The organism is Barnesiella sp. An22 (assembly GCF_963931395.1).
Lineage (GTDB): Bacteria > Bacteroidota > Bacteroidia > Bacteroidales > Barnesiellaceae > Barnesiella > Barnesiella merdigallinarum.
Genome location: NZ_OZ007014.1, coordinates 1,671,966 through 1,787,308, shown reverse-complemented (window position 1 = coordinate 1,787,308; position 115,343 = coordinate 1,671,966). Strand labels below are relative to the sequence as shown.

Annotated in this window: 115 protein-coding genes and 6 pseudogenes (2 of these 121 cut by a window edge); 44 read left to right on the top strand and 77 right to left on the bottom strand. The window is 49.2% G+C overall.

Annotated features, from left to right (window positions below; genetic code table 11):
* Both ABGT88_RS07265 and ABGT88_RS07260 read left to right on the top strand, forming a co-directional pair.
* Positions 1-51 carry the end of a BlaI/MecI/CopY family transcriptional regulator gene (locus tag ABGT88_RS07265; protein WP_087407571.1) on the top strand. It extends 315 nt beyond the left edge of the window, so the window shows 51 of its 366 coding nt (coding positions 316-366); its start codon lies off the left edge, out of view; its stop codon occupies positions 49-51.
* Positions 52-63: 12 nt separating this feature from the next.
* Positions 64-2,004: a M56 family metallopeptidase gene (locus ABGT88_RS07260; protein ID WP_346701245.1), complete on the top strand. Its 1,941-nt coding sequence runs from the start codon at positions 64-66 to the stop codon at positions 2,002-2,004.
* Between the two features lie 100 nt (positions 2,005-2,104).
* On the opposite strand, the gene ABGT88_RS07255 is transcribed toward ABGT88_RS07260, so the two are convergent.
* Entirely contained in the window at positions 2,105-3,619 is a 1,515-nt protein-coding gene (locus tag ABGT88_RS07255) for an arylsulfatase (protein WP_346701243.1), read from the bottom strand.
* Positions 3,620-4,116: 497 nt separating this feature from the next.
* On the opposite strand from ABGT88_RS07255, the pseudogene ABGT88_RS07250 reads away from it, so the two are divergent.
* The 11 genes and pseudogenes from ABGT88_RS07250 to ABGT88_RS07200 all read left to right on the top strand — a co-directional run.
* Positions 4,117-5,169 (top strand): annotated as a pseudogene (locus ABGT88_RS07250) (site-specific integrase); the annotation flags it as partial.
* 1,049 nt (positions 5,170-6,218) lie between these two features.
* Entirely contained in the window at positions 6,219-6,437 is a 219-nt protein-coding gene (locus ABGT88_RS07245; protein WP_021963139.1) for a hypothetical protein, read from the top strand.
* Positions 6,438-6,692: 255 nt separating this feature from the next.
* The gene (locus tag ABGT88_RS07240; RefSeq protein WP_071148940.1) at positions 6,693-6,941 is read left to right on the top strand and encodes a DUF6926 domain-containing protein; all 249 of its coding nucleotides are present in this window, start codon (positions 6,693-6,695) and stop codon (positions 6,939-6,941) included.
* A gap of 11 nt (positions 6,942-6,952) precedes the next feature.
* Positions 6,953-7,369: a PcfK-like family protein gene (locus ABGT88_RS07235; protein ID WP_071148939.1), complete on the top strand. Its 417-nt coding sequence runs from the start codon at positions 6,953-6,955 to the stop codon at positions 7,367-7,369.
* A gap of 4 nt (positions 7,370-7,373) precedes the next feature.
* A complete protein-coding gene (locus ABGT88_RS07230) occupies positions 7,374-8,687 on the top strand; it encodes a PcfJ domain-containing protein (protein WP_071148938.1) in 1,314 nt (437 codons plus the stop codon).
* A 27-nt stretch (positions 8,688-8,714) separates the two neighbouring features.
* A complete protein-coding gene (locus ABGT88_RS07225; RefSeq protein WP_071148937.1) occupies positions 8,715-8,972 on the top strand; it encodes a hypothetical protein in 258 nt (85 codons plus the stop codon).
* An 11-nt stretch (positions 8,973-8,983) separates the two neighbouring features.
* The gene (locus ABGT88_RS07220; protein ID WP_021963145.1) at positions 8,984-9,205 is read left to right on the top strand and encodes a DUF3873 domain-containing protein; all 222 of its coding nucleotides are present in this window, start codon (positions 8,984-8,986) and stop codon (positions 9,203-9,205) included.
* The gene (locus tag ABGT88_RS07215) at positions 9,202-9,447 is read left to right on the top strand and encodes a DUF6956 domain-containing protein (protein WP_032570576.1); all 246 of its coding nucleotides are present in this window, start codon (positions 9,202-9,204) and stop codon (positions 9,445-9,447) included. The genes ABGT88_RS07220 and ABGT88_RS07215 overlap by 4 nt, the downstream gene beginning before the upstream one ends.
* Before the next feature lie 58 nt (positions 9,448-9,505).
* Positions 9,506-9,712: a hypothetical protein gene (locus ABGT88_RS07210; RefSeq protein WP_204433043.1), complete on the top strand. Its 207-nt coding sequence runs from the start codon at positions 9,506-9,508 to the stop codon at positions 9,710-9,712.
* Between the two features lie 53 nt (positions 9,713-9,765).
* Complete coding sequence (locus ABGT88_RS07205; protein WP_071148934.1) at positions 9,766-10,071, top strand: hypothetical protein; 306 nt, start codon at positions 9,766-9,768, stop codon at positions 10,069-10,071.
* A 128-nt stretch (positions 10,072-10,199) separates the two neighbouring features.
* A complete protein-coding gene (locus tag ABGT88_RS07200) occupies positions 10,200-10,427 on the top strand; it encodes a hypothetical protein (RefSeq protein ID WP_204433042.1) in 228 nt (75 codons plus the stop codon).
* 62 nt (positions 10,428-10,489) lie between these two features.
* Here the strand turns inward: ABGT88_RS07200 and ABGT88_RS07195 are convergent, their stop codons facing one another.
* The 18 genes from ABGT88_RS07195 to ABGT88_RS07110 all read right to left on the bottom strand — a co-directional run bounded on the left by ABGT88_RS07195 (position 10,490) and on the right by ABGT88_RS07110 (position 24,161).
* Positions 10,490-11,011 carry a glycoside hydrolase family protein gene (locus ABGT88_RS07195; RefSeq protein WP_087427209.1) on the bottom strand — a complete coding sequence of 174 codons (522 nt, stop codon included), beginning with the start codon at positions 11,009-11,011 and terminating at the stop codon, positions 10,490-10,492.
* Entirely contained in the window at positions 11,008-11,499 is a 492-nt protein-coding gene (locus ABGT88_RS07190) for a DUF3872 domain-containing protein (RefSeq protein WP_235326095.1), read from the bottom strand. Before ABGT88_RS07190 ends, ABGT88_RS07195 begins: the two co-directional genes overlap by 4 nt.
* A 6-nt stretch (positions 11,500-11,505) precedes the next feature.
* On the bottom strand, positions 11,506-12,417 hold the full coding sequence (locus tag ABGT88_RS07185) for a toprim domain-containing protein (RefSeq protein WP_204245632.1): 912 nt from the start codon (positions 12,415-12,417) through the stop codon (positions 11,506-11,508).
* A 3-nt stretch (positions 12,418-12,420) separates the two neighbouring features.
* The gene (locus ABGT88_RS07180) at positions 12,421-12,978 is read right to left on the bottom strand and encodes a conjugal transfer protein TraO (RefSeq protein ID WP_087427211.1); all 558 of its coding nucleotides are present in this window, start codon (positions 12,976-12,978) and stop codon (positions 12,421-12,423) included.
* Entirely contained in the window at positions 12,975-13,967 is a 993-nt protein-coding gene (traN, locus tag ABGT88_RS07175) for a conjugative transposon protein TraN (protein ID WP_346702837.1), read from the bottom strand. Before traN (ABGT88_RS07175) ends, ABGT88_RS07180 begins: the two co-directional genes overlap by 4 nt.
* Before the next feature lie 85 nt (positions 13,968-14,052).
* A complete protein-coding gene (gene traM / locus ABGT88_RS07170) occupies positions 14,053-15,381 on the bottom strand; it encodes a conjugative transposon protein TraM (protein ID WP_346701237.1) in 1,329 nt (442 codons plus the stop codon).
* Positions 15,350-15,625 carry a TraL conjugative transposon family protein gene (locus ABGT88_RS07165; protein ID WP_346702835.1) on the bottom strand — a complete coding sequence of 92 codons (276 nt, stop codon included), beginning with the start codon at positions 15,623-15,625 and terminating at the stop codon, positions 15,350-15,352. Before ABGT88_RS07165 ends, traM (ABGT88_RS07170) begins: the two co-directional genes overlap by 32 nt.
* 16 nt (positions 15,626-15,641) lie before the next feature.
* Entirely contained in the window at positions 15,642-16,265 is a 624-nt protein-coding gene (gene traK, locus ABGT88_RS07160) for a conjugative transposon protein TraK (RefSeq protein WP_004322024.1), read from the bottom strand.
* Positions 16,266-16,392: 127 nt separating this feature from the next.
* Positions 16,393-17,418, bottom strand: coding sequence for a conjugative transposon protein TraJ (gene traJ, locus ABGT88_RS07155; protein ID WP_072542206.1), 1,026 nt, complete (start codon positions 17,416-17,418; stop codon positions 16,393-16,395).
* A gap of 3 nt (positions 17,419-17,421) precedes the next feature.
* Complete coding sequence (locus ABGT88_RS07150; RefSeq protein WP_235339543.1) at positions 17,422-18,060, bottom strand: DUF4141 domain-containing protein; 639 nt, start codon at positions 18,058-18,060, stop codon at positions 17,422-17,424.
* Positions 18,061-18,096: 36 nt separating this feature from the next.
* Positions 18,097-18,510, bottom strand: a complete 414-nt coding sequence (locus ABGT88_RS07145; protein ID WP_087247974.1) for a DUF3876 domain-containing protein — start codon at positions 18,508-18,510, stop codon at positions 18,097-18,099.
* A 37-nt stretch (positions 18,511-18,547) separates the two neighbouring features.
* Positions 18,548-21,058 (bottom strand): TraG family conjugative transposon ATPase, encoded by a 2,511-nt coding sequence (locus ABGT88_RS07140; protein WP_346701233.1) that lies wholly within the window; start codon positions 21,056-21,058, stop codon positions 18,548-18,550.
* Complete coding sequence (locus ABGT88_RS07135; RefSeq protein ID WP_055220742.1) at positions 21,055-21,387, bottom strand: DUF4133 domain-containing protein; 333 nt, start codon at positions 21,385-21,387, stop codon at positions 21,055-21,057. The genes ABGT88_RS07140 and ABGT88_RS07135 overlap by 4 nt, the downstream gene beginning before the upstream one ends.
* Positions 21,388-21,430: 43 nt before the next feature.
* Positions 21,431-21,742, bottom strand: a complete 312-nt coding sequence (locus tag ABGT88_RS07130; RefSeq protein ID WP_055220740.1) for a DUF4134 domain-containing protein — start codon at positions 21,740-21,742, stop codon at positions 21,431-21,433.
* Positions 21,743-21,914: 172 nt separating this feature from the next.
* Positions 21,915-22,601, bottom strand: coding sequence for a conjugal transfer protein TraD (locus tag ABGT88_RS07125; RefSeq protein ID WP_346701230.1), 687 nt, complete (start codon positions 22,599-22,601; stop codon positions 21,915-21,917).
* Positions 22,602-22,603: 2 nt separating this feature from the next.
* Positions 22,604-22,957 carry a DUF3408 domain-containing protein gene (locus ABGT88_RS07120; protein ID WP_071148922.1) on the bottom strand — a complete coding sequence of 118 codons (354 nt, stop codon included), beginning with the start codon at positions 22,955-22,957 and terminating at the stop codon, positions 22,604-22,606.
* Between the two features lie 27 nt (positions 22,958-22,984).
* Entirely contained in the window at positions 22,985-23,395 is a 411-nt protein-coding gene (locus ABGT88_RS07115) for a DUF3408 domain-containing protein (RefSeq protein WP_071148921.1), read from the bottom strand.
* 4 nt (positions 23,396-23,399) lie between these two features.
* A complete protein-coding gene (locus ABGT88_RS07110; protein WP_205109258.1) occupies positions 23,400-24,161 on the bottom strand; it encodes a ParA family protein in 762 nt (253 codons plus the stop codon).
* Positions 24,162-25,089: 928 nt separating this feature from the next.
* Between ABGT88_RS07110 and mobA (ABGT88_RS07105) the strand changes: the two genes are divergently transcribed.
* The 3 genes from mobA (ABGT88_RS07105) to mobC are packed head-to-tail and all read left to right on the top strand — an operon-like array spanning position 25,090 to position 28,802.
* Complete coding sequence (gene mobA / locus ABGT88_RS07105) at positions 25,090-25,530, top strand: conjugal transfer protein MobA (RefSeq protein ID WP_346701227.1); 441 nt, start codon at positions 25,090-25,092, stop codon at positions 25,528-25,530.
* Complete coding sequence (gene mobB / locus ABGT88_RS07100; protein ID WP_346701225.1) at positions 25,509-26,756, top strand: conjugal transfer protein MobB; 1,248 nt, start codon at positions 25,509-25,511, stop codon at positions 26,754-26,756. The genes mobA (ABGT88_RS07105) and mobB (ABGT88_RS07100) overlap by 22 nt, the downstream gene beginning before the upstream one ends.
* A 36-nt stretch (positions 26,757-26,792) precedes the next feature.
* Positions 26,793-28,802, top strand: a complete 2,010-nt coding sequence (gene mobC / locus ABGT88_RS07095; RefSeq protein WP_346701223.1) for a conjugal transfer protein MobC — start codon at positions 26,793-26,795, stop codon at positions 28,800-28,802.
* 53 nt (positions 28,803-28,855) lie between these two features.
* Here the strand turns inward: mobC and ABGT88_RS07090 are convergent, their stop codons facing one another.
* From ABGT88_RS07090 to ABGT88_RS07015, 16 genes and pseudogenes are all read right to left on the bottom strand, one after another.
* A complete protein-coding gene (locus ABGT88_RS07090; RefSeq protein ID WP_204433019.1) occupies positions 28,856-29,266 on the bottom strand; it encodes a hypothetical protein in 411 nt (136 codons plus the stop codon).
* A 1-nt stretch (position 29,267) separates the two neighbouring features.
* The gene (locus ABGT88_RS07085; RefSeq protein WP_298112508.1) at positions 29,268-30,737 is read right to left on the bottom strand and encodes an ATP-binding protein; all 1,470 of its coding nucleotides are present in this window, start codon (positions 30,735-30,737) and stop codon (positions 29,268-29,270) included.
* A gap of 152 nt (positions 30,738-30,889) precedes the next feature.
* Positions 30,890-31,516 (bottom strand): RteC domain-containing protein, encoded by a 627-nt coding sequence (locus ABGT88_RS07080; protein WP_346701221.1) that lies wholly within the window; start codon positions 31,514-31,516, stop codon positions 30,890-30,892.
* A 197-nt stretch (positions 31,517-31,713) separates the two neighbouring features.
* Positions 31,714-32,178 carry a hypothetical protein gene (locus ABGT88_RS07075; RefSeq protein ID WP_178488312.1) on the bottom strand — a complete coding sequence of 155 codons (465 nt, stop codon included), beginning with the start codon at positions 32,176-32,178 and terminating at the stop codon, positions 31,714-31,716.
* A 317-nt stretch (positions 32,179-32,495) separates the two neighbouring features.
* Positions 32,496-33,782: a sigma-54 dependent transcriptional regulator gene (locus ABGT88_RS07070; RefSeq protein WP_346701218.1), complete on the bottom strand. Its 1,287-nt coding sequence runs from the start codon at positions 33,780-33,782 to the stop codon at positions 32,496-32,498.
* Positions 33,770-36,079, bottom strand: coding sequence for a hybrid sensor histidine kinase/response regulator (locus tag ABGT88_RS07065; protein WP_346701216.1), 2,310 nt, complete (start codon positions 36,077-36,079; stop codon positions 33,770-33,772). The genes ABGT88_RS07070 and ABGT88_RS07065 overlap by 13 nt, the downstream gene beginning before the upstream one ends.
* The gene (gene tet(Q) / locus ABGT88_RS07060) at positions 36,079-38,004 is read right to left on the bottom strand and encodes a tetracycline resistance ribosomal protection protein Tet(Q) (protein ID WP_346701214.1); all 1,926 of its coding nucleotides are present in this window, start codon (positions 38,002-38,004) and stop codon (positions 36,079-36,081) included. The genes ABGT88_RS07065 and tet(Q) overlap by 1 nt, the downstream gene beginning before the upstream one ends.
* A 658-nt stretch (positions 38,005-38,662) precedes the next feature.
* Positions 38,663-44,497 carry an N-6 DNA methylase gene (locus ABGT88_RS07055; protein ID WP_346701212.1) on the bottom strand — a complete coding sequence of 1,945 codons (5,835 nt, stop codon included), beginning with the start codon at positions 44,495-44,497 and terminating at the stop codon, positions 38,663-38,665.
* On the bottom strand, positions 44,484-44,939 hold the full coding sequence (locus ABGT88_RS07050) for a DUF1896 family protein (RefSeq protein WP_055220716.1): 456 nt from the start codon (positions 44,937-44,939) through the stop codon (positions 44,484-44,486). Before ABGT88_RS07050 ends, ABGT88_RS07055 begins: the two co-directional genes overlap by 14 nt.
* A gap of 239 nt (positions 44,940-45,178) precedes the next feature.
* Positions 45,179-46,945 (bottom strand): annotated as a pseudogene (locus ABGT88_RS07045) (DNA topoisomerase); the annotation flags it as partial.
* A gap of 129 nt (positions 46,946-47,074) precedes the next feature.
* A complete protein-coding gene (locus tag ABGT88_RS07040) occupies positions 47,075-48,100 on the bottom strand; it encodes a tyrosine-type recombinase/integrase (protein WP_057256749.1) in 1,026 nt (341 codons plus the stop codon).
* Positions 48,090-49,094, bottom strand: a complete 1,005-nt coding sequence (locus tag ABGT88_RS07035) for a tyrosine-type recombinase/integrase (RefSeq protein WP_206422497.1) — start codon at positions 49,092-49,094, stop codon at positions 48,090-48,092. Before ABGT88_RS07035 ends, ABGT88_RS07040 begins: the two co-directional genes overlap by 11 nt.
* The gene (locus ABGT88_RS07030; RefSeq protein ID WP_057256750.1) at positions 49,081-50,325 is read right to left on the bottom strand and encodes a site-specific integrase; all 1,245 of its coding nucleotides are present in this window, start codon (positions 50,323-50,325) and stop codon (positions 49,081-49,083) included. Before ABGT88_RS07030 ends, ABGT88_RS07035 begins: the two co-directional genes overlap by 14 nt.
* Before the next feature lie 148 nt (positions 50,326-50,473).
* A pseudogene (locus ABGT88_RS07025) lies at positions 50,474-50,815 on the bottom strand (toprim domain-containing protein); the annotation flags it as partial.
* Between the two features lie 93 nt (positions 50,816-50,908).
* Entirely contained in the window at positions 50,909-51,172 is a 264-nt protein-coding gene (locus ABGT88_RS07020) for a DUF4099 domain-containing protein (RefSeq protein WP_346701209.1), read from the bottom strand.
* A gap of 46 nt (positions 51,173-51,218) precedes the next feature.
* Entirely contained in the window at positions 51,219-52,979 is a 1,761-nt protein-coding gene (locus ABGT88_RS07015) for a DUF3945 domain-containing protein (RefSeq protein ID WP_346701207.1), read from the bottom strand.
* Positions 52,980-53,765: 786 nt separating this feature from the next.
* On the opposite strand from ABGT88_RS07015, the gene ABGT88_RS07010 reads away from it, so the two are divergent.
* The 8 genes from ABGT88_RS07010 (at position 53,766) to ABGT88_RS06975 (ending at position 60,924) form a co-directional block, all read left to right on the top strand.
* Positions 53,766-54,788, top strand: coding sequence for a type IV toxin-antitoxin system AbiEi family antitoxin (locus tag ABGT88_RS07010; RefSeq protein ID WP_192921160.1), 1,023 nt, complete (start codon positions 53,766-53,768; stop codon positions 54,786-54,788).
* The gene (locus ABGT88_RS07005; RefSeq protein WP_072544873.1) at positions 54,766-55,614 is read left to right on the top strand and encodes a nucleotidyl transferase AbiEii/AbiGii toxin family protein; all 849 of its coding nucleotides are present in this window, start codon (positions 54,766-54,768) and stop codon (positions 55,612-55,614) included. The genes ABGT88_RS07010 and ABGT88_RS07005 overlap by 23 nt, the downstream gene beginning before the upstream one ends.
* On the top strand, positions 55,601-56,236 hold the full coding sequence (locus tag ABGT88_RS07000) for a PP2C family serine/threonine-protein phosphatase (RefSeq protein ID WP_072544872.1): 636 nt from the start codon (positions 55,601-55,603) through the stop codon (positions 56,234-56,236). The genes ABGT88_RS07005 and ABGT88_RS07000 overlap by 14 nt, the downstream gene beginning before the upstream one ends.
* Positions 56,237-56,660: 424 nt before the next feature.
* The gene (locus tag ABGT88_RS06995) at positions 56,661-57,248 is read left to right on the top strand and encodes an SMI1/KNR4 family protein (RefSeq protein WP_072544871.1); all 588 of its coding nucleotides are present in this window, start codon (positions 56,661-56,663) and stop codon (positions 57,246-57,248) included.
* Between the two features lie 25 nt (positions 57,249-57,273).
* Complete coding sequence (locus ABGT88_RS06990) at positions 57,274-57,927, top strand: hypothetical protein (RefSeq protein WP_289543086.1); 654 nt, start codon at positions 57,274-57,276, stop codon at positions 57,925-57,927.
* Positions 57,924-58,778: an ankyrin repeat domain-containing protein gene (locus ABGT88_RS06985; RefSeq protein WP_289543087.1), complete on the top strand. Its 855-nt coding sequence runs from the start codon at positions 57,924-57,926 to the stop codon at positions 58,776-58,778. Before ABGT88_RS06990 ends, ABGT88_RS06985 begins: the two co-directional genes overlap by 4 nt.
* A 259-nt stretch (positions 58,779-59,037) precedes the next feature.
* Positions 59,038-60,423, top strand: a complete 1,386-nt coding sequence (locus tag ABGT88_RS06980) for a transposase (protein ID WP_346700154.1) — start codon at positions 59,038-59,040, stop codon at positions 60,421-60,423.
* A 297-nt stretch (positions 60,424-60,720) separates the two neighbouring features.
* Complete coding sequence (locus ABGT88_RS06975; protein ID WP_346701203.1) at positions 60,721-60,924, top strand: hypothetical protein; 204 nt, start codon at positions 60,721-60,723, stop codon at positions 60,922-60,924.
* A gap of 684 nt (positions 60,925-61,608) precedes the next feature.
* On the opposite strand, the gene ABGT88_RS06970 is transcribed toward ABGT88_RS06975, so the two are convergent.
* The 8 genes and pseudogenes from ABGT88_RS06970 to mobA (ABGT88_RS06935) form a co-directional block, all read right to left on the bottom strand.
* On the bottom strand, positions 61,609-62,169 hold the full coding sequence (locus ABGT88_RS06970; RefSeq protein WP_346701201.1) for a hypothetical protein: 561 nt from the start codon (positions 62,167-62,169) through the stop codon (positions 61,609-61,611).
* Positions 62,170-62,181: 12 nt separating this feature from the next.
* The gene (locus ABGT88_RS06965; protein ID WP_289543203.1) at positions 62,182-62,433 is read right to left on the bottom strand and encodes a DUF6926 domain-containing protein; all 252 of its coding nucleotides are present in this window, start codon (positions 62,431-62,433) and stop codon (positions 62,182-62,184) included.
* Between the two features lie 10 nt (positions 62,434-62,443).
* Positions 62,444-62,701 carry a hypothetical protein gene (locus ABGT88_RS06960; protein ID WP_346701199.1) on the bottom strand — a complete coding sequence of 86 codons (258 nt, stop codon included), beginning with the start codon at positions 62,699-62,701 and terminating at the stop codon, positions 62,444-62,446.
* A 235-nt stretch (positions 62,702-62,936) separates the two neighbouring features.
* Positions 62,937-64,163 carry a TraM recognition domain-containing protein gene (locus ABGT88_RS06955; RefSeq protein ID WP_346701197.1) on the bottom strand — a complete coding sequence of 409 codons (1,227 nt, stop codon included), beginning with the start codon at positions 64,161-64,163 and terminating at the stop codon, positions 62,937-62,939.
* Positions 64,164-64,167: 4 nt separating this feature from the next.
* On the bottom strand, positions 64,168-65,820 hold the full coding sequence (gene ltrA, locus ABGT88_RS06950) for a group II intron reverse transcriptase/maturase (RefSeq protein ID WP_346701195.1): 1,653 nt from the start codon (positions 65,818-65,820) through the stop codon (positions 64,168-64,170).
* A gap of 639 nt (positions 65,821-66,459) precedes the next feature.
* Positions 66,460-67,380, bottom strand: a pseudogene (locus tag ABGT88_RS06945) (YWFCY domain-containing protein); the annotation flags it as partial.
* A gap of 34 nt (positions 67,381-67,414) precedes the next feature.
* The gene (gene mobB / locus ABGT88_RS06940) at positions 67,415-68,668 is read right to left on the bottom strand and encodes a conjugal transfer protein MobB (RefSeq protein ID WP_346701193.1); all 1,254 of its coding nucleotides are present in this window, start codon (positions 68,666-68,668) and stop codon (positions 67,415-67,417) included.
* A 1-nt stretch (position 68,669) separates the two neighbouring features.
* Entirely contained in the window at positions 68,670-69,128 is a 459-nt protein-coding gene (gene mobA / locus ABGT88_RS06935) for a conjugal transfer protein MobA (RefSeq protein WP_072544866.1), read from the bottom strand.
* 673 nt (positions 69,129-69,801) lie between these two features.
* Here mobA (ABGT88_RS06935) and ABGT88_RS06930 point away from each other — a divergent pair.
* From ABGT88_RS06930 to ABGT88_RS06915, 4 genes are read left to right on the top strand one after another with little or no spacing between them, the layout of a single operon-like run.
* Entirely contained in the window at positions 69,802-70,569 is a 768-nt protein-coding gene (locus ABGT88_RS06930) for a ParA family protein (RefSeq protein ID WP_072545507.1), read from the top strand.
* Positions 70,566-71,003, top strand: a complete 438-nt coding sequence (locus ABGT88_RS06925) for a DUF3408 domain-containing protein (protein WP_072545506.1) — start codon at positions 70,566-70,568, stop codon at positions 71,001-71,003. The genes ABGT88_RS06930 and ABGT88_RS06925 overlap by 4 nt, the downstream gene beginning before the upstream one ends.
* 2 nt (positions 71,004-71,005) lie before the next feature.
* A complete protein-coding gene (locus tag ABGT88_RS06920) occupies positions 71,006-71,461 on the top strand; it encodes a DUF3408 domain-containing protein (RefSeq protein WP_072545505.1) in 456 nt (151 codons plus the stop codon).
* A 2-nt stretch (positions 71,462-71,463) separates the two neighbouring features.
* Positions 71,464-72,219: a DUF4122 family protein gene (locus ABGT88_RS06915; protein WP_083535697.1), complete on the top strand. Its 756-nt coding sequence runs from the start codon at positions 71,464-71,466 to the stop codon at positions 72,217-72,219.
* A 163-nt stretch (positions 72,220-72,382) separates the two neighbouring features.
* Here ABGT88_RS06915 and ABGT88_RS06910 read toward each other — a convergent pair whose 3' ends face one another.
* Positions 72,383-72,688, bottom strand: coding sequence for a hypothetical protein (locus ABGT88_RS06910; protein WP_072544865.1), 306 nt, complete (start codon positions 72,686-72,688; stop codon positions 72,383-72,385).
* A gap of 13 nt (positions 72,689-72,701) precedes the next feature.
* Entirely contained in the window at positions 72,702-73,283 is a 582-nt protein-coding gene (locus tag ABGT88_RS06905) for an SLOG family protein (protein ID WP_204970460.1), read from the bottom strand.
* Positions 73,284-73,648: 365 nt separating this feature from the next.
* On the opposite strand from ABGT88_RS06905, the gene ABGT88_RS06900 reads away from it, so the two are divergent.
* The 14 genes and pseudogenes from ABGT88_RS06900 to ABGT88_RS06835 all read left to right on the top strand — a co-directional run bounded on the left by ABGT88_RS06900 (position 73,649) and on the right by ABGT88_RS06835 (position 84,868).
* Entirely contained in the window at positions 73,649-73,945 is a 297-nt protein-coding gene (locus ABGT88_RS06900) for a DUF4134 domain-containing protein (RefSeq protein WP_072544864.1), read from the top strand.
* Between the two features lie 2 nt (positions 73,946-73,947).
* Complete coding sequence (locus ABGT88_RS06895; RefSeq protein WP_072545503.1) at positions 73,948-74,280, top strand: DUF4133 domain-containing protein; 333 nt, start codon at positions 73,948-73,950, stop codon at positions 74,278-74,280.
* Positions 74,277-76,775 (top strand): annotated as a pseudogene (locus tag ABGT88_RS06890) (TraG family conjugative transposon ATPase). Before ABGT88_RS06895 ends, ABGT88_RS06890 begins: the two are co-directional and overlap by 4 nt.
* Positions 76,776-76,808: 33 nt before the next feature.
* Positions 76,809-77,423, top strand: a complete 615-nt coding sequence (locus ABGT88_RS06885) for a hypothetical protein (protein WP_346701189.1) — start codon at positions 76,809-76,811, stop codon at positions 77,421-77,423.
* A gap of 40 nt (positions 77,424-77,463) precedes the next feature.
* Positions 77,464-78,096, top strand: a complete 633-nt coding sequence (locus tag ABGT88_RS06880; protein ID WP_055172651.1) for a DUF4141 domain-containing protein — start codon at positions 77,464-77,466, stop codon at positions 78,094-78,096.
* An 18-nt stretch (positions 78,097-78,114) separates the two neighbouring features.
* Complete coding sequence (gene traJ, locus ABGT88_RS06875; protein WP_346701187.1) at positions 78,115-79,119, top strand: conjugative transposon protein TraJ; 1,005 nt, start codon at positions 78,115-78,117, stop codon at positions 79,117-79,119.
* A 20-nt stretch (positions 79,120-79,139) separates the two neighbouring features.
* Positions 79,140-79,763 (top strand): conjugative transposon protein TraK, encoded by a 624-nt coding sequence (gene traK, locus ABGT88_RS06870; protein WP_029426967.1) that lies wholly within the window; start codon positions 79,140-79,142, stop codon positions 79,761-79,763.
* Positions 79,764-79,775: 12 nt separating this feature from the next.
* A complete protein-coding gene (locus ABGT88_RS06865; protein WP_057254215.1) occupies positions 79,776-80,069 on the top strand; it encodes a TraL conjugative transposon family protein in 294 nt (97 codons plus the stop codon).
* 4 nt (positions 80,070-80,073) lie between these two features.
* Positions 80,074-81,366 carry a conjugative transposon protein TraM gene (gene traM, locus ABGT88_RS06860; protein WP_346701185.1) on the top strand — a complete coding sequence of 431 codons (1,293 nt, stop codon included), beginning with the start codon at positions 80,074-80,076 and terminating at the stop codon, positions 81,364-81,366.
* 20 nt (positions 81,367-81,386) lie between these two features.
* A complete protein-coding gene (gene traN / locus ABGT88_RS06855; protein WP_346701183.1) occupies positions 81,387-82,358 on the top strand; it encodes a conjugative transposon protein TraN in 972 nt (323 codons plus the stop codon).
* A gap of 2 nt (positions 82,359-82,360) precedes the next feature.
* Positions 82,361-82,933 carry a conjugal transfer protein TraO gene (locus ABGT88_RS06850; RefSeq protein WP_346701181.1) on the top strand — a complete coding sequence of 191 codons (573 nt, stop codon included), beginning with the start codon at positions 82,361-82,363 and terminating at the stop codon, positions 82,931-82,933.
* A 6-nt stretch (positions 82,934-82,939) separates the two neighbouring features.
* Positions 82,940-83,818 (top strand): toprim domain-containing protein, encoded by an 879-nt coding sequence (locus ABGT88_RS06845; protein ID WP_346701179.1) that lies wholly within the window; start codon positions 82,940-82,942, stop codon positions 83,816-83,818.
* Positions 83,819-83,852: 34 nt separating this feature from the next.
* Positions 83,853-84,365 (top strand): DUF3872 domain-containing protein, encoded by a 513-nt coding sequence (locus ABGT88_RS06840; RefSeq protein WP_346701177.1) that lies wholly within the window; start codon positions 83,853-83,855, stop codon positions 84,363-84,365.
* A complete protein-coding gene (locus tag ABGT88_RS06835) occupies positions 84,356-84,868 on the top strand; it encodes a glycoside hydrolase family protein (RefSeq protein WP_346701175.1) in 513 nt (170 codons plus the stop codon). Before ABGT88_RS06840 ends, ABGT88_RS06835 begins: the two co-directional genes overlap by 10 nt.
* A gap of 223 nt (positions 84,869-85,091) precedes the next feature.
* Here the strand turns inward: ABGT88_RS06835 and ABGT88_RS06830 are convergent, their stop codons facing one another.
* From ABGT88_RS06830 to ABGT88_RS06805, 6 genes are all read right to left on the bottom strand, one after another.
* On the bottom strand, positions 85,092-85,307 hold the full coding sequence (locus ABGT88_RS06830) for a hypothetical protein (protein WP_346701173.1): 216 nt from the start codon (positions 85,305-85,307) through the stop codon (positions 85,092-85,094).
* A 148-nt stretch (positions 85,308-85,455) separates the two neighbouring features.
* Positions 85,456-87,504 carry a DUF262 domain-containing protein gene (locus ABGT88_RS06825; RefSeq protein WP_346701171.1) on the bottom strand — a complete coding sequence of 683 codons (2,049 nt, stop codon included), beginning with the start codon at positions 87,502-87,504 and terminating at the stop codon, positions 85,456-85,458.
* A gap of 4 nt (positions 87,505-87,508) precedes the next feature.
* The gene (locus tag ABGT88_RS06820) at positions 87,509-89,032 is read right to left on the bottom strand and encodes a DUF262 domain-containing protein (protein WP_346701169.1); all 1,524 of its coding nucleotides are present in this window, start codon (positions 89,030-89,032) and stop codon (positions 87,509-87,511) included.
* A 160-nt stretch (positions 89,033-89,192) separates the two neighbouring features.
* A complete protein-coding gene (locus tag ABGT88_RS06815) occupies positions 89,193-89,657 on the bottom strand; it encodes a DUF6088 family protein (RefSeq protein WP_346701167.1) in 465 nt (154 codons plus the stop codon).
* Positions 89,658-90,041: 384 nt separating this feature from the next.
* Complete coding sequence (locus ABGT88_RS06810; RefSeq protein WP_346701165.1) at positions 90,042-90,965, bottom strand: DUF932 domain-containing protein; 924 nt, start codon at positions 90,963-90,965, stop codon at positions 90,042-90,044.
* A 41-nt stretch (positions 90,966-91,006) separates the two neighbouring features.
* Positions 91,007-91,297 carry a DUF4120 domain-containing protein gene (locus ABGT88_RS06805; protein ID WP_258328191.1) on the bottom strand — a complete coding sequence of 97 codons (291 nt, stop codon included), beginning with the start codon at positions 91,295-91,297 and terminating at the stop codon, positions 91,007-91,009.
* A gap of 333 nt (positions 91,298-91,630) precedes the next feature.
* Between ABGT88_RS06805 and ABGT88_RS06800 the strand changes: the two genes are divergently transcribed.
* Positions 91,631-91,975 carry a hypothetical protein gene (locus ABGT88_RS06800; RefSeq protein ID WP_055172633.1) on the top strand — a complete coding sequence of 115 codons (345 nt, stop codon included), beginning with the start codon at positions 91,631-91,633 and terminating at the stop codon, positions 91,973-91,975.
* Between the two features lie 63 nt (positions 91,976-92,038).
* Here ABGT88_RS06800 and ABGT88_RS06795 read toward each other — a convergent pair whose 3' ends face one another.
* The 16 genes and pseudogenes from ABGT88_RS06795 to ABGT88_RS06720 all read right to left on the bottom strand — a co-directional run bounded on the left by ABGT88_RS06795 (position 92,039) and on the right by ABGT88_RS06720 (position 103,604).
* Complete coding sequence (locus tag ABGT88_RS06795) at positions 92,039-92,752, bottom strand: hypothetical protein (protein ID WP_346701162.1); 714 nt, start codon at positions 92,750-92,752, stop codon at positions 92,039-92,041.
* Positions 92,753-92,756: 4 nt separating this feature from the next.
* Positions 92,757-93,089 (bottom strand): hypothetical protein, encoded by a 333-nt coding sequence (locus ABGT88_RS06790; RefSeq protein WP_057281950.1) that lies wholly within the window; start codon positions 93,087-93,089, stop codon positions 92,757-92,759.
* Entirely contained in the window at positions 93,086-94,156 is a 1,071-nt protein-coding gene (locus tag ABGT88_RS06785) for an LPD29 domain-containing protein (RefSeq protein ID WP_032944375.1), read from the bottom strand. The genes ABGT88_RS06790 and ABGT88_RS06785 overlap by 4 nt, the downstream gene beginning before the upstream one ends.
* 10 nt (positions 94,157-94,166) lie before the next feature.
* Positions 94,167-94,376, bottom strand: a complete 210-nt coding sequence (locus tag ABGT88_RS06780; RefSeq protein ID WP_005801761.1) for a hypothetical protein — start codon at positions 94,374-94,376, stop codon at positions 94,167-94,169.
* Between the two features lie 11 nt (positions 94,377-94,387).
* A complete protein-coding gene (locus ABGT88_RS06775; RefSeq protein WP_072545499.1) occupies positions 94,388-94,984 on the bottom strand; it encodes a hypothetical protein in 597 nt (198 codons plus the stop codon).
* 10 nt (positions 94,985-94,994) lie between these two features.
* Positions 94,995-95,225: a hypothetical protein gene (locus ABGT88_RS06770; protein WP_005801758.1), complete on the bottom strand. Its 231-nt coding sequence runs from the start codon at positions 95,223-95,225 to the stop codon at positions 94,995-94,997.
* 13 nt (positions 95,226-95,238) lie between these two features.
* Positions 95,239-95,820, bottom strand: coding sequence for a hypothetical protein (locus tag ABGT88_RS06765; protein WP_346701159.1), 582 nt, complete (start codon positions 95,818-95,820; stop codon positions 95,239-95,241).
* Between the two features lie 39 nt (positions 95,821-95,859).
* Positions 95,860-96,348, bottom strand: a complete 489-nt coding sequence (locus tag ABGT88_RS06760) for a DUF4313 domain-containing protein (protein WP_055172621.1) — start codon at positions 96,346-96,348, stop codon at positions 95,860-95,862.
* A 31-nt stretch (positions 96,349-96,379) separates the two neighbouring features.
* Positions 96,380-97,312, bottom strand: a complete 933-nt coding sequence (locus ABGT88_RS06755; RefSeq protein WP_346701157.1) for a hypothetical protein — start codon at positions 97,310-97,312, stop codon at positions 96,380-96,382.
* A gap of 84 nt (positions 97,313-97,396) precedes the next feature.
* Complete coding sequence (locus tag ABGT88_RS06750) at positions 97,397-97,684, bottom strand: hypothetical protein (RefSeq protein ID WP_055300433.1); 288 nt, start codon at positions 97,682-97,684, stop codon at positions 97,397-97,399.
* A gap of 12 nt (positions 97,685-97,696) precedes the next feature.
* On the bottom strand, positions 97,697-98,011 hold the full coding sequence (locus tag ABGT88_RS06745) for a hypothetical protein (RefSeq protein WP_346701154.1): 315 nt from the start codon (positions 98,009-98,011) through the stop codon (positions 97,697-97,699).
* A gap of 12 nt (positions 98,012-98,023) precedes the next feature.
* The gene (locus ABGT88_RS06740; protein WP_346701152.1) at positions 98,024-98,515 is read right to left on the bottom strand and encodes a hypothetical protein; all 492 of its coding nucleotides are present in this window, start codon (positions 98,513-98,515) and stop codon (positions 98,024-98,026) included.
* Position 98,516: 1 nt separating this feature from the next.
* Positions 98,517-98,726, bottom strand: coding sequence for a hypothetical protein (locus ABGT88_RS06735; protein ID WP_225226238.1), 210 nt, complete (start codon positions 98,724-98,726; stop codon positions 98,517-98,519).
* 11 nt (positions 98,727-98,737) lie between these two features.
* On the bottom strand, positions 98,738-101,740 hold the full coding sequence (locus tag ABGT88_RS06730) for an N-6 DNA methylase (protein WP_346701150.1): 3,003 nt from the start codon (positions 101,738-101,740) through the stop codon (positions 98,738-98,740).
* Between the two features lie 80 nt (positions 101,741-101,820).
* The gene (locus ABGT88_RS06725) at positions 101,821-102,762 is read right to left on the bottom strand and encodes a hypothetical protein (RefSeq protein ID WP_346701148.1); all 942 of its coding nucleotides are present in this window, start codon (positions 102,760-102,762) and stop codon (positions 101,821-101,823) included.
* 12 nt (positions 102,763-102,774) lie between these two features.
* Positions 102,775-103,604: pseudogene (locus ABGT88_RS06720) on the bottom strand (DUF4121 family protein).
* A gap of 672 nt (positions 103,605-104,276) precedes the next feature.
* Between ABGT88_RS06720 and ABGT88_RS06715 the strand changes: the two are divergent.
* Complete coding sequence (locus ABGT88_RS06715; RefSeq protein WP_258327274.1) at positions 104,277-104,711, top strand: YkvA family protein; 435 nt, start codon at positions 104,277-104,279, stop codon at positions 104,709-104,711.
* A gap of 70 nt (positions 104,712-104,781) precedes the next feature.
* Here the strand turns inward: ABGT88_RS06715 and ABGT88_RS06710 are convergent, their stop codons facing one another.
* The 10 genes from ABGT88_RS06710 to ABGT88_RS06665 form a co-directional block, all read right to left on the bottom strand.
* A complete protein-coding gene (locus ABGT88_RS06710; protein ID WP_346701146.1) occupies positions 104,782-106,104 on the bottom strand; it encodes a class I adenylate-forming enzyme family protein in 1,323 nt (440 codons plus the stop codon).
* An 8-nt stretch (positions 106,105-106,112) separates the two neighbouring features.
* Positions 106,113-106,337 (bottom strand): phosphopantetheine-binding protein, encoded by a 225-nt coding sequence (locus ABGT88_RS06705; protein WP_298663255.1) that lies wholly within the window; start codon positions 106,335-106,337, stop codon positions 106,113-106,115.
* A gap of 80 nt (positions 106,338-106,417) precedes the next feature.
* Positions 106,418-107,557 (bottom strand): 1-acyl-sn-glycerol-3-phosphate acyltransferase, encoded by a 1,140-nt coding sequence (locus tag ABGT88_RS06700; RefSeq protein WP_346701144.1) that lies wholly within the window; start codon positions 107,555-107,557, stop codon positions 106,418-106,420.
* Positions 107,535-109,061, bottom strand: coding sequence for an NAD(P)/FAD-dependent oxidoreductase (locus tag ABGT88_RS06695; protein WP_346701142.1), 1,527 nt, complete (start codon positions 109,059-109,061; stop codon positions 107,535-107,537). Before ABGT88_RS06695 ends, ABGT88_RS06700 begins: the two co-directional genes overlap by 23 nt.
* A gap of 8 nt (positions 109,062-109,069) precedes the next feature.
* A complete protein-coding gene (locus ABGT88_RS06690; RefSeq protein WP_298663252.1) occupies positions 109,070-110,569 on the bottom strand; it encodes an NAD(P)/FAD-dependent oxidoreductase in 1,500 nt (499 codons plus the stop codon).
* Positions 110,566-113,811 (bottom strand): 1-acyl-sn-glycerol-3-phosphate acyltransferase, encoded by a 3,246-nt coding sequence (locus tag ABGT88_RS06685; protein WP_346701140.1) that lies wholly within the window; start codon positions 113,809-113,811, stop codon positions 110,566-110,568. Before ABGT88_RS06685 ends, ABGT88_RS06690 begins: the two co-directional genes overlap by 4 nt.
* A complete protein-coding gene (locus tag ABGT88_RS06680) occupies positions 113,804-114,520 on the bottom strand; it encodes a glycosyltransferase family 2 protein (protein ID WP_298663250.1) in 717 nt (238 codons plus the stop codon). Before ABGT88_RS06680 ends, ABGT88_RS06685 begins: the two co-directional genes overlap by 8 nt.
* The gene (locus tag ABGT88_RS06675; protein WP_298663249.1) at positions 114,492-114,845 is read right to left on the bottom strand and encodes a hypothetical protein; all 354 of its coding nucleotides are present in this window, start codon (positions 114,843-114,845) and stop codon (positions 114,492-114,494) included. Before ABGT88_RS06675 ends, ABGT88_RS06680 begins: the two co-directional genes overlap by 29 nt.
* Before the next feature lie 19 nt (positions 114,846-114,864).
* Positions 114,865-115,311 (bottom strand): hypothetical protein, encoded by a 447-nt coding sequence (locus ABGT88_RS06670; protein ID WP_298663248.1) that lies wholly within the window; start codon positions 115,309-115,311, stop codon positions 114,865-114,867.
* A 4-nt stretch (positions 115,312-115,315) separates the two neighbouring features.
* Positions 115,316-115,343, bottom strand: partial view of an outer membrane lipoprotein carrier protein LolA gene (locus ABGT88_RS06665; protein WP_298663247.1) — the final stretch only. 620 nt of this gene lie beyond the right edge of the window; the window shows 28 of its 648 coding nt (coding positions 621-648); the start codon falls outside the window, past its right edge; the stop codon is at positions 115,316-115,318.

Here is a 115,343-nt window from a genome sequence, read left to right as displayed (position 1 = left end):
AAGGAGCTGAAGGAACTTATCGAGAAAGTGGAACGAGGAAGTGAAAAATAAAACCGCCCAGCCATGAGTGCATTTTTTGTCTACATACTCCAGTCGGCCGTCTGCCTGGCGATACTGTTTCTCTTCTACAGCATTCTGCTGAGCCGGGAGACCTTCTACCGCTACAACCGGGTAGCACTGCTCTGCCTCATCCCCCTCTCGTTTGTGCTGCCGCTGTGCCATCTGCCGCTGTTTACCGAGAACGAAAGTGTGGCCCCCGTCCCCGTCGTGATACTCGACAACCTGTCGGCCTTCAGCTATGTGACCGACGATGTCGAAGCCACAGCCGCCCCGGTGCCCGTGGCCCTCGTGGCGGCGATAGTCCTCTACTGGGCCGGTGTAGTGTTTTTCGTTGCCCGCTACATCGTTACCATCGTGCACCTGCTGCGACTCATGAGCAGCGGCCGCCGGGTGACCGACGACGAAGGTCGGCAGATTATCGTCCTGCCCCGGTCTATTGCACCCTTCAGCTGGTTCGGCCGGATTGTCCTCTCCGAGGAGGACTATGCCGCCCACAGCCGCGAGATACTGCTGCACGAGTCGGCCCACATACGCAAGCGCCACTCCCTTGACCTGCTGGTGGCCGACCTCTGTACCTGGCTGCAATGGTTCAATCCTGCCGCCTGGCTGCTGAAACGCGAGTTGCAAACCGTGCACGAATACGAGGCCGATGCCGAGGTAATCGACCAAGGCATCGATGCCCGGCAATACCAACTGCTGCTCATCAAGCGATCGGTGGGCTCGAAATTCTACTGCGTGACCAATCACTTCAATCACAACAAACTTAATAAACGTATTACTATGATGCTCAAAAAGAAATCCAACCGCAAAGCGACCTGGAAGTATCTCTATGTGATACCCGTCGCACTCTGTACCGTCACGGTATTCGCCCGCCCCGAAGTATCGGAACGCCTCGACGAAATCGCATCGACCGACCTGCTGGCCATGCTCGACAAGGTCGATTCGCAATCGGCCACCGACCAGAGCCAAATGGTCATCACCGCTGCCAGCAACTCGAACCAGACAAACACCCTGAACGTCAACATCGACGAATCGGGCGACTCGAGCCAGGGGAACAAACTGAAAATCAATATCACCGAGAACGGGAAACCGGCCTCGATGGATAGTGCACTCTGCATCGTAGACGGGAAGAAAGTCTCGCGCGAAGAAATCGACAAACTCTCACCCGACCAGATAAAGAGTGTCACGGTGCTCAAAGGGAAAATGGCTGTCGAGAAGTATGGCGACGAAGCCAAAGGTGGAGCCCTGCTCATCAGTACGAAAGAGTCGGACGATACCCAACCGATGAAGATAACCCTCTCGAACGACGGGAAACAGGGCTCTCAAACGAGCTACTATGTCATCAACGGGAAGAAAGTCCCGGCCGAAGTGATAGACAATCTCTCGTCAGGCAAGTTCTCCTATATCATCAACGGCAAGGAAGTATCGGCCGAAGATATGGAAAAACTCAACCTGTCGGGCCAGGTCGGAAACATCTCGATACTCAACGACAACGGAGAGAATACAATCATTATCCATTCGAAAAAGTCGTCGCTGAATAATTGGCAGCAACAGGTAAAAGCCCTGTCCGACTCCATTCGTGCAGAGGTGGCCGTCACCAAAGAGGGGAAAGAACTCTCGCCTGAAGCCATGGCTCGCATCGAGGCCCTCTCGGCCCGGATAAGCGCCAATGCCGACTCCATCACCCGAGCCATCGACGAGAAAGGCATCAATGCCCTCTCTACCCTCAACCACCACACCGATTCGGTGTCGGCTTACGTCAAACAGATACCCAATATCATCTATGTTGTCGACGGCAAAAAGGTTTCGGAAAAGAAGTTCAACAAGTTAAACCCCAACGACATTGCCAGTATTACAGTGCTGAAAGGCGGAGAGGCTAATAAGAAGTACGGAGCTAAAGAGAATGATAATGTTCTCATCATCACGACTCGAAAGAAGAAATAAATAAACGATACCCCCGACTGAAAAAAGACCAGGGCTGTGCTCGTGAGAACACAGCCCTGATTGTTTTTGTTCCTGTCCCTCCAGACGGCAATGCCCCGCCCTATTGCGGCAACGTCACCTTAAAGTAGGGGTTATCAATGTGCTGCTCGAATATGATTCGTTTCATGGCCTCGACCCGCTCGGGATACTGTGCGGCCAGGTCGTGGTCTTCGTGAATATCGTCGGCCAGGTTGTAGAGGTGGCACTCGCCCTTCTCGACAAAGAGTTTCCAGTCGCCCTGGCGCACGGCTATCTGGTCGGTCTCGCAAAACTCCCAGTAGAGGAAGTCGTGCTGTTTCTGTTTCTTATCCTTCCCCAACAAGGTAGGTACAAAGGTGAGGCCGTCGAAGTAGTTGGGGCGCCCCTGGGCATATCGCTTCTCATAATTCTTCACCCCCGAGAGGTCGCAGAAGGTGGGCAAAATATCGTAAAACGCCAGTTGATGGTCGTTGACCGACACCGGCACATGGCCCGGCCAGCGCACAATGAACGGAATGCGGATGCCCCCCTCGTGGCACGAACGCTTCAGCCCCTTCAGCTTGCCGTCGCGGCCGAAGAAGGTAGGGTCGGCCCCACCCTCCTCGTGCGGGCCGTTGTCCGACGAGAAGATGACCATCGTATTTTCGTCCAATCCCTTGGCTTTGAGCTTAGCCAAAATCTCACCCACATACCGGTCGAGCCGCTCGATCATGGCCGCAAACTGCGCATGCGTGTGAGTCACAGGATTGTAGCGGCTCCAGTAGCTGCCGTTGTATATTCCCTTGTCGCCCAACCGCTCGCGGTATTTGTTGAGCAAAGAGTCTTCGGGCTGTACCAGCTCGGCATGCGGCAAGGTGTAGGTGAAGAAGCCGAAGAAGGGTTGGTCGGCCGACTGCCGGTCGAGCCAATCGAGTGCCGCCCGATGAATGAGGTCGGCCGAATATTGCTTGCGCTGGCCATAACCGGCGCCCCACATGGGATACCGTATATTCTCGTCGAGCGTAACGCGCACCGTAGCCGTATCGCCCAGAGCCGGGTTGTAGCGATTCAAGAAATTGGGATAGTACAGATGCGCCTGAAACTGGCAGATGTAACCGAAGAACTCGTCGACACCCCGCTTGTCGGGCGTAGAGACCGAGCCCTCGTAACCACCGGCCCATTTGCCGAACATGCCAGTCGTGTAGCCGTTGTCCTTCATCACCTCGGTGAGGATTACGTGGTCGGGGTCATACGGGTGCTGCCCCACCACGGCATAGTCGGTATTGATGCCATAGCGCACCTCGCCGCTCTCGGGCCAATACTCCTTGTTGCCACGCACCTCGCCGTGGCCCGAATGTTGGCCCGTCATAATGCTGGCTCGTGACGGAGCACTCACGGGACTGCCCGAATAGGCCTGCGTGAAACGCATACCCTCCGAAGCCATACGGTCGAGGTTGGGCGTATCGATATATCGCTGCCCGTAACACCCCAAATCGCCATATCCCATGTCGTCGCACAGGATAAAAATAATGTTAGGCTTGTCGCTCTTCTGCGCCAATGCCGGGGAAACGGCGGTCAACAATCCACCGCCCAGGAATAAAAGTCTGCCGTATTTCATCTGTTTCCGATATGTGTGTGTTAGGATGGGATAAAGATAGTGAAAGGCGAGAGGAGAAGCAAACCGAAATGAAATTTCGAGTTTGATCATCCCGAGCCGACTCCTATCTTCGTGTAACAAAGATAGCAAAACTCGCCCGATTTCGGATGGATTTAGGAAGAATAATGTAAACTATTGGGCTTTCAGGGAGATACGCAGCATTATTCCGCATTTGTAAATGTGTGCTTTGAAGCCGTTTTTTGAATAGTTAAGCGAAAAAATTGCTACCTATCCGTTGCCCATTCCAGTTGTATGGAGTTATTTGAAAATCCTTTCTGCTCCGACCGTAAAGAACGCAGTTTCATCATTTTGGCTTAGCGAAGGTACTTATTTTTTTTGAGATATGAAAAATATAGGTTCCGGAAGTCAATGGTGATAGCTTTGTCGATGTCTGACGATATTTTACATGCCGATGATTAACTCTGTCTCTGTTAATTTTGCAAACAATGGAACAGATTATGAATCAGACAGATGTAAAGGTTTCGTTCTACCTTAAAAAGAGCGAGGCGGATGCCAGGGGAAACTGTCCCGTGATGGCACGGCTTATTGTCGGCAAGCACTCTGAAACAGCATTCAGTGTCAAGTTTCGTGTGCCACAGTCATTGTGGTCATCCGGACGGGCGTGTGGAAAAAGTGTTGCGGCAAGAGACATAAACAACAGACTGGATGAAATACGAGCTGCCGCGCTCGGCATCTTTGCGGAACAATCTGCAATCCGTGAGGATGTAACAGCAGAGGATGTAAAGCATCAACTTTTGGGTATGGCTTCGGAACAGGAAACCCTATTAAGCTATTTCAGACTTTTCATTAGAAATTTCGAAAAACGTGTTGGGATCAATCGTACGGAAAAGACATTGAGGGCTTATCGTAATTCCTACAATCATCTGGTACGTTTTTTACAGATGCAATATAAGCTGTCAGATATTCCTTTTGCCGCATTGGACCGTTCCTTCATTGAAAAATATGACTTGTACCTACGTACGGAATGTTGTCTGGCTTCAGGCACAATAGTCAATCTTACCGTCCAACTGAAAACAATTGTCGGAGAAGCTATTGCTGACGGTATAATAACAGTATTCCCGTTTGTCGGATATGAACCGGTACATCCGAAACCGGAACAGAAATATCTCACCTCCGAAGAATTGAATAGGATTATGACAACACCTCTCCATGATCAGATTCTTTATCATGTGAGAGATATGTTCCTGTTTTCCTGTTATACGGGTATTCCCTATAGCGACATGTGTCTGCTGACAAATGAAAATCTTTCTCTCGCGGAAGATGGTACCTGGTGGATCAGGAGTTCTCGCAAGAAAACCGGTGTGGATTTTGAAATACCGCTTATGGAACTGCCGTTCCATATTATTGAAAAATACCGCGATATGGCTCCTGAAGGAAAGCTTCTCCCCATGTATTCCAACAGTTCATTGAATCGTTATTTGAAACGCATCGCCGAAATTTGCGGTATAGGACGTAAGCTGGTCTTCCATGCAGCAAGACATAATAAAAATTATATCTATCTAAATATGAAGTGATTAAGACTGAAGCGAAATAAACTTGTTAACGGTTTAGAAACCAGCGAACTTCTATATTCTTCCTCATTTTGCATTAAACGAAAGAACTTTCTTACTTTTGCAAAGGTACAAAACTTTACCCGTTTTCACGAATTTCCTAAAACTTTTTTTCATTCACGATTTCATTCCCTTGTTATTTTCACCCCTTCTGAAAGCCACTTCCGACTTGTTGCGTAGAAGCCGCTTTCAGAAACGGCACAAGCAAAGAAAAGCCCACGACGACCACAATGTCACAAGTGACACAGCCCTCGTCGTGGGCACTTCTTTTATATGCTTGTGCAGAACGGACAAGTCCGTTTTATCCATTTTCTTTTTCTCGTCTTCTTTTAGCAGCCGAAATGCCGCCGGATGCAGGGCACGGCAAGCGTGAATCTGCACCTGCGACTATTTCCGGCTGTCATGTCTTCCCTGTCCTCAAACCGTCTTGCCATGCTTTTGCCAAACCGGGCATGGCAGACAAAACCGTTTGAAGACATGTGCCGTCGGCAGAAAACTTGCAACCGCAAGCCATGCACGCATGACAATGACGGTTGCAGGACTTCTGTCACGGCGGCAGGAAAGCGGGGCTTTCCCCTTGTCCGTTGCGCCGCCCTTTGAACTTCCCCGTGGCGCGTTGCGCCATCCTCTATGCTTCCCCCTTTTCCTTCCCGCCTCTCCAGCAAGTATGCCGATATTCCCATGCCGCCATTCCAGACGGCATCAGTGGGTCATTTTCGTTGCAGGGGCAAAGGTAAAGACGGGATTAGGAACACAAATTTTTTAGCCACAATCTCCACACTTCGCAAGCTCAGGTAGTATTCTGTCGAAAAAATTTGCTGAACCTACTCCCTAACCTTTGCATGGCCCCCGAAACGAAAACGACCGATGCGCGGTCGGAAGACGTCACAAGGAAACATCGGACATACGGAGAGGCGAAAAGAAAAAGGACTCGACCCGACCTCCCCATCCGAGCAAGACAAGTAAAAACAACTTAAAAATTGGACGATATGAGAATGACATTGAACGACATCGGAAAGGCTTTGCGGAAAGTATTGTCCGCAGTAGCGAGAGCGGCATGGGGCATTACCCTTTGCGCAGGAGGTTTGGCGGTAGGCATCGCAGGGGAAATCCTATTGGGCGTGTTGAACTTCATGTTCGGCATCCTCACCGCACTACTTTCAATAGTGACAATTATTTGGACATTCATTTGGTTATTAACCCTTTAATTCATAAGGATATGGCGAAAAGAAACAGCAAGACGGCAGCGCAGCAATGCAGGTTTTACGAGGTGGACAACATCTTTGAGTATATGGTGGAAACGTACATTAACGGCAATTTCGGCACATTCCGAGAAATATACAAGGAGTTGTGCAAGGATGCAAGAAAGGACTTCATTGACTTTCTTTTAAGCGAGGTAGAGCCAATCTATTGGAGAGAGATTTTGAAAGAAACCATTTGACAACCAATCAAAAGAGAACCTTATGAACAAGACAACGGAAAAGATACCCACATGGAGTTTAGGGTACATCATCAACGGTGACATGACGGGACTGACGGACGAGGAAATCCGCATGATTGACGAATGGTTGAGCAAGTGGAAAGTGCAGATTGTCTCACCCCTTACGGACGAAGAAGGCAACACACAGCCCTATTTCTCACGTTATCCCCTTTTCGGACTTCCAGCCGAAGTGGAGGACTGCGACATACTTTACACGAATGACAACATCTAAAATCTGACGATATGAACAAGACAACAGACCATTTCAAGCGTACAATCCAAGCCTATCTGGACAACCGTGCAGCGGAGGACAAACTGTTTGCAGCAAATTACAACAAGCCGAACAAGAACATAGAGGATTGCGTGACCTATATCCTCAATTGGGTACAGAAAAGCGGCTGCAACGGCTTTACGGACGGTGAAATCTATTCCCAAGCCGTCCACTACTATGACGAGGACGACATTGAAGTGGGCAAGCCACTGCAATGCCAAGTAGTCGTGAACCATACGGTAGAACTGACTGACGAGGAAAAGGCGGAAGCACGGCAGCAAGCCATCCGCCAATACCAAGCCGAGGAATTGCGCAAGTTGCAGAACCGAAACAAGGCTAAGGCAAGCCAAAAAACAAACGCACAACAAGTTGAACTCTCATTATTCTGAACCTATGAAACCGAGAAACAAATTCGAGAAAGCGGTACTTGCACAGAGCAAGAAACTCCGCCCCATAACCAAAGCACAGATGAATTGGGCTTTCCGTGAGTGCATTGACCATTACGCCCACCGTTTGCCCAAAGGACGCACCACCTGCATGGACTGCGGTCATAGCTGGATTATGGACAAACAGACAAAATACTACACTTGCCCCGAATGTGGGGCAAGGCTGGAAGTGGTAACAAGTTATGTCCGCAAAGTGCAGCAGAAACAATACTTCACCGTTCTTACCACGTGTGGGGAATACCAAGTGCTGCGTATGTACCTCCTTTTCGTGGAGATGGAGAAAGGTTGCAAGGCTGACCCCTATGTACTTGAAATCGGTCAGTACTGGTGGAACAAGGAAGGACGCACGGCGGTTGTCGGCAAACAGCGGATTTGGGGCAGGTATCTTGACCTTTTCTCTTTTGCCTCTCCTATGGCTATCCGGCAGGACAACATCGCCTACGACCACATCGCCCATTCTCCGATATACCCTAAATTCAAGGTGACGGACACGTTACGCAGAAACGGTTTCAAGGGTGACTTTCATGGCATTGTGCCGACCAAGCTCATCCCTGCATTGCTTTCGGACAGCCGTGCGGAAACCCTGATGAAGTCGGGCAATATCGAGCATTTGCGCTATTTCCTCTCCAAACCGCAAGCACTTGACAGATGTTGGCACTCGTACAAGATAGCCATGCGGAACAAATATGCCATAACCGACCTATCATTGTGGTGCGACCTTGTATATCTGTTGGAGAAATTGGGGAAAGACCTGCGCAACCCCCATTTCATCTGCCCGACCGACCTCAAGGCAGCCCACGACCTATATATGGAGAAAAGACAAGCCCAATTGGAGCGTGAACGGGAGCAACAGCGCATTGCAATGGAAGCCGAGCGGTTGGAGCGTGAGCGGAAACGTTTGGAGGATATGGTGAAAGAGAAAGACGAGTATATCCGAAAGAAAGCCGCTTTCCTCAACCTTGTACTGACGGACGGACTAATCATTGTAAAGGTATTGCAAAGCGTGGATGAGTTTTACGAGGAAGGGAAAGCCATGCACCATTGCGTCTATACCAACGCTTACTACAATGATGAAAATTCGCTGATACTGTCCGCACGAATTGACGGAGAACGCATCGAAACGGTGGAAGTGGACTTGCAGACGTTGAAAGTGGTGCAGAGCCGTGGCGTATGCAACTCCAACACCGAATACCACGACCGTATCATCAAATTGGTGGAGGACAATGCCGAGCAGATACGGCAGCGGATGAAAGCGGCATGATTGTATAACAACCTAATAAATACAGATATGGAAGTGAAAATAGAAAATATGGTTTTTGGATGGCACGAAGAACTGCCCGAAATGTTTATCGAATTGTTGAACACGCTTGTACTGACAAAGAATGAGCAGGATGTAAGGGGTGTAATGGAGGTGTTCGCCCGAAAGGAACTTTTCAATGCTCTTTTCGCCTTTGGATATGGCGCACACCATTTATGGGTGACGCAGAAAAAGGCATCCGACCCCGACCAATGTTTGGAGAACAGATTACTGATTGTTGAATTTTAATTGATAAGGCTATGACAACGAGAATGACCATTAACGGAGTAAGCACCTGCCAAACGGCAGGAACGGAGAAATACGAGAGTTTCCAAATGAGTATCGGTAGGAAAAGGCGCACTTTCGTGCAATACGACTATCGCCATACAGACGGAGAGTTGTTCTCCTGCGTGAAACCCACTTTGGACGAGTGCAGGCGGCTGCGTGACGAATGGATTAAAGCGAAGGAGGACAGGCTATGACAGCAGGCTATGATACGCTGATAGTTACGTTCAGCGACCCAATCAAGGTATTGGACAATATGTTTTCCGATGCGGACGCATGGGGAACTGACACCCTCAAAGGATGGGTAGAGGACTATGAAAGTACGAGGTTTACGCAAATAAACGAGCATACGGCAGTCATCACTTCCGAATACAACATGCCCTGCGTAAAGGAATGGCTCACACACTGTACGACTATCGCTGATATGAGAGAATTTTGAGTGCGTGGCGGTGGACACCACCGCCCACACTTCCAACACCATTAAAAGAAAAAGCATCATGAAATACTATTTTATACTGACAGACGGCAAGGACGCATGGATGCAGTTCGTTTACCTCCCTTCGGGAGATTATGTGTCCGGCTATATCCGTGACCTGCGGAGCGTGGGAGTATCCGTGCATGACTATGACCTATGGACAAAAGATACACGCCCCATTGCCGAGCGTACCCTTGAAAATATCCGCCAGCGGATGAACTTCAAATAAAAAATCGGGGTGGCAAAAGCCACCCTTAACAAAGGACAACTTAAATATAAACGATGATAGCAAAGACGATTTTAGAACAGATGGGCGGACGCAGGTTTGCCGCCATGACGGGCAGCAAGGATTTCATAGGCTTGCGGAACGGGCTGCAAATGAGCCTTGCGAGGAACAAGACTTCCGCCAACCGCTTGAAAGTGATATTGGACGAGGATACAGATACATACACCATGTATTTCTACCGCCAGTCCATGACTAAGCACTTCGACATCAAGGTCAAGGAGATTGCCAAGTACGAGGGAGTGTATTTTGATATGTTACAAGACATATTCACGCAGGTAACGGGACTATACACCCGTTTCTGACCCTTCGGCGGGCGGCGGAGTTTGCCGCCCGCTACTTTTGACGGTGAGCAGGAGGCGGCTCAAAAGTAGCAAAAAGCCCTTTTGTTCCCATCTTCGATAAATAGGTATCATAAAAATAATTACATGATATGGACGAAATCAGACAGAACGGCAAGACCGTGTTATACAGCGAGGACGGGAGAAGCATCCCTATGTTCTTCAATAATCTGACAGGCAAGAATTTCAGCGGCAAGGAATACGAGGACTATATCCGATGTGTCGCTTTGGCAGACATGGGATTTAGTCCGGGTGTCATTGAACTTTGCAGGAACGGTAAGACCATCAAACAAGGTGTCATACCGAATGTGATACCATAAATGCCATACAAGGAAAAAGAACCGATGAAGCAATTTCATCGGTTCTTTTTTATCCCATAGCCTCACGGCTCATATAGCAGCAGGAACTCCATTTTGCGCCGCCGCTCTATCGAGCGGACGGTTTTGCCCTTGTACCGGCAGTAGGCTGTGTATTCACGGTAAATGTCCCTGTTCCCGGCTTCCAGCTTGCGGACAAGCCCGCTTTTCGGATGCCCGCCATGACCGAGCAGTACCCCTTGCCCTACGTTGTAGCTTAGGACGGTCAGGAGCAAGGCGTCTTTCCCATACTTGCGGAACAGCCTGTAACGCACCGCCAAATCCTTGCGGAGCAGGGCTTCCGCTTCCGCCTCCGTCATACCGTAGGACAGCTTCTCGTTCGGCAGCCTGCGGTGTCCGTAGCCGTAATACGGGTAGTCGGAACGGTCATGCAGCCCCTCGTATTTTTTCACCAGTTCGACGGCAATGTCGGCTTTCGGGTGGCTGTTGAACAGCGCCAGCAGCCGTGCCGTTTCATCCGTATGCTGTGCCGGCAGGCTGCCGCAGAGGGCAGCCGCCAGCAGCAGGAGCAACGCCTTGCGCATCATCGGCTGACGTTCAAGGTGTCCGACACCGCCACATCCGCATCCGAGTCGTTGTTGAACTCGACTTCCCACTCGAAGGCATTGCCGAAATTGTCCTCCACCGTGATGGTCAGGCTCTGCGACTCGTCGCACTCCGAGGTGTAATACAGGCGGAACTTCTCGTTCTCCAGCAGGTAGCGGTCGTTGGGCAGAAATACCAAGCCGTTATCCAGCTTCAGCGTGCCTTCGCCGTCAAACTGGAAGTAGCGGATGGTATAGACCGCCCCGTCAAACTCGCCCTCACGCACCAGCTCGCAGCGTATTTCCGCCGTTTCACCCTGCGCCAGTTCCTTCGGCACGGGCATGGTCTCCACCGTGAACGGGTAGGCTTGCGTCACATCCAAGTCATCATCGCAGGAAGTGAAGCCTATGGAGAGCATACCCACACAGAGAGCAGCAAAGGTTCTTACTATGTTTCTTTTCGCTTTTTGGTTCAATTTATTCATGTTCATAATCTGTTATAGTCTGATGGATTTGTTTTTCTTTTCGTTCTCGCTTTGAGCCTGCCTTTCGGCAAGCACCCTTTGCAGGTGCTCGTTCAAGTCCTTGCACCCGTCATAGATGCCGGAGCAGTTCGATACCCTATCGCCGTAACGTGCAAGCAAAGCCCCCAGCGTCCGCCGTCCGGCTTCGTCATTGTCAAGGTAGCACTTTATCCGCCCGTAGCCGTCCAGATGGCGGTACGCCCTCGCCACGTTGGACACCGAGTTGAGCACGAGGTGGTCTTCCTTGCCGCCGATGCCCAGCGCACGGGCGGAGAGGTAGTCCATGAAGCCCTCGTACACGTTGCAGGTCGCCGAGCCGACCGACAGCAGGGTCACGTCCTTCGGCGGCACGCAGCCCTTGAAGAACGGGTTGCGTATCTCGTAGCCGCCGCCTTCGTTGCCGAAAGCCACGGCGAAATACCGCTTGCCGTGCGTGGTGTAGCGCATCTCCTTGCAGTTCGCAATGGCGACGGCGGACGGTATACCCCTCTCTTGCAGGTAATGGAGCAACGCCCGGTTCTGTAAAGGCAGCACCTCCACATCCTCGAAGCTGTGTCCGTCGGAACGGTGCGTATCAACGGCTTTTTGCGGTCCATAGTCCTGTGCCGGCATACCCGCCACTTCCGCCACATACCTCGCTTGCGTGAGGAAGTCGCCCGTCTTGATGAACTCGCCTGCCAATGCGAAGATGTTGCCGCCCTTGCCCTCACCGAAATCGAACCAGAGGTTCTTCTCCGGGTTCACCTTGAAGGAAGGCGTATGCTCCTCCCTGTAAGGCGACCTGTACCAGACGGCATTGGCACGCCTTTGCACGGGATGATGTCCCAGCCGGGCGAGGAAGTCCTCTATCGGAAACCGTTTCATCGCTTCTATGTCCATAGGCATCCGTCAGTTGATGATGAACTTGACACCTATCCCGTACTCCGTATGGCATACCCCTATGCTTCCACCCCAGAGGAAACGCTCCCTGAGCGAAGCCGTCAGCGCGATGAAGTCCGCGAGGTACACCTCCATGTCCAGCGTGGCGGCACAGCCATAGACGAAGGCGTCCCCGTTGTTCAGCCGCGCCCCGTCGTACAGCGTCTTTTCGCCCCAGTTCACCGTCTCGTACCCGGCAAGGGCTGACGCGCCCGCATAGAGGAACACCACCTTTTTCGCGTCCGACAGGAAGTTGTAGTAGAAGCCGCCCTCCGCCGTGAACTGCGCCGCAGGGATGGTCGTACTCCTATAATCATGGTTGGTTTGCAGATATTCCACCCCGTACACCCACTTGTTGCCGCCTTTGGCATAGCTTGACAGCGTGGCTCCCAGCACATAGCCGTCCGCCCCGTTCAGCCCGGCTTTCAGTTCGATGCCCCGCATCTTCGGCAGGCACCGCTGGGCTTCCGCCCGTCCTGCCAGGAGGACGGACAGAAGCGTTACAATAAACAGTACCTTTCCTTTCATCGCACACGCAACTCGTTGATGGTTTCAGCCTGTACCAGGTCCTCGTTCTCCACGGTAAACGTCTGGTGGCGTCCGCCGTCCTTCTCGTTCATCTCCACCACGAGCTGCTTGCCGTCGGGGATGGTGAACTTCGGGAGGCAGAACACCGTGCGTTCGGACTGCTTCCCGGCTACACGGACGGCGTAGTTGTAGGCGCGGAGCGGGAACAGCACCTGCTCCTGCATGGCGGTACGCTTCGCCACCTTCTTGTCCACAATCTTGAACGTGATGTAGTCCACGTCAAACGGCACGTTGCTCTGGTTCTTGATTTCCGTGTGGAAATACAGCAGGTCATTGTGGACATAAATCCCTTTCAGCAGGTACTGGATGCCGAAACGCTTGCAGCCGATGTGCTTCACCTTGCGCTTGTCCTCCTTGTGCAGCGACTTCATGATGAGGTGTACCAGCATCGGGCTTTCGCTGCCCAGCTCCTTCAAATAAATCTCCTGCGCGTTGTTCGGTCGGTTCACCGTGCTGCCGTCGTGGATAAAGTCCTTCATCTCCACGTTCAGGATAAGCGGCTCGTCGGCGTACTTCACGTTGAAGGTATAAAAGCTGCCATCCTCCGTGATGACGCTCATGTTCGTCTCGCTGCGGAAGTCCCTGACCGTCGCCTTCACGCGGATGACGTTCTCCGCGCCGTCCGCCTTGCCCGCTATCAGGTTGGGCGAACCCAAGTCCACGTAGCGCACCGCCGCCGGAAACAGGATGTGGACGGTCTTGTCATACGTGACCTCCAGACCGTGCGGCGGTATCATGCGGTCGAACATCAGCTTCTTCGTCAGACCGTGGTACAGGTCGCCGTCCTCCTCCGTCTGTGGATAGACGTCCTTCACCAGTTCCAGCCCGTCCTCCTTGGCGGTGGCGGTGCTGTCGTTCGTCACTCCCTGCGCGTAGCTCGCACAGGCGATGCCCATCAGCAGGGCAAACATTGTCATTACTTTCTTGATACTCATTTTACGTTGGATTTAGTGGTAAATAAAAATTGGTTTGTTGATTATTTTTTCTTTTTTCGCCTTTATGTTTTTGGGCTGTTCATTCCTTTTCTTGGTACAGCAGCACCCTGTACCCCGATTTCAGATGCACCTTGATGGTGCGCATCCTTTTCGAGATGTACTGCGAGATGCCCTGTATCGCCCCGCGACCCAGATCGGAGGCGAGCTGCGCCCCCGCGTCGGTCGATATGTTGATGCTGCTTCCGAGCGAGCTGCCCATGTTCGCCCCGATTTCCTTTGCCGCGTCAATCTCCATCGAGCCGGGTATGAAGATGCCCGCCTGCCCGTCGCTGTCGTACACCTCCAGTTCCACCGGGATGATGTTTCCCCCGTGTTCCAGCGAGGTGATGCCGATGCCGAGCCTTTCGCCCTGCAACCGTGCCGCGCCCACAAGGAGCGTGTTCCGGGGGATGACGCGCCCCGACACGCGCATCGGCTCCAGCAGCCGGAGCTTCACCGTCTGCCCGTCCGTGAGGGTCTGGTCGCCCTGCACGCAGGCGGCGATGGTGTTCTTTTCCGAGGCTTCCGCCGTGCCGATGGCGGTGTGGAAACCGTAGTTCCGTTCACCTGCGTAGTCCGCAATGAAAGCCGAGTCCGTCATGGGCTGCGGCAAGGCGGACACCACCGCCGGACGCACCCCGCTTACCGGTTCAGCCTTCATGCTCTTTCCGTCCGCCTTGGCGGATGTTTCCGTCCCTTCGGGCTGTGCGCTCTGCCCGGCATTGCCCTTCCCGTTCTGGTATCTTGCCGCCAGTTCGTAGGACTTTTCCAAGAGCGCGACCTGTTCCTCCATCGAGGACGGCTTGCCCTCCTGCGCCATCAGCATGGCTTCCAGTTTGTCGATGCGTTCCCGAAGCTCCTCCTTTTCCCGGTCCTCCTTCGGCGGCTCGTAGAACGTGCCCAGCGAAGTGCTCAGCCGCTCATAGGCGGCAGCGGAGGTGCGTATGCCCGCCTGTTGCTTATCGGCACGCTCATTTTCGGACGGTTCCGTCTGTGTCAGGCGGTAGTCGTCCGATGCAGCCGCCGTGTCCGGCTTTTCCGCGCCGTCGTGCCAGAACGAGGACAGGTCGCCCACCATGTCCCGGCGTTCTTTCTGCCGGTTCTCCAACTGCAACTGCTCGTAGGCTTTCGCCTTGTCACCGATGATTTTCGAGTCTTCTGGCAGGGGCATGTCCGTGTTGAATCCCTGCCCCTGCCGTGCCTTCTCCCTGTCCTCGGAGGACGGTGCGAAGATGAGCCATAGGCAGCCCAGGAACAACAGTCCCATCAGCGGATAGACCAGCATCTTCTTGCGTTGCTGCCGCTGCTGTTCGGTCAGCGGCTTTTTCTCTTTCTGTTCATTCTTCTTCTGTTCCTTTTCCATATACATTATTATATAGGTTCATACTTTCCTGCATCGGCAGGTCCAATTTCTCGATGTGCCGTATCTCCATTGCCCCGTTCCCCTTGCCGAAACCGGCGATGGCGGTGACGGTCATGTACAGGCAGAGCGAGGCGAAAGCGGCAAATGCCGTGAGGACTATCCCCAGACGTGCCTTCGGCGGCAGGGCTTCCAGTTTTCCACGCAATTTCTTCTTGAAATTGGTGGTGTACTTTTCAATGAGAGTTTTCATCTTTCCCATACGCGCATCATCTTTCTATGGTTCGGATGTCCTTGTTTTCCAGCACCGTGAAGCCCTCGATGGTAAATCCGTTCGGATTGTCGTCCGAGCGGCTCGCGTTGAGCAGGCGGCAGGCGGTCACAAGCGTGCGTTCCGTCACGTTGCTCTCGCGGATAATCATCTGACGGGCGTATGTCCTCGCCTCGTAGGGGTAGCGGTCAAAGTTGCACACCACGCTGTCCACCTGAAGCACCTGGTTGATGTTGCCGGCGATGATGCGGTTGTAGAAGCCTTTTTCGGCGAAGTCGGCGTAGTAGTTGTACGCGCTCTTGTCCGCCAGGAGCAGGGCACGCTTCACGTTGTGTTCTATCGCGCTTTTCTCCGGTGAGAGCGTGAAGAACAGCTCATGGAAACGGCGCACGTGTTCCCTCGCTTCCGCCGGACGGTTCTGCGACAGGTCCTGCGAGAGCGCGAGCATCAGGCTCTTGCCCCCGTCGAGGACGTATATCTTCTGCCGCTGTGCCTCGGCGAAGCGGAAGGCGCACACCACCGAGCAGACCACCACGAGGGCGCAGGCTGCCGTATAGACGATGCCGAACAGACGTATCTGCCGGAAACTCGTCTCGATGTTCTTTAGTGATTTGAATTCCATTTTCTTTTCGTCTTTCTTTTTCTGTTTGTAAAATCATCATTCAGTATCCGTTTCCCGAAGTGGCACTTCGGGGAGGTCAAAGTGGCACATAGGCAACCCCAAAGTGCCACTTCGACCGTTCCGGCTGTTACCTCTTGAACACCTTTCCAGCCGTTCCCTTGATGAGCTTCCCGGCACGCCCCGCCACGTTTCCTGCGGCTGCACCTGCCACGCTGCCGCCCAAAGCCCCGGCGGTCCCGATGTTCTTGTTGTAGCTGCCGATGCCGCCTCCGGCTTGGATAATCCAGCCCGCCACCGTCGGTATGGTGAAATAACCCACGATGCCGATGATAAGGAATACGATGTACACCCCGTCGCTTGCATCCAGCGAAAAGTTCGGGTCGGTCTGCATACGCTCGATGTCCTGCTGGAGCATCAGAATCTGGATTTTCGCCAGTATGGTACTGAACAGGTCGGACACCGGAAGCCAGAGGTAAATCTGTATGTAGCGGCTGAACCACGCCGAGAGCGTCGAGTGGAAGCCGTCCCACACGGAGAAGGCGAAGGCTATCGGTCCCAAGATGCTGAGCACTACGAGGAAGAACGTCCGTAGCGTGTCGATGATGAGTGCGGCTGCGGCGAACATCAGTTCAAGCAGTTCGCGGAACCAGTCACGCACGCTTTTCTTGATGTTGTACGCCGCCCGGTCCATGTACATCCCCGTCATCGTCACGAGATCCGAGGGCGACCAGCCCAGCTCGTCCAGCTGCCGGTCAAACTCCTCGTCTGAGGCGAGGTAGGCGGTTTCCGGGTTGCGCATCAGCGCCTCGTACTCCAGTTTGTCCTTCTGCTCCCGGTACTCGTTCATGTCGAAGGTCTGTTCTTCGAGAATCCCGTGTACACCCTGCACGATGGGACTCAGCACGCTGTTCATCGTGCCCAATACGATGGTCGGGAAGAACAGGATGCACAGACCTAATGCAAAAGGTCTCAGCAGCGGGTACACGTCTATCGCTTCGGCTCGTGCCAACGACTGCCATACGCGCATCGCCACGTAGAACAGTGCGCCCAGCCCGGCAAGCCCCTTCGCCACGCCCGTCATGTCCGCGCAGAGCGGCATCATCTCGTCGTAGAGCGAAAGGAGTATCTGGTGAAGGTTGTCGAACTCTCCCATAGGCTACCAGTACCTTTCGTTAGCCGTTCCGTACAGCGACATCACCCGGTCCATGTCGTTCTTCTTCCTTGCCCGCAGGTAGCTCACCGAGATGGTCTTGCCCGTGTAGTAGCGCACAAGGTTGCGGTAGTTCATCAGGCTGCGGTAGGCGTTGTCGATGATCGCCAGCCGTTCCGCGTCCGAGAGCGACATCCCCGTGACGTTCACCACGTTCTTCAAATCTTGCAGCACGTCCGAGCTTTCGTCTATCAGCATGGCGTAGCCCGACGAGATGGCGGCAAGCTCCTCCGGCGTGTAGTTCTCGTCCGAGAGCATCTTCTGGTAGTTTTCCACGTAGATTTCGGAGATTTCCATCACCAGCCCGATGCTCTTCGTCACCTTCACGCCGCCTTTCACCACGTCATGCACGGCTTGGAGCGCGTCGTAATACTTCTTGCCCTGCTCGAACACTTTCTTGGTTTCCAGAAAGCCGTTCAGGGTGTTCGCCTTCGTGCCCGCCGTCTCCACCATCTCCTTGGCGGAGTTGATGATGCTCTGGGCGAGGTTGCCGGGGTCGGACACCACCCACTGGGCGTTTGCCGTGCCCGCACCCGTGAGGCACAGGCAGACCGCTATCAGCGGCATTTTCAGTTTCTGTCTCATTCTCATTCACGTTGGATTTAGTGGTACATTAGTTTTTTATTGTCCTTCCTTCTTTTCGCCGTCCGAAGCGTCCTCCATATTTACCCGGATGTAGTCGCCGTTCGGCGAGAAGGTCAGCACGTCCGTTTCCTCGTTGTACGCCACGTCGATGCGAAAGCCCGTGTTCATGTAGAGGTTGCCGTTCTCCTCCCGCTGGAGCAGGTAGGTTTCCGGCTTCAGCCTGCGGCGCACGCCCGACCGTCGGAACAGCGTCACCTTGTAGTGTTCACCCTCCTTGTACACCAGTATGTCGGGTCCCGCCTCCGCACTCTGCCAGTTGCCGCAAATCTTCTCGCGGACGTCTTCGTTTTCCTTCATTACCGTTTCGCAGGCTTGCAGCATCAGCGATGCCAAGCCAATCAGACCGCCGCAAAGCAGCAGCCGTTGTGTCTTTGTCAGTTCAATGTTCATTTTCTGTTTCAATTTTTAATGTCGTTGAATAATCTGTTTACTGTTTTTCTTCTTTTCGCCTTTCCGCTATCTGCCGTATGGCGGCTTCCATGTCGCCGCCCAGCTTCTCCGCCAGTTCGCGGACTTCCATCTTTTCCGTTTCCTCCGTCGTGTAGGCAAGATACTCGTGCATGGATACTTCCGTGGCGTACACCGCCGACTGTGTGCCGCCCAGCCCTATCCAGACTTCCTTGTACCGCCTTGACGGGTCATTAGACTGGTTGATGGAGAGTATCTGCGACTTCTCCTTTTCCGTCAACCCCAAGAGGGACTGTATCTGGTCAAAGCGGTTCATAAACTTCCGTTGGTCGAGCAGTATCTTGCAGTCCGAGTTGTTGATGATGCTCTCCTTCACGATGGGCGACGAGATGATGTCGTCCACCTCCTGCGTCACCACAATCGCCTCGCCGAAGTATTTTCTGACCGTCTTGTACATATAGCGCAGATAATCAGCCATGTTCGCCGAAGAAAGAGCCTTCCAAGCCTCCTCCACGATGAGCTGTTTCCTTACGCCTTTCAGCCGCCGCATCTTGTTGATAAATGCTTCCATGATGATAATCGTGACCACCGGAAAAAGCTCGGCATTATCCTTCACACTGTCAATTTCGAAGACCACGAACCGCTTGTGCAGCAGGTCGATGTTCTCCGTGGAGTTGAGCAGGAAGTCGTACCGTCCGCCCCGGTAATACTGCCGGAGAGTGGTCAGGAAGTTGTCGATGTTGAAGTCCGTCTTTGCCACCTTGATGTAGCGTTCCTCCATCTCCTTGCGGTACACGTCCCGCATGTACTCGTAGAACGAGTTGAACGACGGCACGATGCCCTTGTCCTGTTGGATTTTCAGGATGTAGGCGTTTACCGCGCTGCCCAGTTCCGCTGACTCCGTTTTTGTGGCGGGTTCGTTCTCGCTTTTCCACAGGGTGAGCAGCAGCGTCTTGATGCTGTCCTTCTTCTCCACGTCGAACACCCCGTCGTCCGTGTAGAACGGGTTGAACGAGATGGGCTTTTCCTCCGTGTAGGTGAAGTAGATGCCGTCCCTGCCCTTCGTCTTGCGGTGTATCATCTCGCACAGCCCTTGGTAGGAGTTGCCCGTATCGACCAGCACCACGTGGGATCCTTGTTCGTAATACTGCCTGACAAGGTGGTTCATGAAGAATGACTTGCCGCTTCCCGAAGGACCCAATACGAACTTGTTTCTGTTCGTCGTCACGCCCCGCTTCATCGGCAGGTCGGAGATGTCGATGTGCAGCGGCTTGCCGCTTATCCTGTCCGCCATGCGGATGCCGAAGGCGGAGGGCGAGTCCTTGTAGTTGGTCTCGCCGGCGAAGAGGCACACCGCCTGCCCGATGAACGTGTGGAACGACTCTTCTGCCGGAAAGTCCGCCGCATTGCCGGGGATGCCTGCCCAGAACAGTGTCGGGCAGTCCGTCGTGTTGTGGCGCGGCACGCAGCCCATGCTCGCCAACTGGCTGCCTACATCGTTCTTGATGCGTTTCAGTTCCTCCGCGTCGTCGCTCCACGCCATCACGTTGAAGTGGGCGCGGACGGACTTCAGCCCCTGCGAGTGCGCTTCGTTCAGGTACTCCTCGATCCACTCGCGGTTGATGGCGTTCTGACGGCTGTACCGCGAGAGCGACTGCATGTTCCTCGCCGTTTTCTCGAAGCGGCGCAGTTCCTCGTCGCTGTTGCCGATGAGCACGTACTGGTTGTATATGTGGTTGCAGGGAAGCAGCAGGCCCACGGGAGCGGCGAACGACAGGCGGCAGTCCGAGCGGTCGGTCGAGAGCCGTTCGTAACGGCTGTCAGTGGCCACCGCAGCGGGCAGGTCTTCCGTGTCCGACAGGGTATGCAGGCACAGCCGGTTGTCGCCGATACGCATCTCCCTTGCCGTCATTTCGATGTCCTCCAGACAGTCCACATTGCCCGGCGAGAGCGCGAAGTACCTGCCTATGATGCCCGTTTCCTTTTCCGTGCCGATGATTTCGTCATCGGAGAGCCGGCGCAGCCTGACATGCCCCGAATCGTTCAGGATACGCGCGAACTGCTCCACCGCCTCGATGAACTTCACCGTCGTTTCCTTGTCCTGCATCTCCTTCGGCACGATGTGCCCCCGGCACAGGGTGTTCCAGTTGCTCTGCTGTCTCATGCGCTCCTTCGTCGTCTTCGTCAGGAACAGGTAGCACTTGTGGTGCAGGAACGGGCGCTCGTTGAAGTGCATCTCGTAGCTGCGGGCAAGGAAGCCCATGCCCTCCCTGCCTGTGTCGGGGCGGTACCGCTCCTTCACGTACCAGTCCTGCTTGTGCAGCACCGTGTAGTCGGGCAGCACCTTTATCGCCTTGCACCACGTGGCATGGATGGCCTCGTACTCCTCCGCCGTGACGGTATAGACCTCCGGCAGTTCCACCTCGAAGGCGGCAGTAATGTCCGCGTCCTTCGAGACGATGCAGCCGTGCTCCACCGAGAGCAACGGGAAGCGGCTTTCCAGCGTGGTGGCTTTCATTACATTTCTCATACGTTTCTTCCTTTCTTTTTTCGTCTTAACAGATTGGACACCCGTCTGCGGTGGAGCACATGGCGGGGGCGCATCCGTGCCGCGCCCAGCTTCATCAGCCCGTGTTCGCCGTACTTCGCGTTCAGGCGGAACGTGAGCCACACGGTGGCGGAAGCCGACACCGCACCGAAGCCGATGCAGAGCCATTGGCCCGCGCCTGCCATGTACAGGATGACAAAGAGGATGAAGGCGGCAAGCAGCCCGCCTGCGAAGATGAACAGGTATTGCGCCTTCAGTCCCTTGAACTCCACCGGACGGCCTATGCCCTTGTTGATAGGGTATTCAGCCATTGTCCTTTTACCTTATTATAATATGTATAGGTATGCCCGTTTATTAAAGGAAGAACGAACGGAGAATCGTCGCGCTCACAATCAGGAAGATGCACGCCCCGAACCAGCTTGCGGCGGTCTTCGAGGTGTCGGGGTCGCCCGACGAGAACTTGCCATATACCTTGATGCCCCCGATAAGCCCGACGACCGCTCCGATGGCGTAGATGAGTTTCGTGCCGGGGTCGAAATAGCTGGTCACGAGGTTGGTAGCCTCATTGATGCCCGCCATGCCGTTGCCTTGTGCGGACGCTGAGATGTTTGCAGCCAGCAGAAGGGCTGCGAGAATGATTTGCTTTTTCTTCAATGTCTTTGTCATAATCGTTTCTTTTTTTGTGCCTCCGGGTTGGATAGTCCCTTTGGCGGTTGATACTTGTTTTACTTCTTGCGGCTTTGGATGAAGCCGGCTTGTGGATTTAGTGGTTCGGTGGCAAGCCGTGGTTTAGCCGTAGTCGATTTTCTTTTTTCGCATCATTGTTACGTTTTACTTGTTATACAAAATCACGGATGTTGAAATCCTCAATATTATCCGGAACTGCGGGCGCTTTCTTGGGCATTACCGCCGGTGCCGGTTTTGCCTGAGCCGCCGACACGGAGTCCAGATAGTAGTCCATCAGCTCGTCCAGCTTCTTGCGGGTCGCCTCCGAACTCTTTTCTATCATCGCGAACAGTTCGTTTCCTTTCATGTCGCAGAACACCATTCCGGCGTGTCGGCGTTCCTCTTTCGTGGCTTTCGGTTTCTTCGCTGTCCGCATGGCAAGGTCGATGTCCTCGAAGGTCAATCCTCCCGCCTCATGGGGTTCACCGTCATATTCCTCGTCCTCGTCATATTCTGCCATGTCCGACACGCGGCTGTCTGCAAACACCTCGTCCAGTTCCCCGTCGGGCACTTGGCGAGGATGGCGTTCCGGTGTTTCGTCGGCAAAGGTAACGTCCTTTTCGTCCACATCTTCACTTTGGGCATCCGTGGCAGCATTTGGCTTCATTGTGGCAGCTTGTGGCTTCCTTTCCGCCATTCGGAACCGGCTTTTCCCCACAATATCGTCGGGCATTCCTTTCATTTCGCAGTCCTTCCCCTTGCCGTCTTCCGCCTTGTTGTCTTCCCGGCGTTCCCAAGTCAGGTAGATGACCATCCACAGGTTGAAGGCCATCATCAGCACAATCAACAGCTCGGCCATGATTAAAGCGGTTGAGAGGATTCACGGCGTATCAGGGCATTGATGTCGTCCCCGTAGGTCCGGAGGTGTTCCTCCAGCACGTTCTCGATATACCCGCCGATGGTACTGCCGTTCACGCCCAATGTCCGCACGATACGGGAGAGTTTCCCGTGCATCTCGCGGCTGAGGTAAATGCACTGGCGGTGTGTCCCCTGCCGGGGCTTCAGGTAGCGGAGGAAGCCCGCAGCCTTTTCCGTCCGGGCGTCGTCCACGATGTGGATGACCACATCCGCTGCTTCCGGGTTCTTCACTTGGGGAGTGTCCGCCTCCGGGCAGCCATTCCCCTTTTTCTTTGTTCTCGCATTAAAAAATCCCATCTTGTTTTCGTTTTTAAGGGTGAATAATCAATAAATGTCCTCGTAATTTTTCCGGTATAACCGGCGGATCACCTCCTCGTACTCGCGGAAGTGTTGCTCCAGCACGCGGTCCACATAGACCGACAGCGTAAGCCCGTTTTTCCCGATGACTTGCACGATGCGCTGTATCCGTTCATGGTAACTTTTGCGGATGTAAGCGGTCTTGCCCGAACACACGGGAACTCTCGGAGCGTATAGGAAGCGTTCCAGATAGGCCTCTTCTTTCTTCGCCTCTTCCTTTCTCGTCTTTGCCTGCGGCTTCTCCGCCGCGCTTGCCGCTTTCTCCGGGGCATTTCCTTCCGTCACGGCCTCTTCCGGGGCGGCGGGCGCGGGCATCTCCGGACGGAACGAGTCCAGGAACTTGCCGGGGTCAATATCGACATCGAGTTTCTTCGCCATCGGTTCAACGCTTTACGATGCCGAGTATTTCTTCCGCAAGGGCGTCGATGCCGCTTCCTTTCGCCAGCGCCTTGTCCGGCGGCAGCAATGTGGAGCGGAAAAACGGGCGGTCGCCTTCCTCCGAGCCTTCCTTGCGGAAACGCTTGCTGTCGGGCAGGCTGGTGTTCAGCACTTCAAGCCCCATCCCGGCTATCACCTTGTCGTAGATGTCGTACAGGTCGGTCTTCTCGCGCTTGTCCACCATGTTCCACAAGAGGCGGATGCCCTTGATGTTCGACTTGCCGGTGGTGATCAACGTGTCGTTGATGATGCTTGCATATTTCAGCGAGCTTTCCATGATGAAACGGTCGGCGGCTATCGGGCAGAAGATGTAATCCATTGTCGCTACTGTCTTGATTAGTCCGAGGTTGTTCACCGTGCCCGTCAGGTCGAAGAAGATGAAATCGGGCGGTGTCGCCGACTCAATGAAGGGCTTGACCGTTTCTATCGCATTGTCGGGTCGGCTGCCCACGATCGGGTAGGCACGTTTGCCAATGCGCTTGAACTGGTCGTATGCCAGCTTGCGCAGGTACGGGTTGCGTTCGATGTTCTTCAGGTCACGCTCGCGCATGTCCTTGATGCTGAACTGGGGATAGTCGCAGTCCACGACCGCCACGTCATACCCCTTCACGTAATACAGGTAACTCGCCATCAGCACGGTGAGTGTCGTTTTGCCGGCCCCTCCCTTCTGGGTGGAGAAGGCGATGAACAAAGGTTCTTTTTTCATGCTTTCTTTTTTATTTATCGTTAAACATCAGCTCATGGTCTGGCAGGCAGCCGCCCGTGCAAACAGGCTGGCAGTCCGGCCTCCTGTCCTGCCCTTGTGCCTTTCTGCCGGCAGGCAGGCACGGGGGCAGGCAGGAAGGCAGGCGGGAGGGCAAGGATGCCAGCCCGACGGCAGGAAGGCGTGCCGGCCATTCCGACTGCAAAGGAAAGGGACTTTCGCCAAGGTTGTATCACTCCGCCGGTGCGTGGCAGCATTTGGCTCCGATGTGGCAGCTTGTGGCGTTGTTCGCCCGCCTTTGCCGCCGCTTTCCCTGTCGCTTCCTCCGTTTGCACATCTTTTAATCCCGACCGTCCCGTTGCGTTCTTGCCTGTATGCCCCCGTGCCGGCAGGCAGGCACAAGGGCAGGCAGGGATGCAGGCGGAAGGGCAAGGATGCCAGCCCGACGGCAGGAAGGCGTGCCGGCCATTCCGACCGCAAAGGAAAGGGACTTTCGCCGAACTTATGTCCCTTTGCCCTTGCGTGGCAGCATTTGGCGCCAATGTGGTAGCCTGTGGCGTTCCTCAGCCCCTTTCCGACCCGGATTTACCCCCTACCTTTGCACCCAAGCGGCAGGGCAATGCTCCCGGCGCGTACCGCAGGCCCCGGCTCCGTCCTTCTTTTGGGCAGCCGGAGGGTATCGGGCGACCGATACCCAGTCAAGTCGGGAATGACAGGTTTACCCCAATCCGTCTGCTACGGATTTTTGTGTCCTCTAAGACACAGCAAGGTGTCCTTTGAGTTACTCAAAGGGTTTCGGGTTACTCCCGAAACGACCTTGCCCCTTGCGGGGAGGGGCTTCCTCTCCGAAGTCGGGAAGCCTGTTTTCCTACCTGCGGTGCGGTTGCCGGAAGCTGCGCTTAGGCCGTGACACCACTAAATCCATTGTAATATGAACGAGAACAAGAACGGGGCTGCAAGCCCCAAGTGGGGGCGGCACCCGAAAGAAAGCCGCAAGTCGCACTGCGTGATAGTGCGTTTTGACGACGGGGAATGGCTCAGGTTCCTCGCCATGTACGAGAAGTCCGGCGTGTACGCGAAGGCGGTGTTCCTGAAGGCGCACTTCTTCGGGCAGCCCTTCCGGGTATTGGTCACGGACAAGGCTCTGCTCGACTACTGCACGAAGCTCTCCGCCTTTCATACGCAGTACCGTGCCATCGGCAACAACTACAACCAAACGGTCAAGGAACTGCGTTGCCATTTCTCCGAGAAAAAGGCGATGGCATTGCTCTACCGGCTGGAGCAATGCACGAAGGAACTGGCGGCATTGATGCGCCAAGTCATGGAACTGTCCAAAGAGTTTGAGGGAAGATGGTCGCAAAAATCAATGTAGGCACGTCGCTGTACGGCGCACTCGCCTACAACGGACTGAAGGTGAACGAGGGCGAGGGCAAGCTCCTCGCCGTGAACAAGGTCTTCGACGACGGCAGCGGACGGGTGGACATCGCCCGTGCCGTGGAGGACTTCCGGCGCTATATGCCGGAGAACGTGCGTACACGGAACAAGGTCATCCACATCTCCCTCAATCCGCATCCCGACGACCGCCTGACGGACATGGAGATGGAACAGCTTGCGCGGGAGTATCTGGAAAAGCTGGGCTACGGCGACCAGCCCTTTCTTATCTTCAAGCACGAGGACATCAACCGCCACCACCTGCACATCGTTTCCGTCAATGTGGACGAGCGGGGCAGGCGGCTGAACAAGGACTTCATCCACCGCCGCAGCAAGCGCATCACCACCGAGCTGGAACGCAAGTACGGCCTGCACCCCGCAGACCGCAGGCAGCACCGCCATGACAACCCCTTGCGGAAAGTGGATGCTTCGCAAGGCGACGTGAAGCGTCAGGTGGCGAACACCGCCAAGGCGGTCATGGCGACCTACAAGTTCCAGACGATGGGCGAATACCGCGCCCTGCTCTCCCTCTACAACGTCACGGTGGAGGAAGCCCGTGGCAACGTGGACGGGCGCGAGTATCACGGACTGGTCTATGCCGCCACCGACGATGCCGGGAACAGAGTGGGCAATCCTTTCAAGGCATCCCGTATCGGGAAGTCCGTCGGCTATGAAGCCGTGCTGCGCAGGTTTGAACTTTCCAAAGGGCAGATCCGCGACAAGCGTCTGGCGGATAGGACACGCAAGACCGTCGCCGCCGCGCTCGCCCGGACATACCGCAAGGAGGAGTTCATCGGCCTGCTTCATGCAAAGGGCGTGGATGTGGTGTTCCGCCATACGGACGAGGGGCGCATCTACGGGGCGACCTTCATCGACCACCGCACGGGCTGCGTGCTGAACGGCTCGCGCTTGGGCAGGGAGTTTTCCGCCAACGCCTTGCAGGAGCATTTCACCCTGCCGTATGCCGGCACTCCGCCGATACCGTTCACCATTACGGAGGACACGCCACAGGCAGACATCCGTTCCTATGAGGAACACGGCGAGGGGCACTCCACCGGCTTGGGGCTGCTCGGTGGCGATGCGTCGGGCGCACAGGCTCAGGAAGCCGCCTTCGAGCGTGACCTCAAACGCAGGCGGAAGAAACGCCGCAAGGGTTTGGGGCTGTAATCCATTTTTTCATCAACTTAAAAAAGAAACAGATTTATGTCACAACAGGAAGACGATTTGAGGGCATTGGCGAAAATCATGGATTTTCTGCGTGCCGTAAGCATTTTAATGGTGGTCATCCACCTCTATTGGTATTGTTACGAAGCCGTAAGGCTGTGGGGCATCGACATCGGCGTGGTGGACAGGGTACTGATGAACTTCGACCGCACCGCAGGATTGTTCCGCTCCATCCTTTATACGAAACTCTTTGCGTTGGTGCTGCTGGCACTCTCGTGTCTGGGCACGAAGGGGGTCAAGGAGGAAAAAATCACGTGGGCAAGGATTTGGACGGTGCTTGCCGCAGGGCTGGTGCTGTTCTTTCTGAACTGGTGGATATTGTCCCTGCCGTTGCCCGTAGAAGCAAACGCGGCATTGTACACCGCCACCGTTGCGGCGGGCTATGTCTGCCTGCTGATGTCCGGCACATGGATGAGCCGCCTTCTGCGCACCAACCTCATGGAAGACGTGTTCAACGTGGAGAACGAGAGTTTCCAGCAGGAAACGCGGCTCATCGAGAACGAGTATTCGGTGAACCTGCCCACACGCTTCTATTACAGGAAGAAGTGGAACGACGGGTACATCAACGTGGTAAACCCGTTCCGTGCGTCCATCGTGTTGGGCACGCCGGGCAGCGGCAAGTCGTATGCCGTGGTAAACAGTTTTATCAAGCAACAGATTGAGAAAGGTTATTCAATGTATATCTATGATTTCAAATTCAGCGACTTATCGACCATTGCCTACAACCACCTGATGAACCACCCGGAAGGATATAAGGTCAAGCCGAAGTTCTACGTGATAAACTTCGACGACCCGCGCCGCTCGCACCGCTGTAATCCCATTCACCCCGATTTCATGGAAGACATTACCGATGCCTACGAGAGCGCCTACACCATTTTATTAAATTTGAACAAGACTTGGGTGCAAAAGCAGGGCGACTTCTTCGTGGAGAGTCCGATTATACTGTTTGCCAGTATTATCTGGTTTTTACGGATTTATCAGGATGGAAAATATTGCACCTTCCCACACGCCATTGAGTTGTTGAACAGACGGTATGAGGACATTTTCCCTATCCTCACCAGTTATCCCGAACTGGAAAACTATCTTTCACCCTTTATGGACGCTTGGCAGGGCGGCGCGATGGAACAGCTTGCCGGACAGATAGCGTCGGCGAAGATACCGCTATCCCGTATGATTTCCCCGCAGCTCTATTGGGTCATGTCCGACAGCGAGTTTACCCTCGACATCAACAATCCCGACGAGCCGAAGATACTCTGTGTCGGCAACAACCCCGACCGTCAGAACATCTACGGTGCGGCATTGGGCTTGTACAATTCACGCATCGTGAAGCTCATCAACAAGAAGGGCAAGCTGAAGTCGGCGGTAATCATAGACGAGCTGCCTACCATTTACTTCAAGGGGCTGGACAACCTTATCGCCACTGCCCGAAGCAACAAGGTGGCGGTCTGCCTCGGCTTTCAGGACTTCTCACAGTTGAAGCGCGACTACGGCGACAAGGAAGCCGCCGTAGTGATGAACACGGTGGGCAACATCTTCTCCGGTCAGGTGGTCGGCGAGACCGCCAAGACCCTTTCGGAGCGTTTCGGCAAAATCTTGCAGAAGCGGCAGAGCATCACCATCAACCGCGAGGACAAGTCCACCTCCATCAACACGCAGATGGAGATCCTTATCCCGGCAAGCAAGATTTCCACGCTCACGCAGGGCATGTTCGTCGGTGCGGTGGCGGACAACTTCAACGAGCGCATCGAGCAGAAGATTTTTCATTGTGAGATAGTGGTGGATGCCGAGAAGGTGAGACGCGAGGAGCAGGCTTACAAGCCCATCCCCGTCATCACGGACTTCACCGATGCCGACGGCAACGACCGCATGAAGGAGATGATTCAGGAGAACTACAACCGCATCCGTGCGGAGGTGCGGCAGATTGTCGCCGACGAGTTACAGCGCATCCAGTCCGACCCCGAACTGCAACACCTGTTGCAGAATAAGTAATACGCCACAGGCGAAAAGAGAAAATCCGTAGCTCGGTTCAATTCACGACCGGGTTACGGATTTTCCTTTTCTTGTATCTTCTTTTCTGCTTTGAGCAGCTTGTTGAGGGTGGAAATGACAAGGGTCATCAGATAGTTTTTCAACTCGCTGTCTTCCTTCATCAAGATGCCGTATTCTTCGGCGAAGGCTTCCAACATCCATTTCCGGATGTCTGCCATATCCTCCCCGAAAGGTATCAGCCGGTTCTCATTCCAATAGGAGGTAACGGCAGACACAAACATTGACTTGAAAGCCGCCTTTTGTTCCGCGTTCAGTTTCTTGTAGCGTGTCCTTTCCGTAATGGGCGGTTCGCTGTATGGCATGACGGATACCGGGTCATAGACGGACACCAAGTCGCCGCCGTAATCAATGATTATCGGCAAGTCTGGCTTTATACCATGTTTCCGCTTTTTCTTTTTCGCCATATTACTTGTTCCCTTTCAACACTGCCTTTCCCTGTTCGGTAAGCCGGTATTTCTGCTTGGGACTATGCTTGGTCAAATCAGGATATACAGCTTCCACCAGTTCAAGCCCGATGGCGGCGTTCAAATAATTTTCCAAGAAATTGCTTCTGTCCTTCAAACCGATTGCTTCCATCATCTCCTTGGGTGAATAGATGCCATCCGACAGGGCTGCGATTAGTTTGCCGACCTGTGGGGTGACTGTGGGATTACTATGGGGTAACTGTGGGGTAACTATGGGATTTTCCCCCATGGCTTTTGGCATGTAGCGGAATACAAGCACGACAAAACCGCCTCCAAGCCTGTATTCTGGAGAGGGCAATCCGGCTTTGCGACACTCCTCCTCCATCAAGCTGATGCCGCGCCCCCAATTCTCCAACAGTTTCCTTTTATAAAGGACATTGGCGATTATTGGATTTTGAGGTTCCGAACAATGCTCGGACGCCATCCTCTCCACATCCCAGCCATGCGGGAAAGAACCGGGATTTTCTATTTCCACACGGTCATCGTATATGGCGATGCCGACAGAGCCTCCGGCTTCCCTGTAACTGCGGTGAGCCAACGAGTTTAGCACACCTTCCCTTACGGCCTTATAAGGCACAGACAAATGTTCTTCACGTTCCAGCCCCTCAATCCTGCCCGACAATGAAAGGTGTTTGAACAGGAAAGCCATTGCAGCGTCAAGCAGTTGGAATATATTGCCGTAAATGCGTTGGCTGTCTATGAATTCCATCTTGTCAGTTCCTCTGAAACGCGCCAGGCGCAGCAGGCATTGGGGATAGTTTGCCGGCATTTCCCGGTTGGCAAACAGGATGGCGGCTGCATGGTTCAGTACGCCGTTCCTCATCAGGCTGAATTTTTCAAGAATGACAGGAATGTCGTTTCCCGTATTTTCCGGCAGGCGTCCGCAGTCTATTCCCAGACGGACAGTTTTAAGCACCTCGTTCTCATCAATGTCATTTAATGTTAAATCAGGGTCGTCAAACAGTTCCCAGCGGTGACGCACACCGTCGCGGTCGAGCAACAACTCATTGTATTTTTGTTGTGGCATGGCGACAGTGGTGCTTTCCACACGCATATAAGGGCGACTCTTATAAGTGAACGGGCGTTCCATCCTTGCGTCTTCAACATGGAGGGTGATGATTCTCTTTTCACCGTCTGGCAAGGGCACGTATGAAACCTGTACCGTGGCAGTCGGCTCCAATCTGCCGATGGCTTCCGCAATCTCCCGCTTCGTCTTGTCGCTCACTTCCTGCCCGATGATTTTCCCGTTGTCTGACACGCCGAACAGTACCGTGCCGCCTTCACCGTTGAGGAAGGCGCACAGCGTTTCCATGCCGCGCTCCAACTGCCCGGTGGTCTGCTTGAACTCAACCTTGCCGCCTTCCTTTTCTGCTATCAGGTCTTGTATGCTATTGAGATTGTCTGTTTCCATCGTCTTGCTCTTTGGTTTACAAAAATAATAAATTGCCCTGCCGAAAAAGAAAGTTTTACGCTATTTCTATATGTTATGACTTAAAAAAACAGGCAAGGAGACACTCACACGCCCCCTTGCCCTCTTTGTTTTGTATGATTAACAAAAATGTTTTATCTTCTCATCCGCTCCCGTTCCTCGTCCAGCAGCATCCGTCTGTTCACCTTTTCCGCCGCACGGTCGAGGAAGTAGGTGCGGCTCTCGTTTTTGCGCATCTTGATGTCATTGTAGATATTGTAGCAGCCTTTCGCCTGTACGCCGAAAACCTTGTAGAAGTAGGCGGCTATCTCCTTCAGCGAGGCTTCGCCGCCGTTGATGCAGCCCATCTCGCTGACGCCGTAGATAAGCTCCACGAGGTCGGACGCCTTGCCCGTCCACCGCATCGGCGGGGCATCGGCAGGCGTGTCGTCTTTCTTTTCGTCTTTGTAGGGGATGGAGGATAGTGGCGGCACTTGGCTGTGTGGGATGGTAATGATTTTAAGCATCCTGCGCACGAAAGCGAGTGCTTTTCGCACATATATGCTGTGTTCAGTGTTTGGGTTCCGTATGGCTTTGTGGTATTGCAGTTCCGTTTCCACATAGCTCAGAGCAGGCAATGGGTGGCAGGGGCTTGCCGCTCCCGTACAGAGCGACACGACCGCCGTGGTGAACTCGTTGTATGCCGCACCCAGTTCTGTGCGGCTGTCGGGGTTGTCTATCAGACGGAAGAATTCCGTCTCGGTCAGTATGAGATGTTCCATTTGCTTATCAGTTTTATGTTGTTACACATGGGTTGAATATGTGCGCACATAAAACTATGCGGCAAATGGCAGTCCAGCGGGAAGAATTTTTTGCCGCCAGATTTGTAAATTATTGACAGCCAGCGATATTTTTGTTGAAAATAAATTGGAAAGCCTAAAAACGGATTTCCAAAAGTGTTCAGAAAGTGAACACGTGTTCAGAATCTGAACACTTTTTTGAGCAGGGAAGTGTTCATTTTCTGAACACTTGCGCCGTCCCTCCTGCGGTACACGGCTTTCAGCGAGCCGTCCTTGTACGCCTTCATTTCATCCCGTGTCCATTCGCTTCCGGGCAGATGGCCTTGGAACAGACGGCAGCCGTTCCCTGCAATGACGGGTATCGTGCAGAGGATGATTTCATCCGGCAGGTACATGCGTATCATGCCGTTGATGATACCGGTGGTAGCGGTGTTGGCTTCTATCAGGCAGGTGCTGTCGGACTTGTCAAGCGACAGCATGGTGAGGGAGGTGTATTCGGAGAGCGGACGGGCGGTTTCCTTCATTCCGGCCATCCCGAACCTGTCGGGCACGTCTGTTTTGGAAAGCCATTCCTGCGCTTCCCGTGAGCTGTCCGCAAGGCATCCGTCCATCGTGAGAACGGCGAATAATACGACTTTTCCCATTCGGTCTGTTTTTTAATGGTTATGACCGAAGCCGACAAATGAAAATAGCGTGCAATTCACACTACTTTCTGATGACGGCTCTGGACTGCCTCTACGGAATGTACGTGACTGCACGCTATGCCGAGGCATAGCATAAGCATCACGCAATCGCCTTCCGTAGTTCAAATTGTCCAGATTCTCACCAGATGCGTCTTGCGGTCTTATTCTATACTATATCTTTATCGGGCGGAATTTTAATTTTCCGCACACGACTTTTCTCAAATGTTGCTACAAAGGTAGCCTTTTTCCTGTAATTCCTTTCATAATTTCAACAATTTCTATTTTATTCCGTATGCTTTCATCTTGTTGTACAGCGTGGTACGTCCGATGCCGAGCAATGCCGCAGCCAATTTGCGGTTGCCTTTCGCCTGTTCCAGCGCACGGATAATCTGTTTCTTTTCCATGTCGTCCATTTCCAGTGAAGCGTCAGACGCCAACGGCATTTCATCGAATTCCAACGTGTCCGCCGTGACCGTATCGCCCTCGGTATGCAGCACCGCCAAATGCACGACCCGTTTCAGCTCTCTCACGTTGCCGCCCCATGTATAGGCAAGCAGCCGTTTTCTTGCCTCCGCGTCAAAGCCTTTCACCTGCTTCTCGAATTCCTCGTTGGCAAGGTTTAGGAAAAACTCCGCAAGCGGTATGATGTCCTCCTTGCACTCGCGCAGCGGCGGTATGTGCAGGGTGTATTCTTTCAACCGTTGGTAAAGGTCAGCCCGGAAACGTTTTTCGGCGATGGCAGCCGGCAAGTCCTCGTTGGTGGCGGCGATGATGCGCACATCTGCTTTCCTGTCCTTGCCGCCGCCCGTGGGTCTGTACATTTTGGATTCCAACGCACGGAGCAGCATCTGCTGCACTTCTATGGGCAGGTTGCCTATTTCGTCAAGGAACAACGTGCCTCCGGCGGCTTCCTCCCAGAAACCTTGTTTCTTACTTTCGGCTCCCGTGAACGCCCCTTTCTCATGTCCGAACAGGGCGGAGGCGGCAAGCTCCTTTGAAAGCAGGCCGCAGTCCACCGCCACAAAGGGCTTGCCTGCCCGTTTGCTCCTTGCGTGTATCTTCCCGGCAATGTGTTCCTTTCCTGTTCCGCTTTCGCCTAATATCAATACGTTCATGTTGGTCGGGGCGACCAGCCTTATCCTGCGCTCTATCTCACGGAAAGCCGCGCTCTGCCGCTCGTAAATCGGTGCGTCATGTCGCTCCGTCCTTTTCTGCAAGGTTTTCAGGAGCGGGAAAAGGTTGGCTTCAATCAGCGGCTTCGGGATGTAATCTTCCGCGCCTGACTTCATCGACCGGACGGCCGTGGGCACTTCGTCGTAGTCGGTCATGACGATGTAGGGATTGTTCATGCCCTGTCTCCGCAGTTCTTCCAGCAGGGCGATGCCGTCACCGTCGGGCAGGCGCAGGTCGGCAAGCACGATGTCGTCCTCCCGCATCTTGGAAAACAGTTTCCTTGCCCCGTTGCAGGTGGAGGCGCTGACGCTTTGGAATCCCTTGCTCTCCAGCAGTCCGCACACATAACCGGCGAATACGGGATTGTCCTCTATCACGATTACTCTGCCCATCGTTCCGCCTCCTTCCTCGCCAAATCTACAATCAGTTTGCTTTGTGCCAGTACGGCATCAACGGCAGCCTTTACTTCGTTATCTGATATTTTTCCCTTGTGGATTGTGTCATACAATACCGCCAACGGCTGTTCCGCCTTTATCAGCATCCACGAGCTTCTGAGGTGGTGTATCCAGCTGTCCAACGCCTCCATGTCCCCGGCTTCCGCCGCCTTGCGCACTTCATCCATGTCGGATTGTGTCGTGGCCGCCAGCTTTTCCAACGTGCGCCGCTTGTCGCCGAAAGCGAGCAGGGGCGACAGGTCTATATTGCTTGTGCCCTTTGGCTTGATGCAGCGTTCCGTGACTGCAAGCAGTTCGTCTATGGAATAAGGCTTGTACAGCACGGCGGCAAATCCTTTTTCCGTCAGTTCCTTTTCTTCCACATAGCCTGCGGCGGTGGCTGCCACTACGGGGATGGTCTGCGAGTTGCCGATCTCCGACGTGCGCAGCAGTTCCAGCACCCCGTAGCCGTTCACCTCCGGCATCTTCAGGTCGGTTACCAGCAGGTCGTAGTCCTTTGTGCGCATACGGTCCGTCAGTTCGTCCACGCTTTGGCAGGTGTCGCACTTCACGCCGCTTTGCCTGTACATTTCCTTCATCATGTCCAGCAGCATCCCGTTGTTGTCTATCGCCAGCACGGAGCAGCCGGAAAGCGTGGAATGCTTAACAGTTGTCTTTTCGGCAGCCATTGTTTCCTCCGCTTTGGGCAGTGGCAGGCTTACGGTGAAGCGGCTTCCTTTGCCCGGTTTGCTTTTCACTGTGATGCTTCCATTCAACAGTTTCACCGTGTCGCTGACGATGGCAAGCCCTAATCCGAAGCCGTCCTCCGTCACGGAGTTGCCCAGCCGCTCGAACGGGACGAATATCCGCAGTTGCTGTTCCTTTGTCATGCCCGTGCCTGTGTCTGACACTGACAAGGTAAATATGCCGCTGGTATATTCGGTTGTCAATGTGACACTTCCGTTTTTGGTAAATTTGATGGCGTTGGAGAGCAGGTTGCTCCCGATACTCAGGATGCGGTTTTTGTCACCACCCACTATATCGTCCGTTTCACCGTCTATATTGAAACCGAGTCCTTTGTTCTTCGCCAATGGTGCAAATTCCGTTTCCAATATCTCGGCTATGGAGCGCAGTTTGAACGGCTTTATGACGGGTGTTTCCTTGCCGCTGTCCAGACGGAAATACACCAGCAGGTTGTTTATCATCCCTGCCATGCGCCCGGCGGCATCATTGATAGCCTGTGCGTGACGGATGCGGTTGTCCGCTTCCGTGTCGTTCAGCAGCAGTTCGGCGTTGCCGCCGATGGCGGTCAGCGGGGTGCGCAGTTCATGGGTGATAGTATGTACCGCCTTCTTCCTTGACGTTATCAGTGCCTCGTTCCGTTGTACGGATTGTTCCAGTTGCCTTATCAAATCAGTTGTCTTGTGCTTGTATTGTTTAATGCTTTTTGCATCACGATGTATGATGATGTAGGAAATTAACAACAATAGAAGAACGAATCCCATTAAACCGCCTACTTGCATAAATGACTTTTCACGCATGGCAACTATTTCGTTTTCCCGGCTTTGCAGTTCGGTTTGTACCTTTTCTTCTATTTGGCAAATCAATTCTTGCAGTTGTCTGTTAAGTTCTGCATTACGAGCTGCAAGGCTGTCGGCTTGTTCCGACAATTGGCGATCCTGCACTTTCTGTTCGCTGATTACGTTTCTATTGACCGAATGAAGGATAGTGGTTGATACTGCTGGAGTTACTTCCTTTTTTTTGCCGAATATGCCTAAGAAACCTTTTCGTTTTGGCTTTTTGGACTGTTCCTGCACACTTTTCTGTACAATAACCGGAATTTGATTGGCTATCTTCTTGTTAATAGATTGTTGTTCATCCATTAACCGGACTATCTGGAACATCTGTCGTTCCTTATCCTCTAAAAGACTGCGCACACTATCGATGCGCTCTGCTGGATAGGTGGCCTTGAAACGGCAGAGCATACTGTCCATTGCCATACGCCGTGCATGGTAATGCTCGATATCTTTATCGTTCCATTCCAGTATTGTTTCACCCAATAGAGAAAATTTTATCATTTGAATATTGATATTGTTTATTTCTTTTCGGAGCTCGTCTATTTTTTTATTGCCAAGTTCTAATGCTTCTATCTCCTGCCATTCATAGAGGCTATTATATGCCATACATCCGATAAGAATGGAGATAAGTATATATCCCAACCGTATTGCCTTATAGAAATTTCCTGACCGCTCCATTATTTTAATGACATTGATTTTTGGAACATGAATAAAAGTTTATCTTTTTCGTTCATGCGGATATTATCAGAATAATCGCCTTTTGTTATTTGATACCCGCATGGCTTAACCATAAAAACGCCTAAGCCCTTAGTGTATGAACTTACTTCTGAGGCATAGTCTTTACTTGTATTTAATGGAACTTTCCCTTTAATATGACACCAATCATTATTGCAACTGATGTCTTCAATCTCAGACATCATTTTTTGCAAATCTGTAATAGCTTTGGAACTCGCCACCTGGGGGATCTGCAACTCAAAATATAGCATCGGTTCGAGAATGTCTACACCTGACTGTTGCAAAGCCAGCCTGAAGACATAAGGGGTCAGCTGTCTGAAATCAGCAGGTGTACTTACCGGGCTATAATACTCGGCTTGAGTAAAAGTTACTTTCAGATCTGTCACTTCCCATCCATGTAATCCCGATTGGCAAGACATACGAATCCCTTCAAAAACGGCATTTTGAAAAGAATGGTTCAGATAACCATAGGAGATGTCACTTTCGATCTGCAACCCTGTTCCTAACGGCAAGGGTTCAAGAGTCAGCCCTATTGTGGCCCAATAAGGGTTGGGTGGCACTTCGATCTGAATAATCTTATTGACCTTTTTTATAGGTCGTTCTTTGTAGATAGTCTTGATCTCATCAAAATGGACCTTTACGGAAAATCGTTCTTCCAGCAATGTCTGTATGATTTCCTTCTGGGTTAAACCATATAACGAGATTTCCAATTCATCACTATATGAGTTTATGGAAAAGGACAAAGACGGGTCTTCAATCCACAATGTATTCAGAGCGGATATCACCTTGCTTCTCTCTTCGGGCTTGTCTGGCCGGACGGAGGATTTGAGAGCGGGATGCTGATGGGATAATCCTTGAATCAAACAAGGTTTAGCACCTAAATAATCTCCTATTCGAAAATCTGCTATATCTTCTACAATTGCGATATCATTGGCACCCACTTCATCAACATTTATCTCTCTGCCCTGATAAATAGTCTTTAGATTTTTAATCTTGATGAATTTTTCCGAATCGTTGATTCTTACAACGTCTCGAAGTCTCAGACTTCCGTCAATTATTTTAAGAAAACTTCTTTTATGCCCTTTGGGGTCATGCTCTATCTTATAGAGATAAGCTGAAAGTCTGTTTGAGACTGATGCCGGAGGAAGTATAAAAGAAGAAATGGCGTCCAACAACTCATTGATACCGATATTGAACATTGCTGATCCATGTAGCACCGGATAGACTTTGGCTTTTGCCACAAGAGCGATTATCGTATTCCAATAATCAGCCGGTGAAATTTCGCTATCCGCCAAATATCGTTCTAATATATCGTCGTCATGGTTGCATACAAATTCTTTGTATTCTTCCTTTATATATGTTTGGGAGCAAACCGGATAAACCGATCCATCGACAACAGTTTGCATAAACAGGACATCTTGCGACAGATTTGTTTTTATATCCATATACAAACGCTCCAAATTCACACCGGCACGGTCAATCTTATTGATAAATATAATTGTCGGGATTTGCAGCTTTTGTAAAGTACTGAACAGCAACTTTGTCTGCGCTTGTATGCCTTCCTTTGCGGATAAGATGAGGACTGCTCCATCAAGCATTTTGAATGTCCGCTCCACTTCCGCAATAAAATCCATGTGTCCCGGAGTGTCAATGATATTGCATTTCACTCCATTCCAGATAATAGATGTCGTAGAAGCCCGGACAGTAATTCCTCTACGTTTCTCTATATCCATAGAGTCCGTTATGGTGTCACCATTATCCACACGGCCGCACTTTTCCGTTGCTCCACTGGCAAACAGCAGATTCTCGGTTACGGAAGTTTTTCCTGCATCAATGTGAGCAAGAATTCCTAAATTTATAATATTCATTTGGATTAAGCAATAATATACTACAATAGATGCATTGTCGAAACGCACCTTTTAATACCTCCTCGTAGCATGTGAGAACTACAGGATTACTAACTCGTATTAATATGTATATTATTACTGCCGCATAACGATTACAAAATTACACAAAAAAATATATCTAACAAAAGTGGGAGGATTTTTTAACTTTTTTTAACATAGACATTTTATTAGGGAAGCGTAGGTTCAACTGGTAAGTACAAATAAGTAGAAATGTTTGAACAACACCGTTTTAGGAAGTTGAAAAATCAAGTTTCTCTCTCGGTATAGCGTTTATTTTGGCCAATATCTTCTTTAGTTTAGCATTTGTGTATTTCCCATTCGTGTTCTATTTAGCTCCTTATTATGAGTATGTAGCAAGTTGCTTATCAAATTCAGCCTCTTTGAGGGTCAAATATGGTTTTGCAAATGGTGACTGACAAGACATAAACAAGGTCAGCAGGAATTTTTTACATAAATGGACATGAATGTATATAACCTAAAATAAGAATAAATTTTAATAAGGGCTGCCCAAAAAGAAAAAATGCAGTTACCATCCTACAGATACTTGCAGAGAGGATAAAATTTACTTTTAGACCTTTTGGGATAGCCCTTATTAATACTTCAGATAAAATTCCTAAGGTTATATTTTCAATCCTTTGGACCGGGTTTCCTCCTTGGCATACAGTCCCGGACGCCCGATTATGACATGGTTGGCAACGATACTATCCGCCGGACTGCGTATCTGCGGCGGTGCATTTTCGGGATATTGCGCCTGCCTGTTCCTCACATCTTCCGCTTCCGGCTTGAGCTGTTGCCCTTCATTCTCCTTTTCTGCGACTTCGGGCGTGGGTGGCGCAAGCTCCAGCTGAATTTTTCGGTCAAGGGCGGCAAGTTCGGATTTCAGTTGCTTCAGCTCGTCCTCTTTCTTCCATGTCTTGCCCGCTATCTCCTGCAACTGCGGTATCTCGCGTTCCAGCACTTGGTTCTTTTCCTCGTACTGCCTGATAATCGCCGGGATGCGCTCCAACGCATTGAGGAAGTTCACTGCGGCGGCGTGGGTGTCCGCCATCGCCAGATGCCCGTTGTTGTACTTGTACTTATAGTGCCCCTCAACGATAAAGCGGTTGTCAATGGTCTCGCGTCCGTCGCAAATCATCCGCTCGCTCACCACCTTGATGGGGAAGCCATAGAGTTCGCCGATTTGCCGGTACAGCCCGCCCGTCGTGGCATTCTTGGCTATCTCCTGCAACTTCTTGCCGATGGCCTTCTCATCAGCGGAAGCCACCCCGTCAATCCGTATAGGGTTAAGCCGGTTGCCGTCCTTTCCGGTCTTGGCGGCAGCGGTGAATCTCTCCCAGTCTTCCGTCATGGCGGCGATGACGGCTTTATTGTCATTCAACTCCTTTGTCTTGCTCTCCAATTTCCACTCCGAATCGCGCTTGCCCTTGTTGAACGACTTGCGTTCGCCCTCTAATGAGGCTATCTTCTTTTCGAGTTTCGCCTTGTCCAGCAAGTCGGTGTTGCCCGACAGTATCGCCATGTATTCCGAGAAGTTCATGCCCGACTTCTCGTCCATCGCCCCCTCGTCGATGGTTCGTGCGCCCAATGCGCCGCTTTTCAGCTGACTGATGAACGTCTGCTTGCAATGCAGCAGGTTGAACTTGTACGAGTCCAGCGACTTCTCGACGGCGTAGATAATGACATCCACCTTATTATCCGCATACAGCTTGGCTATCTCGTTGCCCTTGCGCACCGCCCGTCCGTCCCTTTGGGCGAGGTCGGACGGACGCCACGGCGTGTCAAGGTGGTGGACGGCGACAGCCCTGCGCTGGGCGTTCACGCCCGTGCCGAGCATACTCGTCGAGCCGAACAGCACACGGACATAACCGCTGTTCATCGCCTCAATGACCGCCTTCCGCGCCTTCTCGTTCTTGCATTCCTGAATGAAGCGGATTTCGTGGGCGGGTATGCCGTAATCCTCCACCAGCTTGCGCTTGATTTCGGTATAGACACTCCAACCACCACCGGGCTGGTACGTGCCCAAATCCGAAAAGACGAACTGCGTGCCCTTTTGCGCGTCATACTTACGGTAGTATTCCGCTATCATCTTGGCGCAATGGCTCGCCTTGTTGTCGGGATGGTCTTCGTAATTCGGGTCAATCATGCGCATGTCCAATGCCATTTTCCGTGCATAGTCCGTGGCGATGAGCATCTTCGCCTTCTCCTCCGTTTCCGAGAGCGGCGGTCTGCCCAATATCGTCGCATCGCCCGACTTGGCGAACTGCATCAGCTTCCCGATAAACACCTCTTGGTCCGGGGTGGGCGGTATGTGGTGCAGTATCTCGTTCTTCTTCGGACGGTCCACGCCAATGTCCTCCGCCGTGCGGTAGTCGGTTATCTCGTTGTAGAACGCCGCCAGCTCCGGCACCTTGATGAAGTAGCGGAAGCGTTCCTTCTGCACGATGTTGTTCGTCACGTTGAACTCGAAATCGGTCGTCTTCTTGGCGAAGATGGCCGCCCATGCGTCGAAGCAGCGGATGTCCTGTTTCTCCAGCGCCTTCGGGCGCAGGTACTTGAACAGCAGATATAACTCCGTGAGGCTGTTGGAAATAGTAGTTCCAGACAAAAACGTCGCCCCCAAGTCCCTGCCCGTCCGCTCCTGTATGGTGCGGATGGCGAACAGCAGGTTCAGCGCCTTCTGGCTTCCTTCGGAGTTGCCCAGCCCCGCCACACGGTCGTGACGGGTGTTGAACGTCAAGTTCTTGAACTGGTGGCTCTCGTCGATGAACAGGTGGTCGATGCCCATCTGCTTGAAGTCCGCCACGTCGTCCGTCCTTGTCTTTATGGCGTATTCCACCTTTTCGAGTTTCGCCTGAAGGTTGACTTTCCTTTTCTCCAATCCACGCAGCATGGCTCGTGACACGTCCTTGCCTTGGGTGCGCAGCACTTCGAGGTTTTCCTCCACCGTGTCCAGCTCCTCCTGCAGGATGCGCTGCTGCAACTCCGGCGACTGCGGGATTTTCCCGAACTGGTCGTGCGACATGATGATGCAATCCCAGTCGTTGTTGCGGATGTCGTTGAAGAAACGCACGCGGTTGGCGGCGGCAAAGTCCTTCTCCGAGGCGTAGAGGATGCGGGCGTTGGGATAAGCCTTGCGGTAGGTCTCGGCTATCTCGCGCACGTTGGCTTTCAGCCCGATAATCATCGGCTTGTGTACCACTCCCAGACGCTTCATCTCGTGCGCTGACACGCACATTATCAGTGTCTTGCCGGTTCCGACCTCATGGTCGGCTATCCCGCCGCCGTTCTGTTTCAGCATCCAGATGCAGTCCTTCTGCGAGGGGTACAAGTCCATTATGCCCAAGCCTTTCAGGTCCAAGTCCGGGAACTTCTGGTGCGATCCGTCATACTTCGGGCGCACGAAACAGTTGAACTTGTCGTTGTACATGTCCGTCAGCCGCTTCTTGAACTCCGGCGACTGTTCCTCCAGCCACTCGGTAAAGCCGTTTCGTATCTCGTCAATCTTCGCGTTGGCAAGCTGTATGCCCTCGCTGTCACGCACCTTGATGTCGTTGCCGTTCTCGTCCTTTCCGATGCTTTTCATCATGTCGGGGCAGGTGTTGTGCAGGGCGTGCTTCAGCAGGTTCATGCCGTCGTAGTTGCGGTAGTAGCCCTTCACAAGGAATTCGTCCGTGATTTTCATCGTCCGATAGGCGCATTTCACCGAATACTCGTCGAGGCTCTCCGAGTAGGTTATCCGCACCTCCGTGTCGAACAGGCGGCTCATATAGGCGGCATACACGCCCGTGGGTATCCAACGCTCCCCGAAGTTGAAGTCCAGGTCCTCGAAAGGGATTTGTTCGGGTACGCTCTCGCGCAGTGCCGCCAAAGCCTCCTGCGCCTGCGGCATCATCCCGTGGCCCTCATGTCCCTTTATCCATTCCTCCACATCAGCTACTTTCTGCACCACGTTTCCGGCGATGAAACTGTCAGCTATCTCGTAGCCGTCCGCCAACGGGTTGTAGAACACCCGTCCTTTCAGGACTTCGAGCATCTCCGCCTGCGGCAGGTCGCAGAGAGATTCCATGTAGGGCAGGTTCACGCCGCCGTACAGGTTGAGCGAGGCGGACAGGGCTTCTTCGGGCGACTCCACCTCGACAAGCGTTTCCTGCGAAAAGGAAACGGGACGGTCGAAGATGTCCGCCTTGACGAACTGCCCGTTCTCGCCGCGTTCCAGCGAGAGCATGTTGCGCCCTGAAGCGTCCATCAGGATGAGCTTCGCGTTGTGCTTGGCATTCAGGTTGCCGTAGCGCATGACGAACTCGTCGTAGTAGGTGTTCAGGTTGCGGCGCAGCAGGGCGTTCTCCTCGTGGTTCTCCGCTTCGTAAGCGTAAAGCCGCTCGTAGGTGTTGCGCAAGTCGATGTAGAGTTGCGCCTTCCGCGCCTGCATTCCGTCCATGTCGAGCGGCTGGAAGGTAGCCCCGTAGCGGGTGACATCCTTCAGCACCCCGATTTGGAAGCGGACGCCGCCCGTGTGTTCCCATACCAGTGAGCCGTCTTTCAGGTGCGGCTCCATTATGCCTTTGAACGGGCGCGGTTTCATTGCTTCCTCTTTCCTGCGCTGCCGTTCTTCCGGGGGCAGGGCGGCTTCCTCCCCGCGCATCTCCCTTTCCACACGCTCTATCTGTTTTTTCGCCCGCACTTCGTATGCGTTCTCTATCGGATAGACAGTTTGCACCTTTTCCGCTTGCTTGGCGGCATTGGCATCCATCTTCTCCTTTCCCAAACGGCGCAGTTCGGCACGCCGTTCGGGAGTGAGCGACATCATCATTTCGTAGAAGCCGTTGATGGGCGGGTTGGTTTCCCAGTCCAGACTACGGTAAACGGCATCCTCCGGGTCATCGTCTATGGCAGGCTTCTCTACAGGCGGTTCGGGCATGGGCTGTTCAGCTTCTTTCGGCTTCACCTCTATCTGTTCCAGTTCCGACGGGGAAAACAGCGGCTGTTCCTGCTGCTTTTTGCGTTTGGACTTGCCGCCTTTCTTCCTCTCCGGTTTCAGCCCGCGTTCCGCCATCCGCCGTTCCTCCTGCGTGTAGCCAAACAAATCGTATAAGTCCATTACCGCGGCTTCAGGCCGTTTTGTTCCCATCTCCTGCGCTACGGCTTGCGCCGGTTCCGCCTTTGGCGGCACCGGATTTTCTTCTCTTTTCATCTCCGGCTGTTGCCCGGTAACCGCCTTGATGTCATTCTCTTTTTTCGTCTCTGCCAGTGTAGGCTGTACAGCTATGGTCTGCCGGGGTTCCAGCCTTTCACCCTTGATGCCGTTGTAGCGTTCCAGGTCCAGCCTTGCCGACAGGTCGTCCGACAGCATCCGGTACAGGTCCGTGGCGATGCCCTCCACGCCGCCGCTGTGCGTATAGACGATGGCAGGCTTGCCGTAAGGGTCGGTGTCACGTTTCGCGTCAGTGTGGATGATATGTTCCGGGTGGTCGAACAGATACCCGTTGGTGACAATGTTCGTATGGTTGTTCTTCACGACATCGCCAAACTTCCTGTCCTCTTCGGAAAGCTCCTCCTTGCCTTCGTTCTTTTGCAGGACAATCAGGTCACAGCCTACTTCCGTGTTGGCATTTTCCGTGAACAGGTTGTTCGGCAGGCGGATGGCGGACAACAGATCCGCTTTGCGTGTCATCATGTAGCGTGTGCCGCCGTTGCCCTCCGTGTCCAGCACGCCCCGCGAGGTAATGAACGCCACGATGCCGCCGTCACGCACCGCGTCCAGCCCTTTCAGGAAGAAATAGGTATGCACCTTCCTTGCCGCTATTCTCCGGAAGGTCGAGCCGTTCTCAAACTCAGGGTCGAACACGGCTATGTCCCCGAAAGGGATGTTGGATATGGCAAGGTCAAACCGGTTCAGGAACGGCTTTTCTATCTTCTCGAAGCCTTCCGTGCGTATCTTCTGCTCCGGGTACAGGTGTCCCAGCATCTTGCCTGTCAGCAGGTCTTTCTCGAAGGCCATCACCTCTGCCTGTGGGTTGTCCGACAACACCGAGCCGATGAACGCGCCCATGCCTGCCGAAGGCTCCAGCACGAGCTTCGGGCGTACCTTCCTGTCGTGCAGCACGTCCGCGATGGTATCCGTGATGGCCTGCGGCGTGTAGAACGCCGTCAGCACCGAGGCTTTCAGCGAATCCACATACCGCTTGTACTCCGTTTCATCCCTGCTGTTCTCCCGGATGATGCGGTGCAGCTCCACCGTAGGCGCGAACAGTTCGAGGTCGGACTTCGCCCAATGCACGGCATCCGCCAGTTCCTTTGCCGGGTTCAGGATGCACTTCAGCCCTCCGAAGCCGCAGTACCGCTCCAGCAGCGCACGTTCCCTTTCCGTCGGGGTGCGCCGTTCCCGGTCAAGCGTGAACGCCGTGCGTACCGCCTCGATGTTGTCCCTCAGTTTCTGTTTCCTATTGAACGCCATGGCCTTCCTCCAGATAAAGCACGACGGTTCCCACCAGTTCCGTATAGAGCAGGTCATGGGCAGGCGACAGGGCAAAGGTGTCGTCCGACGTATCGTAACCGGCGAACAGGTTTTTCAGATAGGGGTACAGGTCGCGGCAGAACGCCTCGCGTCCGGATTCCGGCACCTCGTCGGCAAACTCCCTCTCCACGACCTCTGTCAGCAGGGCGTAGGGCGAGAAGTGCAGCCCGCGCAGCAGGACGCGCATGGCTTCCTCGTGAGCGTGTTCCACCGTGCCGCCCGCCAGCCTTTCCTTTTCAAAGGTTACGGTGGCGGCTTCCTCCCTTTCTGTGATAAGGTCCGTGTCGGATACTTTGTCGGGATGGTATTTTCTCAGGTAGTCCAGCAGGTACAGCCCGTAGTAGGACAGCTCCGCCGGAAGGGTTTTCTTGTTCTGTTTCATTTTCTGATGGATTTAGTGGTGAAAAACGGATTTTGGATTTTGATAAAGGAGAAGAAAAAGGCACCCGGTATCCCTCCGAGTGCCGCCACTAAATCCACCGTAAAACAATGCTTCAACGTATTGAAACAGATTATGAACAGTGAATCAGTGGCAAAAGTAATGCAAATCGAGGGGAGAACAAAATAAGCGAGCTTATTTTTTATTCCGAGATGCAGCTTACTTTATCAAAATTTATACATTTATTTTCTTCCTCCTCTCTTGTTTATGGATTTTCTTGTCGATTTATTTTCAGGAAAGATGAATTTCGTGTTGAAATCCGCGTCGAAAGCGACTGCTGCGCTGAACGGCTTGCCCTGTTTGCTCTTGAAGCTGCTGAGGACGCCCGTTTTTCCCTTGGCCAGCAGGTCGGTCATTTCCGTGTCGGTGAGCGTCCTGCCCGCTATCTGGCGGAACACCGGCAGGGCGCAGTCCGGGTTGTCGCAGCGCACCACCTTGCCGTAGAACTGCATCGTGCCCGTGCCGCACTTGGGACAGGCACAGCCCGATGCCTTGTGCCCGAAGATTTTGTCGCAGGCGAGCAGTTCGGTGGTTATCTTGCGGGTGTAGCCCTCGATGTCGCGCAGGAAAGCCTCGTGCGGCGTCCTGCCTTTTTCTATCTCCGCCAGTTCCGACTCCCAGCGCCCGGTCATTTCCACATCAGCGATGTCCATGCCCTTCACGATGGAATACAGGGCAAGCCCTTTCTCCGTCGGCACAAGCGACTTCTTCACGCGCACCATGTACTCCCTTTTAAGCAGGGTCTCGATGATGGCGGCGCGGGTGGCGGGCGTGCCGATGCCGCAGTCCTTCAACGCCTGGCGCACTTCCTCGTCCTCCATACCCTCGCGTCCGGCGGTCTCCATCGCCGCCAGAAGGGTACTTTCCGTGTGGAGCGGTTTCGGACGGGTCATGCCCGAGCTCATCGAGCAGCCGTTCATTGCCAGCGTGTCGCCCTCGTTCCAGTCTGGCAGTACGGTGTCTTCCTTGTCCTCATCATAGACCGAACGCCAGCCCGCCTTGCGTACGATGCAGCCTTTCGTTTCAAACTCCACGCCTTCGCATTCCGCCCGGACGGTGGTCGTGTCCTTGACGCATTCCGGGGAGAACGCCTCAATCATGCGCCCCACAATCATGTCGTAGATAAGCTGCTCGTTCTTGTAGAGCGCCAGCGGACGGTTGGGTGTCACCAGCAACGCATGGTGGTCGGTCACTTTCGAGGCGTCCACGCTGCGACGGTTCAGTGCGTCCATGCTTTTGATTTTATCGGCAAACAATGAATGGGCAGATAATCTTTCAAATAACAAGGGTACTTCGGCAAACACGTCCTCCGGAATGTAGCGGCTCGATGTTCTCGGATAGGTGATGAGCTTTGCCTCGTAGAGCGTCTGCACAAGGTCGAGCGTCTGTTCCGCCGTGAAGCCGTGCTTCGTATTCGCTTCCTTTTGGAGCGTAGTCAGGTCGTACAGCAGCGGAGGGTTCTCCACCTTCTCCTTCTTTTCGACTCTCACGATGGTGGCGCACATCTGTTCCTTTACCTTATTATGTAATGTAGCTGCCTTTTCCTTGTCTTTCCATTTCTCTACCGAGGAGAATTTTACAACCTCGTTCACGCTCGCCGACGGCGTGGTGAAATGAAGCTGGTGTACCGGTTCGGGTGTGAAACGCCTGTTTTCCCAGAATCGCTTGCAGACCATCGCCAGCGTGGGTGTCTGCACCCGTCCGACGGAATACGTGCCCCGCCCGGCGGCTACCGACAATGCCTGCGTGCCGTTGATGCCCACCAGCCAGTCGGCTTCACTTCTTGCTTTGGCGGCAAGGTATAGGCTGTCATACTCGTGCCCGTCCTTCAGCTCTTTCAGTCCCTTGCGGATGGCGGCGTCGGTCAGCGAGCTTATCCACAGCCTTTGGAACGGCAGGGTGCAGCCGGTGTAGGAATACAGGTACCTGAATATCAACTCGCCTTCACGCTTATCACAACTTTAGATAATCGCGATTATCCAAAGTAAAAGATTATCCAAAGTAGAATTCTATTCGTATTTGATTATGAGATAGTTATATTTAATACTTACAAAAACTACTTTGGATAATAATTAGTCCTACTTTCCAAGTCCTTTTAACCAGTGCTTCAATTTTGAATCTTTCTCCCAAGAGCCTTCTACTTTATCCATGACAGGAATGATGTCTGCATAAGCAGCTTCAAGAGCCTCTCTTTTCTGTTTGGAATCAGCCCGAGCGTATATTTCTGTAGTTTGTATAGATACATGCCCGAGTATATCCCGAATATAAATCAAGTTTACTCCGGCTTGCAACAAGTGCATCGCCTTGCTGTGCCGTAGGCTATGAGGGCTGATTTTGGCTGGTATAAGATTCGGATCTGCAACATGTGCATTCCTCACGTATCTCATCAAAATAAAAGTTACCCCCGCATTTGTGAGTTTTCCCCCTCTGTTGTTTACAAACAAAGGACGTTGGTTCAACGATTGCTTCAACAGACCTTCGGTTTCCATATACTTTTTAAGTAATTCCACTTGCTGTTCTTGTAGCGGAACAAGCCTTCTTTTCCGTCCCTTGCCAAATAATGACACATAATATGGCTTAACCAAATGCAAGTCTGTCGGTGTCAAATCTATGAGTTCCTGAACTCTGGCTCCACTGTCATACAGTAACGCTATCAAGGCAAGATCACGAAGTCCGTTTCTCGTATTTACTGGTATTAACGACAACAATAGTCTTATTCCGTCAATAGACAAATAACTTACCGACTGCTTTTCGCAATGTTTCGATTTTATAGATAATATGGATTGCCATTGGTCCAAATGGAAGATGTCAGTATACAGCATATACTTACAAAAAGTATGGAATGCGGAGAGCTTTTGATTGCGTGTTGCTGTACCGCATCCTTTGTTTTCTTCCGTCCAATGTAAAAAATCCGAAACGTTGTTTCGTGTCAGATGTTCCAGCGATATCCTGTCTGCCTTAATGCATCTTGTTTTTTCCATAAAATCTATGAATGACAAGAATGTATTTCCATATGCCCTTATGGTGTTATGGCTCAGACCTCGTTCTCCGGACAGATAACTTGTAAAAAAGCGAGTCAGATACTTTGCAAAATCATCTTTCATAGGCTACAGGATTATTAGGTAAAGCGGGGTATAAAAAACTTGTAATGGAACTTTCCAGTTTCAGTACATCCGGATACATCTCTTGTGTCAGCCGCACATAGGTTTCCGTATCGGACAGCTTCTTATGTCCAAGAAAAACGGAAAGAATAGGAAGCGTACAATATATATCCGCCCCGTTTCTTACTTGGCGCATCAACGAATGTACGGCAAATGTATGCCTTAGATCATGTACTCTGGGTCCTTTTTTAGCACAATGCGGAATACTGCATTTTCTTAATATAATTCTGAACCACGCATAAACCCTGCTCTGGTTCAGAGGCAATCCGGATGGAGAAATAAAAAATGGAGACTCCATGGCATTTACATGGGGTAAAGGCAGCCTGTTCCTCGCTTCCACATATTGGCTTAACATCTGGTGCAATGACGGACAGACAGGTATCAGGCGTTGGCGCTGGTTCTTGGTTTTCCTTATTGTGATTACTCTTTTCTCGAGATTTATATCTTGGTTCAACAATGACGTGGCTTCACTCACACGCATCCCTGTACCATACAGCAGGCGAAAAATGGCAGGTATAGAAAAAAGACGGCTGTCCATATTTCCGTGATCGCTGGCCACAAGAGAATCACACACTGTAAAAATGGAAAGCACTTGTTCGTGCGTGAAGATGTATGGTGCATACGTATTGGCTTTGCTCTTTGGAATTCGAGGTACATAACAAGGAAAACCTATGTTATTCATATACTTTGCAAACTGTGCCAATATAGAATATTTGCTACAAATCGTTTTATAGCTGTTATTAATCAAAGTATGTCCCCATTTGTCTATCAGTACACTTGGGATAAAAGGAGTCCGTACCTTTTCTTCGATGAAGAACCGATCGAGTAACCCTAAAACACTTTCAAAATATTTCCTTGAAAAACCCAGAGCTTCTTTTGCATCCACAAACTTTTGCATATATGGAGCGAATACGCTCATAAATTTACATTTTTCCATAAAAGATACCTCCTTTCTGTTCGTAAAAAGCGGGATTGACAAGCGGTACGTCAAGGGCACATTTCATCAGGCTTGACAAATCTACCCTTAAATATTCCATTGTACTCAAGGAACTCTCGTGTCCCAATGATTCAGATATGACTGGCAGCGAAACACCGTTGGCAAGCAGTCTGCTGGCGAGAGAATGACGCATAGCATGAGGACCGAACTTACGTTTGGATATATCAACGCCTGATTCTCTCATAATTCTTGATATTACACCGTTTATTCCCCAACGGAACATTGGACGATAAGGTGGACGTGCCGATAAGAATATTTCCGAATGCCCGGAAATCGGTCTGCCATAACGCAGATAATTGACTATGGCTTCACCGACATCAGTAAGCAACGGAAGCTCTATCGATTTTTTTGTTTTGTATTGGATGAATGCAATGACATTGTGATCCCAATCCAAATGGTCAAACTCCAATCTGCAAATATCCGAAGCGCGTAAACCGAGCCGTGTGGCAAGAAGCAATATTGCATAATCACGTTTCCCTACCGGACCTGATTGTTCAACCGACAACTCTATTTGTTTGACTTCTTCGGCACTATATATGGAAGGCAGTTTTTCCCGTTTGGGATAACGGTTACGAGAAAGAACATATTCAAAATCTGTCTGAATATATTCTTTACCTGCCAGGAATCGGAGAAACAGCCGTATAGAAGAATATCTGTCCCTGGCGTTTCTACTCGTACTCAAAAAAGTCACGATTTCATCTTCTCCAATATCGCAAAGTTTTGATTTTGACTTGGTTTCCAAAAATTCAATAAAATAACTCAAATTACGGCGATGTTTTAAAACCGTAATATCATTACGCCGACTATTTACCAGCTCTTCCAGAAAAAGATGTGCAGCTTCTCCAATCTCTCCGGGCAAAGGATGTTCTTCTATTGGTACTATCCTTTTTGGAATAATACCTGTATCCAAATAAGCGGAAAGGATATGCACACTACGAGTAAGTACCCGCTTGGAGAATGGGGTTAAATTCGAAAGAACTGATTTCAGGTAACATTCTCCGGCTTCAGTCGAGTAGAACACGATGTCTTTTTCCTGTAGATAAGGCAACAGGTATTCCGACCATTTCTTCTGGTGTAAAGTAATGCAGGCTTCCGAATACCCAAGAAACCGCAAGTGTTCTGTACATTCTTGTATCAGAACATGAATGTTTTTCTTTTTGTTGTTGGACATATTTATTGATTTTAACGGGTGGTTTGTTCCAACCCTATGCGAAATTACCATTATATTATCCAAACAACATTATCAAAAGTAATATTGAAAATCAATTTATTGGAAACTTATAGTTGTTATTGCTTTGGATAATCTTTTACTTTGGATAATCACGACCGGCATCGGTAGCCACGATGATGCTGTCACAGCGGTTGAATACGCTTTCTATGACTTTCAGCTGTTTCGAGGCGGCGATGTCCGTAACCATTCCCCTGTCCGTGCGCATCTGTCGGGAGACCAGGCGGAACGGGTCCGGCAGCATCGGCAGGTCCTCCGCTGCCGTTTTCGTATAACCGTAAGTGTCGGGCATGGCCAGCGACACGAGGTGTCCCAGTGCCCAGGTCACCATATATCCGTTACCGGAACAGTAGCCGTCATTTCTTGTATCAGCCCCGACTACACGGGCTATGTCCATGCCTACACTCGGCTTTTCTGCGATGATTGCTATCATATTGTAAGATAAAAATTAAGCCGTTTCCCGTTTTCCATGCGGAAGACAGGAAACGGCGGTAAGACATCGGTTTACTTGATAATTGCTCTCAGATTATTTGCCCAACGGTGTCACTCCCTGGATTTCCAGCAGCGGGGCCTCGCCCTTGCGGACCAGCTGGAGCGTGGCGTCCATCACCACGTCCACGCCGAGGAGCACGAGGCTCAGGGACATCACTTTCGTCTTCTCTCCCCTGAGGAGGGTGTCCAGCTCGCCGGAGAGTTCCAGCTCGTCCTTCATGATGCCGATGTCGTGCAGTTCGTCCCAGTTCACATCTTCTGCCTTGAAAGGCATGTCGTTTCCGTTTTCCTTTTTCATATTTCTCTCTTTTTTGATTCAACATTCATTTTTCAGTTGCCTGCCATCAGGAAATACTGGCTCCCTTTGACTTGCGATTGCCCTGTTCCTGACGCTGATTGTTGGCCACCACGTTGCGCTGCGAGGCGTCACGCTTGCGGTCGGGATTCTCGTTGTAGAAGTCCAGACGCCCCTGGTTGAAATTGGCCTTGACGTACTGCGAGATGGTCTTCCCGTCATAACCCTTGATGCCTTCCACCAGCACGGCCTTTCCGCTCTGCAGGTCGGCACGCTGCTTTCTGGTCAGGGGTACGTCCCAGACCTTGTCGGGAATCTTGAAATCGGCCCGCAGCTCGAATCCGTCGGGCGTGCGGGAGTAGCTCAGGCGTCCCGTCTCCAAGTCCACCTTGATGAAGGAGGAGAACTCCTCTCCCCTACGGTTCACCATGTCGTTAAGGAAAATCACCTTGCCGTCACGGAGCTGCTGCTGTTCCTCCGCCGTAATCTTCACTCCGTTGATTTCGTCGGGAATATAGATTTCGCGTGCGCCTTCCGGGGAATCCGGGTTGTAGCGGGTGTACGACGGACGGCCCGTCGCCTCGTCCAGCTTCACGTAGGAGGAGAAGACCTCGCCGTCCTTGCGCTGCATGCCCTCCACGAAGATGGCCTTTCCGGCGTTCAGATCCTCGACCTGCTTCTGTGTCAGTTCCACGCCCCCGAGTGTCTGGCGGTTGAAGAGCTTGTCGTTTTCGAAGATGAACTCGACCCCCCTGCGCTCGGCGTTCACCTGAATGAAGGCGTTGAACTCGTTGCCAGACTTGGCGATCATGCCTTCGACATAGACCTTCTTACCTTCACGCAAGTCCTTCTGTTCCTGCTCGGAGAGTTGTACACCCTTGATTTCCTTTGGAATAAAGGCGTTCTCCGCTTTCATGGCAACCACCTCGTTGGTCAACTTGTCGATGCTGATGAAGGAAGGGATAAACTCCCCGTTGCGTCCTTTCAGCTCCACGACACGCCCCATGTTGCCCGTCTCGAGCAGGTTATGCTTATCCTCCTCGGAAAAGATATGCCCGAAATACGGGCGGTCGAGGTCGGGTTTCTGCCGGATACCGTGGATACCGAGCACCACGTCGCCCGACACGGACTGCTGGAAGGACAGACGTGCGTCCGTTCTCAGCACGGCCGAGCCGAAGTTCATGCTAATGGGCACGACCTGGTTGGTCTTGTAGCCACGAAGCATCTGTTCGAGCAGTCCGCGTTCCTGAAGGTATTCGCGGGAGATTCCGAAATTTTTAAGTTGTTCCCAGTTAATCATGGATTCGTTGTAACGGTACTGGGGCTGCGACTGGCTGTCGGCTGCGGCAGCCTGCTGGGGTTCATTTTTCTTTGCCATTTCTTTTTGATTTTTTGGGTTGATACTTTGGTTTTCCTTGTTGCGCGGGACAATCTCGTACTGTTTGAGAAATTCTTCCACGGCTTTTGTCTTTTTTCCTGCGGCAATATCCTCGATGGCCTGCTGCACGGCAGGGTCGTCCAGTTTCTCCTCCTTGACAGAGAGGATTCCGAAGCGTGTCGGGTCTTTCAACTGGCTCCAGAAGTTCTTGATGAAGTTCTCGAAGGCATCGGCATAGCGGTCAATCTTCAGGAAGGAATTGCGGTGCTGCTTGTCGGCGGCAACCGTGCTGTACTTCCCGTCCTTTCCGATTTGCGATACCGCTTCCAGAATCAGTTCCATCTTGTCGAGGATGAACACGATGTCACTCATCTGCTCATTTTCGGTGACCTGTGGTTTCGGGGGTTCTTCCCGTGCATTTTTCTTTGCCATAATTTTTGATTTTTAGTGTTGATAACTCATGTTGTCACCGCAAATATATAGGAGAAAATTTGATAAATAATTGATTTGCAATATGTTAGGATATATATTACATCTTGTGTCATCACATTACACCGCAGGCTGGAGAAAACACAGCGGAAATGCGTGGGAAAACGGCGGGAAAAGGAGGAAAAAGCAAGGAACGAAAAAGGAAAGGGAAAAAGGCCGGACAGACACGGACATGACGGTACACTCTGCCGCACGGAAGAAAAGAAAAAACTGTAATTATGCAGAGTTGGGAGCGAGCTGCTTTTGTCCCCCTTGATGTGTCCTTTTGTGACAGGACGCGGAATTCTGTTTACGGGAATAACAGGATGGCGTAATCCATTGGGACGGCATACGGGAGCATGGTTCTCCCGTCGGATTTTTTTTTTGACCTGTATCTATGCGTCGTAGGTCGCTTCGCTTGCTAAGTCCCGGTACTTTCCCCAACTCGGACGGCAATACCGGAGCGTTTTTTCGGGCGGAAAATTACCGCAGGGAATTTTGTGTCCCGAAAACCGGAGGCTTGAACGTGGAGGTATTCGCCCTCCGAGTTACCTTCTCTGAAGGGACTTATCAAGTGAAGCGGGGCTTATGGCGGAATAATTTTCATTACTGTTTCGTTCATTTATATTCTTGCGTTCATTTATAATGAACATATATGAAATAATGAACAAATCTCTTTGAAATCCAAATTATGTTCATTACATTTGCAGTGTTCATTAAAAATGAACATCACTGAAAAATGAACTGATTATGGTGTTAACAGAACTTGAAACATTGAATATGGCTTTGGAGGCTTTACGGGAAAAACTTGTATTGCCCAAGGAAACCGTCATTCTAAAAGAGGACAACACATACAAGAATTTTGATGCGATTGTTCAAATTATGGATGTGGAGTTTCTATGTGAAGTCAAAAATACGGTGACAACTGCTACCATTGGGAATATTACAAACCGACTAAAGATATTGGGAACAATGGAAAAGCAACCGGTACTGCTGATTGCAAAATATATTACGCCAACCGTTATGGACAATCTGGCAAGCAACGGTATCAACACTCTTGATTGTGCCGGTAATTGTCATATCAGATATGCAAAAGGAAATAAGATAATATTTCATCTGGTGAATAAAGGAGAAAAAAACACTTTAATGGCTGAAAAGCCTTATCCGGCATTTCAGGAAGCAGGATTGAAAGTCATATTCTATTTATTGCAGGAATTTACCAATGTGAACAAACCGTACAGGGAAATACAGAAAGCGACAGGCGTATCTTTAGGGGCAATTAAAAATGTATTTGATGTTTTGGTGGAGAGGAATTTTATTCTTATGACCGGCAGCAAGCGGACATTAAAAAACATCAATGCCCTTTTAAATTTATGGACAGAAAATTACAATCAGGTATTGAAGCCTAAATTATTGCTCAGCAGGATGACATTCCGTACCAATGAGCAACGCATAAAATGGTTGGCTATGGATTTGCCTGATGGAATGTATTGGGGTGGAGAAAGCGGAGCGAATATGGTGGATTCTTATCTGGAACCCGGTGCTTTTGATATATATACACAAATCCCTGCCGCACATTTACTGAAAAAAGGTTTTGTAAGATTTGATGAGACAGGGGAGATAAGAATATACAAAAAATTCTGGAATTGGGAAACGGAAAACCATCTTGTTCCTCCGATTCTCACATACGCAGATCTGATAGGTAGCGGCAATAGCCGTTGTATTGAAATGGCTGAAAGACTTTTGAACAATGTACTTAAAGATTACAAGTGAGAAAATAGCCAATCCACTATTGGTGGAGTTGCTGAAAAAATTGACTGACAGTTTCAACCGTATGGGGCGTGAGTTTTATGTAATCGGCGCGACAGCCCGGGATATAATTATCCGTCAGCTTATCGACACCACATCCGGAAGAAGAACAAAGGATTTGGACATTGCTATTGCAATACCCGATTGGAGTGTCTTTGATGAGATCAAGGAGGTTCTGGTTGCAGACGGTTTTAAGAAGTCCACCGATATGCGTCAACGCTTTTATTATGGTGAATATGAACTGGATATTGTCCCGTATGGTGTCGCCAAGGACGATGACAATATCTATTGGCCGCCTGAAGAAGAGATTGCGATGTCAGTAAAAGGCTTTGACGAGGTGCTGTCGGAATCCATAACTGTCAATATAGATGGCGAGTTTGATATCCGAATAGCATCCCTTCATGGCCTGTTTCTGCTGAAATTCAATGCATGGTTGGACAGAAACATCGAAACGAGTAAAGATGCTGAAGACATGTCGTTTATTCTGTCCAATTATTTCATGGCCAATCTTGACCGTAATGTTTATACGGAAGTTTATGATTGGGAAAATTTTGATGAATATATTGTCGGAGGATATTGGCTTGCCCGTGATCTGCTCCTGCTTTTAACTAAGGAACAGATAGTCTATTACAAGGACTGCATCGAAAAGGAACTTGAGAAGGATGATGAGAGCAGGTTGTTCAATCAGATTATAGAAAATTGCTATGGCTTGACCTATGAAACTGTAAAGGAGGCCTGGCAAACCATTGCAGATGTTTTCCAAAAAGCAATAGAAGATGAAAACGATTGATTTCAAAACCATCAGTTTCCCCGGGAAAGACAAAAGTAACGAGGATTACATCCTATGTCATAAACTTTCCCACAATTCCATTATAGCCATTCTTGCTGACGGAATGGGTGGTCTGTCATTTGGAGCAGAGGCTGCAAAAATCGTATCCGAGTCCATAATGACAACAGCCCTTGATAAGATTCAACACAATTTACCGGCGGACGTCTTACGTATGGCATTCAATGCTGCCGATTCTGCCATATACGGAAAATGCAGAGATTTGAAATGTAAGATGGGAGCCGCCGTAACCGTTGCCCTGGTAATTGATGATTCTTTGTATTATGCGTGGCAAGGCAATGTCAGGCTTTACAAAGTACATGCAAATGAGGTAATGTTACTGACAACAGACCATGTTGTGGCCGATGCTGATGGCACGTTCCTTACACGATGTGTCAATGGCAAGGGGTTTCGGGAAAATATTCCTGTCATATATGAAGAACTGAAAAATACCGATAAAATCTTTATCTGTTCTGATGGTTATTACCGGCATGTCCATTTGACTGAATTGTCAAGAAATGTTACTGTCAATTTTAAAGAAGGCGCTTCTGATGACTATTCTTTGATAGAAATTTATTTCACATAATAATGAGATTTATGAAAGGTTTGTCTGGAATAAAGAACGATTATTTTGAATATAACCTGTTGTATTCAACTTTCGGGAAAATATAATTGAGTTAAGAATAAATAATTAGCAACCCTCTTTTGTTGAGATAGCTAAATCATTGAACTAAAATCTAATACACAGTGTGATTCCGATGATGAAGATGGGTATAATCCGTATGCGAATTGGCATATAATATTTCCTGTCCCATAAGACGGATAACGAGTACTATTAAAGATAAGTCAATCGAATGATTCTGAATAATTTTCAATCATTATAAAGATAGTCTGTCTTTCATGGGAGATTATATGGAATGTTTCATATCTTTGTAGATAGCCATTGATTTACAATATCTTTGGCGATAATCCGAAAATAATAGTACTAACCGTCAGACAAAAGAATAATCATGGATAAGAAAGAATTAGAAAATCTATTGATGCGATTCTCCCATTTGGGAGTCACCCATTCGAAAAACGGAGCGTTGATGATTGGAAAGGCTCCGCATATTGCCGAATTTGCCTGGCTTAATGTCATGTACCCCTGTATTACAGAAGCAGAAGTATGCGATTTGGAGAAGAAACTGGGATGCGCTATTCCTGAAGTTTACAGGAATTTTCTGATGAATGTATCCAATGGCTTTGATATAATGAATTGCACATTGGCATTACATGGCTGTAGAACATCATACAACAGAAGCGATTTGGATTCATGGTATCCATTCAGTCTTGAAGATATTCAGAAAAATGAGCGGCCTAAGAATGCCACACAGGAGATGTTCTTTTTTGCTTCTTATAATTATGACTGTTCAAAGCTTTATCTTAATACATCGGATAATAAGATATACTACTGTGACCGTTACGACACGACTCCATTGAAATCATGGGATTCGCTATCAGACATGATTACTTCTGAGATAGAGAGGATATTTGGTCTGTTTGATGCAGATGGGCGAATATCCAATAGAATGGCTCCTACAACCCCGGTTGTAAGATAAATGAATTTTTATTAGCTCAAAAATTATGATTACTACTTTCGATAAAATAGTAAATGATTTAGCTCAACTTGATTTTTTCTCTGGGTATAAATTCAGAAAAAGAGACTATTCTCTTTTCTTCAAAACAGAAAGTGGGAAGCAGTTTATTGAGTTAGACCATTGGAGAGACAGAGACACAACATCGTCACTCGTCATATATCCTATCTATGGTGTGAGGTTTGATATTCTCCATAAATGGTTTGAAAAATTCAGCGTGAAGACCTTACAAGATCAAAGAGACAGGGCAAGCATCAGCTTTTCAGGTAGTATGTTGGGGCTGCAGGATGAATTGAATTTTGATACAAATGGAGACGGATATTCGAATGAATTCGAAAACTTTCAAATCATTCTAAAATGTGCAGAATATGTTTTCTCCGAATATTCGTCGCTTGATAAACTGTACAATAAGACCATCTTGCCTGTATTGGATGGAGAGACCGAACTTCCTGATGTAGGAGCTGATTGGATATTCATAGACATGGCTTTGTGCAAATTGGTTGCTCCCGCTAATTTTGACAAGTTGAAACAGATTATACTGTCTCATGTAGAAAAAATGTACGCACACCAAGAGCCCAATATACTGGATTATTATGACCGTTTTGAAGATATTTTTCATTATTTAGAGCATAAAGGAATATGAAAAGAATGAACCAAGGTAAAATTGCTTTTATTTTCATCATATTGATAGCAATAGCCTGTCTGTTATTTTCTTGCTCAGATTTGAGTAGGGAAAAAATCGTAGATAAATCGGAACTAACTGGCAGAGATTATCGTCTTTTCCAGAATACGCCAGCTTGGGAACTGGCCAAAGCTGTGGAGGACGAAAATACAAAAAAGATTGACAAGATTGTTTCTGAAAATCCGGAGATAATCAATTATCAAGAATCCAAATACGGCAATACACTCTTAATGCTGACAATTATGAATCAGCAGCTTAAACCATTTAAGGCATTATTAAAAAGAGGGGCTGATGTCAATATACATAACACATTTGATGGCACATCTTCTCTTATTAAGGCTTGCTCTTCTAAATTCTACAACATTACTTTTGTCAAAATGCTGATCGAATATGGCGCTGATGTAAATGATGTTGAAATAGGAGAAAGGCGCAAAGAAAACGGCACACGGCTTACTCCATTAATAGCGGCTTCCAGAACTGGCAGATTAGATTTGGTCAGATTTTTAGTGTCTAAAGGAGCTGATGTAAATTACCAGAACGAATTCGGTCAATCAGCGTTGAGTAAATCTGTAATGGTGGATGAATATAAAGTAGCTTATTACCTGTTGCAAAATGGAGCTGACTATAATCGTCCCATTTACTACCGATTTGATAATTCTGTACCAATCGAAAAGAGAGATCCAAAAGATAAGGGGAAGCCAATGTATTTGTGGGATGTACTGAAAGAGGATTTATCAGAATTTGGCACAAGTGAGTATAAATATAAAATGCTAATCATCGATTTCTTAAAAAGTAAAGATAAGGTTAAATGAAAAAAATGATAATTATATTATTGTCCCTTATTATTGGATATGCTCTATATTGGGGCATATCCAACAATGATTATAAAATGGATAAAAAACGAATTATCGTAGGCGAATATAAATTAGGGACTGTCGTAAAAAGAATAAAACTTTATAACGAATTGATTGCCAATGTAATATAAAATTTGTATCTTAGCTAAAGATAAAAAGAATACCTCCAATTGCCCTAGAAAAGCCAAATTTGGAGGTATCGCAAAAATTAATCTGCATGGCTAAGGTACAAAATTTCTCTGAAATATCACCCGATCTTCCTTTCACGGAGTTCGATTTTTATGAATTGTATAGGCGGACGTTCGAGACTAGCGAGCTGGGAAAAATCAGGAAGAGGCTGCCGCTTGGTGAGATGGCAGAGAACTTTGGACTGATAAGCAAGAGCATGAGAGCGAAGAAAGGGCGAAAAACATACTTCACCCCGGAGGGCAAGGTTGCGCTGATGTTCCTGAAGATGTACACAGGTCTGAGCAGCCCGAAGTTGATGGAGCATCTTAACGGCAACGTCCACTATCAGCTCTTCTGCGATGTGAGAATAGACCCGATGCATCCTCTGACGAACTACAAACTTCTGGACGACGTGTTTTCGGAGCTGGCCCGCGGGCTGAAGATCCAACAGCAGCAGGAGATACTGGCAAGAGCCTGGAAACCGTACATGAAGGACCTGGACACGATGTATACGGATGCGACCTGTTACGAGAGCGAGATGCGCTATCCTACGGATGCGAAGCTTCTGTGGGAAGGAATAGAGAAGTCATATGAGATAATGTGCACTCTGAGTGCCAAGCTGAATGTGCACCGTCCGAGGACGAAGTACGTAGACGTAGAGAAGGCCAACCTGTCGTACAGGAAGCGGCGCAGGCATACGAAAGTCCAGACCAGGAAACTGACCAGACGCCTGCTCAACCTTTTGGGGAAGATACTGAAGGAGACCCGCACACTGGAGAGGGAGAATGCAGGCGCGGAGAAATTGCTGACAGCCAGACAGAAGAGCGATATTGAAATCATCACAAGAGTGTACCGCCAGCAGAAGGCCCACTTCGAGAACAACAATCCTCGCGAGAGTGTCAAGGACAGGATAGTGAGCATCAGCAAGCCGTATGTGAGGCCAATCGTGAGAGGCAAGGAAGTGAAGAGCGTAGAGTTCGGTGCGAAGTGCAACAACATCCAGGTTGACGGACTCTCATTCATCGAGAAGCTGTCATTCAATGCCTTCAACGAGGGAACCAGGCTTACGCACTGCCTGAAGATGCACCGAAAGCTCTTCGGTGTGGAGGCGAAGAAGGTCGGAGGAGATGCAGGCTATGCCGGCAGCGCCAACAGGGGGTACTGCAAGGATAGAGGAATACAGACGTCATTCGTCAAGCGTGGCCGTCCGTCCTTGGAAAAGAAAGAGAACGACATCATCCGCAACGAGCTGGCGAGGGTGAGGGCAACGAGGATGGAAGGCTCGTTCGGAACGCAGAAGGAACACTATGGCCTGAAACGCATCAAGGCAAGGACGAAGTTGACCGAAATCCTGTACATCTTCTTTGGCATCCACACGGCGAATGCAGTACAGCTCGTCCGGCGGGAAGTCAACGAAATTGCTCAGGCTGCCTGATGTTCGAGGTGAGTGAGAAACGGCCCTTTCACTGGAGTATTGGCTCCAGTTGGGTCCAAAAATGAAAAAAGGGGCTCCGAAACGGAGCCGAAAATATAAAAAGATGAGTTCGATCGGAAAAATTACCGGGACAGTCTGCCGATTGACTCATAATGACGGAATTAAACGACTGTCCCTAAATTAGATATATATCGCACGGAACTTGGCGCTTATAAGGATTCAATAGATAAGTACAAACATTTAATACTGACTTTCAATCGAGATATGACCTTTTCTTTGAATTTCCCAGTGCCTTTTATGGCAGCTTCTCATGGTATATGGGAAGTTGGAGGCATGGATGAGTGGTGTAAATTGATTTATTCTAATAATATTGTTGACCAATTCGGGATTCCTTATTATGATAACGGAGATTCTATACTATATATCAATTCTGCGACCCCACATTACTCTCAAAGAAATATATCTGATGTATATAAAATTTTCTTTGTAAAAATAAAATAATGTCCATCGTTTATATAGGCGCATGGACATACAATAGCCACAATCCCATTATTAAAGGCACTGGAACATAACAAGATAAAAGAACAATTATGGATAAGAAAGATTTGGAAAAACTGTTAATGCGATTCTCTCATTTGGAAGTTACTCATTCAAAGAATGGTGACATTATTTACGGGTAATTCTATAGGTGAACATTTAGATTATTATATCGATGATAATTTTGATAAAAATAACGGAGCTTTGTTAAAGTGGTGAGAATGGATTATATATATTATAGAATGTATGTATGGTACAAGAGAAAAAATGATTGTGCCATAGTAAATAGTATATTATTTATAACTTCTGTTAAATTCTTTTTGTGTTTCCCCATTATGGGGATTGTAATAGCATTTTTCGAGAGTGACAAAAATAATATGACTTTAATGTTATATTTAGTATATGCTATTTTAATGCTTATGCATTCATTGATAAAGTATATTAGGCAAACCAATTCTATATTAGAAAAGTACAAACATTCGAAATACAATAGAACAATACATAACTATGTAATATATAGCATATTACCGATAAGTGTAATTGGAGGGATACTTTTTTATGTTATACTTTATAAAACTGTTATCATTCCATATGCATTAAGAGGAAAATTCTTTTTCCTAATTGATTGTTAACAATAAGAGCGCATTTTCAACCTCTGAATTTTGAGAGTGTATCAAATTGCAATATATTTGATGCACCCTCTCTTCTCTTTTTATTTTGCCTGTATAGTTCTTCATATTCACCGAAGCTGAAACATCCTGTTATGACAAAATCTTCCCCGCTTTTGTCAGTAAGCGACAGCAGACTGTCCAGTGTATCGCAGTAGAAGAAGATTTCATCGTCCATTTCAGTATCGGAATCCATGTCCAGTGCTATTCTTGTCTCCAGCGTCTCCAAGGTGTCATTCCAGCGTATGATGCATTCGAGAAAATGCGGTTCATGTCCCTTTTCAGTACGGTAATCCTGATATTTTTCACGGATTTCCTTCTTGATTTCCTCCGGCTTCTTCCAGGAACTGTCATCCACGATTTCAAGACTCAGCCCCTCGACAAGCAGGCACGTGCCTTTGTCATATACCATCAGGGTACGTTTTCCCATGTGTTTTTTTCTTAAGTTTACCCAATCGGGAATGTCCCACCGTTCGGTAGTCCATACTCCCCGGTAATTTTCAGGGACAGCGAGGTATTCGCTCAGTGTCATTCTTTTCATTTTTCTGTGTATTTATGGTGAAACAAAAAGAACCTTGCAGGTCTTGCAAGGCTCTCCAAATGCGGGATAGCGGTCAAACTCGTTGCAGGCGTCCCAATCCACGCTCATCGTGTATCCTTTCGGGAAATGTGTGCCGACAAATTTTTCAATCATGGCCCGTTCCTCTTCGTTCAGGCTGCCGTCCTCTTCCGTTCCGTATTCCAGGGCATATATGGCCCATTCGGGAATATTGTCCCATTCCGTCTTTTTCATGTGCGCTGCCATAGCATACCGTTTATGCGGCGGAAAGTCTGCCGATTATCTCCTGAAGTTCCTGTTCCCATTTCCCGTCGCCATTGCTGAAGGATGGATAGGTAAGCTGGTACCAGTTGTGGTAGTCGAAGAGTTTCATCCTCAGCGGATAGTAGTCGAATATTTTCCGGCCGTCCCTAAAGATGCGGATATGATTTATACCTACGTTCATGGCCTGTAGTCCGTGTCCGTTTAGAATCTCATGGAATCTTTCCATCGGGGTGAAGTTGCTTCTGCTCATATCTTTCATTTTTTTGAGTTAGACATCTGCGGCTTGTCAAGCCGGTATTTTATTTCTTGCCTGCCTTTCTGTCCCGTGCCGGATTGCGCAAGGCTTTGCGAAAAAATACCGGAGCACTCGTGCGAGGATGATTTTTTCAGCAAACCACGGAGGGGCCCGGCCTTGCACAATCCAGCGGGCACGGGACGACCTTTGCAGGCGGAAATAAAACAGCGGTCTCCCTTTTTCTTTATTTTCAGTCATTGTTTTCTTCTCCCTCCTGCTGCGGGATGAGGTGTCTCAGCTCCGGATCATTTTTTATTCTTTCCATTTCTTCTTCTATTATCTGCAAGACATCCGCCTTTATCTGCGAGTAGTTGCGGTCAATCTGTTGCTGCATGATATCGTTTCCGTCCGCGTCCCTGAACTCGTTGATGACAGGAATTTTCTTGTAGGCTTTCATCTCTTCCGATACCTTTGCGCTGTCCACGATGATGCGGGCATGGAAAATCTTCTGGTCTATCTCTTCCCCGAAATTGTCTGCCACGCTGCCCACGAACGTACCCTGCGAAAGGTTGGCTATCTTGGAGGCCGGTATCAGGGAATCAAGCTGCGTATTGATGGAAGTCGAAGTGTCCTGACGGTTGATGGATATGGACTGCCGCTGCTGAAGAATCTTGCCGAACCGTTCCGACAGTGATTTTGCCGTTTCTCCAACCACCTGTCCGCTGAAGATGTTGCCCACCGTGTTCTGGATAACCTTCGCCTCCTTGTCGCCGTAGTCACGTGCAAGCTGCGAGAAGTCCTGGAAGCCGAGACAGACGGCCACCTTGTTGCTTCGGGCGGTCGCAATCAGGTTGTCGATACCACGGAAATAGATGGTCGGAAGCTCGTCGATGATGATGGAACTTTTCAGTTGTCCTTTCTTGTTCACCAATTTGACGATGCGCGAATTATACAGGCCGAGAGCCGCCGAATAGATATTCTGCCTGTCCGGATTATTGCCCACGCAGAGGATTTTGGGGTGTTCGGGATTGTTCAGGTCAAGGGTGAAATCGTCTCCCGTCATCACCCAGTAAAGCTGTGGCGAGATCATTCGCGAAAGAGGGATTTTCGCACTTGCTATCTGGCCCTGGAGCTGGTCTTGAGCTCCGCCTTGCCATGCGTCCATAAAGGGGGAAAGATAGTTTTCGAGGGACGGATAAGAGGTAAGAATCGTGAAGATATCGGCATACGGCTTGTTAAGAAATTCGATTGCATGAGGGAACGTGCAATACTTTCCGTCCTTGTAAATCCGCAAATACCAAATGATTGCGGCAAGCAGGATAATCGGTGACTCCACGAAAAAATCACCCTGTTTCTGTATATCGGGTAAGTCAGAGGCATTGCTGCCTCTTCCTCCCCTAAGAACCGTACGTGAGAGTTTCCCCTCATACGGCTCAAGCAACTCAATATTCCTATTTGTTATTAGAAATCGGCTCATACTTTCAACATTTTCGTTTATTTTGCTTGTAGCAGTTGTTGTGGACAAGTTGTCGTACAATCGAACCGTTAACATGTATTTCGTTGACGTTCCATGCTTTCGTACAATCTATAACTTTTCCACATAACGGACATGTCCGATTCTGCTTGTTCCATAAATATAAGAGAGACTTACGTCCTTTGAGAGATTCCAGCATTTGTTGTTCCTTTCGCTGAGAGAAATAATCATCATAGTCAGGGTCGAAAGGATTTGCTTCACCCTTGATTTGTTTATACGGAGTATAATGTATATCCGACAACCTTTTAAGAGTCAAGTAATTTACTTTCTTGTTCTTTGATTCATATTTCCATGCAAATGTCCATTTACGCCCCCGAATTTCATACCAATACTTGCCTGCCACCCAGGTTATGCGTTTCTTCGGATGACGGCGTAAAGCCCATTGTTTCGTGAGGTTATAAATGTGGTAGTCGCAATCATGAAAAGCAGCGGTTGATGCACCATATCGGTAGTAATTTCCCCAGCCTGTAATTACAGGATTGAGCATTCGTATCAGCGATTCCTGCTTGCACGTTTTATGTCCTTTAACGATGTCACTGATTTTAGTTCTAAAGCGTTTCTGTGCCTCTTTTGACGGTGACGTGTATAGCCTTTTGCCAAACTTCCTTATATTGAAACCTAAGAAATCAAAACCTTTGTATATGTTTGTAATGGTAGTTTTCTCTTCGGATAAAGTAAGACCTCTTTCTTTGAGAAATTCTATTACTATAGGTTTGACCTCGTTTTCCAAAAGCTCCTTATCCCGACCTGTGATTATAAAATCGTCCGCATATCTGATAAGATTCACTTTGTAGTGGAATGTCTTATAGTTGATGAAACGTCTTTTGAATCTTTCAGCCAAGAGTGGTTGAAGTCCGTCAAGTGCCATATTTGCAAGTGTCGGTGATATGATACCTCCTTGTGGTGTACCTTCTTCTGTCGGGAACAGTTTGCCATTGAATACAGCTCCACATTTCAGCCATTTTCTGAGTATCGTCTTATCCATAGGAATATGATTAAGAAGCCAGTCGTGGCTGATGTGGTCGAAGCAGCCTTTAATATCTCCCTCCAAAATCCATTCGGGGGAATGTTGGCGGTTTAGAACCGTGTCAATCTGACGGATAGCGTCCATTGTCCTACGTTTCTTGCGGAAACCATAGGAAAAACGGTCGCCTGTCGTTTCGGCTATCGGTTCCAAAGCCATTAGGTATAATGCTTGCATCGCTCTGTCTTTCATTGTCGGTATTCCCAACGGTCGAAGTTTGCCGTTCTTTTTCTTGATATGAACCCTACGGAGCGGTTGAGGTTTATAACCACGGCGTTTGAGTTCATCAATTGCTTTGTACTTGCGCTTGGGAGAATCCCAAAGCTGTTTATCTACTCCAGACGTATTCTTCCCTTTGTTGGAAGTAACCCTCTTTACCGCCAATGCCTTGGCGTAAAAAGAGTGAGTAAGCATCCATTGTAAGGCTTTTACCTTATTATGTCTGCCTTCTTTCTGAGCCTTTACAATACGCGCTTGTAGCTTTCGGACATAGGTTTCACACTTGGACCAGTCCATACTGTCCCAAGTCTGATTCCTGTTGTCAGCAGGCGCACACGATGTTTTAGTTTCGTTCATTTGCTTTCCTCCTTTTGAAAGTTCTATAAGTTATCTTGTAAAGAGTTACCATATACGGAAGTCTGCCCACTTTCGTGTCGGATGATGTCACCAACAGCAACCCGTGATGTCGATTCAATCCGTATCCACCCCATTACAGGATGGCGTTCGCTTTTTCCGTTATCTCATACCTGCACCCCATTCGGCTTGCCTTGCGGTTTGCTTACTCGTTTTCTTACGAGAGAGATACAGGCTTGCCCTGTTCCACGTAATTGACAAACGGATAGTTTAGGTTCTGCCAAGTCCGCCGGCAGTTCTGTGTCCGTGTAACCCTAACATGGGCAAGGGTTATCCGACTGCTTACCTTTTGGTGAGAGCTAAAGTATCTTGCGCTCCTTCAAACCTTACGACGGCTAAAGTCAGTTCACTTACGTTAACCATGCTATCCAGCCTCGCCACTTGGCGGTATGATACTAACCACCCTTGACTTTCCCTCACGGTTCAGTCTTGTCCTTTCGGAAAGTGTACTTTGTCCTATAAGCTTGGCACAACCCATCACTGGAGATGCACCTTATAGTAGGCTACCGCTGACGGAACAGCGGGTTAAATCTTACAATATACATTGTTGTTTAACAATCAATTACGTGACTTTCCAGGTCACACCCAGGTCTTGTTCAAATTGAGCATTATGGTATAGGCACTTTCGTAGGCATCGCTGATGTCTGCCATGAATTTTGGATTGATAGGATTGCAGCGGTGGCTGCGTCTGGGGTCGTCGAAATTGATGACGTAGAATTCCGGTTTGACCTTGTAATGTTGTCTGTGCTTGAGCAGATGGTTGTAGGCTATCTCCGAAAGGTCCGGAAACTTGTAGTCATAGATATACATGGCAAAGGATTTCTCAATCTGCTGTTTGATGTAGTTGTTCACCACGGCATAGCTCTTTCCGGAGCCTGGTGTTCCCAGTACGATAGAGGCTCTGAACGGGTTTACGATGTTGATCCAGCCGTCCCATTCCTTGCCCTGATAGACAAATTTCGTGGGCAGGTTGACGGAATACTCGTTTTCCATAAGCCTTGTTTCCTGCATGAAACTTTCGTTGGCGGTGTTGAATACGTCTTCCATGAGGTTGTGTTTCAACATACGGCTGATCCATATTCCCGACATAAGCAGGAGAATGTAGCCTGCGGTGAGCGTCAGCGTATATACGGTAGCATTCACTGTCGTACTGAACGGCAGGTCGAGCATCCACCAGTTCATGAAGAACAGGACGATGCCGCCGAGGAAGGCGGCGTATATTTTCCGCCACGTCATCTTCTGGTTCTTGACACCTTTCGTACCCAGACACGAAAGTCCCAGGAATATGAAGGCGAACACTTTCGTCACGAGCAGGTTGCTGAACAGTCCTGCCGTCCTCTGGAAGTTCAGCAGAATCCTGTCCACGACTCCGATGTTGATGCCCATATCCACGAATGCGCTGTAGCAGAACCAGTAGACATGGATCACAATAAACACGATGGAAATGGCACGCATGAACTCCATGACCTTGGCCAGTCCTCTTAAATCATCTTCTTGTTGCATAACTGTAAAAATTTTGATGGTTGGTAATTAACAATCAGGATATGCCGCGTGAACGGCGTTTCTTCTTTTTCTTGCGTTGCAGTCTGCGGGCGAGTGCCTCCTCCTGCGGGTCCGGTCCGTTGATGTCGGGACTGAATATTCCGAAAGCCTGCTCGATGGCGCTTTCCATGTTGTCGGAAAGGCTCTCCCGTGTGGAGGCATATTGTCCGGTGGATTCCGGCTCCGGAAATTCCTGCGGCCTGTTAAAAAGCTGTTCGAAGGCGTTGGCGGAAAACTCCTTGCCCAGACGGGAACCGTTATATACCTCACGGTTCCTGTGGTCTATGAAGGTCACGCCGTAGATACGGCCTTCCTCGTTTTCCCTGAGCACCACGTCAATGCCCTTTTCCCCGAGCAGCCGGATGAAATCTTCCCGGTTTCCTCGGCAGCTGTGCATGGCCAGCGTGACGGCATCATGGATTTTCGGCTGCCACTTCCGGTTCCTGAAATCTCGGACATTGACGGCAATCCTTTTTTCTATCCCTTCGTAGCCGAAGCGCTTGCCGATGAGCAAAGACTTGATGGGCGTGCATACCGGCCTGCCCGCATCGTCCGTCAGGGTATATACGATGCCGTTGTAAGGTGAGCCTTCAAATTCTCCCCGAACCTGTTTGGCCTCGATGTTGAAGCATGAGAGCATGGCACTGAACTCCCCGAATGTCTGAAAGCGGTAGGCGGTGAACACGCTCTTGAGGATATTGCCGACCTGACGTTTCACGTCCCCGTCCCGGTAATCCGCTTTCTTTAGATACGGTGCCAGCAGTTCATTCCGCTTGTCTGCCACAGGTTTGAGCCCGAATTTGTTTTCCAGTTCCCGGCAGGCTTTCATCGAGCGGTTCCATTCGTATGCGTCACTGATTTTCTCGCCGTTCTCCTTTACGCAGGTGGAGACGATATGGACATGCCTGCGGTCGATGTCCTCATGCAGATAGACGATGTAGGGCTGGTCGCCGTAGCCCATCTTCTGCATGTACTCGCGTGCCAGTTCCGCGAACTGCCCGTCCGTGAGGCGGTCGTCCACCGAGGGATTTAGGGAGATGTGCAGTACCGGCTTCTCCGTATTTCTGTTGGCGGCGAGGTAGCTCTCGAAAGCCCACAGCGTCTGCTGCATGACATTGTGGAGATTTCCGGTGAGGTCGGTAATCATGCGGTTGCCCGCGATGATACGGGCGGTTGCCTCGTCCACTTTACGCTGGTTGTAGATGACCGCCCCGTAGAGCGATACACCCCGGTTGATTTTAGCCACCATTCTACTGTTCCTCCTTCCTTCTTTTTATCAGGTATTCCTCCTCGAATTCCCGGGTAAGCATGACAATCCGCTTGCTCAGTACCACCAGGTCAATGGTAGCTTTCTCCAGATTTCGTAACAGGGCGAACGCCCGTTTCTCGCCGAAATTGGACTTGACTGCCTTCACCGTCTGGTTGTAGTTGTTGCCGATGGCCTGGAACTGGTGGTAGAAATTAGTCAGCCTGATGTAGTAGTCCATCGCCGCCTTGTCGATTCTGACCACCTTCATTTCGCGTCCGAAAATCATCGCCTTGATGAACTTGGAATGCTGTTTCAGTCCAGATTTCTGGAACAGGATTTCAAAGTGGCCGTTCTCTTCCGAGTTCAGCCGTACTACATAGCGGTGTACCGCCGGGTCTGTTTTCGGCTTCCGTCCCGCACCTTTTCTTGTCTTTCTTTTACTGTTTTCTTCCATACGCATTGAGATTTTCTGTTGCTGATTTTCCGTCATGGATTTCCGACTTTGGAGGAAATCCCTCCCGAGCCTTCAGGCGAGCGGCAAGTTTGTTTTGAGTGCCCGAATTTATTTCGGGTGCCTCAAAACACAACTTGCTATGTTCGCTTGAACATGAATTTGCCTGAAGTCAAATTGAGTTTTGACCTTCAGCCTCATTCTTCGGCTTCGGGATAACTCCATCCGGCATCCATTCCGTTGTCGGTGGCAAAGTTACGGCGGTATATCTACCTATAAAACAGCATGTTATATGTAACAAGATGTCATACGATGACAAGGGTCGTCACCGTCTCCGGATGATGGCGATTATTCGGGAAAATCCTTTTTTATTTGCAGTGCGGACGGTTGCAACCGGCCTTCTGATAGCGGAATAATGGTCATATTATCCGATGATTCCGGTAACGGTCGGGATGATGGAAGCAATATCGGACGGGACCGTTGACGGATTGTCATGACCAACAGACAGACCGCGGATGGAAGCGATGTCGGAAAGATGCGGTAACAGTAGCATCAAAGGTTATGACACTGGATGATACCGTTAATGGATGCGGATTTGGATGGTTGGAAAGAAACGTCTGCGGATTCACGGATTAGTGGATGACACCGGTATTTATTCAATAACAATTAAAAAGAAAGACTTATGAGTAAAGAAACTTTGTTCGTTGCGATTAGCAACCAGAAAGGAGGGGTCGGGAAATCGGCCCTGTCCGTAGTACTTGCCAGTTACTTCCATTTCGAGAAGGGACTGAACGTGGCTATCGTTGATTGTGACTCTCCCCAACACAGTCTCGTACGTATGAGGGAGCGTGACAAAAAAGCTGTTTCCAACAGTGCCTATTACCGGCAACTGATCAAACAGCAGTGGAACCAAGTGCAGAAAAAGGCCTATCCCATTGTAGGCTCCACCGCTGAAAAGGCAAGGGAGGCGGCTGATGCGATTGCGGCAAGCGGGGATTACGACCTTATTTTCGTGGATCTTCCCGGAACGGTCGAGTCCACCGGGGTATTCCGTACGATTGTCAATATGGATTACGTGCTTACTCCCACCGTTCCGGACCTGATTGTGATGCAGAGTACACTGTCCTTTGCCACGACTGTACTTGACCATATCAAGAAGATGGAAAATACTCCGTTACTCAAGGACATCTTCTTTTTCTGGAACAAGTTGAAAAAACGTACCAATGTGGAGATTCTCAGGTCATATTCGGAGGTCATGAGAGAGCTGCATCTGACAGTCCTTGACAGCACGCTTCCTGACCTGTGCCGTTATGAAAAGGAGATAACCCATGCCAAGCGTGCCTTTTTCCGTTGCACGCTGCTGCCGCCTCCAGCCAGACAACTGGAAGGCAGCGGTCTGGTGGAACTTGCGGAAGAGCTTATGGTCAAACTTAAACTTGGACAGTCATGAAAAAGAAAATCGTTGAGGTGGACGAAGATGTCCTGAAGGAAATCATTGTCGGCGACATACCTGTTTTCGGCAAGGACAGCCCCGCCCCGAAAGAAAAGTCCGTGGAACATCAGGAAGCGAAAAGTCCCGCTGCAACCGTACCGGCAGATACTCCAGTGGAAAAGCCCGCCGTGGAGAAGCCCAAAAGGAAAAAGGATGAAACCTTCGGATACCGGGAAAGGTTTCTGGTCAACATACCCGCGTCAAACCGTTCCCATGTGTATATCAACCGTGAAGTGGCCGAGTGCATTAAACGGGTACTGCCTGTCATCGCTCCGGAGATGAGCATATCCGGCTTTATCAGCAATATCCTTGTGGACCATCTGCAGAAACACTGGGACGAAATCAACGAATTGTATAACAAAGAGTATTATAAACCATTAAAACCATTTTGATTATGACACAGATTATTTTTCAGGCCATTGTTGCCTGTTGCTGCATTTACACTGTTTACAGATTGTCATTGTTTATTTTCCGTAGGCTGTCCAAGGGCAGGAAAAACGGAAAGGATGTCTGCGATGTTTCTGTTGAAACAGCAGACATGACAAAACCGGACAACAGGGATGACAATACATCCGGGATTACGTTTGAGATATTGAAAGATTTATCTGCTTCCGAGTCTCCGGGAACCGGTTCTTATAAATCCTCCTATCTGGTAAGCTATCCTGTAGGCAACCGGATACAAGTATATATCAATCGGGAGAGTTATGCCTACATCAAGCGTTTTCTGGCAGTTACCGCTCCTGAGGTGCCCATTTCCGGTTTTGTAAACAGGATTATAGATGAACATTTGAAGAAATACGAGCATGAGATGTCAAAGCTGTACACGGAATGTATCACCAAACCTTTATAATTATGACTGCGATAGTTTATTTTACCGTAAAGGCAGTATGTGCTGTCTATATATTGTGCCATTTGTGGACATTCATTTTCCACAGACGTATGTACGGAATATGGGACCTCATTTTAAGGCTGATGCGGATTGCCCGTGTCAGAGTGTGGAGATACCGCAGACAACGCAAGGAAGAGGCGGAACGTCTTGCCCGCAGAAAGGCAAGGCGCAGAAAGCCAGAAACGGATAAGTCCAAAGGAAAAACCGAAACGACTGTTCCGTCCTCTTCTTCGGATGACGATGATGTGATAGGCAAGACAAAGGTCATCTATCTGGAAGATCCGAAAGTTTCAAGGATGACTCCAACCCGTTCCGAGCCGATGGAGAAAATTCCATTGGAGGAAGACAAGGATATCGGTTCTGATGATGTGGAGCTGGGAAATAAAGGACTGACTGAAGAAGAACGTGAGGAGCTGATGGCTCCCGTAGATGCCGAACCCGACCCGGATTTCAACACAGCATTGACAATCGAGGAAATAAACAACGTGGCGGAGGTACTTACATCCGGGATTGTTGACGAACAGAAAGCCCTGCGTGCCGCAAGAACCATCCATTACAAACTGAGTGAAACGGAGATACTGGCTTTCCTGACCGACAAGCTGAGCAATCTGGAGAAGGTGAACGGTTTGCTTGACAAGTATCTGGGAAACCGGAAGGGTGTATCAGGAAGAAAAGACAGTAAGGAAGAAGAGCCTTTCGATATAGACAAGTATGCGTGATCAGGAAGTTCAAACGTGGCCATCCTGAAACGGTCAGATGAAGGAGATTCTGGTTGAATCTGAAAGAGTGATACATACAGGATAACTTTAGTTTCATACCCCTGCTTTCCCTTTTTTATATTTAGGGGGAAGTGGGGGTATGCGATATGAGACGGTGGATATCCTATTTCCTATCCGGGTACAAAAGGTCGGGACTGACATTGATGAAACGTACGTAATCCTCCGTATGCGCGAAAGACTCGTCATTGATTCGTCCAGCCAGTTCATCGGGTGTCAGACATTCCACATCGTAGAATGTCTCGTCTTCAGGATCATCCAGACTTCTGGCGGGGGATTTCCTCCACATCTCAATGATTTTCTCATCAGAAACGTCTCTGCTGAAAAAACCGCAGTTCCATACAAAAGCGAGTAATCGTGTTTCTCTTTTCCCTGTATGGTCAGGGATTGTAATCTGTTCCTTTGATTTCATAAGTTTCTATTTTTTAATCTGTCCATTTTATATTCGGTTTATTTGGTTCATGATTGTTTTGCAATGCAGTTATGTCCGTTATCACTTCTCCAGTAAACAGATTGATGACTTCCCGTCCAGTTTCCACGGCCTTTTTCACGGTATGGTATGTACCTCCGTTGCACACGTTGTCCCAATATGCTATTACCATTGAAGCCCTGCTGACCATATAGGTGTCACGGCGCAGGTAACATCCCCTGTAATATTTTTCTGAAAGCATCACTACCCGGTCAGCCTTCTTAAGCAGTTCCCTGTAAAGCAGCTGGTCTTGCGGGTCAAACCATTCGGCTTGGGCTCTGAAAGGGATAGCAGCCACCAGTGTCATATCCTCATATTGTTCTTTCAGTTGCAGGACAGCTTCAGCCGCTATCATGTCGAACCCTTCTGCCATGCCCGAATAAAATTCTCTGAAACCTTCTTCATAGAGGTTTTTTATCATAGTTATGACCTTTCCCCTGATTTGTTCGCTGAGGTTCCGGTAGTCCTTGTTTTCCTGCATCAGTCTTTGCTTCCGGTGTCCCGTGAATGCCGCTACCTTTTTTTCTTCCTGTTTCATGATGTTCTGTTTTTTGTTCTACATGTTTCCGGTATATGCCGGAGTTTGATTTCTTGCAGGCTTTTCTGTCCCGTGCCTGGATACTGCAAGGCTTGTCGGGAGAAAATACCGCAAGCGCAGCGAGGATGATTTTCTCCAGGACAACCGGAACGGCCTGCCTTGCAGATTCCGTAAAGGCACGGGCTACCTTTGCCGGAAGAATCAAAGGCCGTTTTTCCATTGTTTTTCGTCGTCGGAATTCCCCTGCCGATGTAACGTAATGACACCCGATGTCACGCATCGTCAATGTTGTAAATCAATGAGTTAAGCATTATATATTCGTGGTCGAAATCATTTTTTGTCTCACCAATTAAAAGTTTCGACACATGAAAAAAAGATTCTTTTTTGCAGCCATGATGCTGCTTGCAACGACAGGGGCTTTCGCCCAGGGTAATGGTATCAGCGGTATCACTGAAGCCACCAACATGGTCACTTCCTATTTCGATCCGGGAACCAAACTGATTTATGCCATCGGAGCCGTGGTCGGCCTTATCGGAGGCGTGAAGGTCTATTCCAAGTTTTCCTCGGGAGATCCCGACACCTCCAAGACGGCAGCCAGCTGGTTCGGCGCCTGCATCTTTTTAATCGTAGCCGCCACAATCTTACGTTCATTCTTCCTCTGATTATGGCGGAGTATCCTATCAACAAGGGAATCGGCCGCAGCCCTGAGTTCAAGGGGCTGAAAAGCCAGTACCTGTTCATCTTCGCCGGCGGACTGCTCGCCCTGTTCGTCCTGTTTGTCATCATGTACATGGCAGGCATCGACCAGTGGGTATGTATCGGCTTCGGTGTCATCTGCGCTTCGGTGCTTGTCTGGGTGACTTTCCGCCTGAACGCGAAATACGGTGAATGGGGACTGATGAAATTGCAGGCGCTGCGCCGCCATCCCCGCTACATCATCAACCGGAAGGGTTTCCTCCGGTTGATTTGTCCAACCCCGAAAAAACGTAATGTATGAGAAATGTAATGAAAGCTGCCACACTGGAAAGCCGGTTTCCGCTGATGGCCGTCGAGCACGGGTGCATCATCAGCAAGGATGCCGACATTACCGTGGCCTACAGGTTGGAGCTGCCGGAAGTGTTCACGCTGACTCGCGCCGAGTACGAGGCCCTCCATTCCACATGGGCGAAGGCTGTCCGGGTTCTACCGAACTACAGCATTGTCCACAAGCAGGATATCTTCATCGAGGAGAGTTACAGACCTGACATCTGCCGGGATGACCTGAGTTTCCTCAGCCGAAGCTTTGAAAGGCATTTCAACGAACGGCCGTACCTGAACCATACCTGCTATCTGTTCCTGACTAAGACCACGAAGGAACACAGCCGCACGACAAGCAGTTTCAATGCCCTCACGCGCGGGTTTATCATCCCCAAGGAGATGCAGGACAAGGATACCGTTGCACGCTTCCTGGAATGCTGTGGGCAGTTCGAGCGTATCGTGAACGACAGCGGTCTGCTCCGCATGGTCAGGCTGACGGACGAAGAGATTACCGGTACGGAAACCTCCGCGGGCATTATCGAAAAGTATTTTTCGCTTTCGCAGGAAGATACGACCAGCCTGCAGGACATCACTCTCGGAGCCGGGGAAATGAAGGTCGGCGACAATGTGCTCTGTCTGCATACCCTTTCTGAAACTGAGGATTTGCCGTCATCCGTGGGTACGGACAGCCGTTATGAACGGCTGTCCACGGACCGCAGTGACTGCCGCCTGTCCTTTGCCGCACCGATAGGGATACTGCTCACGTGCAACCATATCGTGAACCAGTATCTCTTCATAGACGATTCGGCGGAGAACCTGAGGAAATTCGAGCAGACCGCCCGCAACATGCACTCGCTGTCCCGTTACAGCCGCTCCAACCAGATCAACCGTGAATGGATTGAGGAATACCTGAACGAGGCGCACAGCAAGGGACTCACTTCCATCCGTGCGCACTGCAATGTCTTTGCATGGAGCGACGACCGGGAGAAGCTGAAGCGTATCAAGAATGATGTGGGTAGCCAGATTGCCCTGATGGAGGCCAAGCCCCGCCATAACACGGTTGATGTGCCGACACTTTTTTGGGCGGGCATTCCCGGCAATGCCGGTGATTTTCCGTCTGAGGAAAGCTTCTACACCTTCATCGAGCAGGCCCTGTGTCTGTTCATCGGGGAAACGTCCTACAAGGATTCGCTCTCGCCGTTCGGCATCCGCATGGTGGACCGTCTGACCGGAAAGCCTGTCCATCTGGACATTTCCGACCTGCCGATGAAGAACGGTACGATTACCAACCGCAACAAGTTCATTCTCGGACCTTCGGGCAGCGGAAAGTCATTTTTCACCAACCACATGGTGCGCCAGTATTACGAACAGGGAGCGCATGTGCTGCTGGTGGACACGGGAAATTCCTATCAGGGACTGTGCAGCCTTATCCATGCCCGAACGCATGGCGAGGACGGCATCTATTTCACTTATGAGGAGAGCGATCCGATAGCCTTCAATCCTTTCTACGTGGAGGACGGTACTTTTGATATCGAAAAAAAGGAGTCCATCAAGACGCTTATCCTTACTCTGTGGAAACGTGATGACGAGCCGCCGACACGTGCCGAGGAGGTGGCGCTCTCCAACGCGGTCAATCTCTTTCTGGAGAAGATACGCACGGACAGTACCGTGGTTCCGTCCTTCAACACCTTCTATGAGTTCATCCGCGACGAGTATCAGGAAATCCTGAAGACCAAGCGTACACGGGAGAAGGATTTTGACGTGTGGGGATTCCTGAATGTGCTGGAACCTTATTACAAGGGTGGCGAATACGACTATCTGTTAAACTCCGAAAAGCAGCTTGATCTGTTGTCCAAACGCTTCATTGTCTTTGAGTTGGACAATATCAAGGACAACAAGGTACTGTTCCCGATTGTCACCATTATCATTATGGAAACCTTCATCAACAAGATGAGAAAGCTGAAAGGTATTCGCAAAATGATTCTGCTGGAGGAGGCATGGAAGGCCATCAGCAAGGAAGGTATGGCGGAATATCTGAAGTACCTTTTCAAGACCGTCCGAAAGTTTTTCGGAGAGGCTGTTGTCGTTACCCAAGAGGTGGAAGACATCATTTCGTCACCCATCGTCAAGGGAACCATCATCAACAACAGCGACTGCAAGATTTTGTTGGACCAGAGGAAGTATGTCAACAAGTTCGATGAAATCCAGTCCCTGCTGGGTTTGACAACACGCGATCTAGTGTAGATTCTCTCCATCAACATGGCCAACAGCCCGTCCCGCAAGTACAAGGAAGTGTGGATAGGTCTTGGCGGAACACAGTCGGCGGTCTATGCCACCGAGGTCTCGCCGGAAGAGTACTACACCTATACGACCGAGGAGACGGAAAAGCTTGAAGTAATGCGGCTTACCCGGAAGCTGGGTGGCAATATCGAGCTGGCAATCAAGCAGCTGGCCGAGAGCAAGAGGAAAAAGTGAAATCATTTATCAACCCATTAAACTTCTGAATCTATGTATAGCGATCTGGAATCTAATGAAAGCAAACGCCGTGAGGTCGTGTCATCCCTCTACTGGTCCCTGATGCAGGGCTGGAATATTCCTCTTTCCATACAGGAGTATTACGGACTCACGGAGGATTACCGTCTGTTCCATCAGCTTGAAGGGATGGCTCCTGACGAATACCTGCGGAAGAGGCAGACGGGGGAAGTACCCGACATTCTGGAGGTGGATGCAAGACTGACACACGCGGTGGAGAAGATTTTTGAAAGTGTGTGTCCCCGTCCTCCAGCTGAATACCTTGACAAGCTGAACGGGGAACTGGAGAGGCTGGGCAGTATTGCCGCCTCGCCGGGTTCCGTACATGCCCCGATACATATCCGCCCGGATTTTCTTGTGAAATACGGCATTGACAGGAGCAGTCCGGAGGATGTGATACGGAAACAGGCGGAGAAGGCTTACCGGGAACTGGATGCCCGATTTGTCAGGATGACCGGCAGACGTCCCTATGCGGACGAGTTCTTCAGGAATATCAGGCCTGCCCGCACGGTCTCTTCGGAAACAACACTGCGGAGAAAACCGCACATCAACGTCCGTCCTAAGCCGAAAGGCCGCAAGATGGGACTCTGAACTAACGGAAAAGATTTATCAACCATTAAAGATTAACGACATGAAGAAAAGAATTCTGACAGCCTTATGCTGTATCTGCCTCCTTTCGGCAGGCAGGGCACACGCCCAATGGGTAGTGACCGATCCCGGGAATCTTGCCCAGGGCATCATCAATGCCGCCAAGAACATCGTCCACACGTCCTCGACGGCTGGCAACATGCTCAACAATTTTCAGGAGACGGTCAAGATTTACAAGCAAGGCAAGGAGTATTATGATGGCCTTAGGAAGGTCAAGAATCTGGTACGCGATGCCCGCAAGGTGCAGCAGACCATCCTGATGGTCGGCGACATCACGGAAATTTATGTGACCAGTTATGAGCGTATGCTCAGTGACCCTTATTTCACCCCTGAGGAACTGAGTGCCATCGCCCTCGGCTACACGAAGCTGCTGGAGGAGAGTGCCAATCTGCTGACGGACCTGAAGACGGTGGTCAACGAGAACGGCCTTTCGATGAACGACAAGGAACGTATGGACATCATCGACCGCTGTTATACCGACATGCTGCAATACCGCAGTCTGGTGCAGTACTATACCAACAAGAACATCGGCGTGTCGTACCTGCGTGCCAAGAAACAGAATGATCTTGACCGTGTGATGGCTCTGTACGGTTCACCCAACGAACGCTACTGGTAATTTCAAGGAGGATTGCTTATGGTATTGTTGGCTGTGAATTTTGACAATCTGCACCAGATCCTGCAAAGTCTGTACACGGACATGATGCCGCTCTGTTCGCAGATGACCGGCGTGGCCAAGGGCCTTGCCGGATTGGGAGCCCTCTTTTATGTGGCGTATCGTGTCTGGCAGTCACTGGCCAGGGCCGAACCTATTGACGTGTTCCCTTTGCTGCGTCCGTTTGCTCTGGGTATCTGCATCATGTTTTTTCCGACCATCGTGCTGGGTACGCTCAACAGCATTTTGTCACCCGTCGTGACCGGAACGCACAGGATTCTGGAGACGCAAACCTTTGACATGAATGAGTATCGGCAGCAGAAGGACAAGCTAGAGATTGAGGCGATGCGGAGGAATCCCGAGACGGCCTACCTGGTGGACAAGGAGGCTTTTGACAACAAACTGGATGAACTGGGAGCTCTGGACGCTATCGAGGCTTGCGGTATGGATGTGGACCGTGCCATGTACAACATGAAGAAGTCCGTGCAGAATTTTTTCCGTGAGCTGCTGGAACTGATGTTCAATGCGGCCGCGCTTGTGGTGGACACGCTAAGGACATTCTTTCTGATTGTCCTTTCCATTCTCGGACCGATTTCCTTTGCCATTTCGTGCTGGGACGGCTTTCAGGCCTCGCTGAGCCAATGGTTTGTTCGCTATATCAGCATCTATCTGTGGCTGCCCGTCTCTGATCTTTTCAGCAGCGTGCTGGCACGCATACAGACCCTGATGCTTCAGAGGGACATCGAGCAGCTGTCCGACCCCAACTTCATTCCGGACAGTTCCAATGCCGTGTACATCACGTTCCTGATTATCGGCATCATCGGGTATTTCACGATTCCGACCGTGGCCAACTGGATTGTTCAGGCCGGTGGAGGTGCAGGAAATTACGGCAAGAACGTGAATCAGGCTGCTTCCAAGACAGGCTCCATTGTGGGCGGTGCCGCAGGTGCTACTGTAGGAAATGTGGCCGGAAGACTAATCAAGTAACAATCATAAAACGAATAAGAATGGAATTCAAATCATTGAAAAATATCGAGACCAGCTTCCGGCATCTGCGTCTGTTCGGAATAGTCTATCTGGGTGTCTGCACCCTGCTTGTGGGCTATTCCGTGTGGAAGGCATACAGTTTTGCCGAAGCCCAGCGCCAGAAGATCTATGTGCTGGATGAGGGGAAGTCGCTCATGCTCGCCCTCTCGCAGGACCTGGAGCAGAACCGTCCCGTAGAGGCAAGGGAACATGTCAGACGTTTCCATGAGCTGTTCTTCACGCTGGCCCCTGACAAGAGTGCCATCGAGGGGAACGTGCAGCGTGCCATGTTCCTGAGTGACCGTTCCGCCTATTCTCATTACGGGGATCTGGCCGAACAGGGTTATTACAATAGAATAATTTCGGGCAATGTCAGCCAGCGTATCGAGATAGACAGCGTGAAATGCGACTTCAACACCTATCCGTATGATGTCATGACATACGCACGCCTTTTCATCATCCGTGAGAAGAGCGTGACGGAACGCAGCCTTGTCACGCATGGCAGGTTGCGGAATTCCACCCGCAGTGACAACAATCCGCACGGGTTCATCCTGGAAGGGTTCCACGTGCTGGAGAACAGGGATATCAGAATGTATGACAGATAAAACAATGTATGTATGAGAAAAATGTATGTAAAGTTCAAGGATTGTATCGGGGGCAGGCTGCGCGGCCTTTGTGACAGACTCACACCCCGTCAGAGGGCAATCGCCGTCATCGTGATGGTTTCCCTTTTCGCATTGGTGAATTTCTACATGATTTTCCGTGCGATTTATGACATCGGACGGGAGGATGCCCGGCAGGACATCATCAGGATAACCCCGCTTGAGGTTCCCGACTTTGTGCCTGCGGATACCCTCTCCGATATGAAAGTCCGTGAGATGGAAGAGTTTTTTAACCAGTTCAACAAGTAAGATTATGAGTACGGATGCAGAAAAATTGAAACAGAAGCAGAAAATCAGGAAATATCTGGTTTTCACCGGTATGTTCCTCCTGTTCCTCGGGTGTATGTGGCTGATTTTCGCCCCGTCCGAAAAAGAGAGGCAGGAGGCGGAAAGGAAGACGGGCTTCAATGCCGAACTTCCCGACCCGAGGGGTACGGGTATCGAGGCGGACAAGATAGCTGCCTATGAGCAGGCGGACATGATTCGCCGGCAGGAGGAGAAAAAGCGTACGCTGGCCGACTTCTCCGCCCTGACCGATGGACACAGACAGGATAATGTCCCGGAAACAGAACCGGCGCAGGACATTGCAAGTGAAAATGAAAGCCGTGCGTACCATTCAGGAGGAAACGGCAGGACGGGAGCCTTCGCCTCTTCAGCCTCGGCTTACAACGACATCAACGCCACTCTCGGTAGTTTTTACGAGAGTCCTGAGGAAGACCCGGAAAAGGAAGCCCTGAAAGCAGAGGTGGAACAGCTCAGACAGGCTGCCGCAGCGCAGACGGCCGGACCGAGCTACGAGGAACAGGTGGCTCTGCTGGAGAAGTCCTATGAACTTGCCGCCAAATATATGCCTTCGGGCGGCAGCACGGGAACAGCGGACAGTCAGGAGACGGAAAGTCCCTCAAGGGAGAGGAAGGCGAAAGCCGTTCCCGTCGGGTTGGTGTCCTCTCCGGTCGTGTCGTCCCTTCCTCAGCCTCTTACCGATTCGGTACAGTTCGCGAGACTGCTTTCCGGTGCTGATATTGGCTTCCATACGGCTGTGGGCAGTGCCGGGACACAGATGGCGAGGAATACCATACGGGCCTGCGTGCATGGCGACCAGACCATTATCAGCGGACAAAGCGTGCGTCTCAGGCTGCTGGAGGCTATGCGTGTGGGAAGACATGTGCTTCCCCGCAATACCCTGCTGACCGGTGAGGGACGTATCCAGGGCGAGCGGCTTGGCATTGAAATCCTGCAGGTCGAATATGACGGCAATGTCATTCCCGTGGAACTGACCGTGCTGGACAGTGACGGACAGGCCGGGATATTCATTCCCGGTTCGACGGAAGCGAATGCGGTAAGGGAAGTGGCCGCCAACATGGGACAGAATCTCGGCACGACCATCTCCATCACCAACCAGTCGGCAGGCGACCAGTTTCTCTCCGAGCTTGGACGAGGGGCCATACAGGGCGTGTCGCAGTACATCTCCAAAAAGATGCGCGAGGAGAAGGTACACCTCAAATCAGGCTACGGACTGATGCTTTATCAGAACAACAATCAATAACCCATTAAAACAGTAAAGACATGAAAAAGATTCTTTTGATGCTTGCCCTCGCAGGCGGCGTTGCAAGTGCACATGCACAGTCGGCTGATACCACGGCCGTAAATGATTTGACCCTGAAGGCGGATATCTATCCGCAGCAGGAGGACGGCGACCTCTATCACGGGCTGTCCAGAAAGCTCACCTTTGACCGGATGATTCCGCCTTACGGTCTGGAAGTGACGTATGACAAGACGACCCATATCATCTTTCCCTCGGCTGTCCGCTACGTGGATCTCGGTTCTCCGAATCTGATTGCGGGCAAGGCGGACGGTTCAGAGAATGTAATCAGGGTAAAGGCTACCAGAAAGAATTTCCGTGAGGAGACCAACATGTCGGTGATTACCGAAAGCGGAAGTTTCTACACCTTCAATGTGAAGTATGCCGACGAGCCTCTGCTGCTCAACATCGAGATGGCCGATTTTATTAATGATGGCAGCGAGGTGAACCGCCCGAACAATGCCCTTGACATCTACCTGAAGGAACTCGGCAGCGAGTCGCCCAAGCTGGTACACCTTATTTCCAAGGCCATCCACAAGGATAACAGACGCCACATCAAGCATATCGGAAGCAAGGCGTTCGGCATCCAGTACCTGCTGCGCGGACTCTATACCCACAACGGGCTGCTCTATTTCCACACCCAGGTGAAGAACACGTCGAACGTGCCTTATGAGGTGGATTTCGTGACGTTCAAGATTGTGGACAAGAAGGTCCTCAAGCGCACGGCCATCCAGGAGCAAGTGATATTTCCGTTGCGTGCCTACAACTATGCCACGGCTGTTGCCGGAAAGAAGAACGAGCGTACCGTCTTTGTCTTTGACAAGTTCACCATTCCCGCTGACAAGATGCTGGTGGTGGAGATGCACGAGAAGAGCGGAGGCCGTCATCAGACCTTCACCGTGGAGAGTGAGGACATCGTGAGAGCGAGGGTTATCAATGAACTTAAAGTGAAATGACCATGAAGAAGTACTTGTTTCTTTTTGCCGTATGCGTATCGCTTGCCCTGTCATCGGGGCAGGCATACGCCCAGCGTTACCTTCCGGGAATGAAGGGCGTGGAACTCAGGGGAGGCTTTGCCGGAAACCTGAAATCACCGGTTGACTGGTACACGGGGTTTGCTGTATCGGGCTATACGAAAAGGGCCAACCATTGGGTGGCTGGCGTGGAATACCTGCTGAAGAACTACGACTACCGCGGGACTTCCGTTCCACGGGCCCAGTTTACGGCCGAGGGCGGTTATTACCTGAAGTTCCTGTCCGACCCGGCGAAGATATTCTTCCTTTCTGTCGGCGGTTCCGCCCTGGTGGGATATGAGACGTTGAACTGGGGAGAAAAGGTTCTGTATGACGGTTCCATGCTTTCCCACCGGGATGCCTTCGTCTATGGCGGAGCCCTGACGCTGGAGCTGGAAAGCTATGTGACGGACCGTATCGTGCTGCTTGCCCATGTGCGCGAACGTGTGCTATGGGGCAGTTCTCTGGGAAAGTTCACGACACAGTTCGGGCTTGGAGTCCGTTTCATCATCAATTAGATGCCTATGGATATAGAGATGATCAGAGGCATTCCCATTGAGGAATTCCTGTCCCGCTTGGGACATGAGCCCGTCAGAAGGCACGGTGACGAATGCTGGTATCTCTCCCCGTACCGTGAGGAAAGGACACCTTCGTTCCATGTGAACACCCGTAAGGGTGTATGGCATGACTTCGGCACCGGACATGGAGGCGACATCTTCACCCTTGCGGGGGAGCTTTCAGGAAGTGACGGCTTCATGGCGCAGGCGAGGTTCATCGCCGGAGTATATGGAGGAACTATACCTGAATATGTCGGACAGAAAAGAGAAAAGGAAAGTGTCAGGACAGAAAAGCGCAAGGAGCCTTCCCGCTTCGAGGAGGTGGTTTGCGGTCCCTTGCGGTGTAATGCACTGCTCGGCTATCTGAAGGGGCGCGGCATACCTGCGGAAATCGCCCGTGCGGAGTGCGAGGAAGTACGGTTCCGTCTGTACGGCAAGAGGTATTTTGCCGTCGGTTTCAGGAATATGGGCGGAGGCTATGAGCTTCGGACCAGGTTCATGAAATGGTGTCTGCCGCCCAAGGACATTTCCCTCATCCGTAACGGCTCGCTTACCTGTAACCTTTTTGAGGGTTTTATCGACTTTCTTTCATGGAAGGTACTCGGCATCAGCCGCGGTGAGGATTATCTGGTCCTCAATTCGGTGGCCCTGCTTGAACGTTCGTTCCCTTTTCTGGACAATTACGGGAAGATCCGGTGCTACCTGGACAATGATGATGCCGGGAAAAGGACGCTGGCCGTCCTCCGGAAACGCTACGGTGACAGGATTGACGACTGTTCCGACCTGTATGCCGGTTACAAGGATCTGAATGAATATCTGGAAAGCAATTTCCCGCTTGAACAGTAATATTTTTTATAACCCACAAAAACAAGAAATGAATATGAAACCGATTTATAATAAAAAAGGGCTGCTTGCCCTTGTATGCGCCTTGATGGGCCTGACCTTTGGTATGCTGACCTCGTGCAGCGATGACCTTGACATGCAGCAATCCTATCCCTTCACGGTGGAGACGATGCCCGTACCCACACGCATCGTGAAAGGCGAGACCGTGGAAATACGCTGCGAACTGAAACGGGAAGGACGGTTCTCCGACGCCCGCTATACCATTCGTTATTTCCAGCCGGACGGCGAAGGCAAGTTGCGCATGGACGACGGAATGGTGCTGCTACCCAACGACCGCTATCCCCTGGACCGGGAGGTGTTCCGCCTTTATTACACCTCCGATTGTGAGGACCAGCAGAGCATCGACATCTATTTTGAAGATAACAGCGAGCCGGCACAGCTTTTCCAGCTGACCTTCGATTTCAACAATGAGACGGGAGATGAGGACACCGTGGTTACTATCGGTGGCAAGTGGTATCCTTTAATAGATCCGATTCGCCTATGGGATTAAGGACAAGTTTGTTTGCCGCGTTTTTCGCCTCCATCTGCCTCGGGAACATACCGTTGCGGGCGGAGAATCCGGTAAAGGAGAAACAGGACAGGTTCAGCCTTGCCGTCGAGTGCATCAAGCGGTTTGAGGGCTGGCATTCTTCCCGGCATTACCCCTATGTAGGTTGGGGTCATTGCCTGCAACCTGGGGAAAAGTATTCTGCCCATACCATGACAAGGCAACAGGCCGATGAACTTCTCAGGACGGACTTGCGCAAGTTCTGCGCCATGTTCCGGCAGTTCGGAAAGGATTCTCTGCTGCTGGCCACGCTTGCCTATAATGTGGGTCCGTACAGACTTTTAGGCAGCAAGAAGATACCCAAGAGTACACTTGTCAAAAAGCTGGAGACCGGAGACCGGAATATCTATAAAGAGTATATCTCCTTCCGGTGCTACAAAGGCAAAGTAGTACCGAACATCGAGCGGAGAAGGAAGGTGGAATATATGCTGCTCTTTGAAGAGTAAAAGAAAAAGGGAGAATCTTTCGGTGTATTGCCGTCGGGTTCTCCCTTTTTAAATCAATTCTATTGAAATACTCGCTACTATCTTCTTTGTCAGATAATATTCTCCGACACATTGAAGATTTTCTATATCAAGAGCTTTTTTGATGCGAGAAGTTGTATATTGTTATATACAGCACTCTACAAAAGAATTAGTTAATTCATGAACCATATTTTTATAAAGACTTCTATAAATTATAATATTTTGTATTAAAATTGATGAGCGCATTGAAAATGGTTCTGATGTCCAACTCCATGTAAGGCGAATTAGGTTGTTCAATACCAGTAAAAACCGTACGTCCATGGTCAATCTTTGGCTGTTCAGTTATCTTCACCACTTCCTTCACAATGCCCTTATAGCAACCGATAATGTGTGTGGCGTTATTAGCCTTCTCGTCTTTCACTCGCCAATACTTTACAGTACAGAGTCATATACAGATGGTCGATACAAAGGATTACTGTGATCATTATTCAACCAGGCTTCATACGAATTCTTGATACTCACGAATATTATTCGATGTTTATTATTTATGTTGCCATACTAATTAATTATTATTTATGAATAATTATGTCAAGCATTTTTTTTTGGTGAATGTGCATGTCTTCCGCATTCCATTCCATTCCTTTTTCTCTGTCTAAATCGCCGTTGAGTATTGCTTTGCAGTTATCTTGACACATTTGCATCATAATCTTAAATTTCAATGAAGCAACGCTAACTTGGTCTGATTTTCCATCACTGTAATGGTCAAGCTTAGTTTTAGGATCCCAACTAGAACCCGAGCTGTTTGCTTCCGCTCCAATCATCGCGAAGTTACCGAAACAATTGATTTCGTCTTCGCTGAGAGGTCTTCCTTCTCCAGCCTTGGCTTGTGGATAATAATGCTCTAAAGTCTTTCTTGTACGAGAGAAATAGAAGTTATTAAACGGTTCAAGCTCAAAATCACTACAGCCTAAATCTTCAAAAAATGCACGGCGTTTAGGACTCTTACTCGCTAACTTGTTACCTCGAAGTGCATCAGCGTACTTTTTCCAAAGCATATAGTCAGTATAGTTGAATACGAACAACGGAATATCGTATTTACCTTGTTTGTAGATAATACTGAAAACCCCCTTGTAATCAACATCGTCAATACCTATCTCATCAACATTCAATTCACCATCTTTCAAAATGGCACTATCAAATGCATTTGGACCAGGTTGATTTCTTTCGTTTAAGCAATCTACATTCAGATATACATCGTAAAAGTACTTATCAGCGAGACTTTGCAAAAACTCGAGGTATTCTTTATCTGAAAGTTCATAATTATCGAAAAGGAACATCATACAATAAAACAAATAGTTCTTACGCTGTTTTGGTGTAAATGAGACCTCAAACATAGAAAGCAAATGAACTAGTTCCTTCTGTATATCCTGTGTACTTGTCAGATTCTTAGGGTATCTTTTCTTCTTTGTTTCAAGATAGTAATACTGCAATTTCCAAGGGTTATCTCCTAAGGATTCCTTGTCATTTAGAGTATGATGAACTATATAGTTGTCAAGCAAAAACTTTGCCTTCAAAAGATTAAAAGCAAACTGTTTTGCAAACTCGGCTTTGTTATCAACAGACTCAAGGGTGCAAAGAAATTCATTCAGCAACTCTTTGTCGTCCAGAGTAAAAGCGAGCGGATCAAAGCCCCTAAGTTCCATCCTTGTTACTTTAAGAACTAGCAACAAGAAATTAGGGAAATCGATTATTGGTTGAAACTTATCATTTTGTTCTATGTCTGTAGAATCCTCTATTTTCACAATAGGTTTCTGCAACAGATTTAGAATAGTGTCTTTGCCTTCAGACTCATCCTGCTCCGGTATCTCATCAAAACCATTGATTTTGAACTTATGAAGATTATATCCAAACACATTGCTATCAGGGAAAGCCTGTTGTATATAGATATTCATCTCACTACAAGCCTCCCATACGCGACTAAACGTAGCCAACTCTTTCTTGTTCTTCAGATACTGACTTAGTGTTGACTTAACAATCTCATGCTTCTCCAACTGTTCACCACGAGAGTTCATGACCTCAAAATAATGGTTCAAATCTACATCCTTAGGTACACTATAGTGTATGATATGCACTAAATCCAAAAAGTACTGCTCAAAAGATGGTCGTTCTGAATTACTTACTATGGTATTTATTGCCTTTTCTGCAAACTTATATCCATTTCTGATACCTTCATCAACCTCATCACCAAGTTTAGGATAATTCTTTAGGTTATTGATAGTAGAAGCAGATATTTTACGTGCTCCATAGGTCAATTTATTCTTGAAATCTTTGATACCCAAAGCATTCAGTATGATATAAATTGCAGTCAATCTTTGCTGTCCGTCAATCACTTCATACTCGTTATCCCCACGCTTGTATGTTACCAACGTACCAATATAATATGGAGCATTAGCATTCTTTCGCCAAGAATCATATACATCCTTTATCAAGGCTGTAATCTCGTCTTCTTCCCAAGCATAGTTACGTTGATATATCGGTATCACATATTTCTTTGACTCCTGGCTCTCTATATAAATCTGGCGTATTGAACGCTCTTTAAGCGGCAATGTTTTATCCATAATTCTACTCGGAATAAAAAGTGGGTTTGAAAAAATGCAGATAATTCTTAAATACGTCATCTTCCATTTCGTCAACAGTTCCATCATCGATACTTTTATATACTCGGTTGTCGTAGATATTGTCGTATGAAAGAGGATTTAATCTGTCTGCCAAGAGGCTCAATAGTGATATTGGCGTATCAGAGTCTGCTATTAGTTTATATATATTGAGTGAGTTGATCACATCTCTCTCGCATCTTTCTAGGACGTAATTCTGTGCTGAATGCCAACCAAGATGGGAGTACTGGGCACGGAGCGAATATGCCCAAATAAAGGCGTAAGTTACAAATTGCTCAAACAAGTCTGTATCTGTTTTCGTAGGGTATGTTGCTGGGCAGAAACGATCCACATAAAGCAACAATGCAGTATCAAATAATAATCGCGTTATTTTGTTACCAACCCCTTTGCTGAAATACTTATCCAAAGTCTTGACAATTATGTCTCCTTGAATATAAAAGCCTTCATATTGACTATTATCTTGAATATCCTTTAAAATGTTATAGTAATGTTTTGTATAATCAAAGAATGGTTTCCCTGCTATAATTGGAGTATTCAACTGAAAAGCATTAACTTCTCTCGTACCTGAAACGAATGGCATAGCCGATGAATTTATGAAATCAGCATACGAAAATGCACTCTTATAGAATTGAGCGTAAGGTGTGCGAGCCATCTTCGTGATACCTTTGAATTTGTAAATGTTGTGTTCATTTAGTTTATAAGCCCAATTTCCATTTATCCATTCTTTTATCCTATATAGATAGTCACCGAAAAATGAAGCCAGTTCATGCTGAGGTATCTTCTCCCATTCCTTAACAATTTGCTCAGTCTTTCGCTCGTCTATGTCTGACATCTCACGCAGATGATATGCTTTTAGTAAATCATGAGGATATAATGCCTTACCTCGAGCATTCTGAGAATCAAAAAATTGGAATGCCTCTGACACATCATCAGTAATAACCACAATCAACTCACATTGTTTCTCGATAAAATCACGCAATTTCCTCATGTCACGAATATGTTCCAAATTTCCATCACCCTCTGTACTTTTATGTGTTCTACGTCTGAACGCATTCAGGTTATTAGGAATATTGTGACGACTAAACTGATTATTAAATACCCGTTGATTCAAGAAACCAATTTTACGTCTATCTTTTGGTTTTTCAAGTTCATATAAGGCATATAACAATAACGAAAATGTTATGGTTCGTTGCTGACCATCAACAATGTTGTATCTTTCCAGACTTTTATCATCATGATCTTTATGCAAGATAAGCGTGCCAACGCGATAAACCTCCTTGTTATTATTTTTTGCCTCAATTATATCATCAAGCAACTGTATGGCATTTCGCGCAGTCCACTTATATGGACGCTGATATTCTGGAACAGTAAGCCTTACATTGTTGATAGGCTTACCATCTCCCCGTCTGGTTATTTTACTTTCCAAAAGCAAATCACCTATGGTTGTTATTGATAATGTCAAATTATTCATATAGTAAATTATTCTATCCTATTTCATGTATAAGTTTCGCTGCATTATATATAAATAGAATTGATGTTACACCACTAGTTAAAATTATTATTTTAAGTTCATTCGCTTGTTTTATGAACGTTCTTATCCACATCAGTAGCATAAAGCCTTCGTTCGTCTATCAACACATTCTCTTTTTCTCCTCAAGATACCCATAACAAACATTATTTATTAGAGAATGAGAGATTTTGAGAGGAGATGCATTTGAATTGTATTTTTCAAAACTTACCTTGCGTGATACTCCGTCAGTCTGATAGACTATATTAGACTCTTGGAGAAATATGCTCAATTTGTTCAAGGCATAATTGACTATCAGCACAATACAAGGCTTTCCCTTATAGGCATTTGTTTTGAAAATTCTTTCTATGGATAGCATTAATATGACAAGCTCTAAGACTTTATCAATCTCAGAATATATGTATATACCTCTCGTCAAGCGGATTATGCAGTCTTTTGCGATCAGTCGTTCAAAACTTTTGCCAACAGTCATTATTTCAACGTATAATGTAAAATCAGCAGGGAAGAAAATGTATTTCCTACCTTCTTTAATTGCAACCCCAATATTATCTTCTGCACTTGTCTTCATAAGTATATTTGTCGCCAAATTATAAATTATTTGTGACAATTTCAAGACTTGAACAAAATACGAGATTTTATTTAGCTTTTTGCTTTCAGGTTTGCCATACGTTATGTTCAACGAACTTGTAACATTTACCCTTCTAATTCTGAGAGAACAAATGGTTTCGATTTGAGATATTTAGTAAGTTGTATTGAAAAAATAACCATTATTGAATACTGATAATTATTCCCGAAATTACAATAATCAACTATCTTATAAAGTCGTTTAATTGTTCTCAATAATTTGATTATACACCTCCAGTAAATAGTTTTTAAAGGGGAGACTCTGACGGAGTATTACCGTCGGAGTCTCCCCTGTTTACATTTCCTCAAATAGTTATCAATGTCGAGATTAGCTTACCAGAACGGCATCCTGTATTTCCACCTCTGCCGGCAGACGGGAAAGCAGGAGTTCCGCCATGGCTCCGTTCTGCGGAATCAGTGCCGGGAAATCCGTTCTGCCCGGCTTATATATCTCAGTCGCTACGTTATATAAGTCCCAAGCGGTTATCTGTCCCTTTTCGCGGGCCAGTTTCAACACCTCTTCCGTGAAGATGGAAATCTGGCTCTGGTTCAGCGGGTAGGTTTCCACGGAGGATGACAGGGTTCTGTCCGAACTGTCATGGGAGACACGCAATGCTGTCAGCAGCCCGATATACATGTACACCTCCTCCAGGGAGACGATTCTGCGTTTCAGCCTCTGAATCCTTGCAATGTCCTCGTTCATGTTCACTTCGAAATTGGCCAGCCATCCGTCCACCGTCTCGAATACCCCTTCCGTTGTCACCTTGTTCTTCCCGTAGTTGCAGATGCTTCTTTCCGGTGAGAGGATACACTGGTTATGGCATACTTTCACGCACGGGCCTATGGCTGCCTGTATGCCGTCCTGATGGTAGGCGACGACCAGCGTAGTCGTCAGCTCGTCCGTTTCCCAGTCCTTGATACGGATGGTAGCGAAGATACGTCGGAGAATGTGAGCTTCCACAGCCTTTTCGCCGTGTGTCTGTTCCACCTGTGGGAGAATGCTCACTCCCGGTTGTGTCTTGTTCCTATTCTGGGCCGCGAAGATTTCCTCTACCTCGTAATCGAGATTATACTTCTCGCAAATGTCCATCATACGCTGCAGGACCTGGTAATGATAGATGCCCTGGACAGGCTTGCCATAGATATCATTCTCCTTGTAGGTACGTTGAAGAGTCTCGAAATTCATTACTTCGATTCCGTTGTTCTGAAAATCAAACTGCTGTTGCTTTTCCAATACTGCCAATGCTTCCATAATCTTGAATTTTATAAAGTTAATACTATGATTGTCTGTTTTTAAGTATGTATCTGCCATCCGTGGAACGGTTGCAGTGTTACAGCGAAAGAGCGGTCCGGTATGCCGTGATAGAGCAGCCCGCCTACAATGCCGATGCTTCCGTCGGGATAGCGTTGTGTGAAACCGAACGAATACGGAGCATGGTCATAATAGAGTGAGATTTCGCTTGGATGGTTAGGATCGTCTTCCCAGCTCTTCAGTCGGTCCAGACAGTTCTGGAGAGAGGTGTCGCCAATGGATTCGGCATAGCGTTTTACATTCTGGAAATGTTCTTCATTCAGGATTTTCATAACTCATTGTATTTTATCTATTAAACACGTCCGGCTCCGGGAGCCGGTATTTTTTATTTCTCGCCTGCCTGACTGTCCCGTGGCCGTACCCGCAAGGTTTGGCGGAAGAAAATACCGCAGCCACCGGCGAGGATGATTTTCTTTCAGCCAACCCCGCAGGGGCCTGACCTTGTCCGGATACATTGGACACGGGACTACCTTTGCAGGGAGGGAAATAAAATATACAAGGGGAATGTGCTGTTGTTTTCCGTACATGTTATGGTGATATTCTCTCTGATTTGTTCGTCACTGCCGGAGGAATGGTGTACTTTTGCAAATCCTAATTTGAAAATCATGGAAGATTATATAAAGAAAGCTGCGGATGCTTTCCTTGTGGAGCGTCCGTATGGTATGCGCGTGGATTACAGTAAGCGAGGATACGTGCTGTTCAACCGTAATCTCAATGTGTTGGGCAATGGGGAACATGCCCGTCTGGAGGAACTGCCTCTGGAGGATTTTGATGTGGACGAGATTCCCCTGGAAGGTGAAATCATAAAGGAACATGCGGGTTTTACCGATGTGTTTTTCTATTCGGACTGTACCAATCCCTATGCCGGGTATGTGCTGGATCTGAGGAAACTCAAGGCCTATAACCAGTTTATCTATCCCTTGGCGATGATACTGAACAGGAAGCTGTAAATCCTGATATGTCCTAATAATAGCGGTAACAGTTGCATAGGATGGCTGTTACCGCTTTGGATTTTATTGGCTGATTTCATCTTCGGCAAGGAATGCAAGATAGTCTGTTACAGCCTTATGACATCCGGTAAAGTCGGGAGTACGGCGGCCTTTGTATTTTCTGAAACTGACGGTTCCGTTCCGGTCGATTGCTGTTACATGTCGGTTGAATGTCCCTTTGGTTCTGATATGGATGTCAAAGCCGTCCCTTCCTGTGATTTCAAGAAACATTTCTGCCGTTATTTTCTCACCGCTCAGGAATTTCCGTTTGTTTTCGTCGAGTTGTTGATGCCATCGGGATTCTTTTTCCTTTCTTTCCTGTTCTTCTTTTCTTTTCCGTTCCAGACGCTTTTCTTCCTGCCTTTTTGCATACGTCTCACGGGCCTGTACCAAGGGAGTGGAGTCAAGACCGAGGGCATTGAATACATGGACAGACAAGAGGGGGATGATTTTTCCATCCTCCGCATCCTTCAGGATGTTTTCAATCCAGTTCTTGCAATAGGCTGCCGCTTCTTCCCGGTGACCCTCCTTGTCAAGGATTCTGCGTGAATACTGTCCGCAGAAAAAATGGACATCACCTATCTTGCAGATTACATGGAAACTGTCTTCACTTTCGTTTCCGTATTCGTTTTTTCTTGCCAGCGAGATGAATACATTCTCCGCATACGGTTCAAGTTCCATGTATGGGGCAACGATGGTGTTGCCGTCAAACTTGTATTTCAATACTTTTGCTTTCATATTTCTATTCTGTTTTTCTGTCGGTACATATTCCATCTATTATCTCATTCTCTTTTCTCTCACCTTTGAGGAAAGCGAACAGCCACCGGAAAAAGAACGGGGCTTGGTCTGTCCCCAGCTGTGAGCTTTCCCCGTTACGGGTGGCGCATATTGCAAACCGTCCCAGTCCGAGACTGTCCTGTGGCGGTACGATATGGAATGACAGATCTTCCGTACCGTTGATATGAAGCCCGCCACGGTAGGTGTAGAAAGTCTTTGCGGCTCTACTGTCCGTATCAATGTCCACCCGGCTGTAGCCGCAGCGTTTCAGTTCTCTGATGATTTCCCTGTTTGTCATAATTGTATCTGTCTGATTGGATTTGAAATGTTCTGGTGTACTGTTCCCGTATTTGGGGATATGCCGTGTTCTGACACCCACTTCCGGTATGCCGTGGCATATTCCTGCCTTTCCCGTTCCAGACTGCTTTCCGTCTCCGGAGTATATCCGAGCAGGCGTATGTATCCGCCGTTGCAGCCTGTCAGTTCGCAGTGCATTCCGGCTGCCTCCAGTTTTCCGATGCGTTTCTGTGCCGTCTTCGCGCTTGAATACTCCTTGGGCCAGAAATAATGTTCTCCCTGTGAGCCGTAAAAGTCTTCTCCGAGTATCATTTCCCCGATATGCTTCCGGCTCTCGATGAAGCCGAAACGCGCCTTGCCCAGTGCCTGTCGCATAGCCTTGTGTGCAGGTCCTTCAGGATACCTGAACACTTCAGGAGTGTCTTTTCCCGTAATCTTCGGCAGTTCCATCCGGTACGGCTGTCTGTAGCTGCCGATTCCGAGCGTGAGGTAGAAGTTGGTGTGGAAATAGTCGGTCATGGGGTCGCTTTCATCGAAATTGTATGACATCACAAAATCCCTGACGTTTGTCATCACCTCCTTGGCCCGGTCGGTCAGACTGTCCGATGCCTGGATGTTGTAGTGGTTGATGTCTCCCTGTACCTTGCCGGATTCTCTGGTGAAAGCCTCGAAGTCCGCTTTCATCAGCCGGATAAGGATTGAGTTGTATCCGTCCCTGCGGACCGAGAAGGTGTATCTCGGATAGGTCTCCTTGAGCCATGCCCTGACCAGTTCCGTGATTTCCGGCGCGGACTGCCCGTTGTAGTTGCGCCCTTTCCAGCGGTATTCATTGTACACGTATTCGGTGTATTCCTTTGCGGTGGCATCCTGAAAGTCGTGTTCGTAGCCTGTCGGGGTTGTGGAAACGCAAGGCTTGTCTTTCCAGACCTCGAACAGCTTTCCGAATTCGGTATTCACCTGCTGCATGAGGGCAGTGTCACCACCCTTGTCCGGATGGTGAAGCATTGCCAGACGGCGGTATTCTTTTTTCAGCTCCGCCAGTGAGTGTATGTTCTGAAAATAAGTCATAGTGTAGATATTAAAGTCCCGCAAGACGGTTGATGAAATATATCTGCCAGTCCTGGTCGAGTCCGAGGTTGCTGCACGCGATTTCGAAGTCTTCGCTTCTCAGGTCGTTGTCTTCCTGAAGTTCCTGCAGGTTTCTTATCTCGTCGTCCAGGTATTCCTGTGCCTCTTCCTTGCCGCAACTGCATGAGTTGCAGATCAGGTCAATGATGTTCCGTGCCATAGCCGTTGTCTTTAATTGTTTGTCAGGTATATGTTCCTCTTCTCGTCATAGTTTTTGCCGTTCCACCATTCGTCGGCGGCCTCGGCGAATGTCTGTCCGGAATTGGCTGAAGGGAAATCGGATGTCTTGAATCCGGTCAGGTATTCAAGGTTATCGGTGCTGTTGGATTTCCACCATTCCTGCATCTTTTCCAGAAAGGATTGTTTGGAGCAGGTCTCCACATTGTCCTCACACCGGGAACACCAGATGTCATCGTCCACGTCACTGTGGTATTCATTCGTGTTTACATCCACCCATGCCTGGATTTCAATCTCCGTTGAACCGCAATCATTGCACACCTTGATTTCGGAATCGTCCGGGTGTTTGCGTCTGGCTTTGCCGTCATACAGGCTAACGGCCCGTTCCACCAGCTTTTCCCTGTAACGGTCCGTCAGTTCCGCATAGAACCGTTCAGCGGCTCCGAATATTCCCTTGTCCGTCATCAGAGACCATTTTTCCCAAAAGTGTGGGTGCATTTCCTTGAATACTGTCCTGCACTCTTCCTCGCACCAGGCATTCCACATATAGTAGAAGAAGCTGGAGACTGCATTTTCCGCTTGATATTTCATAATGTTGTTTTTATTTAAGGTTATACATCCTTGCAAAATAGCTGTTCACTTCAGGGATCCTTTTCTTGTAATAGGGCTGGTTGTCCCTGCACCAGTCCGCCAGTTCCTGTTTGTTCCTGAAAGGTTCCCTCCAGCTTTGCCCGCTCATGATCATTTCCACCTGCGGGGCCAGTTCCCTGATGAACGCTCCGACAGTCCATCCTTCCCAGACGTATCTGTCCATATTGATTTTTGTTGCCATATTGTCTTTCGTTTCAAGAGTTTCCTTTTGTATTATCAAGTTGAAGCCTTACTGCTTCGTACATTTGATTAAGCCAATCAATGTTGCTGGCTCCGAGTTCGAAAGGACTCTGACAGAAAACCTCTTCCATACTGTCCTTTATTGTTGCCAACACGGTAATGTGCTTGTCAGTAACCTCTATTCCTGTAACATAACACTCGTATGGTTCTGCATTATCGTCAAACCAGATGATCCATACAGGGTCTTCTTCGTTGTCGGTAAACGTGATTTTTTTCAGGCCGTGCGCATCGAGCAGTTGCCTGATGGCTTCGATTATGTCCTTTCTCAGTTCTTCAATCCTATCGCTGAAACACATGGACGTGTATCTGACCTTGCCTTTGTCAACCCGTTCCCTGAAAGAAAGGATCTGCATGTCAGGGTGACTGCTGAATCTCCAGTCTGTCACCTCGTCATCATCGCGGGTAGTGTGGATGTTTCCGCCCAATACCAGACCGCAGTCTTCCGTTACAATTCTTTCCGCCTCGTCGCGGTCTTCCGCCACGACCTTATAGGTACCCTCGAAGGTGTACCTTACTCTTACATCGTACTTTGCCATAATTCCTATGATTTGGTTAATGATTTCTATTGTTGATTCTTATTCTTGGTTCTCGAACGATTCCGGTGACAACCGGTACAGTTCAGCCAGGTTCAGTTTGGCCATCGGGTATTCCACCCATCCGCTTTTGCGTCTGTATCCCGTATCTTCGGCAAGGCTGTTCCTTATGAGGAATTCCATCGCTTCCGGATTGTTGTTTATGTCAATGAATGCCTGGTCGGGAATCCCGAATGCCGGGGAGTCTTCCAGATTGACGGTAAGTACCGTGTATAGTTCCCCGTTGTCCGGTGATTCCAGACTCAGAACCGGCCATCCGTTCGGGTAGAAGCCGGTGACAAGCCTGAATTCCTTTTCATGGTACCGGAATGTCCTTTCAGACCGGTTTTTCCCGGATTCCTGAATTTTGAAGTCGTCTTCTCCTTCAGTGAATGTCCTCACCGGGCAGGACACATCGTAATGGCAGCCGTCTTCGTGTCCGCACAGGTATTCTTTTCCCTTGAATAGGATGATTGCATATTTCTTTTCCATGATTTGATATCTTTAAGTGACCATACTTGATTTATGAAGCGACAAGACCTATCTTTTCTCCGAAGAAGGAATCGCATACCCCGTACACATGCTTGATGGAGCATTCATATTTTGAGTTCTCGCTGTCAAGACGGAAGCGGAATCCGTGATAGTCCCTGACTTCCAGTTTCAGTCTGACATCTTTCAGGAGTTCCATTTCCAGGAGACTTCCACCGCCGTACATGGAGCTGAAGATGCCGCAGCAGTTGCCTTTGGGAATAATGACTTCCCCAAGCGAGAATCCGGCATCATAAAGTTCCTGCAGGCTTACCTTGCCGATATAGGTCAGCAGGTTGGCACCGCAGCAGGAGTTGATGAGTTCATGGTAGAACTGTTCATAGGATACCTGTTCCTTGCCGTCCCTGTATTTTTTGTCGGGGAACCGGCCATATACCGTGTAGCCTTTCTCCACCAGCATTTTCTTCACTTTGGCTGGATTGAGGTTCAGCGCGTCTATCATATCCCCGAAATAGGATTCCTTGTACCGGTATCCTTCCTGCGATTCCAGCCAGTTGGAATTGATGCAGTCGTAGTTTGACAGCATCTCGACACGCACGGGGATGTCATCCGTGTTTTTGAGAAGTTCTTTCAGCGTGTCAGAGTCGTTTCTGTCATAGATTTCTTCCCTGATTTCGTCTTCGTGTTCTTGAAAGAACTTGTCCACTTCCTCTTCCTCGAAATCATGGAAACGGATACATTCATCCTTCAGCTTTGAGACGATTTCACGGACAGCTTCCCATTCGGCGTCACCGTACCATTCGTCCACTTTCTCCCACAGACTTTCACAGCTCCTTTCTTCCAGACACTTCTGGATGGTGTCACGGCAGTTGTCGAGATTGTCGTTGTAGTCCACCCATACCAGCGTGTAGGACTTGTCCATGAGCGATTTCACGAATTCCATTGTCAGTCTTTCCTGTTCTTCCATTTCTGTTACCTGTGTACGGCAGGATTCTGTTTCCCGTACATGTCGTTTATAAATGAGAAGAGCGACCTTTCGGCCGCTCCCTTGTCATTCGTTCTCTTCCTTGAGCCTTTCATATTTCTCTGTTTCCATTTCCGTCTCGCCGTCGAAGTGGAAATGTGCCATATGACCGTATCCGGTTTTAGGCTCACCGCCGCATTTGTGCAGTGCGGTGTCTATTTCCCAGTCGGTATCACCGATGCCGAGGGATATGTATGTCCCTCTGAGCATACACCCGGCCAGCCTCAGTGCGGCATCCTTCCTTTTTTCCCGGCGGAGCCTGTCAAATGCCGCGAGCGCGATTTCCCGGTTGGGTATTTTTATCGTAGTTTCCATATCGTTTCATTTTCAGTTTGCCGTTTCCTTGTCTTTCCCGCTGTCTTTTGCTGCCAGGACACCGAAAGGCAGATCGAGTATCCTGTGGTTAAAACATAGCGTTGAATTGTAGTCCGTGCGTTGCCAGAGGGTAAAATGGTCTCCGGCGAACGACCATCTGAAATAGCCTGACAGTGAGCCGAACTGCGGATTGACATTCCTGCTTATGAGGAAGCGGTTCACGTCCACGATGTGTCTCGCCGTCAGTAGTATGTTCAGTATTTCCACGAATGCCAGCTGCGAGTATGGGTCGATAGGCATTACAGGTCCTTTGAAGTTGATTTCCATATCTTTTGTCTTTTAGTCATAATTGTCATCAAATATTTCGTAACGGAATGGAAGCATGTCGCAGTAGTAGCTTGATACGCCCGTGTATATCAGGGCATCTTCTCCCGTGTCCGCGTCTTCTTCCGTTTCCGTGACGGTATCCCCGTACAGGTCATGGTAGTGTGATACCATCATGTGCGGGTCATCCGTGGTGATGTCATATCCGTAACTTCTGCTCCAGCTTATGAAAAACTCCGTTTCTTCCTCTTCGAGCCTTTCAAGGGCATCCCTGATCTCGAAGAAGTTGGGACAGAGCCATTCACGGCTGATCAGTGTGTCCGGAATGTTTTCCCATTTCGGATACCGGTATTCCGGTTCCTTTTCCCCGGGAAACAGGTCGGAACAGGCACTCAGGAACTCGCCCATGTCGCTGTAGTCGGACAGGTGCAGCCAGTAGTCCTTGTAATCCTTTATGTCAATGAGATGCTGTGTGGTCACGGCAATCTCTGCATTGTTCAGATCCATATTACTTGTCTTTTATGTATGTGGATGCCGGGGATTCCATTCCACCGACCTCGACAAGGTGCCGTGTCCCGGCTGTGCAGGGTTTTTCGGGAAAATACCGCAGCTCCGCGAGGATGATTTTCCTGAAAACCGCCTGCGGCCTGACCTTGCTCAGCCGATGGGGACGCGGCTTACCTTTGTCGGTGGGAATGGAACTCCCGGTCTTCTTCATACGGTTCATATTTATTCTGTTATGCGCTGGCTTCCCCAGCTGATGTGTATTTTGCCTTCACTGTCCTGCGTGCGGATGAGCAGGCTGTCGATGACAGACATTGTGATGTCGAACTCCTCGAAGATTTCTGACTGTTCTTTGACCTCACCGGTCTTGATGAATTCGTTCAGACGCTCCTTGGTCAGTACCAGTGCCATCAGGTTCTGTTCGACCGAATCTTCGTAGGTGACGTAGTGGACATCCTTCATTTCTTTGGAATCGAGACGGATGAAACGGAAGTAGAACTGTTCCATACGGGGGATGTTCCACTGCAGGGATTCCAGTATCACGTCGTTGCAGGTAGGTATGTTCACGGAGCTGCTCAGGCTCTGCTGTGTGCATATCAGGATGCCGTTGATGGTGGAGTCGAATTCGGTCACGATGCTCTGCCGTTTCTTGAAGGCTACATCTCCCTTGACCACAAATACAGGTCTGTCGGGAAAATGTTCCCGGATATAGCTCTCGTAGAGGTCGAAGGCCGCCAATGTGGTACATCCGATGGCAACCTTACCCGGTATTGTCCTTATGAGCCTTTCAATATAGCGGGTCTTGGAAGGATAACTGTCACCGTAGTATCCCTCTATCAGGTGAGGTACCGAACAGGCTTTGATAAGCAGCTTGATCTGCCTCATGAGTCTCAGTCCTGCATCCTTTTTCGTGTCTCCCGTGCTGTTGTAGTACAGCTCACAGATGCGGCAGAATTCCTCGATGATGACACGGTATACCTCGTGTTCTCCTTCCGAGGGACGGACGGTATGTGTCCGTATCTGGTATTTCTCTCCTGCGAAGTCCCTGAATTTACGGGTGATGACCGTCTTGCCGATAAGTTCGGAGAGTTCGTCCTTGTTGTACACGTCCTGGTTCTGTTTCTCGATGCCGAATACAGTGGCTTTCCCCGGACAGTGGCAGGCACGGAAAAGGACATGCCCCCTGAAGGCGGGGAACGGTGTTCCGTAATCCGGGTTGTTCTCTTCCTCTATCTCGTGGTCCCTGTTTTCGTGGTAGACCTGCGGGCTCCAGCATATCATGTTTACGGAGTTGTTGTAGAGTAGTTCGAACTGGCTGTACAGTTCCGCGATGTTGTTGCGGGTGGTTGTTCCCGTGTCGAGGATCTTGTACCTGAGCCTCCTGAATATGCGCAGGATGTTTCTTGTACGCTGCGATGTGGGATTGGTGATTTCGTCCGACTCGTCGAAGACAAGGCACAGCTTGCCGGAAGTGCGTTTCACGAAACGCATCAGTCCTCTTTTCAGTTTCCGGAGCATGGAGGTGGAGACGACAAGGAATGTCCCTTCCGGTATGTTGTTGAGGTCGCCGGCGGTCTGTATTGTACGGAAGCGTTCCTTGTTTATGGTAAGGAACGGTATCCAGGTCATGTTGGTGGCGATGGCCGGGGCAAGTATGATGACGTTCTTTGCCTTTCTGAACTTGAGCAGGTATTTCGCCCTGTGATAGACGGCGGCAGTCTTGCCTGAACCCTGCTGCCAGTTCAGCAGGGCGTAGCGTTTCTGCAACACGAGGTTCAGGTCGTGTTTCTGCAAGTCCGTGAATTCGCAGACTTCACCGTCCTTGTTGATGAATGTGGTGCGGTCCAGGTATTCCTTCAGGCCGGCATCTTCCCGCATTTCCACAAACTGGAGATTCTGGGTCTCGTATTGCCTCTGTTTGCGCCGTATCAGTTTACTGGCGGCACGGATCTGCCGCATGTTCTTTTCTGTGACGTTTTCCGGCATCGGGAGTTCGGCCCTTCCGAGTATGAGGTCGTTGATGCCTGCGGCCTTGTGCGTGACCTTGTCAAGCAGACGCGGGGCATATTGCTTCAGCTTGAAGCCATAGGATGTCTTCACCAATGCCACTTCCTTGCGCGGCACCACGTTCTGCGAGGTGATGTACCTGCGGATGATGCCGAGAACCTTGCCGGTGGTCAGCTTCTTGCGTTCCCATTCCTTTATCTGTTCCCGGGTGGCATTTTCCGGCGGTTTCTGGTTGCGGAATTTGGACACCAGCGCCTCCGCCTTTTCGACATGCCTGTTCAGCACGGCATGGGCTTTCAGCTCATACATGTATTTGGCGAGCCTGTACTCGAACTGTTCCAGCTCTTCTTTGTCTATATGGTTGCACTCCCGCATCAGCTGGAGGCGCAGCCGGTGTTTCATTTTCCGCACTTCGGCTATGCGTTTCTTCAGCTCATCCATGCTGACAAACTCTTCCGCGTTGTACGGCTGCATTTCAATATGGAGGGAACGGCGGAGGAATACCATGATTTTTGTTGCGAAATTCTGCACGCCCACCGTAGAGAAGGCTGAATGTTCCAGCCTGGTCTGGCCGATGAAGGAGAAATTCGAGTTGATTTTCGCCACGCGTGTCTTTTCCCAGAACTCGTTCTGCATGAAGGAGAGAGGGACGATGACCATCAGGATTCCGGCAGGGTTGAGCACGTCATAGGCCTTGTCCATGTAGAATTCCTGCGACAGCCTGTAATCAAATTTCAGGTTGAAGGGCGGATTTCCGACAATGATGTCGAAACGCTGTTCGGGATTGTACAGCTGTATGTCGCATTTCTCGATATGGGCTTCCGGGTAGAGGTATCGGGCAACGGCTACCGCCTTGCCGTCGATGTCGAATCCGTAGGCATTGTGCAGGTTGGGCAGATGGTTGAAGAAGTTGCCCATGCCGCAGCACATGTCAAGCACCATTTCCGTAGATGTTGGGGATAGGGCTTCCATCATGTTTCGGCATATGTCGTGCGGGGTGAAGAACTGTCCCATCTCAAATTCCTTCTTGGCCTCGGCATAGTCATGGTAGCTGGCGAAGTTCGACTGTCTGAGGCTGTGCAGTCCTCCGGTTCCCGTGTAGCAGTTGTAGATGCTTTCCTTCGGGACGAGGTCCTTGCCGGAGTCTATGGCGAAAAGAATCTTCTCGTTGACCTCGGCACGCCTGTCCTGGGGAATCTGTTGGGGTATGATGGCATACATGTCTTTTCTTTTTTAATGGTTGGAAACGAAGACACCCCGCAAGGATGTCTTACGGGGTGCCTGAATAAGTATTTCATGAATCAGTCTTCTCTGAGTGTGATTTCATCCAGCCGCAGCTTCCTGTAGCAGTTCTCTGCGGCCTGGCTGTCCTTGAAGCGCACGTCGATGCGTCCGTTCTTGTAGAACTTGATCTGCTCTGCGTTGGTCAGGGTGAGGTCGTACCATTCGGTTATATCCACATCGCGTCTGTCAAGGCCGATGACCATACCGCTTGAACCGTTTATCACGTCATCCGCCCCGTATGCGATACCTTCGCAGAAAATGCCCACCTTCCTTTCGCAGTCATACGAGAACTCGTATTCCCGGTGGTACTCCAGATGGATGCTGTCCCAGGATACGATGTCAGGAAAAGTTATCTTGTCCTTTTTCAGTTCGGGCTTCACCTTGCTCCAGCGGGAAGGCTGTACCGTTTTCAGGAAACGGGCCAGCAGTTCTTCCTCTGCGGTCTCACGGAAACTTTTTCCGCCGAGGTGTTCGATGACCGTGTCCACGTAAGTCTGGTAGACCGGACGGAACCCCATGCGCATGGCCTTCTCGTCGATTACAGGAACGGGGACATCTACATTGTAGGTCCTGTTGAAATAGGAAATGATGCGACTCGCAAAATTCGCGTTGGCATTGCAGTTGTTGTCCACAAGCTCGTTGATGAGGTCAAACGGTTTGAATTCGTTGTGGGTATAGTCATCCTCCCCGCTGTAGTTGAAATGGAAGTTCCGTATAGTGACCTTACCGTTATCCTCATACTTGAGGTTCTTTGTTTCCCGGTATCGTTCCGCTTCTTCCTTGAAGATGGCATACCATCGGTCGATACGGTCAAGCGTTTTGTAGAGCTGGTCCTGTTGGAGCTGGCAATACTGCCTGTCCTGTTCTGTAATCTTGTCCTCGTTTCTCACTTGTACGTTCAGGATTCCTGTGAGCAGGTCAGTGTGGCTGCCTGCTGTTCTTGTTGCTGTTGTCTGCATAACTGTATTGTTTTAGAGATTGTCAATTTCGGGTTTGATACGGTAACAGTAGGTGATGTGGCTGTCCATGTCCTTGACCAGCTTGACCTGTTCGGGATAAAAGTTGAGACGCCGTTCCACGGCCTGGACATCTATTTTGTCCCACTCGTGCTGCGGCAGGAACCGGTTCTCATGACGGAAACACCAGAGTACGATCTGGTTTTCCTGGTTGCCCTTGAACACGGTCCCTTCATAGTCCTTCAGGAACTGCTGGAAGTCATCTTCGGTCCTGAAAGCTATGTCGAAGCCCTGGTACAGGTTGCGTGCGTCCGGACCCGTGTTTTTTGTCAGATAATACTGTCTCCATGTTTCCGTGGTGAAATCGCCGTAGAGAGGGTCAGGTTCGGAATAGGACCATAACGGCACTCTTGCCGTGAATGCGACGGCACCGTTGGCACACGCTCCGCAGTTTCCCCAGTCCTTGAATGCACTTCCGTCCATCTGACGAATTTCAATTGCTTGGGGTCAATATGGTGGAAGGCCCCTCCGCTGACGCTCAGCCGGATATTGGCGTCCTGCTCCCATACAAAGGGAATATAAGGTTCTTCACAGATGGAAATCCGACCGCTCTCTTCATCATTGTTTTCAATAAGGGCATTGCCGTAATATTTCCCGTATCTGTCCACATAGATGAGTCTGTCACCTATCTGTGGAGTCTTTTCCGAGCGTGTCCTTTCTATCAGTTCCACATAGCCGTTGGCCATATCCACGTCCTGCTGTGTCAGCCAGTGTTCATGATCGTACAGAATGTTCAGTGGTTTGAGTGTTTCCACCGTGTACTTGTTCTTTGTTGCCTGTAACATAACATTTGATTTTTTGTTAGTCCGGCTTCTGGGGCCGGAGTTCCCATAACTACAGGCCTAAAAAGGTCGTGTTCCGTACATGCAAGGCTTCGGGAAAAAATACCGCAAGCCCTCCGGGGCGAGGATGATTTTTTCCACGAACCCGAAGGGCTTGGCCTTGCTTGTACGGGAAGAACACGAATTACCTTTGCCTGTGGTTATGGGGACTCGGCTACGGTATGCTCGTTTTTCCCGATATGTTTTTATTCCGTAAGATTGCAGCCGTTTATATGGCCTTTTCAGAAAGAAATGTTATCTTTGCAAGTGAGATAAAGAGTTATTTGAAAGCATGAGAAATATGGCGGTTCGGAACAGTCCGGCTTTTTCTTATCCATTGCCCGTTCTCGTGCGAGTTTTATCCAATCTGTTGATAGTCAAATAAAACCTACCTGATTACAACAAATATAGTGAAAGGAGAGCGCAGAGACAAAGAGAAAACAAAGTTTTCATTTTTGACTATGCCGAACCGCATCCTGTCTTCTGAAAAGATAGTGAAAGGAGAGCGCAATAAAGCCAAACTGGTTTGAGTTTTTTGGCAGGATTCGGAACTTTTCCGTAAAAAAATTATCTTTGCGACGATAGATTGTGAGACGGAACACACTCTCTATACACAAACACGAAACGAAAAAGAATATGTTCACGATCATTTGCATCACCATTTTAGCCTATATGATTATGGGTAAAGATATCAAACGGCTTCTGGCCCGAGTAAAAAATGTCGATTGGCGCGACAAGATAAACCGCATATACATCAAGTTGCAGCCCTATGCCCTCAAGGTAGGCCGTGTGGCGGCTCGCCCGTTGCTCCAGTTCTACTACGTGATGAAGGACGAGAAGACCTCGACCCTCGACCGCATTCTCATCTATGCCGCCATCATCTACACCATTTCGCCGGTAAGCCTCATCCCCAGTGCCGTGTTCAAGTTCATCGGGGTACTCGACGAAGGGGCCGCCGTGCTCTATGTCTACAAAAAGATAAAGGGCAAAATCACCCCCGAAATCAACGCCCAGGTCGATGAAACCCTCGACCAATGGTTCGGCACCCGCTACGAAATGGTGAGGGAGTAATCCGGAGTATTGCAAGGGGATAGTCCATTTCTGATTATCCCCCACCATACGGTTACCGACAAAGCCTATTTCAACGATAATACTTGCGATTTATCTTTCCATTGTAAGTCCGATTTATCTTTTCGACAGTTTCGTAGAGGGTCGGGACCTTATATACTTCCAATTTAGTGCGGATATAACGCGCTATTCTTTTTTTGTCCAGTACACAGCCCTCCTCCAAAACGAGCAGTAACTTCAAAACATTCCCCAGCACTGGATGTATGGTCGAGATACACACACAGTCCACCACCTCGGGCAACGACAAAGCCACATCTTCCACTTCAGACGGAGCGACCTTAAATCCGCCTATATTGATTACATCGTCACATCTTCCGGTAAGTCGCAACATACCGTCCTCATCCAACAGGCCATTATCGTGAGTATACAATGTTCCATCGCGCAGCAATGACCGGGTAGCCACGGAATCACCTATATATCCCGTCATCAAGGTCTTTCCTTGGCAAGCTACGGCTCCAGTCTCATCTATAAAGACTCGTGAATGTTTCATCGGTCGCCCCAAGCAACCGGCAATACACTTGTCTCCATTAAAATTATGCGTACAAACGATACCTGTTTCGGTCGAAGCATAGGTATTGTACAACCGGGAAGAAGGCAATAACTTGCACAGATGCTCCATATCGGATTGAGCAATGGGAGCTGCCCCAGTCTCGATAAACTCGATTCGCGAGGCACAAGCCTGCAACCGATCGGAACAAAATGCCATCAACATGCGAATACTGGCGGGGACCAAAAAGGTAGCAATCCGGGCAAAAGGGAGTTCAAATGCAGAGAAGAAAAGATTCATATCTTTCATTCCTTGCATGATATATAGTGTTCCACCCGTAAAAAGCACCGGAAGAACTTTCGAAAGATTTCCAATGTGATTCAGCGGGCCCGTAATTACGAACAGCAACCCTTCGGAATACCCCTGTGCTTCAACCAGATTCTCGGTATTGGCAATCACGGCCTCATGGCTGATCATAACCCCCTTGCTCTGACCCGTAGTACCTGTAGTATACAGGACATCGGCCGTGCCCAATGGCATCGCCAGGTGTTCAACCTCCCCCTTTATGCTCACCAGACGCTCCTCGGGAATATCGTTCTCCAACGGGACCGCGACTCCGCCAGCCAGATGCACGGCAAAGTAGGTAACTAAAAAATCTATCGATTGGGATGCCCTAATTACATGCCCCCGCCCTTCTGAGACCATTTTTTGCGACAAAAATAGGCTCGCCTTTTCCTGAACACGCGCCCAAAACTCGGCATAAGAAACCGCTACACCCCCGCTAATCACAGCCATCTTTTGAGGGTGCTGCTCAACCATAAGTTGAACACGCTCTTCAATAGTACACATACTACCGGTTATTTCTCTTGAAGTTTCTTTTGCACCATCGCGACAATGTGGTCGAGATCTTTCAGGTTCTTGGGAGTCGCGTCGCGATGATCCAATTGGATTCCATAATGCTCAGACAATATCATCAATATGGTCGTAATCCCCAACGAATCGAGCTCTGCAAAAATAAAATCCGAATCGAAATTTACCAACGGGAGCGCATCCTCAAGCAGCGACTTAATCTCTTCTTTCATACAATTACCTGGTTATCTAATAATTATTAAAATTCGAATCGACGATAACTTGACCGTTTCATATCAAACGCGAATATAATCTATCGTTCCATATAATCCACCGGATTTGAATAGATACCTATCAAAATATCCAGCAAAGACTCCATATCACATTTATCCTCGTAATTTTTCAACAGATTGAGATGCCTCATAAAAGCCTCTCGCTGCTCCTCGGTATAGCAACCGATATATTCACTTTTGCCATATCGCAAATCATGGGCAATATAATTGTTGGGGGTAAGTCGGTAGGCTCGATGGATGCGACGATCGATCAGCCCTGCCACTTCACGATTAAAGCCATTCAAGGTACAGTTGTCGTATAAAGCCAATTCGTCTTCGGAGATAGGTTCACAAAACTCTAAATGCACCCTACCCTTAGGTTGAGTAAATCCCGTCAGAATACTATTTACATCTTCCCCCGGTTTCTTGATGTAACGGCCCATCTGTCGTTTTTCATATAACTCGAGCGTCTTCAAAATATCGCATGGCTCCCATTCATAACTGATAGAAACAGGGGCTACATGCAACTCGGCTATCGATTGCACCTTATCGTCACCTCGACTCAAGCCCAACATCTTGACAATACCCTGGTCGGTCAAATCTTTTCCATCTTTTGTCCGGCCGTTACGTTGAGCAATCCAAACCGATTGTCTCTTTTGCAAAATGGCATGGCGAATATATGAACTCAAGTGAAGCGATGCCTGATAGAACTCCTTCATATTAGTTCCCGGACGTTCTACCCTAAACATCTTGTTAGACTTGCCTATGTCTACAATAAGCTGGCTCTGCATCAGATTGGCGCCAAACGTAATTTCGCTCGTCTCAAAACCATTGTCATACAACACATACTGCATCAGACTACTATCGAGCACTATATCGCGATGATTGCTAATAAACAAGTATCGTGTATCTCGCGAAAGATGCTCCAATCCGCCATAAGTAAAAGCCGTCATTGTACGTTTGATTACCTGAGCATTCATATAAAACATCACCTGCGACTGAAACTCTTCAATCGTATGAATAGTTTTTATTCGCTCCCTTACTTCTGCAATATCGGCTTCGGGGAATACATACGAAGCCAACAACGGGAAAGAAGCGCTATCGGCTATCCGTTGCATAGCGGCCGGTATCTCCTCGTCGCAATAGGGACGAATATCATTATAATCTCTCTCGTCGTTCATATTCTTCATTTATCTTATTTACAATACAACCTTCTCCTACAAGGCATTCGGCGGTTTCAATGGACGTAAGGACTACTCCACAAATACCATGCAGGTTAATATTCTGCCCGGTAAGCAACAGATTACGGACCTTCGTTGCAATAGGCAACTGCGAAAGCATGATATTACTGCAATCGTGATTATAGCCATACAACGACCCATCCTTAGTCCCATAATAGTCTCGAATCGTAAGAGGTGTCGATGCCAAACAGAAATCCACATCATCTCGCAAGTGCGGACACACACGTTCCAACTTGTCGAGAACCTGCTGCATCGTAGCCTCTTTCCACTGTTTGTACGCTTGAGGACGATTCCCTGTATACGAATCGACCCATTGACTCACTGCACTAAACGGCATCGGACAGTTCACGGTCATACGTTCGGCCCATTTTCCCTGATTCGTCGAAGGTGGAGTCAGATACATGAACCCATACGGGAATAGATCCGGGTCATACTCCTCCAATCGCCACATATATCCGTGCTTCTCCAGAAAATAGCGAGGATGATTGACAAAAGGCTGACGGGAACCATCTTTAAACTTGATATATACCGAAAATGCCGAATACGAGTTGGGTATCTCTTGCAACCGATCCCGATACGACTTTAAGAATGCGGTTGCCGGCAACAATGTCAAAAGAGTGCACGGATGAATATCCGAAATATACCAATCTGCCGTATATAATCTCCCGCTTTTGGTAGAGACGTGACTGATCAGGCGGTTTTCCACGGCAATCTCAACAACAGGATCGCCCGGATGAACCGCTCCACCCGCATTCTCAATCACTTCGGCCAATGCGTCGGCCATCTGCTGACTCCCATTTTCAAACGTGCTTGAGCCATTGATATACAACACATTGATCAGTGCATGTATATATGCAGGAGTATGACCGGCCACACCACCATACAACGGATTCATATAGGCCAACAACTCGGCGAGATCGGGATCGGTAATGTATTGAGCTATAAATCGATCGACAGGCATCAGGAATTCGGGTGAATGAATCTGAAACATCCGTTGACTGCTCGGGCGCAGATAAAACAAATCGACCTCCTCGCTCAAAGCCCACATGGCGTTCATATACCGATGCAATCCTTCGGCCTGATGAGGGAAACAATGTGCCAAATATTGCTCGAAAGCCTCTTTGCCTCGAGGTAACGAGTAGGTCTTTCCCTCGACGCCAAAGGTTACGGCATCGATACAATCAGCGTCGGTATGACGAATGCGCAACTTATCCCAAATACCCAAATACCGGCATATCTTATATAAACTCTGCCCCGGTAAAAAACCGCCTAAAACGTGCATGCCGGTCTCAAAGGAGACTCCTTTACGTCCAAAGCACTGCAGTCCCCCACCGATGGTCCTATTCTTCTCCAGAACAGTTACCTTATATCCCTCTTTCGCCAGCAAAGCTCCGGTTGTCAATCCGCCCAAACCGCCCCCGATAATCAGTATATTCTTTCCCATAAGCACATTCAACAATTATTCGTCTCCAATATTTGCGTATAGATATAGTCCGACGTCAACAGTTCGCTGCTGGTTATCATCGCTCCTACAATTACGCCCAATATACCATGCGAATTGATATTCTGCCCCGTCATAAACACATTGGGTATACGCGTTTTGTGCGGCACCCGACCGGCGGCACCCAGTGTCAAATCTCGGGCTACCCCATACAGCGATCCGCCTTCGGTCCCTGTATAATCTCGATACGTCAATGGCGATGCCACATAAAAAGAGGCTATACAATCACCTATTCCCGGGACCTGTTTTTCAAGCGAATCAATCAATAGTCGAGCCCGCCTTGTTACAAAAGCATCGTAATCGCCACCTCGTTTGCCGGTATATGTGTGTTCCCATAACTTCAGTTCATCCATGCGCATATAAGTCAATATCAAACCGGCATCGGCATAACGCTGCCCCGGTTCACTGCAAGTGTGCACATACAGATACCCCTTCGGCCAGTTCGATTCGTCATACTCTTCACATCCCCAAGGCGTATCGGAATTATAGCCAAAAAAGTTATAATTCATATAAGTTACCATATGACTTTTAAAACGCAAATATACCGAAAAAGCGCCTGTTGTCTGAGGAATATTACAGATACGATTCCGAAAAACGGGACGAATCAAATGCGTATCGCGTAACATCTCCAACGTACGCATCGGGTGTGTGGCCGAAATCACATAATCGGCCTTTATAAACTCGCAACCGTTTACCTCCACGCCAGTCGCCTGCTTTTCGTCGCATACGATACGTGTTACTCGGCTTTGTGTACGCACCTCGCCCCCATACTTGGCAATCACATCGACCAGCGCCTTGGCCACCCAATCGCTCCCGCCGATTATCCGAAAGGTACTCTGATTATAAAAATCCATGATAAAGGCATGCACGGCAAACGGTGTTCTATCGCGCACGGCAGCATACAAGGGAAGATCTCCCACCAATACCTTCTGCAACAACGGGTCGTCTATCAAAGATTCGATAACCTCGTTGATCGAGGTCAACTGATACTTCAGATTGATAGCATTGTCGGTAGTTCCATTTTTCAATGTATGCAACGCCGATGAGGCAGATATACTCTCTACTGTATTGTAATACTTTACCAGATTATCCTTCTGAGCCGGGAAATAGGTTGCCATCTGTTCGATAAAAGCCTCCTTGCCATTGGCAAAATCGAATCGCTCTCCCTCCAATGCAACCGTATGATAACGGGCAGTATCCAAACGCGATAAGGAAATCTTGTCTGCAACCTCCAAATAGCGTAACATTTTATTTAAAATTTGACCTTCGTCGGCACTCCCGATAAAGTGCATACCCGTTTCAAACTTCACGCCTCGACGATAAAAGCATTGCAAGCATCCACCTATCTGCACACCTTGCTCCAATACACACACCTCATACCCGTTCTTTGCCAACAAAACGCCTGTCGACAGCCCCCCGAGTCCTCCGCCAACAACAACTACCCTCTTCATACCTCCTTGATTTTGTATTTATTTTTATATGCAATATACGGAGCCTGATACTCCGGGGTCTCTAATTGCGCTCTCATTTCGGCATAATGCGCAACATAAAAGCGGTGCATGGATCTCTTTATAGAACGGTCGTCGACATCTTTCATGGAATCGGCAGTCACTCTTTTCCCGACCTCTAAGGTTATGGTTCCCTTGCGCAACATGAAATCATGCTTGGGCAACACATCGTACAAGCCATGTATAAACATGGGCAACACATCCACTCCCAAAGCTTTGGCCAGTGTAAAGGCTCCTTTATGAAAACGGCCTATCTCACCATCAGGGGTTCGTGTACCCTCCGGGAACACCACGATACTATATCCCCGACGAACAAGATCCTGCAAATACGGGAAGTTCCGGTCAAATCCATTGGATACAGGACGGAACTCAGCCGTATGAATTACCAGCCCATAATACGGATTATTCCATACCCAATCGTTGGTCAATATAATTATTTTGGGCGATAACTGCATGATACACATGACATCGAGATGCGATTGATGATTGCAGATAATCACTGCCGGTTTATCAAAGGTCTCACCTTCACGGTTCATCTCCCGGAACTTCACACCCGGAACCCGCCGAATAACAAAATGAGAGACCCGCTGCAACAGTTTATGATAAAATTGTTCCCCTCCAGCCCAAACCTTCCGCAACGGACGATGAATCAATAACGTATAAGGGACCAATACGAAAAACATGCCACAAAGGAAAAACGAGAAGGAGAAAACCGATGCAGCTAATCGATACAAAGTCACAGGGTATTCCCGCCGCTTCCCATGCTTTTCCGTCAACCAACGAAATACCAAGGGTGGTAAATAATAGGCCATCACAACGACCGTAATCATACCGATAATAACCACTTCGGCCAAAGATCGCATGGCTGGATGCTTACTGAAAATCAAGGTCCCGATACCGATAAACATAATAATGGCCGAAAGCGCCACACTACTCTTATAGCGGGCCAAACGCTTGCGCCCTGTCGTATATTCGTACATCAGCCCTTCTGTTATAAATATGGTATAATCATCGCCCTGACCAAAAATAAATGTAGCCAGAATAATGTTCACAATGTTAAATTGCAAGCCCAATATCTGCATGATGCCCAAAATCCAGATCCAACTGACCGCCAAGGGCAAAAAGGCCAACAAACTCAACTCGATGCTGCCAAAGGAGAGCCACAGGAACAGGAATACCACAAACCCACAAACAAAGCCAATATAATTGAACGAATCGGAAAGCACTACTGCCAAATGGCTGCTCACATCGAACTGCGAAAAGACGAAACAGTCCGACGGAAGAACAGATGCCATATCTGTCTTTATCTGATTGGCCCGTTCCTTATCGACCAAAACAAAATTGACAATCTTGTATCCGTTCTCGTCGTGCATCACAAACTGATGACCGATAAGGTCCATGAAACTTTGTCGATACGACGAGTTGTCGATAACGCTCTGGGGACGGTACACCATGGCTTCAAACGGAGAAAAGGCCCCGGACGAAAAGCCCGACGCATTAGCGGCTCTCTCCAAGTCTTTGATCAAGGTCGGTTTTGAATCCCAGAAATCGGTCCATCGTTTCATTTGTCGCACCGAGAGGCTGTCCGAGAGCATCATTCCGGCAATCCCCACGACCCTATTCACACCCGTCCGGCCTGCAATACTGTCGACCATCTGTTCATTCCGGCTCAATGCAATATCCAATGTTGCCCCCTCTGCAACCGCATACAAGGTAGACAGACTGTCATTCGAGCTCTGCAAGCTCGAAGACAAGAATTTCAGATCCTCCCGCTGCTCAGGCAACATATAATTGATATTTTGCATATTCGAATCGAAAGAGGTATCTGTGCTGAAATATCCCAACAGCAGTGTCAGCCCCACGACACTCCACAAAACGACTCGCTTCATCCTCCGACCCGGCGAAAATCTGAACCGCTCGAAAAGCCGAGGTTGGTTCGAATGACCTTTCACCTTTTCGGGATTCAGAAAAACAGGCAGGCAGACAAGTACAAACAAAATAGTCCCTACCAAAACCAGCGAACCGAACAGACCCAAATCGCGCATGGCCTGGGCATCGAGCAAAACCAAACATAAAAAGGCACTGACCGTCGTGATATTTCCCACCAGCAACGGAGGCACCATCTCTTTTAGCGCTTCACGCATATTGCTCTCATGCTTGAGATGATCGATAAAGTGCAAGGGGTAATTAACGGCAATGCCAATAATGACAGACCCTATACCTATTACAATCAACGAGATGCTGTCATGAATCAACGATATGACCCCCAACGCAAACAACCATCCGGCAAAAACGGAAACTCCGATCCAAAGCAGATTGCCGACCTTGCGGAACGAATAAAATAAAATCAGCAGAATAAGCACAACCGCCAAACCTACGGCCAGATAACTATCCGCCTTAATCTGATTGGCATTGGTTACAGCTATCAAAGGTGCCCCGATAGCCGACATCGACAACGACGGATAAACAGAACGTACATCCAAGATACACGCATCCAACAGGTCTTGTAGCTGCTGATTATTACAAGACTCGCTAATGCCAAACGGCGACTCGAGCAATACAATGCCGGCACCATCCTTAAACAGATAGCCATCGACCATCTGGTACTCGTTATTTATATTCAAATCGCGCAAACGATTGGCGACACCTGTACTCATGTGCAAAGGGTCATACGGCAAACTTTGAGCGACAATGCTCCCCGTCGGCAGCATCAGCATCTGTCTGTTCCGATCCATCTGGTCGTCCAAGTAACGGTCGGCAGCCATAACCGAATCGAGATGCTGATAATCTGCATCGGTCATCATCAGAGGATATACACTCCAGACCGACCGTAAAATATCCATCATCACCGTTTCATCGACACGGACCTGTAAATTTTGCACCAGTTTACAGGTATCGCGTTCAGCAACAGACTCGCCAAAGGCATCCATCGCCTCCTCCAGAAGCGAAACATCATCTGTTCCACGAAATATGACTGCAATCTTATTCTGACCGCCCATATTATTAAAAACTTCCGAATACTTGGCAGTCTGACGATCCAACGGAATAAATGCCGAAATATCTTCATCGTAGTGCATGCGAAGAGCCAAGACGGCACACCCCAGTAGGACCAGACATGTCGATATGTACACGGCCTTCCGATGTCCTATCAGTATATCGAATATTTTCAAGAAAAACTTAGTCATACAACGCTCTTATAAACTTTGAGGGATAACCGTACACAACAGCCAGAAGACAAAGAAGGGTATTCAACAAACTGATGCGTACAAAATCGTACACCGGACGGAAATGAGAGACCCGCTGTCCGACCGGCGGATAGTAAACCTTCACATCAATAGGGACAATAGATATACCCTGCCATGCCGCATAGACCAACGCCTCCAATTCTGCTTCGTATCGAGACGTCAGCCACCACAGTTTCCCCATCTTCTTCAAAGGATACAAACGATAACCGGTCTGTGTATCGGGCAATTTGATTCCCGTTTGCAACCGGAACCAAAAGTTTGAAAACTTATTGGCAAAGGTATTGGCCGATGGCATATTCTCTTCCGACAAATTACGGCTTCCTACAATCAAACTACCCGGATGGCGACTCAAGGCCTCTACAAAACAGGGAATATCGCTGGCAAAATGTTGACCGTCGGCATCGATTGTTATCGCATAATCAAACCCCAGCTCTTGTGCTTTTCGAAACCCGGCTTTCAACGCATATCCTTTTCCCCGGTTAGCACCGTAGTCGACCACCGTCACATCCATTCGGGACAACAAGGAGGCCGTACTGTCGGTACAGCCATCATTTACTACGATGATGTCGCGTGTATACCGTTGTACATCCGATACCACCTGACAAATGGTACCTGCATTATTATATGTTGGAATTATCACGCACCACATGATAGGTCATCGACATCTTAGAAAATATCCGGTCTCCACAGCGGAACAGAGCGCTCACCTTACAAGAGTCTTGCTCGCGAGCTTTTATCTGCATATCGACCGTCAATTCAGAAACCTCTTCGGGAGAAATGACCGCCATGTATTTGACATTCTTTATATCGGACAAATACACCTCCTCATTTAACCGTAAAGCCAATATTTCCGTTACAATCTGAATTTGGCACACGCCTGGCGTAATAGGCTGCCCCGGGAAGTGTGCTTTATAAATCTCATGCTCCCGATTCAGACAAATCGTTGCCGTGCAATCTTGTTGCCCGGAATCCATATTCACTATTTTGTAAAAACTATTCTGTAACATTTGCTGTTATGGGACGTAAACTATATGTGATTTTAAACCGCTTATTCGACAACAAGAGAGAGCCGTCGTCTTTTCTCAACAAGACACGACGCCCGGGCAGTTTCCGATTCGGATTGAACAGAACCGACATATCCTTGGCTATTACCCTACGAATGTACCATTTATTCAAGACCGGCATCGTATTTTTCAACTTCACGCTATGCTTCTTTCCCGAATATACAGCATCATAGGCCTTGATACCAAACTCGTTGACTACACTCATCGCACCATCGCCGGTGACACTGTCCATACGAATAAGGCAGATACCCGACAAATGTCCCCCCTTGGGCAAAGATATATCGATATGGTATTGCTGTACACTCTGTGCCAGCATGATACCCGAGCACCACAGGAGACAACAGATCAACAGCAATCTCTGCAAGGCTGCACTCATCGCTCTATTTCGTTGAAAAAACAGCATCGCCT

Coding starts and splice junctions, on each gene's coding strand:
- ABGT88_RS07260 (WP_346701245.1), top strand. CDS start 64: ATGAGTGCATTTTTTGTCTACATACTCCAGTCGGCCGTCTGCCTGGCG.
- ABGT88_RS07255 (WP_346701243.1), bottom strand. CDS start 3,619: ATGAAATACGGCAGACTTTTATTCCTGGGCGGTGGATTGTTGACCGCC.
- ABGT88_RS07245 (WP_021963139.1), top strand. CDS start 6,219: ATGAGAATGACATTGAACGACATCGGAAAGGCTTTGCGGAAAGTATTG.
- ABGT88_RS07240 (WP_071148940.1), top strand. CDS start 6,693: ATGAACAAGACAACGGAAAAGATACCCACATGGAGTTTAGGGTACATC.
- ABGT88_RS07235 (WP_071148939.1), top strand. CDS start 6,953: ATGAACAAGACAACAGACCATTTCAAGCGTACAATCCAAGCCTATCTG.
- ABGT88_RS07230 (WP_071148938.1), top strand. CDS start 7,374: ATGAAACCGAGAAACAAATTCGAGAAAGCGGTACTTGCACAGAGCAAG.
- ABGT88_RS07225 (WP_071148937.1), top strand. CDS start 8,715: ATGGAAGTGAAAATAGAAAATATGGTTTTTGGATGGCACGAAGAACTG.
- ABGT88_RS07220 (WP_021963145.1), top strand. CDS start 8,984: ATGACAACGAGAATGACCATTAACGGAGTAAGCACCTGCCAAACGGCA.
- ABGT88_RS07215 (WP_032570576.1), top strand. CDS start 9,202: ATGACAGCAGGCTATGATACGCTGATAGTTACGTTCAGCGACCCAATC.
- ABGT88_RS07210 (WP_204433043.1), top strand. CDS start 9,506: ATGAAATACTATTTTATACTGACAGACGGCAAGGACGCATGGATGCAG.
- ABGT88_RS07205 (WP_071148934.1), top strand. CDS start 9,766: ATGATAGCAAAGACGATTTTAGAACAGATGGGCGGACGCAGGTTTGCC.
- ABGT88_RS07200 (WP_204433042.1), top strand. CDS start 10,200: ATGGACGAAATCAGACAGAACGGCAAGACCGTGTTATACAGCGAGGAC.
- ABGT88_RS07195 (WP_087427209.1), bottom strand. CDS start 11,011: ATGATGCGCAAGGCGTTGCTCCTGCTGCTGGCGGCTGCCCTCTGCGGC.
- ABGT88_RS07190 (WP_235326095.1), bottom strand. CDS start 11,499: ATGAACATGAATAAATTGAACCAAAAAGCGAAAAGAAACATAGTAAGA.
- ABGT88_RS07185 (WP_204245632.1), bottom strand. CDS start 12,417: ATGCCTATGGACATAGAAGCGATGAAACGGTTTCCGATAGAGGACTTC.
- ABGT88_RS07180 (WP_087427211.1), bottom strand. CDS start 12,978: ATGAAAGGAAAGGTACTGTTTATTGTAACGCTTCTGTCCGTCCTCCTG.
- traM (WP_346701237.1), bottom strand. CDS start 15,381: ATGTATATGGAAAAGGAACAGAAGAAGAATGAACAGAAAGAGAAAAAG.
- ABGT88_RS07165 (WP_346702835.1), bottom strand. CDS start 15,625: ATGAAAACTCTCATTGAAAAGTACACCACCAATTTCAAGAAGAAATTG.
- traK (WP_004322024.1), bottom strand. CDS start 16,265: ATGGAATTCAAATCACTAAAGAACATCGAGACGAGTTTCCGGCAGATA.
- traJ (WP_072542206.1), bottom strand. CDS start 17,418: ATGGGAGAGTTCGACAACCTTCACCAGATACTCCTTTCGCTCTACGAC.
- ABGT88_RS07150 (WP_235339543.1), bottom strand. CDS start 18,060: ATGAGACAGAAACTGAAAATGCCGCTGATAGCGGTCTGCCTGTGCCTC.
- ABGT88_RS07145 (WP_087247974.1), bottom strand. CDS start 18,510: ATGAACATTGAACTGACAAAGACACAACGGCTGCTGCTTTGCGGCGGT.
- ABGT88_RS07140 (WP_346701233.1), bottom strand. CDS start 21,058: ATGAGAAATGTAATGAAAGCCACCACGCTGGAAAGCCGCTTCCCGTTG.
- ABGT88_RS07135 (WP_055220742.1), bottom strand. CDS start 21,387: ATGGCTGAATACCCTATCAACAAGGGCATAGGCCGTCCGGTGGAGTTC.
- ABGT88_RS07130 (WP_055220740.1), bottom strand. CDS start 21,742: ATGACAAAGACATTGAAGAAAAAGCAAATCATTCTCGCAGCCCTTCTG.
- ABGT88_RS07125 (WP_346701230.1), bottom strand. CDS start 22,601: ATGGCCGAGCTGTTGATTGTGCTGATGATGGCCTTCAACCTGTGGATG.
- ABGT88_RS07120 (WP_071148922.1), bottom strand. CDS start 22,957: ATGGGATTTTTTAATGCGAGAACAAAGAAAAAGGGGAATGGCTGCCCG.
- ABGT88_RS07115 (WP_071148921.1), bottom strand. CDS start 23,395: ATGGCGAAGAAACTCGATGTCGATATTGACCCCGGCAAGTTCCTGGAC.
- ABGT88_RS07110 (WP_205109258.1), bottom strand. CDS start 24,161: ATGAAAAAAGAACCTTTGTTCATCGCCTTCTCCACCCAGAAGGGAGGG.
- mobA (WP_346701227.1), top strand. CDS start 25,090: ATGAACGAGAACAAGAACGGGGCTGCAAGCCCCAAGTGGGGGCGGCAC.
- mobB (WP_346701225.1), top strand. CDS start 25,509: ATGGTCGCAAAAATCAATGTAGGCACGTCGCTGTACGGCGCACTCGCC.
- mobC (WP_346701223.1), top strand. CDS start 26,793: ATGTCACAACAGGAAGACGATTTGAGGGCATTGGCGAAAATCATGGAT.
- ABGT88_RS07090 (WP_204433019.1), bottom strand. CDS start 29,266: ATGGCGAAAAAGAAAAAGCGGAAACATGGTATAAAGCCAGACTTGCCG.
- ABGT88_RS07085 (WP_298112508.1), bottom strand. CDS start 30,737: ATGGAAACAGACAATCTCAATAGCATACAAGACCTGATAGCAGAAAAG.
- ABGT88_RS07080 (WP_346701221.1), bottom strand. CDS start 31,516: ATGGAACATCTCATACTGACCGAGACGGAATTCTTCCGTCTGATAGAC.
- ABGT88_RS07075 (WP_178488312.1), bottom strand. CDS start 32,178: ATGGGAAAAGTCGTATTATTCGCCGTTCTCACGATGGACGGATGCCTT.
- ABGT88_RS07070 (WP_346701218.1), bottom strand. CDS start 33,782: ATGGGCAGAGTAATCGTGATAGAGGACAATCCCGTATTCGCCGGTTAT.
- ABGT88_RS07065 (WP_346701216.1), bottom strand. CDS start 36,079: ATGGAGCGGTCAGGAAATTTCTATAAGGCAATACGGTTGGGATATATA.
- ABGT88_RS07055 (WP_346701212.1), bottom strand. CDS start 44,497: ATGGCGTTCAATAGGAAACAGAAACTGAGGGACAACATCGAGGCGGTA.
- ABGT88_RS07050 (WP_055220716.1), bottom strand. CDS start 44,939: ATGAAACAGAACAAGAAAACCCTTCCGGCGGAGCTGTCCTACTACGGG.
- ABGT88_RS07040 (WP_057256749.1), bottom strand. CDS start 48,100: ATGAAAGATGATTTTGCAAAGTATCTGACTCGCTTTTTTACAAGTTAT.
- ABGT88_RS07035 (WP_206422497.1), bottom strand. CDS start 49,094: ATGGAAAAATGTAAATTTATGAGCGTATTCGCTCCATATATGCAAAAG.
- ABGT88_RS07030 (WP_057256750.1), bottom strand. CDS start 50,325: ATGTCCAACAACAAAAAGAAAAACATTCATGTTCTGATACAAGAATGT.
- ABGT88_RS07020 (WP_346701209.1), bottom strand. CDS start 51,172: ATGAAAAAGGAAAACGGAAACGACATGCCTTTCAAGGCAGAAGATGTG.
- ABGT88_RS07015 (WP_346701207.1), bottom strand. CDS start 52,979: ATGGCAAAGAAAAATGCACGGGAAGAACCCCCGAAACCACAGGTCACC.
- ABGT88_RS07010 (WP_192921160.1), top strand. CDS start 53,766: ATGGTGTTAACAGAACTTGAAACATTGAATATGGCTTTGGAGGCTTTA.
- ABGT88_RS07005 (WP_072544873.1), top strand. CDS start 54,766: ATGTACTTAAAGATTACAAGTGAGAAAATAGCCAATCCACTATTGGTG.
- ABGT88_RS07000 (WP_072544872.1), top strand. CDS start 55,601: ATGAAAACGATTGATTTCAAAACCATCAGTTTCCCCGGGAAAGACAAA.
- ABGT88_RS06995 (WP_072544871.1), top strand. CDS start 56,661: ATGGATAAGAAAGAATTAGAAAATCTATTGATGCGATTCTCCCATTTG.
- ABGT88_RS06990 (WP_289543086.1), top strand. CDS start 57,274: ATGATTACTACTTTCGATAAAATAGTAAATGATTTAGCTCAACTTGAT.
- ABGT88_RS06985 (WP_289543087.1), top strand. CDS start 57,924: ATGAAAAGAATGAACCAAGGTAAAATTGCTTTTATTTTCATCATATTG.
- ABGT88_RS06980 (WP_346700154.1), top strand. CDS start 59,038: ATGGCTAAGGTACAAAATTTCTCTGAAATATCACCCGATCTTCCTTTC.
- ABGT88_RS06975 (WP_346701203.1), top strand. CDS start 60,721: ATGGCAGCTTCTCATGGTATATGGGAAGTTGGAGGCATGGATGAGTGG.
- ABGT88_RS06970 (WP_346701201.1), bottom strand. CDS start 62,169: ATGAAAAGAATGACACTGAGCGAATACCTCGCTGTCCCTGAAAATTAC.
- ABGT88_RS06965 (WP_289543203.1), bottom strand. CDS start 62,433: ATGGCAGCGCACATGAAAAAGACGGAATGGGACAATATTCCCGAATGG.
- ABGT88_RS06960 (WP_346701199.1), bottom strand. CDS start 62,701: ATGAGCAGAAGCAACTTCACCCCGATGGAAAGATTCCATGAGATTCTA.
- ABGT88_RS06955 (WP_346701197.1), bottom strand. CDS start 64,163: ATGAGCCGATTTCTAATAACAAATAGGAATATTGAGTTGCTTGAGCCG.
- ltrA (WP_346701195.1), bottom strand. CDS start 65,820: ATGAACGAAACTAAAACATCGTGTGCGCCTGCTGACAACAGGAATCAG.
- mobB (WP_346701193.1), bottom strand. CDS start 68,668: ATGGTGGCTAAAATCAACCGGGGTGTATCGCTCTACGGGGCGGTCATC.
- mobA (WP_072544866.1), bottom strand. CDS start 69,128: ATGCGTATGGAAGAAAACAGTAAAAGAAAGACAAGAAAAGGTGCGGGA.
- ABGT88_RS06930 (WP_072545507.1), top strand. CDS start 69,802: ATGAGTAAAGAAACTTTGTTCGTTGCGATTAGCAACCAGAAAGGAGGG.
- ABGT88_RS06925 (WP_072545506.1), top strand. CDS start 70,566: ATGAAAAAGAAAATCGTTGAGGTGGACGAAGATGTCCTGAAGGAAATC.
- ABGT88_RS06920 (WP_072545505.1), top strand. CDS start 71,006: ATGACACAGATTATTTTTCAGGCCATTGTTGCCTGTTGCTGCATTTAC.
- ABGT88_RS06915 (WP_083535697.1), top strand. CDS start 71,464: ATGACTGCGATAGTTTATTTTACCGTAAAGGCAGTATGTGCTGTCTAT.
- ABGT88_RS06910 (WP_072544865.1), bottom strand. CDS start 72,688: ATGAAATCAAAGGAACAGATTACAATCCCTGACCATACAGGGAAAAGA.
- ABGT88_RS06905 (WP_204970460.1), bottom strand. CDS start 73,283: ATGAAACAGGAAGAAAAAAAGGTAGCGGCATTCACGGGACACCGGAAG.
- ABGT88_RS06900 (WP_072544864.1), top strand. CDS start 73,649: ATGAAAAAAAGATTCTTTTTTGCAGCCATGATGCTGCTTGCAACGACA.
- ABGT88_RS06895 (WP_072545503.1), top strand. CDS start 73,948: ATGGCGGAGTATCCTATCAACAAGGGAATCGGCCGCAGCCCTGAGTTC.
- ABGT88_RS06885 (WP_346701189.1), top strand. CDS start 76,809: ATGTATAGCGATCTGGAATCTAATGAAAGCAAACGCCGTGAGGTCGTG.
- ABGT88_RS06880 (WP_055172651.1), top strand. CDS start 77,464: ATGAAGAAAAGAATTCTGACAGCCTTATGCTGTATCTGCCTCCTTTCG.
- traJ (WP_346701187.1), top strand. CDS start 78,115: ATGGTATTGTTGGCTGTGAATTTTGACAATCTGCACCAGATCCTGCAA.
- traK (WP_029426967.1), top strand. CDS start 79,140: ATGGAATTCAAATCATTGAAAAATATCGAGACCAGCTTCCGGCATCTG.
- ABGT88_RS06865 (WP_057254215.1), top strand. CDS start 79,776: ATGAGAAAAATGTATGTAAAGTTCAAGGATTGTATCGGGGGCAGGCTG.
- traM (WP_346701185.1), top strand. CDS start 80,074: ATGAGTACGGATGCAGAAAAATTGAAACAGAAGCAGAAAATCAGGAAA.
- traN (WP_346701183.1), top strand. CDS start 81,387: ATGAAAAAGATTCTTTTGATGCTTGCCCTCGCAGGCGGCGTTGCAAGT.
- ABGT88_RS06850 (WP_346701181.1), top strand. CDS start 82,361: ATGAAGAAGTACTTGTTTCTTTTTGCCGTATGCGTATCGCTTGCCCTG.
- ABGT88_RS06845 (WP_346701179.1), top strand. CDS start 82,940: ATGGATATAGAGATGATCAGAGGCATTCCCATTGAGGAATTCCTGTCC.
- ABGT88_RS06840 (WP_346701177.1), top strand. CDS start 83,853: ATGAAACCGATTTATAATAAAAAAGGGCTGCTTGCCCTTGTATGCGCC.
- ABGT88_RS06835 (WP_346701175.1), top strand. CDS start 84,356: ATGGGATTAAGGACAAGTTTGTTTGCCGCGTTTTTCGCCTCCATCTGC.
- ABGT88_RS06825 (WP_346701171.1), bottom strand. CDS start 87,504: ATGGATAAAACATTGCCGCTTAAAGAGCGTTCAATACGCCAGATTTAT.
- ABGT88_RS06820 (WP_346701169.1), bottom strand. CDS start 89,032: ATGAATAATTTGACATTATCAATAACAACCATAGGTGATTTGCTTTTG.
- ABGT88_RS06815 (WP_346701167.1), bottom strand. CDS start 89,657: ATGAAGACAAGTGCAGAAGATAATATTGGGGTTGCAATTAAAGAAGGT.
- ABGT88_RS06810 (WP_346701165.1), bottom strand. CDS start 90,965: ATGGAAGCATTGGCAGTATTGGAAAAGCAACAGCAGTTTGATTTTCAG.
- ABGT88_RS06805 (WP_258328191.1), bottom strand. CDS start 91,297: ATGAAAATCCTGAATGAAGAACATTTCCAGAATGTAAAACGCTATGCC.
- ABGT88_RS06800 (WP_055172633.1), top strand. CDS start 91,631: ATGGAAGATTATATAAAGAAAGCTGCGGATGCTTTCCTTGTGGAGCGT.
- ABGT88_RS06795 (WP_346701162.1), bottom strand. CDS start 92,752: ATGAAAGCAAAAGTATTGAAATACAAGTTTGACGGCAACACCATCGTT.
- ABGT88_RS06790 (WP_057281950.1), bottom strand. CDS start 93,089: ATGACAAACAGGGAAATCATCAGAGAACTGAAACGCTGCGGCTACAGC.
- ABGT88_RS06785 (WP_032944375.1), bottom strand. CDS start 94,156: ATGACTTATTTTCAGAACATACACTCACTGGCGGAGCTGAAAAAAGAA.
- ABGT88_RS06780 (WP_005801761.1), bottom strand. CDS start 94,376: ATGGCACGGAACATCATTGACCTGATCTGCAACTCATGCAGTTGCGGC.
- ABGT88_RS06775 (WP_072545499.1), bottom strand. CDS start 94,984: ATGAAATATCAAGCGGAAAATGCAGTCTCCAGCTTCTTCTACTATATG.
- ABGT88_RS06770 (WP_005801758.1), bottom strand. CDS start 95,225: ATGGCAACAAAAATCAATATGGACAGATACGTCTGGGAAGGATGGACT.
- ABGT88_RS06765 (WP_346701159.1), bottom strand. CDS start 95,820: ATGGCAAAGTACGATGTAAGAGTAAGGTACACCTTCGAGGGTACCTAT.
- ABGT88_RS06760 (WP_055172621.1), bottom strand. CDS start 96,348: ATGGAAAAGAAATATGCAATCATCCTATTCAAGGGAAAAGAATACCTG.
- ABGT88_RS06755 (WP_346701157.1), bottom strand. CDS start 97,312: ATGGAAGAACAGGAAAGACTGACAATGGAATTCGTGAAATCGCTCATG.
- ABGT88_RS06750 (WP_055300433.1), bottom strand. CDS start 97,684: ATGGAAACTACGATAAAAATACCCAACCGGGAAATCGCGCTCGCGGCA.
- ABGT88_RS06745 (WP_346701154.1), bottom strand. CDS start 98,011: ATGGAAATCAACTTCAAAGGACCTGTAATGCCTATCGACCCATACTCG.
- ABGT88_RS06740 (WP_346701152.1), bottom strand. CDS start 98,515: ATGGATCTGAACAATGCAGAGATTGCCGTGACCACACAGCATCTCATT.
- ABGT88_RS06735 (WP_225226238.1), bottom strand. CDS start 98,726: ATGAAGAAGACCGGGAGTTCCATTCCCACCGACAAAGGTAAGCCGCGT.
- ABGT88_RS06730 (WP_346701150.1), bottom strand. CDS start 101,740: ATGTATGCCATCATACCCCAACAGATTCCCCAGGACAGGCGTGCCGAG.
- ABGT88_RS06725 (WP_346701148.1), bottom strand. CDS start 102,762: ATGCAGACAACAGCAACAAGAACAGCAGGCAGCCACACTGACCTGCTC.
- ABGT88_RS06715 (WP_258327274.1), top strand. CDS start 104,277: ATGTTCACGATCATTTGCATCACCATTTTAGCCTATATGATTATGGGT.
- ABGT88_RS06710 (WP_346701146.1), bottom strand. CDS start 106,104: ATGTGTACTATTGAAGAGCGTGTTCAACTTATGGTTGAGCAGCACCCT.
- ABGT88_RS06705 (WP_298663255.1), bottom strand. CDS start 106,337: ATGAAAGAAGAGATTAAGTCGCTGCTTGAGGATGCGCTCCCGTTGGTA.
- ABGT88_RS06700 (WP_346701144.1), bottom strand. CDS start 107,557: ATGAACGACGAGAGAGATTATAATGATATTCGTCCCTATTGCGACGAG.
- ABGT88_RS06695 (WP_346701142.1), bottom strand. CDS start 109,061: ATGGGAAAGAATATACTGATTATCGGGGGCGGTTTGGGCGGATTGACA.
- ABGT88_RS06690 (WP_298663252.1), bottom strand. CDS start 110,569: ATGAAGAGGGTAGTTGTTGTTGGCGGAGGACTCGGGGGGCTGTCGACA.
- ABGT88_RS06685 (WP_346701140.1), bottom strand. CDS start 113,811: ATGACTAAGTTTTTCTTGAAAATATTCGATATACTGATAGGACATCGG.
- ABGT88_RS06680 (WP_298663250.1), bottom strand. CDS start 114,520: ATGTGGTGCGTGATAATTCCAACATATAATAATGCAGGTACCATTTGT.
- ABGT88_RS06675 (WP_298663249.1), bottom strand. CDS start 114,845: ATGGATTCCGGGCAACAAGATTGCACGGCAACGATTTGTCTGAATCGG.
- ABGT88_RS06670 (WP_298663248.1), bottom strand. CDS start 115,311: ATGAGTGCAGCCTTGCAGAGATTGCTGTTGATCTGTTGTCTCCTGTGG.